The 115,343-nt window shown below is 61.5% G+C and carries 101 protein-coding genes, 1 tRNA gene and 2 pseudogenes (1 of these 104 running past the window's edge); 50 read left to right on the top strand and 54 right to left on the bottom strand.

The window, feature by feature from the left end; all coding sequences use genetic code 11:
• Positions 1-71: 71 nt before the first annotated feature.
• The 6 genes from AC1RJY_RS18170 to AC1RJY_RS18195 form a co-directional block, all read right to left on the bottom strand.
• A complete protein-coding gene (locus tag AC1RJY_RS18170; RefSeq protein ID WP_091328547.1) occupies positions 72-1,202 on the bottom strand; it encodes an ABC transporter ATP-binding protein in 1,131 nt (376 codons plus the stop codon).
• The gene (locus AC1RJY_RS18175) at positions 1,195-2,967 is read right to left on the bottom strand and encodes an ABC transporter permease (RefSeq protein WP_498602911.1); all 1,773 of its coding nucleotides are present in this window, start codon (positions 2,965-2,967) and stop codon (positions 1,195-1,197) included. Before AC1RJY_RS18175 ends, AC1RJY_RS18170 begins: the two co-directional genes overlap by 8 nt.
• A gap of 30 nt (positions 2,968-2,997) precedes the next feature.
• Positions 2,998-4,176 carry an ABC transporter substrate-binding protein gene (locus AC1RJY_RS18180; protein WP_498602912.1) on the bottom strand — a complete coding sequence of 393 codons (1,179 nt, stop codon included), beginning with the start codon at positions 4,174-4,176 and terminating at the stop codon, positions 2,998-3,000.
• A 292-nt stretch (positions 4,177-4,468) separates the two neighbouring features.
• Positions 4,469-5,251: a FadR/GntR family transcriptional regulator gene (locus AC1RJY_RS18185; RefSeq protein WP_498602913.1), complete on the bottom strand. Its 783-nt coding sequence runs from the start codon at positions 5,249-5,251 to the stop codon at positions 4,469-4,471.
• Positions 5,241-5,717, bottom strand: coding sequence for a ribonuclease E activity regulator RraA (gene rraA / locus AC1RJY_RS18190; RefSeq protein ID WP_062065620.1), 477 nt, complete (start codon positions 5,715-5,717; stop codon positions 5,241-5,243). Before rraA ends, AC1RJY_RS18185 begins: the two co-directional genes overlap by 11 nt.
• A gap of 80 nt (positions 5,718-5,797) precedes the next feature.
• Entirely contained in the window at positions 5,798-6,250 is a 453-nt protein-coding gene (locus AC1RJY_RS18195) for an Lrp/AsnC family transcriptional regulator (protein WP_498602914.1), read from the bottom strand.
• A 125-nt stretch (positions 6,251-6,375) separates the two neighbouring features.
• Between AC1RJY_RS18195 and AC1RJY_RS18200 the strand changes: the two genes are divergently transcribed.
• From AC1RJY_RS18200 to AC1RJY_RS18240, 9 genes and pseudogenes are all read left to right on the top strand, one after another.
• Positions 6,376-6,999: a LysE family translocator gene (locus tag AC1RJY_RS18200; RefSeq protein ID WP_498602915.1), complete on the top strand. Its 624-nt coding sequence runs from the start codon at positions 6,376-6,378 to the stop codon at positions 6,997-6,999.
• Positions 7,000-7,047: 48 nt separating this feature from the next.
• A complete protein-coding gene (locus AC1RJY_RS18205; protein WP_498602916.1) occupies positions 7,048-7,755 on the top strand; it encodes an RraA family protein in 708 nt (235 codons plus the stop codon).
• Positions 7,756-8,298: 543 nt separating this feature from the next.
• The gene (locus tag AC1RJY_RS18210) at positions 8,299-9,831 is read left to right on the top strand and encodes an SLC13 family permease (RefSeq protein WP_498602917.1); all 1,533 of its coding nucleotides are present in this window, start codon (positions 8,299-8,301) and stop codon (positions 9,829-9,831) included.
• Between the two features lie 363 nt (positions 9,832-10,194).
• On the top strand, positions 10,195-10,320 hold the full coding sequence (locus AC1RJY_RS18215; protein ID WP_498602918.1) for a hypothetical protein: 126 nt from the start codon (positions 10,195-10,197) through the stop codon (positions 10,318-10,320).
• Between the two features lie 434 nt (positions 10,321-10,754).
• A complete protein-coding gene (locus AC1RJY_RS18220; RefSeq protein WP_498602919.1) occupies positions 10,755-11,678 on the top strand; it encodes a LysR family transcriptional regulator in 924 nt (307 codons plus the stop codon).
• A gap of 126 nt (positions 11,679-11,804) precedes the next feature.
• On the top strand, positions 11,805-12,902 hold the full coding sequence (locus AC1RJY_RS18225; RefSeq protein WP_498602920.1) for a tartrate dehydrogenase: 1,098 nt from the start codon (positions 11,805-11,807) through the stop codon (positions 12,900-12,902).
• Positions 12,903-12,958: 56 nt separating this feature from the next.
• On the top strand, positions 12,959-14,527 hold the full coding sequence (gene dctA / locus AC1RJY_RS18230) for a C4-dicarboxylate transporter DctA (RefSeq protein ID WP_498602921.1): 1,569 nt from the start codon (positions 12,959-12,961) through the stop codon (positions 14,525-14,527).
• 1 nt (position 14,528) lies between these two features.
• On the top strand, positions 14,529-15,731 hold the full coding sequence (locus AC1RJY_RS18235; protein WP_498602922.1) for a glycerate kinase: 1,203 nt from the start codon (positions 14,529-14,531) through the stop codon (positions 15,729-15,731).
• A 246-nt stretch (positions 15,732-15,977) separates the two neighbouring features.
• Positions 15,978-16,097 (top strand): annotated as a pseudogene (locus AC1RJY_RS18240) (FCD domain-containing protein); the annotation flags it as partial.
• A gap of 34 nt (positions 16,098-16,131) precedes the next feature.
• Here AC1RJY_RS18240 and AC1RJY_RS18245 read toward each other — a convergent pair.
• The 9 genes from AC1RJY_RS18245 to AC1RJY_RS18285 form a co-directional block, all read right to left on the bottom strand.
• A complete protein-coding gene (locus tag AC1RJY_RS18245; RefSeq protein ID WP_498602923.1) occupies positions 16,132-16,347 on the bottom strand; it encodes a hypothetical protein in 216 nt (71 codons plus the stop codon).
• On the bottom strand, positions 16,344-17,918 hold the full coding sequence (locus tag AC1RJY_RS18250) for an amino acid permease (RefSeq protein ID WP_498602924.1): 1,575 nt from the start codon (positions 17,916-17,918) through the stop codon (positions 16,344-16,346). Before AC1RJY_RS18250 ends, AC1RJY_RS18245 begins: the two co-directional genes overlap by 4 nt.
• Before the next feature lie 83 nt (positions 17,919-18,001).
• Positions 18,002-18,265: a hypothetical protein gene (locus tag AC1RJY_RS18255; RefSeq protein ID WP_400400100.1), complete on the bottom strand. Its 264-nt coding sequence runs from the start codon at positions 18,263-18,265 to the stop codon at positions 18,002-18,004.
• The gene (locus tag AC1RJY_RS18260; protein WP_498602925.1) at positions 18,262-19,092 is read right to left on the bottom strand and encodes an alpha/beta fold hydrolase; all 831 of its coding nucleotides are present in this window, start codon (positions 19,090-19,092) and stop codon (positions 18,262-18,264) included. The genes AC1RJY_RS18255 and AC1RJY_RS18260 overlap by 4 nt, the downstream gene beginning before the upstream one ends.
• Before the next feature lie 15 nt (positions 19,093-19,107).
• Positions 19,108-19,413, bottom strand: a complete 306-nt coding sequence (locus AC1RJY_RS18265; RefSeq protein WP_498602926.1) for a DNA-directed RNA polymerase subunit alpha C-terminal domain-containing protein — start codon at positions 19,411-19,413, stop codon at positions 19,108-19,110.
• Positions 19,410-20,567 carry a pyridoxal phosphate-dependent aminotransferase gene (locus AC1RJY_RS18270; RefSeq protein WP_498602927.1) on the bottom strand — a complete coding sequence of 386 codons (1,158 nt, stop codon included), beginning with the start codon at positions 20,565-20,567 and terminating at the stop codon, positions 19,410-19,412. Before AC1RJY_RS18270 ends, AC1RJY_RS18265 begins: the two co-directional genes overlap by 4 nt.
• Positions 20,568-20,579: 12 nt before the next feature.
• Positions 20,580-21,170: an RraA family protein gene (locus tag AC1RJY_RS18275; RefSeq protein WP_498602928.1), complete on the bottom strand. Its 591-nt coding sequence runs from the start codon at positions 21,168-21,170 to the stop codon at positions 20,580-20,582.
• Positions 21,167-21,832: an RraA family protein gene (locus AC1RJY_RS18280; RefSeq protein WP_498602929.1), complete on the bottom strand. Its 666-nt coding sequence runs from the start codon at positions 21,830-21,832 to the stop codon at positions 21,167-21,169. Before AC1RJY_RS18280 ends, AC1RJY_RS18275 begins: the two co-directional genes overlap by 4 nt.
• Entirely contained in the window at positions 21,832-22,497 is a 666-nt protein-coding gene (locus AC1RJY_RS18285; protein WP_498602930.1) for an RraA family protein, read from the bottom strand. Before AC1RJY_RS18285 ends, AC1RJY_RS18280 begins: the two co-directional genes overlap by 1 nt.
• Positions 22,498-22,571: 74 nt before the next feature.
• Here AC1RJY_RS18285 and AC1RJY_RS18290 point away from each other — a divergent pair, with 74 nt between their 5' ends.
• Complete coding sequence (locus tag AC1RJY_RS18290; protein ID WP_498602931.1) at positions 22,572-23,465, top strand: LysR substrate-binding domain-containing protein; 894 nt, start codon at positions 22,572-22,574, stop codon at positions 23,463-23,465.
• 69 nt (positions 23,466-23,534) lie between these two features.
• On the opposite strand, the gene AC1RJY_RS18295 is transcribed toward AC1RJY_RS18290, so the two are convergent.
• Together AC1RJY_RS18295 and AC1RJY_RS18300 are read right to left on the bottom strand one after the other, a co-directional pair.
• Positions 23,535-23,696, bottom strand: a complete 162-nt coding sequence (locus AC1RJY_RS18295) for an SOS response-associated peptidase family protein (RefSeq protein WP_498602932.1) — start codon at positions 23,694-23,696, stop codon at positions 23,535-23,537.
• A gap of 37 nt (positions 23,697-23,733) precedes the next feature.
• On the bottom strand, positions 23,734-24,633 hold the full coding sequence (locus AC1RJY_RS18300; RefSeq protein WP_498602933.1) for a helix-turn-helix transcriptional regulator: 900 nt from the start codon (positions 24,631-24,633) through the stop codon (positions 23,734-23,736).
• A 127-nt stretch (positions 24,634-24,760) separates the two neighbouring features.
• Here AC1RJY_RS18300 and AC1RJY_RS18305 point away from each other — a divergent pair, with 127 nt between their 5' ends.
• From AC1RJY_RS18305 to AC1RJY_RS18325, 5 genes are all read left to right on the top strand, one after another.
• Complete coding sequence (locus AC1RJY_RS18305; protein ID WP_498602934.1) at positions 24,761-26,134, top strand: MFS transporter; 1,374 nt, start codon at positions 24,761-24,763, stop codon at positions 26,132-26,134.
• Positions 26,131-26,541 carry a (R)-mandelonitrile lyase gene (locus AC1RJY_RS18310; protein WP_498602935.1) on the top strand — a complete coding sequence of 137 codons (411 nt, stop codon included), beginning with the start codon at positions 26,131-26,133 and terminating at the stop codon, positions 26,539-26,541. The genes AC1RJY_RS18305 and AC1RJY_RS18310 overlap by 4 nt, the downstream gene beginning before the upstream one ends.
• A gap of 26 nt (positions 26,542-26,567) precedes the next feature.
• The gene (locus tag AC1RJY_RS18315) at positions 26,568-27,425 is read left to right on the top strand and encodes an aldo/keto reductase (protein WP_498602936.1); all 858 of its coding nucleotides are present in this window, start codon (positions 26,568-26,570) and stop codon (positions 27,423-27,425) included.
• A 94-nt stretch (positions 27,426-27,519) separates the two neighbouring features.
• A complete protein-coding gene (locus tag AC1RJY_RS18320; RefSeq protein WP_498602937.1) occupies positions 27,520-28,224 on the top strand; it encodes a flavodoxin in 705 nt (234 codons plus the stop codon).
• Between the two features lie 45 nt (positions 28,225-28,269).
• Entirely contained in the window at positions 28,270-28,590 is a 321-nt protein-coding gene (locus AC1RJY_RS18325) for a carboxymuconolactone decarboxylase family protein (RefSeq protein ID WP_498602938.1), read from the top strand.
• Between the two features lie 264 nt (positions 28,591-28,854).
• Here the strand turns inward: AC1RJY_RS18325 and AC1RJY_RS18330 are convergent, their stop codons facing one another.
• The 3 genes from AC1RJY_RS18330 to AC1RJY_RS18340 form a co-directional block, all read right to left on the bottom strand.
• The gene (locus AC1RJY_RS18330; protein WP_498602939.1) at positions 28,855-29,598 is read right to left on the bottom strand and encodes a GAF domain-containing protein; all 744 of its coding nucleotides are present in this window, start codon (positions 29,596-29,598) and stop codon (positions 28,855-28,857) included.
• 1,293 nt (positions 29,599-30,891) lie between these two features.
• Positions 30,892-31,260, bottom strand: coding sequence for a type II toxin-antitoxin system death-on-curing family toxin (locus AC1RJY_RS18335; protein ID WP_498602940.1), 369 nt, complete (start codon positions 31,258-31,260; stop codon positions 30,892-30,894).
• Positions 31,257-31,463: a ribbon-helix-helix protein, CopG family gene (locus AC1RJY_RS18340; protein ID WP_498602941.1), complete on the bottom strand. Its 207-nt coding sequence runs from the start codon at positions 31,461-31,463 to the stop codon at positions 31,257-31,259. Before AC1RJY_RS18340 ends, AC1RJY_RS18335 begins: the two co-directional genes overlap by 4 nt.
• Positions 31,464-31,912: 449 nt before the next feature.
• On the opposite strand from AC1RJY_RS18340, the gene AC1RJY_RS18345 reads away from it, so the two are divergent.
• The 4 genes from AC1RJY_RS18345 to AC1RJY_RS18360 all read left to right on the top strand — a co-directional run bounded on the left by AC1RJY_RS18345 (position 31,913) and on the right by AC1RJY_RS18360 (position 37,649).
• Complete coding sequence (locus tag AC1RJY_RS18345; protein WP_498602942.1) at positions 31,913-32,944, top strand: DUF4192 domain-containing protein; 1,032 nt, start codon at positions 31,913-31,915, stop codon at positions 32,942-32,944.
• 359 nt (positions 32,945-33,303) lie between these two features.
• Complete coding sequence (locus tag AC1RJY_RS18350; RefSeq protein ID WP_498602943.1) at positions 33,304-34,629, top strand: MFS transporter; 1,326 nt, start codon at positions 33,304-33,306, stop codon at positions 34,627-34,629.
• A 411-nt stretch (positions 34,630-35,040) separates the two neighbouring features.
• Positions 35,041-36,207 (top strand): DUF3500 domain-containing protein, encoded by a 1,167-nt coding sequence (locus tag AC1RJY_RS18355; protein ID WP_498602944.1) that lies wholly within the window; start codon positions 35,041-35,043, stop codon positions 36,205-36,207.
• Positions 36,207-37,649 (top strand): HupE/UreJ family protein, encoded by a 1,443-nt coding sequence (locus tag AC1RJY_RS18360; protein ID WP_498602945.1) that lies wholly within the window; start codon positions 36,207-36,209, stop codon positions 37,647-37,649. Before AC1RJY_RS18355 ends, AC1RJY_RS18360 begins: the two co-directional genes overlap by 1 nt.
• A gap of 241 nt (positions 37,650-37,890) precedes the next feature.
• Here AC1RJY_RS18360 and AC1RJY_RS18365 read toward each other — a convergent pair whose 3' ends face one another.
• From AC1RJY_RS18365 to AC1RJY_RS18400, 8 genes are all read right to left on the bottom strand, one after another.
• Complete coding sequence (locus AC1RJY_RS18365; RefSeq protein ID WP_498603018.1) at positions 37,891-38,898, bottom strand: tannase/feruloyl esterase family alpha/beta hydrolase; 1,008 nt, start codon at positions 38,896-38,898, stop codon at positions 37,891-37,893.
• Positions 38,841-39,683 carry a tannase/feruloyl esterase family alpha/beta hydrolase gene (locus tag AC1RJY_RS18370; protein WP_498602946.1) on the bottom strand — a complete coding sequence of 281 codons (843 nt, stop codon included), beginning with the start codon at positions 39,681-39,683 and terminating at the stop codon, positions 38,841-38,843. The genes AC1RJY_RS18365 and AC1RJY_RS18370 overlap by 58 nt, the downstream gene beginning before the upstream one ends.
• Positions 39,684-39,815: 132 nt before the next feature.
• Positions 39,816-41,132 carry an MFS transporter gene (locus AC1RJY_RS18375; protein ID WP_498602947.1) on the bottom strand — a complete coding sequence of 439 codons (1,317 nt, stop codon included), beginning with the start codon at positions 41,130-41,132 and terminating at the stop codon, positions 39,816-39,818.
• Positions 41,133-41,356: 224 nt separating this feature from the next.
• Positions 41,357-42,016, bottom strand: a complete 660-nt coding sequence (locus AC1RJY_RS18380) for a GntR family transcriptional regulator (RefSeq protein WP_498602948.1) — start codon at positions 42,014-42,016, stop codon at positions 41,357-41,359.
• A gap of 113 nt (positions 42,017-42,129) precedes the next feature.
• Positions 42,130-42,939 carry an ABC transporter ATP-binding protein gene (locus AC1RJY_RS18385; protein ID WP_498603019.1) on the bottom strand — a complete coding sequence of 270 codons (810 nt, stop codon included), beginning with the start codon at positions 42,937-42,939 and terminating at the stop codon, positions 42,130-42,132.
• A gap of 64 nt (positions 42,940-43,003) precedes the next feature.
• Positions 43,004-43,777, bottom strand: a complete 774-nt coding sequence (locus tag AC1RJY_RS18390) for an ABC transporter permease (RefSeq protein ID WP_498602949.1) — start codon at positions 43,775-43,777, stop codon at positions 43,004-43,006.
• Complete coding sequence (locus AC1RJY_RS18395; protein WP_498602950.1) at positions 43,774-44,634, bottom strand: ABC transporter permease; 861 nt, start codon at positions 44,632-44,634, stop codon at positions 43,774-43,776. The genes AC1RJY_RS18390 and AC1RJY_RS18395 overlap by 4 nt, the downstream gene beginning before the upstream one ends.
• Positions 44,635-44,645: 11 nt before the next feature.
• Complete coding sequence (locus AC1RJY_RS18400) at positions 44,646-45,614, bottom strand: ABC transporter substrate-binding protein (RefSeq protein WP_498602951.1); 969 nt, start codon at positions 45,612-45,614, stop codon at positions 44,646-44,648.
• A gap of 249 nt (positions 45,615-45,863) precedes the next feature.
• Between AC1RJY_RS18400 and AC1RJY_RS18405 the strand changes: the two genes are divergently transcribed.
• From AC1RJY_RS18405 to ligK, 4 genes are read left to right on the top strand one after another with little or no spacing between them, the layout of a single operon-like run.
• Positions 45,864-46,826 carry a catechol 2,3-dioxygenase gene (locus AC1RJY_RS18405; protein ID WP_498602952.1) on the top strand — a complete coding sequence of 321 codons (963 nt, stop codon included), beginning with the start codon at positions 45,864-45,866 and terminating at the stop codon, positions 46,824-46,826.
• 39 nt (positions 46,827-46,865) lie between these two features.
• Entirely contained in the window at positions 46,866-48,059 is a 1,194-nt protein-coding gene (locus AC1RJY_RS18410; RefSeq protein WP_498602953.1) for a 4-oxalomesaconate tautomerase, read from the top strand.
• On the top strand, positions 48,056-49,081 hold the full coding sequence (locus AC1RJY_RS18415) for an amidohydrolase family protein (protein ID WP_498602954.1): 1,026 nt from the start codon (positions 48,056-48,058) through the stop codon (positions 49,079-49,081). The genes AC1RJY_RS18410 and AC1RJY_RS18415 overlap by 4 nt, the downstream gene beginning before the upstream one ends.
• Positions 49,082-49,116: 35 nt before the next feature.
• Positions 49,117-49,800, top strand: a complete 684-nt coding sequence (gene ligK / locus AC1RJY_RS18420; protein ID WP_498602955.1) for a 4-carboxy-4-hydroxy-2-oxoadipate aldolase/oxaloacetate decarboxylase — start codon at positions 49,117-49,119, stop codon at positions 49,798-49,800.
• Positions 49,801-49,990: 190 nt separating this feature from the next.
• Here ligK and AC1RJY_RS18425 read toward each other — a convergent pair whose 3' ends face one another.
• A complete protein-coding gene (locus AC1RJY_RS18425; RefSeq protein ID WP_498602956.1) occupies positions 49,991-51,193 on the bottom strand; it encodes an ROK family transcriptional regulator in 1,203 nt (400 codons plus the stop codon).
• A gap of 196 nt (positions 51,194-51,389) precedes the next feature.
• On the opposite strand from AC1RJY_RS18425, the gene AC1RJY_RS18430 reads away from it, so the two are divergent.
• On the top strand, positions 51,390-52,616 hold the full coding sequence (locus tag AC1RJY_RS18430) for an MFS transporter (RefSeq protein WP_498602957.1): 1,227 nt from the start codon (positions 51,390-51,392) through the stop codon (positions 52,614-52,616).
• Complete coding sequence (locus AC1RJY_RS18435) at positions 52,613-53,554, top strand: alpha/beta hydrolase fold domain-containing protein (protein ID WP_498602958.1); 942 nt, start codon at positions 52,613-52,615, stop codon at positions 53,552-53,554. The genes AC1RJY_RS18430 and AC1RJY_RS18435 overlap by 4 nt, the downstream gene beginning before the upstream one ends.
• A 391-nt stretch (positions 53,555-53,945) precedes the next feature.
• Here AC1RJY_RS18435 and AC1RJY_RS18440 read toward each other — a convergent pair whose 3' ends face one another.
• The 6 genes from AC1RJY_RS18440 to AC1RJY_RS18465 form a co-directional block, all read right to left on the bottom strand.
• Positions 53,946-55,394, bottom strand: a complete 1,449-nt coding sequence (locus tag AC1RJY_RS18440; RefSeq protein ID WP_498602959.1) for a sugar porter family MFS transporter — start codon at positions 55,392-55,394, stop codon at positions 53,946-53,948.
• Positions 55,387-56,046, bottom strand: coding sequence for a bifunctional 4-hydroxy-2-oxoglutarate aldolase/2-dehydro-3-deoxy-phosphogluconate aldolase (locus AC1RJY_RS18445; RefSeq protein WP_404594514.1), 660 nt, complete (start codon positions 56,044-56,046; stop codon positions 55,387-55,389). The genes AC1RJY_RS18440 and AC1RJY_RS18445 overlap by 8 nt, the downstream gene beginning before the upstream one ends.
• Before the next feature lie 56 nt (positions 56,047-56,102).
• Positions 56,103-57,062: a sugar kinase gene (locus AC1RJY_RS18450; RefSeq protein ID WP_498602960.1), complete on the bottom strand. Its 960-nt coding sequence runs from the start codon at positions 57,060-57,062 to the stop codon at positions 56,103-56,105.
• Positions 57,059-57,967 (bottom strand): carbohydrate ABC transporter permease, encoded by a 909-nt coding sequence (locus AC1RJY_RS18455; protein ID WP_404594516.1) that lies wholly within the window; start codon positions 57,965-57,967, stop codon positions 57,059-57,061. Before AC1RJY_RS18455 ends, AC1RJY_RS18450 begins: the two co-directional genes overlap by 4 nt.
• Positions 57,968-57,969: 2 nt before the next feature.
• The gene (locus tag AC1RJY_RS18460) at positions 57,970-58,986 is read right to left on the bottom strand and encodes a carbohydrate ABC transporter permease (RefSeq protein ID WP_498602961.1); all 1,017 of its coding nucleotides are present in this window, start codon (positions 58,984-58,986) and stop codon (positions 57,970-57,972) included.
• 78 nt (positions 58,987-59,064) lie between these two features.
• The gene (locus tag AC1RJY_RS18465; protein WP_498602962.1) at positions 59,065-60,354 is read right to left on the bottom strand and encodes an ABC transporter substrate-binding protein; all 1,290 of its coding nucleotides are present in this window, start codon (positions 60,352-60,354) and stop codon (positions 59,065-59,067) included.
• 271 nt (positions 60,355-60,625) lie between these two features.
• Here AC1RJY_RS18465 and AC1RJY_RS18470 point away from each other — a divergent pair, with 271 nt between their 5' ends.
• The 10 genes from AC1RJY_RS18470 to AC1RJY_RS18515 all read left to right on the top strand — a co-directional run bounded on the left by AC1RJY_RS18470 (position 60,626) and on the right by AC1RJY_RS18515 (position 73,544).
• Complete coding sequence (locus AC1RJY_RS18470; protein WP_498602963.1) at positions 60,626-61,645, top strand: LacI family DNA-binding transcriptional regulator; 1,020 nt, start codon at positions 60,626-60,628, stop codon at positions 61,643-61,645.
• 10 nt (positions 61,646-61,655) lie between these two features.
• Positions 61,656-62,666, top strand: a complete 1,011-nt coding sequence (locus AC1RJY_RS18475; protein ID WP_498602964.1) for a Gfo/Idh/MocA family protein — start codon at positions 61,656-61,658, stop codon at positions 62,664-62,666.
• A gap of 18 nt (positions 62,667-62,684) precedes the next feature.
• On the top strand, positions 62,685-64,319 hold the full coding sequence (locus tag AC1RJY_RS18480; RefSeq protein WP_498602965.1) for an acyl CoA:acetate/3-ketoacid CoA transferase: 1,635 nt from the start codon (positions 62,685-62,687) through the stop codon (positions 64,317-64,319).
• Positions 64,320-64,352: 33 nt separating this feature from the next.
• Complete coding sequence (locus AC1RJY_RS18485; RefSeq protein WP_498602966.1) at positions 64,353-66,620, top strand: gluconate 2-dehydrogenase subunit 3 family protein; 2,268 nt, start codon at positions 64,353-64,355, stop codon at positions 66,618-66,620.
• Positions 66,617-67,429, top strand: a complete 813-nt coding sequence (locus AC1RJY_RS18490; protein WP_404594522.1) for an enoyl-CoA hydratase/isomerase family protein — start codon at positions 66,617-66,619, stop codon at positions 67,427-67,429. The genes AC1RJY_RS18485 and AC1RJY_RS18490 overlap by 4 nt, the downstream gene beginning before the upstream one ends.
• 29 nt (positions 67,430-67,458) lie before the next feature.
• Positions 67,459-68,979: an aldehyde dehydrogenase family protein gene (locus AC1RJY_RS18495; protein WP_498602967.1), complete on the top strand. Its 1,521-nt coding sequence runs from the start codon at positions 67,459-67,461 to the stop codon at positions 68,977-68,979.
• Positions 68,980-69,014: 35 nt separating this feature from the next.
• On the top strand, positions 69,015-70,229 hold the full coding sequence (locus AC1RJY_RS18500; protein ID WP_498602968.1) for a glycoside hydrolase family 88 protein: 1,215 nt from the start codon (positions 69,015-69,017) through the stop codon (positions 70,227-70,229).
• Entirely contained in the window at positions 70,226-71,851 is a 1,626-nt protein-coding gene (locus AC1RJY_RS18505; protein ID WP_498602969.1) for a GMC oxidoreductase, read from the top strand. The genes AC1RJY_RS18500 and AC1RJY_RS18505 overlap by 4 nt, the downstream gene beginning before the upstream one ends.
• A gap of 73 nt (positions 71,852-71,924) precedes the next feature.
• Entirely contained in the window at positions 71,925-72,947 is a 1,023-nt protein-coding gene (locus AC1RJY_RS18510; RefSeq protein WP_498602970.1) for a LacI family DNA-binding transcriptional regulator, read from the top strand.
• Between the two features lie 36 nt (positions 72,948-72,983).
• Entirely contained in the window at positions 72,984-73,544 is a 561-nt protein-coding gene (locus AC1RJY_RS18515; protein ID WP_498602971.1) for a heme-degrading domain-containing protein, read from the top strand.
• 68 nt (positions 73,545-73,612) lie between these two features.
• Here the strand turns inward: AC1RJY_RS18515 and AC1RJY_RS18520 are convergent, their stop codons facing one another.
• The 4 genes from AC1RJY_RS18520 to AC1RJY_RS18535 form a co-directional block, all read right to left on the bottom strand.
• Entirely contained in the window at positions 73,613-74,437 is an 825-nt protein-coding gene (locus tag AC1RJY_RS18520; RefSeq protein ID WP_404594529.1) for an aldo/keto reductase, read from the bottom strand.
• Complete coding sequence (locus AC1RJY_RS18525; RefSeq protein WP_498602972.1) at positions 74,437-75,588, bottom strand: glycerate kinase; 1,152 nt, start codon at positions 75,586-75,588, stop codon at positions 74,437-74,439. The genes AC1RJY_RS18520 and AC1RJY_RS18525 overlap by 1 nt, the downstream gene beginning before the upstream one ends.
• A gap of 81 nt (positions 75,589-75,669) precedes the next feature.
• Positions 75,670-76,827: a dihydrodipicolinate synthase family protein gene (locus tag AC1RJY_RS18530; RefSeq protein WP_498602973.1), complete on the bottom strand. Its 1,158-nt coding sequence runs from the start codon at positions 76,825-76,827 to the stop codon at positions 75,670-75,672.
• Positions 76,828-77,003: 176 nt separating this feature from the next.
• Positions 77,004-77,747 carry an SDR family NAD(P)-dependent oxidoreductase gene (locus tag AC1RJY_RS18535; protein ID WP_498602974.1) on the bottom strand — a complete coding sequence of 248 codons (744 nt, stop codon included), beginning with the start codon at positions 77,745-77,747 and terminating at the stop codon, positions 77,004-77,006.
• Positions 77,748-78,038: 291 nt separating this feature from the next.
• Here AC1RJY_RS18535 and AC1RJY_RS18540 point away from each other — a divergent pair, with 291 nt between their 5' ends.
• The 7 genes from AC1RJY_RS18540 to AC1RJY_RS18570 all read left to right on the top strand — a co-directional run bounded on the left by AC1RJY_RS18540 (position 78,039) and on the right by AC1RJY_RS18570 (position 86,431).
• Complete coding sequence (locus tag AC1RJY_RS18540; protein WP_498602975.1) at positions 78,039-78,845, top strand: sugar phosphate isomerase/epimerase family protein; 807 nt, start codon at positions 78,039-78,041, stop codon at positions 78,843-78,845.
• Between the two features lie 34 nt (positions 78,846-78,879).
• Positions 78,880-79,923, top strand: coding sequence for a LacI family DNA-binding transcriptional regulator (locus tag AC1RJY_RS18545; protein ID WP_498602976.1), 1,044 nt, complete (start codon positions 78,880-78,882; stop codon positions 79,921-79,923).
• 135 nt (positions 79,924-80,058) lie between these two features.
• Complete coding sequence (locus tag AC1RJY_RS18550) at positions 80,059-81,105, top strand: LacI family DNA-binding transcriptional regulator (protein ID WP_404594535.1); 1,047 nt, start codon at positions 80,059-80,061, stop codon at positions 81,103-81,105.
• Positions 81,106-81,229: 124 nt separating this feature from the next.
• Entirely contained in the window at positions 81,230-82,858 is a 1,629-nt protein-coding gene (locus tag AC1RJY_RS18555; RefSeq protein ID WP_498602977.1) for an acyl CoA:acetate/3-ketoacid CoA transferase, read from the top strand.
• 29 nt (positions 82,859-82,887) lie between these two features.
• Positions 82,888-83,685: an enoyl-CoA hydratase/isomerase family protein gene (locus AC1RJY_RS18560; protein ID WP_498602978.1), complete on the top strand. Its 798-nt coding sequence runs from the start codon at positions 82,888-82,890 to the stop codon at positions 83,683-83,685.
• Between the two features lie 60 nt (positions 83,686-83,745).
• Entirely contained in the window at positions 83,746-85,221 is a 1,476-nt protein-coding gene (locus AC1RJY_RS18565) for an MFS transporter (RefSeq protein WP_498602979.1), read from the top strand.
• A gap of 169 nt (positions 85,222-85,390) precedes the next feature.
• The gene (locus AC1RJY_RS18570) at positions 85,391-86,431 is read left to right on the top strand and encodes a LacI family DNA-binding transcriptional regulator (protein ID WP_498602980.1); all 1,041 of its coding nucleotides are present in this window, start codon (positions 85,391-85,393) and stop codon (positions 86,429-86,431) included.
• Positions 86,432-86,534: 103 nt separating this feature from the next.
• Here the strand turns inward: AC1RJY_RS18570 and AC1RJY_RS18575 are convergent, their stop codons facing one another.
• Together AC1RJY_RS18575 and AC1RJY_RS18580 are read right to left on the bottom strand one after the other, a co-directional pair.
• Complete coding sequence (locus AC1RJY_RS18575) at positions 86,535-88,415, bottom strand: AAA family ATPase (RefSeq protein ID WP_498602981.1); 1,881 nt, start codon at positions 88,413-88,415, stop codon at positions 86,535-86,537.
• A gap of 10 nt (positions 88,416-88,425) precedes the next feature.
• Positions 88,426-89,523: an ROK family protein gene (locus tag AC1RJY_RS18580; protein WP_498602982.1), complete on the bottom strand. Its 1,098-nt coding sequence runs from the start codon at positions 89,521-89,523 to the stop codon at positions 88,426-88,428.
• A 105-nt stretch (positions 89,524-89,628) separates the two neighbouring features.
• On the opposite strand from AC1RJY_RS18580, the gene AC1RJY_RS18585 reads away from it, so the two are divergent.
• Together AC1RJY_RS18585 and AC1RJY_RS18590 are read left to right on the top strand one after the other, a co-directional pair.
• Positions 89,629-90,933: a DUF1479 domain-containing protein gene (locus AC1RJY_RS18585; RefSeq protein ID WP_498602983.1), complete on the top strand. Its 1,305-nt coding sequence runs from the start codon at positions 89,629-89,631 to the stop codon at positions 90,931-90,933.
• A 108-nt stretch (positions 90,934-91,041) separates the two neighbouring features.
• Positions 91,042-91,377 carry a hypothetical protein gene (locus tag AC1RJY_RS18590; RefSeq protein WP_498602984.1) on the top strand — a complete coding sequence of 112 codons (336 nt, stop codon included), beginning with the start codon at positions 91,042-91,044 and terminating at the stop codon, positions 91,375-91,377.
• Between the two features lie 276 nt (positions 91,378-91,653).
• Here AC1RJY_RS18590 and AC1RJY_RS18595 read toward each other — a convergent pair whose 3' ends face one another.
• The 3 genes from AC1RJY_RS18595 to AC1RJY_RS18605 form a co-directional block, all read right to left on the bottom strand.
• Positions 91,654-91,902 carry a hypothetical protein gene (locus tag AC1RJY_RS18595; RefSeq protein WP_498602985.1) on the bottom strand — a complete coding sequence of 83 codons (249 nt, stop codon included), beginning with the start codon at positions 91,900-91,902 and terminating at the stop codon, positions 91,654-91,656.
• 55 nt (positions 91,903-91,957) lie between these two features.
• Positions 91,958-94,000 (bottom strand): beta-galactosidase, encoded by a 2,043-nt coding sequence (locus tag AC1RJY_RS18600; protein ID WP_498602986.1) that lies wholly within the window; start codon positions 93,998-94,000, stop codon positions 91,958-91,960.
• Between the two features lie 98 nt (positions 94,001-94,098).
• Positions 94,099-95,406 (bottom strand): ABC transporter substrate-binding protein, encoded by a 1,308-nt coding sequence (locus tag AC1RJY_RS18605; protein WP_498602987.1) that lies wholly within the window; start codon positions 95,404-95,406, stop codon positions 94,099-94,101.
• A 353-nt stretch (positions 95,407-95,759) separates the two neighbouring features.
• Here AC1RJY_RS18605 and AC1RJY_RS18610 point away from each other — a divergent pair, with 353 nt between their 5' ends.
• The 5 genes and pseudogenes from AC1RJY_RS18610 (at position 95,760) to AC1RJY_RS18630 (ending at position 102,107) form a co-directional block, all read left to right on the top strand.
• On the top strand, positions 95,760-96,641 hold the full coding sequence (locus AC1RJY_RS18610) for a carbohydrate ABC transporter permease (RefSeq protein ID WP_498602988.1): 882 nt from the start codon (positions 95,760-95,762) through the stop codon (positions 96,639-96,641).
• Positions 96,628-97,530, top strand: coding sequence for a carbohydrate ABC transporter permease (locus AC1RJY_RS18615; protein ID WP_498602989.1), 903 nt, complete (start codon positions 96,628-96,630; stop codon positions 97,528-97,530). Before AC1RJY_RS18610 ends, AC1RJY_RS18615 begins: the two co-directional genes overlap by 14 nt.
• Positions 97,531-97,551: 21 nt before the next feature.
• Positions 97,552-98,574 carry a LacI family DNA-binding transcriptional regulator gene (locus AC1RJY_RS18620; RefSeq protein WP_498602990.1) on the top strand — a complete coding sequence of 341 codons (1,023 nt, stop codon included), beginning with the start codon at positions 97,552-97,554 and terminating at the stop codon, positions 98,572-98,574.
• Positions 98,575-99,411: 837 nt separating this feature from the next.
• Positions 99,412-101,537, top strand: a pseudogene (mobF, locus tag AC1RJY_RS18625) (MobF family relaxase); the annotation flags it as partial.
• 162 nt (positions 101,538-101,699) lie between these two features.
• Positions 101,700-102,107 carry a hypothetical protein gene (locus tag AC1RJY_RS18630; protein ID WP_498603020.1) on the top strand — a complete coding sequence of 136 codons (408 nt, stop codon included), beginning with the start codon at positions 101,700-101,702 and terminating at the stop codon, positions 102,105-102,107.
• A gap of 241 nt (positions 102,108-102,348) precedes the next feature.
• Here the strand turns inward: AC1RJY_RS18630 and AC1RJY_RS18635 are convergent, their stop codons facing one another.
• The 7 genes from AC1RJY_RS18635 to AC1RJY_RS18665 all read right to left on the bottom strand — a co-directional run bounded on the left by AC1RJY_RS18635 (position 102,349) and on the right by AC1RJY_RS18665 (position 107,969).
• Positions 102,349-102,498 carry a hypothetical protein gene (locus tag AC1RJY_RS18635; RefSeq protein ID WP_498602991.1) on the bottom strand — a complete coding sequence of 50 codons (150 nt, stop codon included), beginning with the start codon at positions 102,496-102,498 and terminating at the stop codon, positions 102,349-102,351.
• Positions 102,499-102,945: 447 nt separating this feature from the next.
• A complete protein-coding gene (locus AC1RJY_RS18640) occupies positions 102,946-103,227 on the bottom strand; it encodes a hypothetical protein (protein ID WP_014921518.1) in 282 nt (93 codons plus the stop codon).
• Positions 103,228-103,763: 536 nt separating this feature from the next.
• Complete coding sequence (locus AC1RJY_RS18645; RefSeq protein WP_498602992.1) at positions 103,764-104,723, bottom strand: sporulation-delaying protein SdpB family protein; 960 nt, start codon at positions 104,721-104,723, stop codon at positions 103,764-103,766.
• A gap of 152 nt (positions 104,724-104,875) precedes the next feature.
• Positions 104,876-105,292, bottom strand: coding sequence for an SdpA family antimicrobial peptide system protein (locus AC1RJY_RS18650; RefSeq protein ID WP_498602993.1), 417 nt, complete (start codon positions 105,290-105,292; stop codon positions 104,876-104,878).
• Between the two features lie 45 nt (positions 105,293-105,337).
• Positions 105,338-105,928 (bottom strand): sporulation delaying protein family toxin, encoded by a 591-nt coding sequence (locus AC1RJY_RS18655; RefSeq protein WP_498602994.1) that lies wholly within the window; start codon positions 105,926-105,928, stop codon positions 105,338-105,340.
• Positions 105,929-106,084: 156 nt separating this feature from the next.
• Positions 106,085-106,603 carry an SdpI family protein gene (locus AC1RJY_RS18660; protein WP_498602995.1) on the bottom strand — a complete coding sequence of 173 codons (519 nt, stop codon included), beginning with the start codon at positions 106,601-106,603 and terminating at the stop codon, positions 106,085-106,087.
• A 1,284-nt stretch (positions 106,604-107,887) separates the two neighbouring features.
• Positions 107,888-107,969, bottom strand: a tRNA-Leu gene (locus AC1RJY_RS18665).
• Positions 107,970-108,159: 190 nt separating this feature from the next.
• On the opposite strand from AC1RJY_RS18665, the gene AC1RJY_RS18670 reads away from it, so the two are divergent.
• Complete coding sequence (locus AC1RJY_RS18670) at positions 108,160-108,765, top strand: ANTAR domain-containing response regulator (RefSeq protein ID WP_011774540.1); 606 nt, start codon at positions 108,160-108,162, stop codon at positions 108,763-108,765.
• Between the two features lie 149 nt (positions 108,766-108,914).
• Here AC1RJY_RS18670 and pyk read toward each other — a convergent pair whose 3' ends face one another.
• The 3 genes in view from pyk to gltB are tightly spaced (at most 54 nt apart) and all read right to left on the bottom strand, a layout consistent with a single transcriptional unit that may run on beyond the window.
• Positions 108,915-110,408 carry a pyruvate kinase gene (gene pyk / locus AC1RJY_RS18675; RefSeq protein WP_011774539.1) on the bottom strand — a complete coding sequence of 498 codons (1,494 nt, stop codon included), beginning with the start codon at positions 110,406-110,408 and terminating at the stop codon, positions 108,915-108,917.
• 54 nt (positions 110,409-110,462) lie between these two features.
• Positions 110,463-111,920 carry a glutamate synthase subunit beta gene (locus tag AC1RJY_RS18680; RefSeq protein WP_498602996.1) on the bottom strand — a complete coding sequence of 486 codons (1,458 nt, stop codon included), beginning with the start codon at positions 111,918-111,920 and terminating at the stop codon, positions 110,463-110,465.
• Positions 111,913-115,343, bottom strand: partial view of a glutamate synthase large subunit gene (gltB, locus tag AC1RJY_RS18685; RefSeq protein WP_014921439.1) — the 3' portion only. It continues 1,183 nt past the right edge of the window; the window shows 3,431 of its 4,614 coding nt (coding positions 1,184-4,614); its start codon lies beyond the right edge, outside the window; it ends in the stop codon at positions 111,913-111,915. Before gltB ends, AC1RJY_RS18680 begins: the two co-directional genes overlap by 8 nt.

A 115,343-nucleotide genomic window follows, 5' to 3' on the forward strand; every position in this document is an offset into this window, starting at 1 on the left:
ATCGGTACTGCTTGGATGTAGTCACGGTATTTCCTTTTCTTTATAACCAGGTCTCGTTGACGGACCAGGAACTAGTGAATGACTGCCATGAGTTCGGCGGCGTCGGCTGAGACCACATTGGCGCGGGGGTAGAGACGCAAGGCCTCAATGGGAACGATCAGCATCAAGTCGCCCCGATAAGTGTTGCTCTTGCTGTCTACGGCCAAGGTGCGTGCACCGTAGCGAAGCTCGTACTCATAGCGGGAACCGACGTACGACGTCGTGAGGATTTCTACGGGAAGCCCCACATGACCGGACGGTACGGATTCTTCCACCGGTGCGAGGGAGGCCTTCTCCGGGCGGAACGCCACGGTGACCGAGTCGCCGTCGTGCATTTCGCCGGTCAGGACGGCGGTGACCGTTTCGCCGGTGTCTTCAAGCCGGACCACTGCCCGGTCCCCGATGGTTGAGGTAATGGTGCCGTCGAGGAAGTTGGAGCGGCCGATGAAGGCGGCGACCTCGGCGGTGGCGGGACGTTCGTAGATTTCCTCGGGCGGGGCGACCTGAAGCATGTTGCCATTGGACATGACCGCGATGCGGTCACTCATGGCCAGGGCCTCTTCCTGGTCATGGGTGACGTAAACGGTGGTAATGCCGAGCTCTGACTGGAGGCGTTTGAGCCAGACCCGGGCTTGCTCGCGCAGCTTGGCGTCGAGGTTTGACAAGGGTTCGTCCAGGAGCAGGACCTTGGGTGAGTAGACAAGAGCCCGGGCCAGGGCCACGCGTTGCTGCTGGCCACCGGAAAGCTGGTGAGGGTACCTCTGCGCCAGATGCGCCAAGCCCACTTTGTCCAACGCGTCGTGGATCAGGGTCTTCTGCTCAGCCTTGGGGACCTTGCGGATGTTCAGCGGCATCGCCAGGTTCTCAGCCAGCGTCATGTGCGGCCAGAGCGCGTAGGACTGGAACACCATGCCCAGGTTGCGCTCTTCCGGTGGAACGAACTTGTTGGAGGAATCGTCCACCAGGACGGTGGTACCAACGGCGATGGATCCCGACGTGGGTTGTTCCAAGCCTGCCAGGCAAGACAAAGTAGTGGACTTGCCACAGCCTGAGGGGCCAAGGAGGGTGAAGAACTCCCCGTCCTTGATGGTGAAGCTCACTTCGTGGAGGACAGTGATGCCTCCGAAGTCTTTGCGGAGATTCTTGACTACGACGTCAGGCATCTTTCTTACCTTTCATGAGCAGGCCGGCGATGCCGACGAAGGCTGCAGTGATAGCGATTTGAATGGTGGCCAGGGCGGCCACTGATCCGGTGTTGCCCTGGACCCAGAGCTCGAGCATCGTGGTACCAATGATGTTCGTGTCGGCAGATCCAAGGAAGATCGCCGGGGAGTATTCCTTCATCATGACCACGAAGGTCAGCACCATGGCGGCGACGAAGGCGGGGGTGAGGAGCTTGGCCAGGACGCGGATGAACATGCGCATCCAGTCCGCTCCATTGACGCGGGCTGCGTTGTCCAGTTCTTCACCGATTTGCATGACGGCCGGGGAGATGGAACCGAAGGCACTGGGTAGGGCGCGGAGGCCGAAGCCGATGATGATCGCCCAGATGGTGCCTTGGACGAAGGACCCCATGTTGAACGGCAGGAACGAGAACGCCCAGAAGAGGCCAATACCGATGATCAGGCCGGGCATGGCTTGCGGGGCCAGGGCCAGATACTCGATGACCTTGCGGTACCGGAACGTGGACCGCTTGGCGACCACCACCGCCACTACGGCCAGGACGCTGACCAGAACGGCCCCGACGCCGGCGACGATCAGGCTGTTGCGGATGGAGGCCAGGTAAACGGGGAACTCGAAGATGCGCTGGTAGTTTCCCATGGTGAGGGACTGCAAGGGGTTCTGCAGGGGCGTGAAGACCTTGGTGAAGGAGCGCATCACCAAACCCAGGATCGGAACCAGGGCGCCGACGACGACGTAGACGGAGATGAAGGCGACCGAGAGCCACTTGATCCAGCCCAGGTCCAGCAGACGCGGCCGGGTTGCCTTGCCGCGCACGGAGACGAACCGCTTGGCGTCCTTGAGGAGCTTGGCCTGCACTGCGACAAGGAGGATGGTCACGAGCAGGATGATGACCGACGCGGCGCCCAGGATGCCGTAGTCCGGGTCGATGGACTGGAGCCCGTTCTTGTAGAGGAACGTCGCGAAGACGGTGATGCCGACCGGCTGTCCGTAAAGCAACGGGATGGACAGGGTTTCGATGGACATGCTGAACACCAGGACCGAGCTGTAGACCATGGGCGGGCGAAGCATCGGAATGATGACTGACCAGAGGATCCTGAAGGGTCCGGCGCCTACGGTTTGTGCCGCTCCTTCGAGCGAAGCGTCGGAGTTACGCAGGGCATTGGCGCAGAAAACGTAGGCTATTGGAGCCAAGGCCACCGCTTCAGTGATCGCCATTCCCGGGATCGTGTAGAGATCCCATGGGAGGAAACCCAGGACGCGCTTGACCTGGACACTGGCGAAGCCGGCCGGGCCGTACATAGTGATCCAGCCGAACCCGAGGATCAAGGATGAGATGAAGAACGGCCACTGCATCGCGGTTCCGAAGAATTTTCGGCCGGGGATATTGGTTCGAACGACGACGATGGCCATCGGCACTGCGATCAGCAGTGTCATAACGGTTGTCAGGACTGCGAACATCAGTGTGTTCAGTGCAACCTGGCCGAAGCCGCCTTCAGTGAAGAGTCTGGTGAAGTTCTCTGTGGTGAACAGACCGCCCTCCTCGTACAGAGGACGGTCCATCACCGACTGGTACAGCGTGGGGACCACAGGTGCAAGGACAAGGAGCGCGAGAATGACAATCGTCGCCCAGTAGAGCAACTGGCTGCGGTCCGCACCGAGAATCCTGCGATACTTCGGTGCCGGGAATTCAGTTCGCGCCGGCGTCTGCGTCGGCACCTCGGCGACTTCGGGGAGTGTTTTCATGGTCTTGGTTCCAGATCCTTGCACAGCGGGTTACTTGAGGAGGCTCTGCCAGCGGTCGGTGAATGCCTCCACCTTGTCCGCGGGGACCGACTCGTACGGGGCCATGATCACGTTCTCTTCGCCGACCTTGGACACGACGTCCTGGTAGGTGAGGGCGAACTGGACCGACTTCACGCCATCGCGGTAGGAGGACAAACCGCCTTCAAGAACAGCCTGCTGTCCTTCCTGGGAGATGACGAAGTCCTGGAAGAGCTTGGCGGTTGCCGGGTGGGGCGCGTCAGCGGAAATGCCAAGCCCACGAGGGATAACCACCGTGCCGTCCTTCGGAAGGGCGATGTCGAACAAGCCGTTGCTGTTCTTCACCACCGGGAACGCCGGAGCTGCGGTGACCAGAACCCCGGCCTTGTACTCGCCTGCGAGGACCTTTTCAGACAAGGTACCCGAGGACGTTTCCGGTCGGGAGGCAGAAAGGATGGTCTCGATGGACTCCCATGACTTCGGCTTGGCCTCGGTCAGGTTGTAAAACATGGTGAACCCGAAGGCGCCGGTAGTATCCCGGACGCCAATCATGTTCGTGAAGTCCGCAGGCTTTGCCTTGATCTGTGTGGCCAGGCCCTCCAGGCTCTCGGGCTTCTCAGTAAGGAGCGAGGTGTTGAAGGCGATGGTCTGCGGGTCCGCGGACATCGCCACCACCCCCGGAAGGAGGGAAGCAAATTCGGGGACTTTGGCCAGCTCAGGCGAGGTGTACTTGGCCAACATGCCGTCACGTGCGGCGAAGTCTGCCCAGGCGCCGGCGGCGTTGGAGACGAAGATATCGGCGCTGGAGGCGTTGGTAGCCTTCTCGCTCAGTGCTTTCTGGAAGACTTCGTCGCTGTCCAGGTTGTTCGCCGCGATCTTGGTGACGAAGGGGTACTTCTTCTTGAAGTCCCGCAGAATCGGATCCCAGTTCTCCTGGTCCGTGTTGGAGTAAATGGTCAGCTCGCCGCCCTCTTTCTCGGCTGCTGCCACCAGGTCCTTGTAATCGGCCGGGTAGTAATCCGGGTACTGGCCTACGGCGATGGAGTTCTCCGGGGCCGGCGTCTGTGCCGTTTCGGACCCTCCACCGCAGGCGGTCAGGCCCATCACGGCGGCGATCGCTGCTGTTGCGCCGACGGTCATGACCGTACGGCGACGGGGCCCGGTAGGCAGGGCCTTCTTGAATTCAGTCATTGCTTCTCTCCCTTGAGGCTGCACGGCTGGTAGTGATTGGTTCCCCGTGACTGGTGATGCTCAGCCAGTGAGGCTGCTCACATAATCATGAGGCTAAGTGGTCGGCCAGTCAACCACTTTGTTGCGGGAAGTTCTGATTGAATTTGCCTCGCACACCAAGCATGCGGCAAAAGTGGTCGGCCAGTCAACCACTTTGCTTGATTCGTCGGCTGTAATGCCGAAACGTGGGTTTGGGCACAAAAAAGCGGGGAAGCATATGTGCTTCCCCGCTCGGTCGGTGTCGCTGTGTCGGCTACTCAGCAGACTTCAGAGTGGCCATGAGGCGGCCGCTGGCGGCATCCATGTGCTCGGCCATCGAGCCCGAAGCCCCCTCGGCGTCTCCAGCAAGGATCGCCTCGTACACGGGCGTGTGCTCCGCGTGCGAACCGTCGAAAGACGTTTCAGCATCCATCACGCGATGGATCCACACACGCAAAAGCGCTGCAATATTCTTGAGCATGTTCGCCAGGACCGTGTTACCCGAGGCGTCGGCGACGGCGAGGTGGAAGTCTACGTCAGCGGAGACGAAGTCCTCAGTCGTGCTGGCAACCCCCATGGCGTCAAGCGCCTTCTTGATGCGCTTGAGGTCCGCATCCGTCCTTCGAGTCGCTGCCAGACCCGCAGTAACGCGCTCAATGTGCTGGCGGGCCTCCACGAGGTCCGACGTTCGTCGCTCGCCGAGCATCAGCCCCCACTCGATTACCCTGGGGAGGAGCTCCGAATTGGCGTTCCGAAGGAATGTTCCCCCACCATGCCGGAATTCCACCAGCCCCAGAAGGCCCAGTGACTTGATCCCTTCGCGGACAACGGAACGCCCCACACCAAAGGACTCGCTGAGTTGACGCTCCGACGGCAACTTTTCCCCAGGCGCCACTTGCCCCGAAAAGATGTAATCCAGTAGAGCCTTGGCCACTTCGGACGAAGCCGGCTCGGCATGCACCACACTGACGGGCTTTAGCCCGGTAACTGAGGGCGCCGCCCGCTTACGGCGGGTGGCGCGAGGTGTCGGCTCGGCAACGGCTGGGTCAGCGCTCAACGAGAACTCCATCTGGATCGCAGTACACCATGGCGCCCGGCTTGATGATGACGCCAGCAAGCGTCAGCTCGACGTCAGTTTCACCTGCACCGGTTTTGGTACTTTTTCTTGGGTTGCTGCCTAATGCTTTCACACCGAGAGGAAGGCTGGAAATCGCTTCACGATCGCGGATTGCTCCATTGATGATCACTCCGGACCAGCCATTCGAAACGGCGATCTCGGCGATCATATCGCCCATGAGCGCCCGAGAGAGCGAGCCGCCCCCGTCGACCACCAAGACGGCGCCTTCGCCGGGTCCTGATACGACAGATTTGAGCAGCGCATTGTCTTCGAAACAACGGACCGTTCGGGCCGGTCCGCTGAAGTGGGTTCTGGCGCCCAGCGATTGGAACTGAATGGCGACGGACTGAATGTCCTCACCAAGCTCATCGTAAAGGTCGGCTGTGTTGACGGATGGTGCAGTCATGGATAATCCCTTCAAGTCTTACGGCCATGGTACTCCGCGATCACTAACTGGTCGACCACATAAAGACGAAAACTTAGGAGTCACAGTGGTAGCGGCTGGTTCTCCACGACGTTCTTCATGACCAGAGTGGAGCTGAGCCGCTGCACTCCCGGCAGGGCCGAGAGTTGCTCGTCGTAGAGCCCCTGGAATTCCCGTACGTCCTTTGCGACGACTTGTAGCAAATAGTCAGGGTCCCCGAAGAGACGTTGCGCCCTCAGTACGTGACGGATCTCGGCGACAGCTTCTTCGAAGGCCGCCACCGTAGCTCGATCCCCGTCTCGCATGGTCACGAACACGAGTGCTTCAAACGTCAGGCCAAGGGCCCCTGCATCCAACTGCGCACGGTATCCGCTAATGGCTTGCGACTCCTCCAAAGCACGCAACCTTCGGTGGCACGGGGAAAGGCTCAAACCCACGCGCTCAGCCAAATCCGTCAGGGACAGCCGACCATCCAACTGCAGCTCAGCAAGAATCTTCCTATCAACCTTGTCCATAAAGAAAATTATCGCTGTTTTGGTCTTTCAAGCCAAAGAACTTAGAAGCACATTCCAGTCTTACTTCCGTAAACTTCTTTGTGACGTCCCGGACACACGGGATTCTTTGCACCAAAGGAGTACGGATGCCGTTTGGGACCATGGCCGCGTTTTGGGCGGTCTCTTTCCTGTTCGTGGTGACACCCGGAGCAGACTGGGCCTACGCGATCTCAGCAGGCCTCCGTCACCGGACCGTCATTCCCGCTGTTGCGGGACTGCTGACCGGGCACCTCGCCGCCACCCTCATTGTGGCAGCGGGGGTCGGGGCGCTGCTTGCAGGATCTCCCTTGGTATTGAGCGCTCTCACTGTTGCCGGGTCCGCTTACCTGGTGTGGCTCGGACTGGGAATGCTCAGGAACCCATCCGTCCCGCAAGCCGGCGAAAGCATCGATGGCAGCTGGGCCCGCCAGGCCATCAAGGGCGCCGGGATCAGCGGCCTGAACCCCAAAGTCTTCCTCCTGTTCCTGGCACTCCTCCCCCAGTTCACCAGCCCCAGCAACGCCTGGCCGATGTGGGCCCAAATCATTGTCCTTGGACTGATCCACGTAGCAAGCTGCGCGGTCATCTACATCTGCGTGGGAACCGGAGCACGCGCCGTGCTGAGGACCCGACCCAGCGCAGCCCGTTGGGTCACCCGCATATCGGGGGCCGCGATGATCCTGATCGGAATGTTCCTGCTCATCGAACAAGTCCTGCACTGGAGCCCCTAAACCCTTCCGGCAACCACCCACCAATACGAGAAAACGGAGACCATAGCCTTGGAATCGGAACAGCTTCACCGCACCTATCTGGACCTCACCACCCCGCACGTGGCCGATGCCTGCATGCGCCTCGGGATCGACGTCCGCTGTGCACCAACCGGCACCACCCCGCTCTGGACCGGAACCCACCTTGTAGGCCGCGTCACACCCGCCCGCCACACCGGCAGCGTTGACGTCTTCCTGGAGGCCATCGATCGAGCTTCCGCAGGCGATGTCCTGGTAGTGGACAACGAAGGCAGGCAGGATGAGGCGTGTGTCGGCGACCTTGTCACCCTCGAAGCAAGCCGCGCCGGTATGGCCGGCATCGTCATCTGGGGATTGCACCGCGACACCTCCGAACTCAGGACCATCCGGCTCCCCGTCTTCAGCCAAGGGGCCCTCCCCGTCGGGCCTCAACGCCTTGACCCCCGTGATCCCGCGGCCCTCCGCACGGCAAGAAGCGGTCCGTACACCGTCTCCCCTGATGACTTCGTACTCGGAGACGACGACGGCGTCCTCTTCATCCCCCTCAACCGCGCCCAAGAGATCGCCGACACAGCCACAACCATCCGCGACACGGAACGAACTCAAGCGGCCCGCATGCTCATGGGCACACCCTTCAGGAACCAAGCCCGGCTCACCGAATACCAGGCCGCCCGGAACAACGACCCCAGCATGACATTCCGGCAACACCTCCGTACCTTCGGCGGCGAGATCGAGGAGTAAGCTGCCTAGGCCGTCGGCGCAGCCTTAGTCCGGCAGGAAAGTTGCGTGTGAATCACGCAGGTGCGCGATACATCTGAGCCGCAGTCTTGGCCCAAACGAACCTACAAGATTGACATATGGTTCGGTATCGGCCTTCCCAAACATGCGAGGGTGCCTGCCAAAAGGGTTGCTTCCTACCATGAACTCGTGGCGTTTTCTCCCCAGAACCAGGAGGACGAGTCATCCGCCGGACTCGCAGTCCGAAACTCGTGCGATCTTCTTCGTCGATCGGGCATTTGGCAGTGGAGTGGTGCAGCACCCAGGCTTGGCCGCAGTGAGGCGACGCTGTCGAAGGATCACAGTGGGGCTGAGATTGGTTTTTCCTATCAGTTCAGTAGGGAATTAGTCTTGGACGTGATTCGGGTCACGGATGCACAGTGGGTTGAGCCCCACGACGAAAGGACGACGATGTCCAGCAAGCTAACGGCATCCTCCGAAGCCGGGCCGTCACCTCTACGGACTGATGTTCGAGCAGCTTTACTGGGCGGTAAGACGTTCCGGAGCTTGAGTGAACAGAAGCTGACTCCGAGGGAAGAAAAGTTCGAGAAAGTCCGACAAACACTCGGATTCTTTCTGGCACCGGCAGTATCCATTATCTTCGCGCTCCTCCCCACAGGGATGGATCACACCCAGCAACTGCTTGCCGCTGTCTTGCTCGGCGTCATTATCCTGTGGATCTGCGAACCGGTACCCATCCCGGTGGGCGGGCTCATCGGTGTAGCTGCCGTCGTCCTGCTCGGTGTGGCACCTGCAAATGAGGTGCTGCGACCCTTTGGCTCGACAACCATTTTTACCTTCATCGGCGCCTTCATACTCGCTGCAGCCATGCTCAAACACGGCATAGCCCAACGCCTGGCCTTCGCCGTTTTGGCCATTCCCGGTGTCGCCAAATCCACCTACCGTGTCATCATCGCTTTCGGCGCAATCACCTGCGTCCTGTCCGCGTTCGTCTCAAACACAGCCACCGTTGCCATGTTGATGCCCACCGCTCTGGGCATCCTGGCCGTCATCGCGAAATTGATGCAGGACCGCGGAGTCGTCAAGGCAGACTTCGACCCGCTGCGCCTCCGCGTGGGAGCAGCCCTGATGCTGATGCTCGCCTACGGCGCCAGCGTAGGGGGTCTCCTGACACCAGTCGGAGCACCCCCGAATCTCATCGGCCGCGGACTTATCGAGGAAGCAACCGGTACCAAAATCTCCTTCGTCCAATGGACAGCCACAGTGGCCCCAGTCTGCGCAGCAATGTTCGTCGTGCTGGCGCTCATTATGTTCCTTTTGAACAAACCGGAAATCCGCCGCATTGAAGGCGTGGACAAATTCATCCGGGAGCAGAAGGCCGAGCAGGGAAAGATGTCCCGGGCCGAAATCAACACGCTCCTCGCCTTCGGCCTGACCGTCACGCTGTGGCTCCTCCCGGCGATCGCAAGCCTCATCACCGGTCCGGACTCCGATCTCTATGCGTTCCTTGACGATCGGCTGGACGAAGGCATCGTTGCCGTGATCGGCGCATCCCTGCTCTTTATCCTTCCGACCAACTGGAAAGAACGCCGCGCAACCATGAATTGGTCCGACGCCGCCAAGATCGACTGGGGAACAATCATCCTTTTCGGTACGGGCATCATCTTCGGCGCCCTCCTTTCGGCCACCGGCCTCGCCCAAACGATCGGGAACGCTGCCGCGGCTAACCTCGGCGTCACCAACATCGTAGCGATCACCGCATTCGCGGCAATCCTGGCAATCCTCATTTCGGAAACCACCAGCAACACCGCATCTGCGGCCGTCGTTGTTCCCATCGTCATCCCGTTGTGCGTTGCCATGGGAGTAGACCCCCTGGTCCCCGCCCTGGCGGCCACGTTCGCAGCATCCTTCGGGTTCATGCTGCCGGTCTCAACACCGCAGAACGCCATCGTCTACGGATCCGGCGCCGTTCCTATCACCCGCATGGTCCGCACCGGTTTCACCTTCGATATTCTCGGCGCAATCCTCATCATCAGCATCGTCCCGATCATGGTCGGTATCACGGGCATCGGCAGATAAGCCAGAACTTAACGGGCCAGATCCGCAGCCACCTCACGGGGCAGGCTGTGGATCTGGCCGGTTCTCCCGCAAGTTGTCCCATAAATCATGAGCGCTTACCGTCACCCGCCCGCCTCGGCCGATAGACGGGGATGCGACGGAAGGGGCAGGAACCCGCAATGAGCTTCAGCCTGCTCCAAGGAGAGGACCCTCCAGTAGGCACCCTTGAAACAATAGTTTTCCCGGCGCGGGCAGCGGAACCGCAACACGCATCCGAAAGTCGGAGCCCGCGCCGGGCGTTTCCTTTCTTTCCCGCAAGGGAAACGGCACATCGGACACTCTTGCCGGTCACTTGAGCATTGACCTTGATAAAAACGAAGGATCATGGGACAGGTAGACGACATCTCAGACGACGGGCGGTACTTGTGGCTGTTGCAGGACAGCGGCGCAGGGCGTCGACTGTTGGACCGGGTCGAGGGATACACCACATTCCTGGACACAGACCATTAGAGGCAACTCTGCCGCCGTTAGCTCATGCCGGGCAGCCCCACGCTGGTCAAGGCTGATCCCCTTACCGCCCATGCCCCTCCGTGCGGACGTCCGGGCGGCCCCGGACCACTTGGCATCGCCCTCGTTGTCACAGCAGACGCAGAGCACCGGGTCCTTCTTGCTTCAGGTTTTGGCGCGGCCGTACGCGTACAGTTCTCTTACGTGGATCCCTACCCATGATGCCCAGCGGGTGGGCCGACTCAGCCTTCGGGCCACTGGCGGCTCCTTGAATTGGCTACCATATCGTTCCATCAGCCACTGCTTGGGAGAGCGTCCAAACCCTAGAAGCCACCCGGCTGATAGGCGTAGGCTATTTACGCTCGCCTGTCGTCCCGGAGTGGGCTCCAAGGCGTTGCTGTGCAACACCAAAGGTAGAAAACGCGCTAAGGAGCTGCATGGATACGCGAAAGCTGAAGTACTTTTTGGCAGTGGTGGATCACGAAGGCTTTAATCGCGCTGCCGAGCATTTGCTGATCGCCCAACCCTCGCTCTCGCAAACGATTGCGAGTCTGGAGAAGGACCTGGGCGTCCCTCTGTTCCACCGTATCGGCCGCCGCGCCGTCCTCAGCGAAGCGGGCAAGGAACTCGTGGGGCCAGCCAGACTGGTCATGCGTGATCTTGATGCGGCGGCCTCGGCAGTCCAGGCACTTCGTGGGATCCGAAGTGGGCGGCTGGACATCATTTCGATGCCCTCCCCCGGCATTGAGCCTCTGACGTCCATGATCGCCGGCTTCACCCGGCTGCACCCTTCGGTCCGGCTCAATGTCAGTGCCGCCTTCACCCCGGAAGAAGTCATTAACTCCGTCCGTTCAGGCAGCACGGAGATCGGCTTAGCCGGCTCCCCAACACCAATCCGGGTGCCCGGCGTCCAGGTCCTTGAACTGGAACGCCAGCCCTTGATTCTCATCGTCAACCCTCAGGCCGACACCTTCCACCCCGGAACGTCCATCCAACGGGAAGACTTGGGCGGCCACCGGCTGATCGCGAGCCAACGAGGATCCCTGATGCGCTGGCTCGTTGACGACGCGCTGGCCCACGGCGTCGACACCGAGATTGTTGCTGAAGTCGCTCACCGGACCTCCATCCTGCCGCTCGTTCTCGCGGGCGTAGGCCACGCCGTAATGCCTTCATCGTGGGCACCGCTGGCCGAAAAATCAGGACTCAGAACTCTGCTCATCGAACCCGTCTCCCACCTGGATGTTGCGGTCCTCAGCCGGAAAGAAGACCTCACGCCCGCTGCCTCGGCCTTCCTGGCAGTGGCAAAACTTCACGCCTCTACGGCCCCGGAAAGCGCCGAGCAAGCCACAACGATAGGCTAAGCCTATTTGCCGTATCGAATCTTAGTCTTGGACGCCGCAAAGGAGCAGGCCGTCTACTTGAAGAGGAAGAACAGTGTGACCCCGCTAACAGGCTCACTGCTAAATACTCAACGAGGAGGGACGCACATGAGCGCCACCCAAAAATTCAGCATCGCAGCCATCCCCGCAGACGGTGTGGGCAAGGAAGTTGTATCCGCAGGCCGCCGCGTCCTGGACGCCCTGGCAGCGAACTCCAACGGCAAGTTCGCCTTCGACTGGACCGAATTCCCCTGGGGCTGCGGTTACTACGCAGAAACCGGCAAAATGATGGCCGACGATGGCCTGGAGACCCTGAAGAACTTCGATGCCATCTACTTCGGCGCCGTCGGCTGGGAGAACGTCCCTGACCACATCAGCCTCTGGGGCCTGCGTCTGAAAATCACCCAGAACTTCGACCAGTGGGCCAACATCCGTCCCGTGAAGTTCCTCCCCGGCGTCCAGTCCCCGCTGCGCAAGGCAGATGACACTGAGCTCGACTGGGTCGTTGTCCGCGAAAACAGCGAAGGCGAGTACGCGGGCCTCGGTGGCCGGAACCTGAGCGGCCGCGGCCCCGGCAACGAGGTGGCACTGCAGACTGCGCTGTTTACCGAGAAGGGCTGTGAGCGCATCATGCGCTTCGCCTTCGACCTGGCCCGGACCCGCACCGTGAAAAAGGTTTCCTCCGTCACCAAGTCCAACGCCCAGCAGTACGGCATGGTCCTGTGGGACGAAGTGTTCAACCGCGTGGCCCTGGACTACCCGGACGTGCAGACCGAAAGCGTCCTCGTGGACGCGATGAGCGCCAAGTTCATCCTCAAGCCCGAGGACCTGTCGGTCGTCGTTGCCTCCAACCTGAACGCCGACATCCTCTCGGATCTGGGCTCGGCCCTTGCCGGCAGCCTCGGCCTGGCAGCCAGCGCCAACCTGAACCCGGAGCGCCGCTTCCCCTCCATGTTTGAACCGGTCCACGGTTCCGCTCCGGACATCGCCGGGCAGGGCATCAGCAACCCGATCGGCGCCATCGCCTCCGCCGCACTGATGCTGGACCACTTCGGCCTGCACGAAGAAGCACGCAAGGTTGAAGCAGCCATCGAAGCTGCCACCGGTTCCGGTCACCTCACCCGCGACGTCGGCGGGAACGCCATCACCGACGACGTCACCGAAGCGATCATCAAGGCACTGACCAGCACCCTGGCTACCGTCTAACCCAGAAAACCTGCCGGGACAATCCCGGTAGCAGCAACTGCCAGGAGTGGGCGGCGGTGCAGCAATTTCCCGCCGCCGACTCCGTCATGCCCACCTTCATCATGAACTTTCCAGCTACATTCCACAACGAGGTAGGAATCATGGATCACAGCACCACCGCCGGCAGCGCGGCTACAACACATAAAGCGGCCCGCAAGACACCTTTGTACCGCCAACTGTATTTCTGGGTACTGACCGCCATCGTCGTCGGCATTCTCGTCGGCTGGCTCGCTCCAGGTGTCGGCATCGCCATGGAACCCATCGGAACCACCTTCGTGGACGCGATGAAGATGCTCATCGGCCCCATCGTTTTCCTGACCATCGTGGGTGGCATCGCCAGCGTCGCGGACCTCAAGAAAGTCGGCATGACGGGCCTGAAAGCCCTGACCTACTTCCAGGTCGGCACCATCCTGGCCATGGTCTTTGGCCTGGTGGCCATCAACATCTTCCGGCTGGGCGACGGCGTCAACGCCGATGCGGGCAGCATCGAGACCTCCGAGTCGGCTGCGAAGCTGATCGACGCCGGGGCGAACCACGAATGGTGGCAGTTCCTCACTCACATCATCCCGGAAAGCATGGTCTCCCCCTTCGTTGAGGGCAACATCCTGCAGATCATCTTCATCGCCGTCATCTTCGGGATCGCCCTGAACGCCATGGGCAAGGTCGGCGCCCCCGTCCTGGACGGTGTGCAGCGCCTCACCGGGGTCATGTTCAAAATCCTGAGCTTCATCATGAAGGCCGCCCCCATCGGAGCCTTCGGTGCCATGGCATATGCGGTCGGCAAGTTCGGCGTCTCGTCACTGACCAGCATGGGCGGGCTCATCGCCCTGTTCTACATCACCTCCATCCTCTTCGTGGTGATCGTGCTCGGCTCCATCATGCTCTTCTTGAAGCTGAACATCTTCACGATGATCCGCCACCTCAAAGAGGAGTACATGCTCATCCTGGGCACCTCCACCGCCGAACCCGCCCTCCCGGGCCTGATGCGCAAGCTCGAGCACGCCGGCGTCAAGAAGGAAACCGTGGGCCTTGTCGTCCCCACCGGCTACAGCTTCAACCTCGACGGCGCAGCGATCTACCTCTCCCTGGCTGCCCTCTACATCGCCCAGGCCACCAACACCGACCTGACCATCGGCGAGCAGCTGGGCCTCCTCGCCGTCATGCTCCTGACCTCCAAGGGAGCAGCCGGCGTTGCCGGCGGCGGCTTCATCGCCCTCACCGCCACCCTCACCACCCTCGGCACCATCCCCGCCGCCGGCATCATGCTCATCTTCGGCATTGACAAGTTCATGTCCGAATGCCGAGCCCTGGTGAACTTCACCGGCAACGCTGTGGCCACTCTCTTCATCGCTTGGTGGGACCGCACCCTGGACGCAGACCGCGCCCGCCGCGTCTTCGCCGGCGAAACCGTGGAGCCCATGCCCTCCGAGGACCCCATCCACCTGGACGAAGTCACCGATATCGATGACGACTTAACCGAGTACGGACACCATGGACCTAAGGAAGCCACTGCCAAGCACGCAGAACCGGCCCCGGATCTCGTATCGACAACTGACCGACGCCCCACCTATTCGGAAACCGTCTGACATGAGCACAACTACCGCCCCCACAACCGTGCGGACCCTGATCGCCCCCGATAAGTTCAAAGGCAGCCTCACAGCCAGCGAAGTAGCGCAGGCCCTGGCAACAGGGCTTCGCTCCGCCGCCGACGCCCCAGGCACGGTCGGAGCGGTTCAGTGCGAACTGCTTCCCTTGGCGGACGGAGGTGACGGCAGCGTCGACGCCGCCGTCACCTCCGGCTTCACCCGCCACAGCTACAACGTTGCCGGACCCACCGGCCAACCCGTACAGGCCAGCATCGCGTTCGACGGCACCACAGCCGTCGTCGAGGTGGCCAACACCTGCGGACTCGGACTGCTGCCCGAAGGCAAACTGGAGGCTCTGAACTCCTCCAGCCGCGGATTCGGTGAAGCGGTCCTGTTCGCGCTTAGCCTCAGCCCTGCACGGATCGTGCTGGCACTGGGCGGCAGTGCCAGCACCGACGGCGGCATGGGAATGCTCACCGCCCTGGGCTACAGCTTCCACGATTCCGAAGGGCGCCCACTCTACGGCAGAGGAGCAGCGTTGGGACAGGTCCATTCCGTTCACCGCACAGCGCTCCAGAAACTGCAAGAGACCGAACTTGTCGTCGCGAGCGACGTCCACAACCCTCTCCGCGGCCCCAACGGCGCACCGGCGGTCTTCGCCCCACAAAAGGGGGCCACAGCCGAGGACGTCGCATTCCTCGATGACAATTTGGGCAACTTCGTGAACCAAATGGCAGCATCCGGATTCGCCGACGCGAAGTCCTTAGCAGCACACGAAGGCGCCGGAAGCGCCGGCGGCATCGGCTACGCATGCCTGCTGCTCGGCGCCAAACAAGTATCCGGAGCCGACTACTTCCTGGACCTGCTGGACTTCAACACCCGCAAAGACAGCTGCGATGTGGTGATCACTGGCGAAGGCAGCATCGACGAGCAGACACTGGCCGGGAAACTGCCCGCCGCCGTTGCACGACGCTCGGGCGCCCGTCCCGTCATCGCTGTCGCCGGCCGCTCACTGCTTCCCAAGGAGCGATGGTCCGAAATGGCCCTGTCCAAGGTTTATACCTTGACCGAATACACCGACCAGGACTCCTCCAAAGACCCCCACCTCTCCGCCACGTTGCTCCGACAGATCGGCAGAGACATAGGAACAAGCCTCCTGCAACTGACTTCACATACTGCCGGCGCAGTACCCGCCCGGGGATAAGGAGAGCGGGCGTTTCTGTACCCGGAATCCACGCAAAAATAACACAAGGCAGGCCCATGAGAAGGCCGAAAATTGTGGCCACTTTCGGCCCGGCCATCTCCAGCTTCGAATACACCCTCGCGGTGGTGGAGGCCGGCTTGGATGCTGCTGGGTCGTTGACGCTCGCGGGCACTTCGATCAGGCCACCCTGGATGTCTCCAAGGCCTCATCGACCAGCAGTGACCGCCTGCCTTCGATCCAGGGAGGTTCATTGAGCTGGATACGGAGTTTCACAACACGATCGTCAGCTCAGCGGGCAACCCGGCACTCTCGGATTTCTACGCTTTCTTGCGGCAGCGCCAGCTAAGAATCGGGATCCTGGCCTGAGCAGAGGCGGCGGCAATAGAACCACCCCAGAACACTAGCCAAGGGGATGCTGTGAGGAAGCCTCACTGGTCTGCAACTCCAGTTTCCAGCAGACGCTGCTCCCCCGAACCCCCGGCATGAGGTCACCCTTCTGTACGTAGCGGAACGGGACTGTTTCGCCGTCGGGCCGCCACCACCCGCTGACAGGAGCGTGATGGCCCGTCAGAACGAGGGAGGGAAGGGCGGCGGCTCCTGGATAGCGCGGTGTCATGACGTACTGTTTCCCGCTGGTGCCCGGCCCTGATCAATCGCTGGACGGTTAGCCAGCACGGGAAGGTTCCCGGTGTAGCCTTCGCGTTCCTTGGCCGCGGCAGCTATTCCCTCACGAGCAGCAAACCACCCACCGATCAACAGCGGAATCAGCACCAGCAACGAGGCCAGAACCCAGCGGCCAGTGTCGGAAAAGCCCATGGAGACGAGCACAAACACCAGGAACACCAAAGTCAGGTAAGAGGTATACGGTGCGCCGAACAAACGGAAGGCTGGGCGCGTAATCAGGCCGGACCGCGAGAGCCTGTGCAGTTTCATCTGGCACAGGATGATGGTGCCCCAGCAGCCGATGATTCCGAGCGCTGAGATCTCCAGGACGATCTCGAAGGCTTGTGATGGTACGAGGGCGTTGAGTCCGATGCCAAGCAGGGCCACCACCGTGGTGAACAGGATGCCGCCGTACGGAACACCTTTGCTGTTCATCCGGCCCGAGAATCGTGGCGCGGATCCATTGACGGCCATGGATCGCAGGATTCGGCCGGTGGAGTAGAGGCCTGCGTTCAAGCTGGACAGGGCCGAGGTCAGCACCACGAAGTTCATGATGGATGCGGCCGTTGCACCCGCTTGCGGGTCGCCGAGGTGCGAGAAGAACGTGACAAACGGTGACTCACCGCCCTTGTAAGCAGTGAACGGCAAAAGCAGGGAAAGCAGCAGGATGGACCCGACGTAGAACACGGCGATCCGGAAGACGACACTGTTGATCGCCCTGGGCATGACTTTGGCTGGTTCCTTGGTTTCACCGGCGGCCGTGCCGATCAGCTCGATGCCGGCGTAGGCGAAGATGACCCCGCTGGCGGCCAGGAGCGGCGCGATGCCGCCGTTCGGGAAGAACCCGCCGTTGTCTGCGAACAGGACCAAACCTGTAGGGCCGACATCGGTGGCGGCACCGCTGAGGAGGAAGACGACGCCGACGACGAGGAAGGTGACCAAGGCAATGACCTTGACCAGTGCGAACCAGAACTCCATCTCACCGAAAAGCTTCACCGAAACCAGGTTCAGGGACAGCACTACCACCAGGGCGATCAGGGCCAATAGCCACTGGGGCGCTTCCTGCAACGGCGGCCAATAGGGTGCCCAGAATTTCAGGTACAGGGCCGCCGCGGTGACATCGACGATGGAGGTCATGGCCCAGTTCAGGAAGTAGAGCCAACCGGCCGCGTAGGCCATCTTTTCACCGTAGAACTCCCGGGCGTAGGAAACGAACGAGCCGGACGATGGCCGGTGCAGGACCAGCTCTCCCAAAGCCCGGAGGATCAGGAAGCCGAAGAATCCGCAGACGGCATATACCAGTACCAGTGCCGGCCCGCTTCCGTTGAGGCGGGCGCCGGCTCCCATAAACAGACCGGTACCAATGGCTCCGCCGATGGCAATCATTTGGATCTGTCGCGGCTTCAGTGACTTGTGATAGCCGTGTTCTTCACTGGCGAAGTCCCGGACGGCTGAGGCAACATCGCCGGTCCGCTCGCGTTCGTTTTCCAGTTCATCCGCGGGGTCGTGTGCGGGTGTATGCATATTTTTCTCCATGGGAACGAACCGCACGTCGTCGTGCGGCTGACAATAGACTGCCCGGAGCCCCGGGCTGGTGGCCCCAAGGGCTAGATGCTGGCGTTGGCCACGGGGTTCGGGCGGAACTGCAGGTCGCGGGGACTGATCCAGACCTCGTAGCCTTCCTTGCGAACGAAGGCCCGACGGGGCTGGACCCCGTTGCTTCTTAGCCAGAGCGTGGATGAATCGGCCATGGCGTGGTCCACGATCCCGGAGTGAACGGGTTCCCCGGGCTTGCGGATTTGTACGTGTCCGCCGATCAGGGCCGTCCAATCGTCGTACCGGATGAATTGGGGCGTGTCCCGTCGTTTCATGCCTGCTCGCTGCTGAGGAAGAACGCTGTGAGGCGGTCCCACATTTCGGTGGCGTTCGAGTACATGGGAAAGTGTCCGCTGCGCAGGATTTCGGCCAGTTCGATGCCCTTTTCGGCCAGCAGTGGCAGATAGCTCAGGGTGTTGTTCTGAACGCCGTACATGTACATGCGGGGAAACGGCAGGGCCAGGAAGCGATCCATGAGGTTGCCATGGTCGGACAGTTCCACCATGGATTCGAAGATTGGCCGGACGGCGCCTGGCCTGACCTTGTGGGGAAGGCTCGCGGCGTAGAGGCTGCTGGAGTAGAACCGGGACTTCCACACACGGTCTTGGAAATCCTTGAAGAATCCCTCCGGGTCGGGATAAGAGTGGCTGACGATTTGCCGGCTCAGGAAGCAGTCCTCCGGGGCCACATTTCCCTCAATGTCCGCGAAGCTGACAACGCGGGCTGGCTCTTGGTCTGCAAGCAGCAGGGCCGTCAAACCGCCCATGGAGTGACCTACCAGATGGAAGCGCTCGATGCCTTGGGAGGCTAGGACTTCTTTCGCGACGGTGACAAGAAAGTGCACGGAGATGGCGTTCAGGTCCGAGCAGGAGGTTGCGCCGCACCCGGGGGCGTCGTAGGCCAGGATCGGGCGGTCGGCTAGCTCTGCCTGCTGGATCACGTCGGCATAGTCCTCTTTAGTGGAGCCGAAGCCATGGAGGAAGACGACAGGGATGCCGGTACCGGCGCGGTACATGCCGGCAACTTCGACCCGGACGCCGTCGAGGTCGAGCGGAAGGGTGAAAGGCTCAAGCTTGGTCAGGCCAGGCAAGGAATTCTCCATTCAGGATGGTGGGGCTCAAAGGGCAGGGACAGCCCAGGCGTGGTGGTTCTTGATGTGTCGTTGGTTGGTGCCCACCTGCGACCGGTGGTACCGGCGACCGGCGTCATCGGCGGCCAAGCGGCGGCCCATGTGCGCGAGGACGGCTTCGATGAGATCCAAGGATCCGTCGCCAAGACCGACCACTTGGGTCAACAGCTCGTTGCGGGACCAGGTGGTCAGCACTTCGACGGTCCGTATCCCGTGGCGGACCAGGGCGTTTTCGGCCCGTGACGGCAACCCGAGGCCTGATACGAGGGTGGTCAGCCCGGTGTTGCCTGTCATGGGAAGTCCCGGACAGCTGCAGCGAAGCGGCGAAGACCTTCATCCAGGCTCGCCGCGTCTGTGGCAAAGGAGAGCCTCACATGTCCTTCTCCGGAGGGCCCGAATTCGCTTCCCGAACGCACCAGGACACCGGCTTCGGCAAACCGGGCCACCATTTCGTCCGACCCCAACGTCGTCGTGATGCGGGGAAACGCGTAGAAGGCACCTTGGGGCGAGAGGATTTCGACGCCGGGAATTCCGTTCAGAGCCTTGAACACCATGTCGCGTCGCTCCTGGTAGGAGGCCGTCAGGGTCTGGAGGTCCTCGTCCGGTGTTTCCAAGGCTGTCAGGGCAGCATCTTGAACGAAGGTGTTCAACGGTCCGTTGATGGTGCGGTGGATCAGGTTGATTTTGTTGGCCAGGGAAACAGGAGCCACAACAAAACCGAGCCGCCACCCGGTCATGGCATAAGTCTTGGACAGGGTGCTGCAGTAGACCACCTGGGCGGAAACCTCCGCCAAGTCCAAGGCTGAAACAAACGGAAGCTCGTCGAAGACAATGCTGCCGTACGCTTCGTCGGAGAGCAGTAGCAGGTCCGGGTGATCTGCCAGGATCTCTCCGACCCCGACCAGATCAGCGGCCGGGTAGACACGCCCGGTGGGGTTGCCTGGGTTGCACAGGATGATCATTCGGGCCGTCGCGGCTTCTTGGCGGAGGGTCTCTAGGTCAAGGGAACCGTCCGGGAGGGCTGGAATCCAGACCACTTCCGCTCCGACCATGGCGGCGTGGTCGGCGTAGAGGGAGTAGGTCGGTTCCGGGATCAGCACACGTTCCCCTGGCTGGACCAGGGCCAGCATGGCCGCGGCAAGCCCCGCACTGCCACCATGCGTGAGTACCACCTCGCCGGCTGTGGTGGGGCGGGGGTGCCCGGCAGAGATCTTCCGCGCGAGCACCTCCCGCAGTTCCGGTGCTCCGGTCATGGGCGAGTACCGGGTCCGTCCCCTAACGAGGGAACGGACGGCACTGTCGACAATCGCGGTGGGGGTGCCGGCGTCGGGCTCCCCCATGGCGAGTGAGATGGTGCCCGGTGCTGCCGCGCCGAGGGTAGCGGGGCGGCGGCTTGAGGCGGCGATCCGTTCGGGAGCGCCCAACTGTGGAGGGGACGTGACTGTCATGTGTTCTTCCGTCTAGAGGGAGTAGATCTCGAGGGTGGTTTTGCCTTCGCGGATTTCGCCGAGGAAGCGCTGCTCGTCTGCGACGCGCTGGTCGGCCTTGTCCAGGACTGCGTCGACGGCATCCCGGGGCAGGACGACAACTCCGTCGGAGTCCCCGACCACGAGGTCACCGGCGCGGACGGTCAGGCCGCCCACGCGGACAGGGGAGGAGAAGTCCCCTGCGTAGTCCTTTGCGGTTCCCACCACGGCGACGCTGCGGGAGAAGACCGGGAAGTCCATCTCCGCCATTTCGTCGACGTCGCGGACGCCGCCGTCGATGACCAGTCCGGCGATGCCGCGATGCTGGGCTGCGGCGGCGAGGATTTCGCCCCAGTGGCCGTGTTCGGCGCCCTGCATGTCGACAACGAGGACGCTGCCGGCCGGTGCGTTCAGGACTGCGTGGTGCAGGGCGAGGTTGTCGCCGCCGACGCCTCGGACGGTGAACGCCGGTCCGGTGACCTTGGCTCCGGGCCAGGCCGGTTTGAGGCCGGGATCGCAGGCACAGGGCAGTTTGGAGGCTTCATAAAGGGTGGCGGAGGAGTGTCCGCGGGCTGCATTGGTCATTTTTTACCCCACTGGAGGTCGTGGTAGCCGAGGTCTTTGCGGGCCTGGACCAGGGAGGCACCGGCCTTGACTGAGGCGACAATCCGGGTTTCGGTTTCTTCAATCTTTTCGGCCAGGTCGGCGACCTCTTCAGCGCGGGCGCTGGGAACAGAGAGCGCCCCGTCCGCGTCGGCGCAGATGATGTCCGCAGGTGAGATGGTGACATCGTTGATGGTCACCTCGGTCTGTACGGCGACGAGCTGGACACGGTCCTTGCCGGTGCGCATGAACTTACCGCGGCTGAACAGCGGGTAGTTCTGCTGCAGCGACGTGGAGATGTCCCGGCAGACGCCATTGATGACGGTTCCGGCGATGCCGCGTTCGGCGGCGACCTCGGTCATGATGCCGCCCCAGACGGTGACATCGGTGCGTCCTTCATTGTCGATGACAATGACTGATCCGGCTGGTACGTCGTCCAGGAAGTCTCCGACGCTTCCGCGGGTTTCGCCTGCCGGTGCGTACTGGACAGTGAAAGCCGGACCAGTGGCGCGGAAGTCATAGGTCAGCGGAGACAATCCGTGCAGGGTCCCGTGCAGGCCGAGGGCGTCCATGGCATCGGAGATGGAGGCTGTGGGCAGCGCTGCCAGGCGCTCGATGACGGACGTTTCTGTGGTGGTGTTCATCAGTGTTCCTCTGTGGTTCCTGCCAGGCGCGCGTCGCGCATGGCTTCGTGAAGTGCGACGCCGGCCCTGAGGTCGGCGGCGATTGCTTGCTCGCGTGCGGCCACGCCTTGGGCGCGTTCGAGCACCTCGTTTATGTGGGTGGCGGGGACAACTACGACGCCGGTTTCATCGGCGAGAACAAGGTCGCCGGGGGTGACGGTCACCTCGCCCAGTTGGACGGGTTCGCCGGTGGAGCGTTGCTGGAGCCGGCCGCGGGCGGTGGCCGGGATGCGGCCTTTGGCGAAGACGGGGAAGCCCATCTCCCTGGCCTCGTGAACGTCGCGTGATGCGCCGTCGGCGACGACGCCGCGGACTCCGTTCAGGGCTGCGCCGAGGCTGAGGAGCCCTCCCCAGCAGGAGACGTCGGTGCGACCGTCATTGGCGACGACGATGACGTTGGTGTCATTGGCTGCCGAGACTGCCGTTGCGCCGATGTGCGCACCGGAAGGGCCCGGAACGTAAGGCTCCAGCTGAACGGTGACAGCGAATCCGACGATCTTCGGGTTTCCCCAGACGGGCAGGAAACCAGCCTGTCCTGGCGGCAGGCCCAGGGCGTCGAGGGCATCGGAGACAGCAGCTGAATCCAGCGCTGAGTAGTGCTCCAAGAGAGTTGTTTGGGAAGTCATGCTTCCAGTAGAACGTCTCAGATAGATATAGTGAAGGTCTGGTTAGCTATAGGTGGAAGAGGTTTTGCGACTCAATGATTGAAGTACGTCAAGCCCGGTACTTTGTTGCCGTAGCGGAGGAGCTGCATTTCGGTCGGGCTGCCGAGCGGCTCACCATGTCGCAGCCACCCCTCAGCCAGGCCATATTGCAGCTGGAGCGGCAACTGGGCACCAGCCTGCTGACCCGGTCCAGCAGGTCCGTGTTGCTCACCGACGCCGGAATGCTGTTTCTCGAAGAATGCCGGCTGCTGGTGCAGGCCTCCCAACGGGCGCAGGATGTCGCCGCCAGGGCAATATCGGGCATGGCCGGTACCTTGAGGATTGGGGCAGTGACCTCGGCTTTTAACAGTTTGCTGCCGGCGGTGCTGAACCGTTTCACCAGTGACTGGCCCGACGTGGAACTGGAGGTATCGGAGATCGACACCCATCACGGCCCTGACAGGTTGCTTCGCCGCGAGCTCGATGTAGCCATCATCCGCCAAGCCGGCGCGAACAAAGGCCTCACGTCGGTTCCGCTGCGCCGGGACCGATTCGTCGTCGCTCTGCCCGAAACGCATGCTGCTGCCGCATCAGAGACTCCGGTAGATCTCGCTGAGCTCCGGGATGACGCTTGGGTTTGGCTGCCGCGTGCCATCTCCCCCGACTATCATGACGAAATGGTCGCTGCCTGCCGGAAGGCTGGGTTCAGCCCCCAGGCGAAGCACTTCGCCAACTCGATCCATTCCCAGCTCGCCATGGTCGGTTGCGGGCTGGGAGTCACCCTGGCACCGAATTCATCCATTGGCCCGGCAGGACAAGGTTTCGTTGTCCGCGATCTCGCCGCGCGGGTCGATCTGGTGGAACTGTCCTTGGTCATCCGCAACGGGGCCTCTGAGGCCATCACCCGGCATTTCATCCAGTGCGCCCGGGACATTGCACAGGGCAGCTAAAGAGCTGAAGCAACGGCGCAGTGACAGGCTCCCCTGCAGCCGCGCCGTTGCCTCCAGGTTGTAGGTACGCTACCCGCCCAGGACCCTGCCCAAGCGTTCGGCCACGATCGGCACGTTCTGGGTCGGGGCCACGTTCCAGCTCGGCCCCGGCGGGCTGCCTTCCACTTCCTTGGCCTCGAAGTGGCTCAGAAGATCGCTCGTTGCTTTGGACATCACGTATCTACCGCACATGAGCCCATTCTGCCCACAAAACCGGGCGGTTCCGTAGTTATTCCTGCAGGTCCACCGCAGACGACGATGTTGACGGGAGTGGCTTGCTTGTCGTTGTTTCCGCGGCGTTCCAGCTGGCCAGGAAGGCTAGTTGCTCTTCTGCGTGACTGCCGAGTTCGGCGGTGTAGGCGATCAGAGTCAGGCCTTCACCGGGGATCTCCAGTGCGTCTCCTGTCAGTTCGATATCTCCGACGAGCGGGTTTTTCATGGTCTTGCGGGCTGAGCGGTGGAAGCGCACGTTATGGCGCGCCCATCTGGCGGAAAATTCGGTGCTTCCGGCGGCGAGGTCCCCGATCAGGGCATTCAAGGCGCGGTCCTGGGGGCGGCGGCCGGAATCAACGCGGAGTGCCGCGGCGAAATCATCTGCGATGGTTTCCCATTCGACGAAGAAGTCCTTTGAGCGGGGATCGAGGAACATGAACCGGGCAAGATTCAGGGGCAGGGCCTCGGGGCTGAGAATGCCCGTGTAAAGGGCAAAACAAAGGTCGTTGGCGGCCACGATATCCATCTTGGCGTTTCGGACATACGCGGGTGTGCCGGTCATTCCAGCGAGGATCCGTTCGAGGCTGGGACGGACCACGGACCGTGGTGTTCGCTGGCCGGAAGGTTTGCTTGGGGTGGCGGCTTCGGCCAGATCCAGCAGGTGGGAACGTTCGGCTTCGTCCAGCTGCAGGGCACGGGCCAGGGCGTCCAGGACCGAATCCGAAACGCCGCGCAGGTTTCCGCGTTCCAGACGGGCGTAGTACTCAGTGCTGACGCCGGTCAGCATCGCTACTTCCTCCCGTTTGAGCCCGGTTACCCGGCGTGTGCCGCTGAAAATGGTGAGGCCGGCTTGGGCTGGTGTGATGCGGGCCCGCCGCGTCATGAGGAACTCGCGGACGTCTTTGTTGTTGTCCATGGCTCAAGGCTACGTGCGGAGGAATCCGGCTAACAGGAACTGGCAGTACACCGTACAGCAGACACTCCCGCGCACATGAAGGGACTGGTTTGCTGGAAGAAATTCCCTCCGAATCTGAAAGGATCCCATGTCACTGCCGGCTCCGCCCGCCGTCACATCAGAGGCCAAGCCCAAGGCGTCCCTGACGGTTGCCATGCTCGGATTTTTCGTCGTGGCCTTGGACGCCCAAATCGTGAATGTGGCCCTTCCAGCGGTCCGGGACGACCTCGGCGGAGGCCTCTCGGGCCTGCAGTGGATCGTCACCGGCTACACGCTCATGTTTTCCGCGCTGCAACTGTTCGCCGGCACGTTCTCCGACCGGGTAGGGGCCCGCCGCGCCTACGGGATGGGAATGATCCTGTTCACGGTCGCGTCGGCCGCGTGCGCTTTCAGTCCCACCCTCACCGCTCTGATCATCAGCCGTATCCTGCAAGGCATAGGAGCGGCAATGATCACCCCGTCCTCTCTGGCACTGATCCGGGAGGCCTATCAGGACGCTGCTCAACGCGGCCGCGCCATCGTGTACTGGGGCCTCGGCGGGTCCGTTGCTGCCGCGGCAGGACCCGTCCTCGGAGGGCTGCTCACCCAGATCGACTGGCGGATGATCTTCTTTGTCAACCTTCCTGTCGGCGCTGTAGCCCTCCTGGTGCTCTCCCGCGTTGCCGCCTCGCCCCGCCGTCCGTCTCCATTTGATTGGGCCGGGCAGGTCACCGCGGTCGTGGCCCTGGCCAGCCTCACTTACGGGATTATCGAGGGCGCCTCTGCCGGATACGGAAACCCGGTAATACTCACCGTGTTCGCAGTTTTTGCCGTCTCGCTGACGCTGTTCCTGATCGTCCAGGCCAAGGGCCGGACACCGATGATCCCCCTGGACTTGTTCAGCTCCCGCGCTGTCTCCACGACCTTGGTGATCGCGCTGGTCACCATGGCAGCGTTCTACGGTGTCGTGTTTCTGCAAAGCCTCTACTTCCAACAACAGCGCGGAGCTTCTGCGCTGGAAACCGGCCTGCTGTTCCTGCCGATGACCGCCCTTGTCGCACTGCTCAACCCTCTGGTGGCCCGGCTGATGGTCCGCTACGGCCACGTCGCCATGATCGCTGCCGGGCAGATCATCATGGCGATCGGACTCACCGGGCTGTGTGTGCTCCCCTCAGACTCACCGGCACTGATCGTCGCCCTGGCCATGGTGCCCGTCGGGGTCGGAGGTTCCTTCACCGTTCCACCGATCATCGCGATCGTGATGGACAACGTGCCCGCCGAACGCGGCGGTACAGCCAGCGGCGTCGTCAACACCGCCCGGCAAGTCGGCGGCTCACTGGGCGTCGCCGTCTTTGGCGCCGTGCTTGCCACCGGAGATTTTATGAGCGGGCTGCGGAGCAGCCTCGGCTGGACCGCAGTCGTCCTCGTCATTCTCGTCGCAGCGTCCCTGACACTGCACCAAAGGCAAAGGAGAACAGCATGAAACTAATCAACCCAGCACCGACTGTCACAGCTCCGCAGGAGAGATTCACCGGGGACGTCTACCTCAGCCCGCTTTACTCCGGGGAGTCACCTTCACAACTGACTGCAGCAGTGGTCCACTTCACCCCCGGTGCCCGCACGAACTGGCATTCCCATCCCCTTGGACAAACCCTGCACTGCACGCAAGGGACCGGCTTGGTGGGAACCAGGGACGGATCCGTGATCATCATGCGTCCCGGAGATACCGTCCACACCCCACCCGGTGAAGAACACTGGCATGGAGCGACCCAGGACAGCATGATGTGCCACCTCGCCTTGGTTGAAAGCCTCAACGGCGAAAGCGCTACCTGGCTTGAACCCGTCCAGGCCGACGAGTACCAGACCGCCACCAACTCCCAGAACCGCTAGCGACAAACACGACAAAGGAGAACATCATGCACAACGTGACCTTGAACAACGGCGTGGAAATGCCCATCCTGGGCTTCGGCGTCTTCCAGATCCCGGACGAGGAGACCCAGGCGGCCGTCGAAGCCGCGATCGCCGCGGGCTACCGCCACTTGGACACGGCCGCCTCCTACGGCAACGAAGAAGCCGTCGGGGCCGCGATCAAAGCCAGTGGTGTGGCCCGCGAAGAGCTCTTCGTCACCACCAAGCTCTGGATCCAGCACGCCCCCACCGGCAACGTGCAGGACGACAGCAAGCGCGCATTCGAGAACTCCCTCAACCGCCTCGGCCTGGACTACGTGGACCTTTACCTGATCCATCAGCCCCTCGGTGACTACTACAGCGAGTGGCGGGCCATGCAGGAGATCAACAAAGAAGGCCGCGCCCGGGCAATCGGCGTCTCCAACTTCCACCCTGACCGTCTCGTGGACCTCATCGACCACAACGAGATCGTCCCCGCGGTCAACCAGATCGAAACTCACCCCTTCCACCAAAGGGCAGAGGACCAGGCCCTCATGATCGAACGCGGGGTGCAGATCGAATCCTGGGGCCCGTTCGCCGAAGGCAAGAACGGCATCTTCACCCACGACACCCTGACCGCGATCGGCAACGCCCACGGCAAGTCAGTGGCCCAGGTCGTGCTCCGCTGGCTCATCCAGCGCAACGTCGTCGTGATCCCCAAATCCGTACGCCCCGAACGCATGGCCCAGAACCTCGACGTCTTCGACTTCACCCTGACCGAAGAGCAAATGACCGCCATCGCTGGCCTGGACACCGGCGACAGCCAGTTCTTCGACCACCGCGACCCGGCCATGGTCGGGTGGCTCGGCGGCCGCCGCTACAACTAGACCCAAGCCGCGAGGCGCCGTCTCAGAGCAGGCAACCACGGTCAAGAACGCACCCATAAAGCCACCGCCCACTCCTGACCAACTGGAAAGATCCATGGAAACCACCACCGAAGGAACCATAGGCCGGCGTTCGGTTCTGCGCTCTGCGACGGCGCTGGGCGCAGCGGTGGCGACCGCCGCAATCACCGCCTGCACCCCGAACGGAAGATCAACCCCCGTGCCCCCGCAAAACCAAACTGCATCCCGCGCCGATCCAGGCACCACAGGTGCCGGCAACCGGATCCTGCTGGCGTACTTCTCAAGGGCAGGGGAAAACTACTACTACGGCGGCCGCACAGATCTGGACATCGGCAACACCGAGGTCCTGGCCGGCATGATCAGCGAGCTCATTCCCTGCGATGTCCACCGCATCGAAGCCGCCGACCCCTACCCCGAAAGCTACGACGCCACCGTCGCCCGCAACGTCCGCGAACAAAACGCCGACGCCCGCCCTGCCATCGCCAACCCATTACCGGCCATCGACCAATACGACGCCATCCTGCTCGCCAGCGGTATCTGGAACGTCCGGGCACCCATGATCATGGCCACCTTCGCCGAAAGCTACGACTTCACCGGCAAAACGATCTATCCCATCACAACCCACGCCATGAGCGGGATGGGCAACACCATGCGGGACTACACCACGTCGTGCCCCGGCGCGGTGATCCGACAAGGACTGGCGGTCAAAGGAGAAGAAGTCCAAGAAGCCGGACCGAACCTACATTCATGGCTCCAAAGCTCCGGACTCCTCGGAAACTAGCACTGGCGCGCCCGCCAACCCGACCCCACCCAGGAGACTAAACACATGAACGAACCAACCCAGACCCGCGCGCAACAACTCATCGGCGACTTCGCCCCTAAAATGGTCGAGCTGACCGACGACGTACTTTTCGGAGACGTATGGGCCCGACCGGAACTTTCTCCCCGGGACCGCAGCCTGGTCACGGTCGCCAGTCTGGTCACCAGCGGCAGCACCGAACAGCTCCGCGGGCATCTGAGCCGGGCCAAAGACAACGGCCTCACCGAAACAGAACTCAAGGAAATCATTATCCACCTGGCCTTCTACGCCGGGTGGCCGAAAGCCATATCAGCCATCACCGTTGCAAAGGACGTTTTCGCTTCCTGAACGGATGGTCCTCGCACTAAGGCGACCAAAGGCCCAAGTGTCCCGGGGAAACCACGCACCCTGCAGGACAGGGTGAAGGCGTTGTCACCCCGATGGCAAAGTCACCACCACCCCTGTATTGCTACACACTTAGGTGTCCCACTTCCTTGACTTCGGGACTACGGCTGATGAGCTAGCGGTCCACCAGTCATCAACCGGCCATCCGGCAGTGCTTAGGAATCCACCCTGTTCTGAGTCTTGGAAGCTGGCCGCGGTAGCCGTGGGCTAGGCATCGAAGTGTGTCCGCACTCGAGGGTCGTGTGAAAGTGAAGCGACCACTGACGCCGCGATGTCACGGAGTTTGACGTTGCGGGTGCTGGAGGCGATCTTCAGGATTGTCATGGCCGATTCCTGGTTGCACCGGTTTTGCGCCATGATGGCACCGGCCGCCAGATCGACGATCGTGCGCGATTCCAGGGCAGCGACGAGATTGGTTTTCGCGTCAGCCAGTTGGCTGATCTTCACGGCGAGACGGAGTGCTTTCGATGCGTGATAAGCGTAAGCCTCCACAGTGTCGATGTCCTCACGGCTAAAGCCCTCGATACGGGTGGAGTACAGGTTAAGGCTCGCTTCGGCCTCCCCTGCCAGGGCCAGAGGCACTGAAAGACTGGACCCCACGCCGGCCTCCAGCGCGGCCTCCGTGTAGGAAGGCCAACGGTGTTCTTCGGTCAGGTCCGGGATATGTACGACGGCTTGGGTGCGGATCGCTGACAAGCACGGACCGTCCCCGGCACGGTACTGGATTTCATCGAGCCGGACAGCTCCTTCTTCGCTGCTGGCCACCGTTACCGGCTTCTTTCGCTGGATCAGCGTGATGCTGCAGAAGGCAATGGCAGGGTCGGTCAGAGTAAGCGAGGTGAACTCGGCGAGTTCGTCCAGCATTTCCCTCACGTCCTCGGTCTTCAGGACGAGGTCCTGCATTCGGTCGACAACAAGATCGGAGGGCATTAAGCGTGATTCGAGGGCCATGACGGCCTCATTCCTCATTGGGCCCTGACAACAACCCTTGACGGGGGACACCGGAGGACGGAAAGCAGCCTAAAGCGGCTGTCCCCTTGAGTATGCTCCGCTAGCTCACCAATAGCCACAGCGCCGTCGACACCGCCCCTGCCACAAGTAGCCACCACCCACCCCAGCCACGGTCACTCACCCCTGCTGGTGTACCACTTCCTTAGAACCGGGACGCTCCCTCATCGATGGTCGCAGTCCGGCGGGGATTTGCTGCGCCACCAGCAGCCGGCCTTCGCCTAACATTTCAGTCCCAGATGTTGTCCCAAATCGTCTGCTGTTTGACCGCAGTCACAATGACAACTTCCGGCACAGTTATCTCTGTGGCTCAGGAGTCCATGGCCAGGAGACGTTAGAGGTAGCGCGACTGGTTCCGAGGATCTTTCCGATGTCTGCCGGCTTGAGCCCGTGAGCCTTCAGCTCACGCGCCCGCTTGACCTTTTCATGGTCGGTAGTTTCCTCCGGCGTCCCGCTCTCCGTCTGCTGGCAGCTGCAGCCGCCATGCCGGCCTTGGTGCGTATGGAAAGTTGGTCGCCTTCAAGCTGGGCGAACGCGGAATGATGGTGACCATCGCCGTGGCCATCGCTCCCCCAACGGTTCCTATCAAAGGATTTTTTGATGATGCCCATGGCAAAAGCTTTCACCGTGCTTGACCCGTCAGGGGTCATAAAGCCCCCAGACTGACCGCAATGAAGGTTCGTGCGCAAAACCAAGCACAGTCCGCCAGAAGCACCACAGTATCCAGGAAATGGACTCATCGCTGCGCAGCCATTCCAGGGTCCCTTGCCGCGCATCGTACAGAACTTTCTGGAAACGCTCCACGCCTCAGGCGCGGACATCATGTTGTGAGCGTGGCCCGGAAGCATGAATAGGTGTTGGCCACCCACGACCAACCTGACAGCATCAGGAACGAGGACCACAAACCCCTATCGCACAGCCAGCGGAGCGTCCGTCAGCCAGGACACTGACCCGGTAACCACACACCCGAACAGGCCCTCGCGGCGGCCAGGCCGCAGCCGCGAACCAGAGTCAGAGGGACTGACCACCAAATCTGTCACCACGTTAACAGCAAAAACCCCTCTGACGAGGGGGTATGCCGTGCCCGAGGTGGGACTCGAACGGGATTCCAAGCCTTGCGAACACTAAGAAGTGGCGGAAACATGCGGAATCCCGGCCAGTCCGGCGGCGGAACGAAGCAGTCCGAGGTGGAAAGTGTGGACATTGTCCACACCCCCTTTCGGGGGCGGTGGAGGACTACCGGGGCACCAGATGCCTGGAAATCTCGGCGGCAGCGCGCGGCAGGTCGAGAGTACCCGCAGCGACTCCGACGACGAGGTCGAAGCCTTCATCCGTCGTGAAGTCATGCCGGTAACCGTTGATCCACAGCAGCAGCACCATGAGCGTCCACGCCGTCCGCTTGTTGCCATCAATGAGTGGATGAAACCTGGCGACCGACTCCAACAAGGCTGCAGCCTTCACCGCGAGATGCGGATAGGCCTCCGCGCCCATGACAGTCGTAGCCGGCCTGGCCAATGCCGAAGCCAACAGCCCGACATCACGGATATGAAAGCCGTACCGATCAACTACCTGAAGGGCATCCTCAATGTCCAGGTACGCTGTCACGCGTCTTCAAGGCGCTTCAGCAGATCAGCGTCATGACTCATAACAAAATCAAGGCCCCCGCTAATGTCACGCCGGCGCGCGTGGCGCTGCAGAACCAATTCGGCCCCCTGCAATAGGAGTGCGGACTTGGACGTGTGTTCCTCGGCAGCCAACTTCTCCAGCCGTCGATCAAGGTCCTCAGGGACACGGAGATTCATAGCCATGAGACCCATGGTACCAAACCGGTACCCTTACGGGCCGGAATGAAGACATTCTCCACCGAGGGAAGTAAAACCGATAACGGCGCGTATGTCAGAACCAGAAGCAGTTCCCTGACTGGTTCCGGCACAGCGATTCCGCCAATCGATGCCACATGCCGAAGACTAGGGCGGCACGCGTCATGACGCCCCACCTCAGCATGCCCATGAATAGCCAGAAGCAACAACGCTGTTTGCCATCCTGATGTCCCGATCATCGCTGGATGGGGCCTCCGCGCCACCAGGGGCTGACATTCGAGCGCCGATCTGGAAACTTAGTTCGGCGCTTTTACGTCGCTTGGCCCCTTCCGAACTCTCCGGGGCTGCCCGCGTCCCCGGAGTTGCACTCTAGCCACTTACCAGCCCACAGGTCCCCTATCTCAACGGCCACAACACACGCACAAAGGAAAAGGACAATGAATGCGCTCACCATCAAAGACCCAGCAGACCTGCTCAGCTTCATCGGGCACACCCTAGGGTTTTGGCCCCAAGAGAGCCTGGTCTGCATCACTCTGGACAAAGGCAAGGTCGGCGCCACCCTGCGCATCGACCTCCCCCGATACCCCGGAACTGAACTCCCCTACGCCCGAACCGTCAGCAGCTACCTCACCAGTGACACCAGCGCGAGCAGCATCGTGTTCGCCCTCTACACCTCACAGCGCTGCCAACCAGGCCAACCCAAGCCCCACGCGGCCACTATCGCAGCGCTCACGTGGGTCCTCGCCGAAAACGGCATCACCATCCGCGACGGAATCTTCGTCAGCGACGACGCCTACTCCCCCTACGACACTGAACCCGGCCAAGACATCTGCATGCCCATAAGCACCACCGAATACAGCCGCGTCAACGCCGAATTCATCTACCGCGGCAGCACCATTGAACCCACCAACCAAGTAGTCCTCCCAGCATCGACCCACAAAGCAGACCACGCCACCACCGTCGAAAACCGCCTGAATACGATCCGCACCCAGGCCCCTCAAGAAGCCGCGCTTCAAGCCAGCCGACTCTGGACAGCCATGCTGGACTCAAACGACTTCCCCTCCAATGACGATTGCGCCACCCTCATCGCCTACTTCCAGTTTCCGCACATCCGGGACCGGCTCATGGCCGACATCCCCGGCATCAACGAACCACCCCAACACATCCTCTTCGCCCAAACCCAGACAGCACCCAAATGGTCACGTATCGAGTGGGCCCAACAACTCCTCCTCCACGCTTACACCAGAACCAGCCCACAACACGCGGCACCCATCCTCACCACCATCGGCTACATCAACTGGTGGGAAGGCCGGGGATCCAAAGCGCACCAATTTATGCAACTCGCCCTCGACACCGACCCGGGCTACCGCTTCGCCAGGCTCACCGACCAAATGCTCGGAGCCGGCATCATCGCCGGCTGGAACACCAACAAAAACACCGCCTACAAAACCAGACTCGACATGCCGTAAGCCACTTTTGACCCACCCCGAACAGGTTTACCGACACTCCGTTATCGGTGTTAAAAGCACGGAGCAGAAGTTGCTGCGAGAACTCCCGTCCCATGGCTGACTCCGCGTTTACTCAGATCAGCATCGCAGGTATCGGGCACGCATGATCGGGCCCTAGCTACCTGAAAACACGCGGCAGAGCGAGGAAACTCCAAATCATTTTGTTAACACTTTTGTTGCGAATCGGATCGTGACCTGCTTCACTAAGGGAGTTCATTCCCCGAAGACGCTGGAGGTCCCCTTTGGATACGACATCCCCTGTAGCAAAAAGCCCAGACCGAGATCCCGCAGAAGCAGTCGCTGATGGCCGTCAGGTTTCGTTGTCAACCGTAGAGATGCGCCGCATCCTTGCTTCGAGTTTCATTGGCTCAGCCATTGAGTTCTACGATTTCCTGCTCTATGCGACGGCCTCGTCGGTGGTTTTTGCGTCCCTGTTCTTCGCCGATTTCGGGGAAGGGCTTGCCTTGGTCGCATCGTTCGCGACGCTGGCCGCCGGCTACTTGGCCCGCCCACTCGGGGGCGTCATCTTCGGCCACTTCGGCGACCGACTCGGCCGAAAGACTGCTTTGGTCGTGTCCATGGTGATGATGGGAGCGGTGACCGTCATTGTGGGGCTGATGCCGCCCGCCGCGCAGATCGGCATCATTGCCCCCATCTCCTTACTGGTCCTGCGTGTGATTCAAGGCATCGCCGTCGGGGGTGAGTGGGGAGGCGCGGCGCTGATGGCGCTGGAACACGCACCCAAGGGGAAGCGGGGATTCGCCGCGTCCTTTGCCAATGCCGGCGGACCAGCGGGAGCGGTGCTGGCTACCTTGGTGATGTCCCTCATGACCATCCTCACTGGTGATCAATTCATCGTATGGGGATGGCGCATTCCCTTTGTCCTCTCGGCTGTACTCATCGTTGTGGGGCTCGTCATCCGCCTTAAGGTTTCTGAGTCGCCCGTATTTCAAGCTCTCGAGCAGGAAAGCACGAAGCGACGCCTTCCGATTGCCGAAGTGCTGCGGCACCACCTCAAACCTGTCCTGATTGGTCTCTTGGTGGCCGTCAGCGTCTATACGACTCAGTCCCTGGTGACGGTGTGGGGCGTTTCGGTCGCTATCGAAGCCGGTGAAGACAAGACCTGGGTGCTGAACTGGAAGGCGGCCGGTTCCCTTGTCATGATCATCGCGTGCTTCGTCTCAGCCCGGATCAGCGATCGAGTGGGCCGCACGCGGGCAATCTTTGCGGCCTGCCTGCTGACGGCGATCGCCGCTGTACCAATCACCTTCTTGCTCGGATCCGGTCAACTGGCTCTCTTCGCTGTGGCCATTGTGTTCGGCCAGGGCATCGTTCAGGGGGCAATTTACGGTCCCATCTCCGCCTACATCGCCGAACTCTTCCCGGCGGAAGTACGTTACACCGGCGCTTCTTTGGCATACCAAGGTGCCGCTGCTTTGGGAGCCGGCCTAATGCCTTTGACTGCCTCGGCCCTGATGCTGCTCCCCTCAGGCGGACTGTGGTGGATCGGAGCCCTCTGGGGTGGGATTGCCGTTGTCAGTGCCGTTGTAGTCGCGGCGAACGCCCGCCGCAGCGGCAACTCGTCCGCCCAGGAAAAAGCGTCAACGATGGCGCCCCCGGCATTGTCGGCAGCTCGGGCAAAATAAAACAACCGCGAGACCGCGACACCCTGTGATTCCGGTGGGAATCTGCCGGGATCACAGGGCGTCATCCCTCAGCTCAGAGACGCGGACGGGAAACCCGTCGGGCCATTGTTTGAAGGAGCGCTTCGGACGCTGAACGCAGTCGGACACCGCGGGGGCTACCTCTGCCTGGACTGTCGGCAATCGCAACTTTGCTCATGCTGTCGCGGAGGAACATCCGTACCAGCCCACCCGCGGCGCGGAAAGTTTCCAACGGGGCCCTGGCACTCCCCCTTCACGCTGGTCAGTCACCGGGTGGAATTAGGCATTCGCTACTTGTGAGGCTCAAGGAATTCCAGTCACACATACAGCTCCACAGTCCCGTCACAGCTTCACTAAAGGGCTGGGACAGGCCGGGGCCGTAGTTTCGATGGTATGAACAAGCCCACTTCTTCCGCACCCTCACTCTCCCGCCGGACGCTCCTCGGCAGTATGCCTGTCGCCGCACTGTTCGCCCTATCAGCATGCTCGTCAAACTCGTCCACAAACACTTCAACCGCAGCCCCCACGGCAACTGCCGCCACCGGAACAACGGCCGACACCGCAACAGCAACCTCAACGGGTAGTGTCACTTCACTCGCGCAGGCGTTCCAGGCGACCCTGGGCGCCGATCTTCAGACCCAGCTGCTCCAGGAGTACAGCCTGGCCAACGCCAAGCTCTGGTCGAACCTGCCGCAGGCCTTGTTGGCAGGTGGCATGGGCGGCGGACCCGGCGGCGGGGGCGGCACCGGGCCACGAGTCGGCCTGTCCCTCGCGGACCTCAACGAAACCCAGCTCACCGCGTTCAACGCTTTACTCGCAGCAGCAACCGGCACCACCAAAGGCCTGGGCTACGACGAAATCCAGCAACACCTCAACGCCGATGACTACCTCGCGGCCAACGGAGGCGGTGACGACTACGGCCGCTCCGGCTACTACGTCGCGTTCCTGGGCACACCTTCTGATACCGGTACATGGGAGTTTCAGTTCGGCGGCCACCACCTCTCGGTGGCCAACACGTACACCAATGGCTGGCTGGCCGGGGCAACGCCGTCCTTCCGTGGGATCGAACCCAACGGAACGTTCGACCTGAACGGGACCAGCAACCAGCCCATGGCCGCCAAGGAAGCTGCATTCGCGGCCCTCCTCGCCGGACTGACAACGGACCAGCTCGCGACGGCAAAACTCAGCAAGACCTACAGCGACCTTGTCCTTGGACCCGGACAGGACTGGGCCTTCCCAACCGCGCACGAAGGCGTCCAGATCTCCACCCTCACTTCAGACCAGAAGAAGCTCGCACTTGCCGCCATTGCGGGCTACGTGAACGACATCGCGGACAGTGACGCAGCATCAATCCTCAAACGCTACGAAGCCGAACTCGACGACACCTACATCGCCTACTCCGGCAGCGTAGCGCTCACGGAGCAAAACGACTACATCCGCATCGATGGACCCTCGGTCTGGATCGAGTTCTCCATGCAGCGCGGCATCGTCCTGCCCGGCAACCACCCACACTCACTCTGGCGCGACCGCACCAGCGACTACGGCGGAACCAAGGCCTGATGCAGCTCACGTCCACCCACCCGGCGGCACCCGGGCCGCGTCCGGCCCTCGTGCGTTCCCTGATTGCCGCGCTGCTCATCCTGCTCGGGACGTTCACTTTCGGTGTAGCGCCTGCATCGGCGCACGTCCTGCCAAGTTCAACCGTGCAGCTGGACGTGCGGGAGGACGTGATCGATGCGACCACGAAGATCCCGCTCGATGACCTGGAAGCAGCAAGCGGGATCGATCTGGGCGATGAGTCCGCCGAAACCGTGGCCGTGCACTCGACAGAGATTTCTGCCTACTTGCTGGCACACTTTAGCCCCACCAGCGATTCGGGGGAGAAATGGACGCTGGCCCTCGGAGACCTTAACGTCGCCCAAGCTGGTGACACCGCTACCACCGGGCTATATCAGGAACTCGAGGCGACATTCACGCTCACGCCGCCCGCGGGGAGCGATGCCCGTTCCTTCAACCTCGGCTACGACATCGTGGTGGATCAAGTGGTCACCCACGTCGTCCTGGTGAGCGTGGCCTCGGACTGGGCAGTCGGCGTCGTGGACTGTGCCTATGAAGTCGGCGCCATCCGCTTGGACACAGCCTCCGGTGACGTACCGTCGCTGCATATCGACCTTGGTGCGGGGAACAACGCCAGCGGGTTCATGAGCATGGTGGTACTGGGTATCCAGCACATCGAGGAAGGAACCGATCACCAATTGTTCCTGCTCACGCTCTTAGTGCCTGCTCCCCTCCTGTCGTTCGGTCGGCACTGGGGAGGCCCCGCCCCGGTGAAGAAGGCCGTCCGTCGCATCGCCGGGATCACCCTGGCGTTCACCGTGGGGCATTCGATGACACTGGCCCTGGGCGCCCTCAGCGTTCCCGTACCGTCGGCGCCGATCGAAGCACTCATTGCCGTGAGCATACTCATCGCAGCTGTCCATGCGATCAAACCACTTTTTGCCGGACGGGAAGTTTTGGTGGCCGGGTTCTTCGGGCTCATCCACGGGCTTGCCTTCTCAGAGACACTCCGCGAACTGGACCTCACCGGCACCCGCCTGGGCCTGTCCCTGCTCGGCTTCAACCTGGGAATCGAACTGATGCAGCTGGCGGTTGTGGCCTTGGTTCTGCCACCGCTCATCCTGCTTTCGAAGGCAAGTGTCTACAATCGGCTGCGCCTTGGTTCAGCGGCCCTAGCTGGGGTGGCTTCGCTGGGATGGCTTGCTGCAAGGCTAGGGGTCCCTAACGTGGTCGCCGACGTCGCGGACAGCATCGGAGTACTGTCTGTGCCGCTGGTCGCAGTGCTGTGGGCTGCCGCTCTGGTCACGGCCGCGCGACAAAGAAGCCGAGCATCGACCCCAGAGACAGCCGCGGACAGTGGTTCGAATGGGATTACCGGTTATCGGCCGCCAGCCCGAATCGGCTCCGTCTCGGTCCACCAGTCACCCGGAGGCACCTCAGGCTGAGAGCCCAAGAAAGCACATCGCGGCAATGGATTGTCGGACACGGAGCTTGGGAAGCGGATCATCCATCTGAACCGGCTCATCGGGGTGTCGGATGTGAAGGGGACCTGGCTGGTTCTGGATGGCGCCGCGGATTGTGCCCGTGGCTTGACCGTACCTGTGGGCCTCTGTATGGAGGACTAAACAGAATGTCCTGCCCCTGCATTGTGCGCAGAGGCAGGACATTCTGCTTGGTGGCGGAGTTTCAGGTCGCTCGGTTTTCGAGCCAGCTAGGGCCACCGTTTTCTCGGGAACAAGAAAGTTCCGTTCCTTGGGCTGTGCACCAGCTCTGGTAGTTGGATGAGTACAACTTTTGTCCGAGCCATTGGTACCCGGGGCCTACCTCCTTGGCGGGGGTGGAGGGCTGGAAATTGGCGGCATCGTTGGTGCTGCCGGAGCCGTCGTAACGGGCCACGATGGGATACGGATACACGGGCCGGGTCTTATCGGCCGAGCTCGCGGTGATAACTGATGGGGTTTTGCCGCTTTCAACCCACGCCATCACGGGGGTCAGGACGTCGAAGGCGTTGGGACCGGCCCCGCCGCTGCAGTGCTCGACACCCGGGAACATGAACAGCGTGGTAAAGAAATCGGCCGTCTTCTTTCCCATCGTCGAGCCAATGGCGTCGTAGTAGGCCAGTGTTGATTGAGGTGAGATGTGCTGATCGTTCCAGCCATGCCACAGCAACAACTTGCCGCCGCTTGTGTTGAAATCGCCTAGATCCGGGTCCATGGCGGACATATAGCTGGAGGACTGCATCGTGTCCCAAAAGGATTTCATGGTGAATTCCAGATCGGAGAGTTGCAGGTTCGGCTGGGGATTGTTTGGGTCCGCCAGGTACCGGAGGTAGGACAGTGCGAACTGTTCGCTCATGACCGGTGCCGTTGGGGTTGCCGGGATGAACAGTGTCCAGGCCAGTTCGGATCCCCATTCGTGGGAAATTTCGAGTTCCAGCTTGTGGCCCTGCTCGTCCACGGCACCGTCGTGCAGGCGTTGGACTACGGATGCTTCGGCGATGCTCAGGCAGTTGGCCGGGTCTTGGCCCGCTGCACAAACCAGAGTTTTGGGGTCAAAGTTGCAGGCGCGCGGATCGTCCAGCACGCCGTCGGTGAGGCCGTCCAGGGCGTCACAGGTTTTGAGGACGGCGGTGTGGATCAGCGGCAGTTTGCCGGCGAGGAGGATGGCGTTCCCGTCCGTGCCGCGGTTTGCCAGTACGTTCCACGCGTGATGGAAGGTGTTTGGACGGCCATGTTGTTGGCCGGGGCGCCTGCCGCGATCCCGTCGAAATCGTCCGGGTAGCGTTGGGCTTCCATGAGTGCCTCCCTGCCGCCGTCGGAGCACCCGGTGAAGTAGGAGAAGGTTGCCGGCTGTCCGTAGAACTTGCTGATCAGGGCCTTGGCTGTCAGCGCGGTCAGGTGCACGCCCCGGTAGGCGAAGTCGATCTGGGCCTGCGGGTTGTCCGCTGCCCAAGACCCATCGTTCTGGCCCTGGTGTCCCATGTCCGTGGTGGCCGTGGCCAGGGTGCCGTCCTCCACGAGGGGGCAGCCTGAGGCTTGCCCCGTGTTGATGGTCGCCTTCCCGCACAGCCCTCCGCAGCCTGTCTGTACGTAGCGCTGGGTCCAGCCGTTGATGGGTAGGTGCACCACGATTGTGTTTGCCGGGGCAATGGTTCCTTGCACTTCGCAGTACGGTGCGGGGCCATCATTGGTGATCGTGACCGCCGCCGCAATTTCCACGGACTCCCCCACCGGGCCGCTTACATCGGCGCCGACCAGGTCCCCGCAGCTCATGACCGGCTTTACCGGGGGTAGGTTCTGGAGCCCGTTGGTCTGAACGTCAGGACGGGGTGATGGGGCAGCGGTCGCTCCAGTGACCGGCAGGAGCGAAGCCGCGGCCATAGCAGCGATGAACAGTCCCGCCGCGATCCTCCTTCGGTTCCTGTGACGTGCCCTTTTGTCCACGCGGTTCTTCTTCATACCGAACCAGGATGAGTTCATCGGTTCTCCCTTAGGGTGAGCGGCACGCCCTCGTGCCGCCTGGCGACGACTGCCTCTCCGAAGTTACAAATATTGTTAACGATTTGTAAAGGCTTTTCTGTACCCAAAATGTCAACGCAATAAGGAGCGGGCTTAGCTGGCGACGGGCGAGGGCTGGTGCCCGGTTTCGACGAGGGGTTCCTTGCGGCCCTTGGCGACGGCGACCGCCAGCACCAGGAGGGTCGCCGAGGCCACCACTGCGGCAAGTGCGAAGATCCCGAAGCCCCACCCTTGATTGCCGGCAGCGAACAGCTGTCCGCCCATCCAGGGGCCGAACACAGCTCCGAAGCGTCCGATACCGGTCGTCCAGCCAATAGCCGTAGCTCGGCTGGAGGTCGGATAGACGTGGGCTACGGCGGCGTAAACCATGGTTTGGGCGCTGAAGAGAAACACTCCGGCAGCAAAAACCAGCACGTAGGTGGCCGGCAGTGGAAGGTGCGCGCCCAAGGAGTAGACACTGGCTGCTGTGAAAGCAAACCAAATGGTCGCGACCCGGACCGGGCCGAAGCGGTCTGCAATCCTGCCCGCCACGAACATTCCAACGATGCCGCCGCCGTTGATGACCAGCAGGAAGGCCAATGCCGAGCCGAGGTCGTAGCCCTCGGAGCGCATCAGGGAGGGCAGCCAGGTGCTCATGCCGTAGACCAAAAGCAGGCCGGCGAAGGACGTAGCCCAGAACAGAGTCGTGATCTGCCACCGCCCACGACCGAAGAGCTGGGCGAAGGCGGCTTTTCGGTGCTCGCTGCTTCCGGCGCCGTCCGTGGCAGGGAGTTCGATGCCGTAACGCTCCGAGACCCGCTGTGCATCCTTGTAGCGGCCTTTAGTAAGGAGGAAGGCCACGGATTCGGGCATGTAGCGGGCCACGAGTGGTACTGCGATAACCAGCGGAATGACTCCAATGAGGAACACCGTGCGCCAGCCAAAATCCTCGAGCAACCAGATGCCAAGAGTTGATGCCGCTATCCCGCCGGCATGGTGGGCTGTCATAAGCACGGCGATCAGGAGGTTGCGGCGCCCTGCAGGCGCGTACTCGGCCACCAGTGCGATGGCCGTAGGCAGCAAACCGCCAAGGCCGAGACCGGCGATGAACCGGGCCGCGCCAAACGTTGTGACATCCGGTGCTATCGCACAGACGCCGGATGCTACGGAGAAGAGGACGCAACACAACAGGAGCACCTTTTTGCGCCCAATGCGGTCCGTCGCCAGACCGGAGGAGAGGGCTCCCAGAAGCATCCCAAACGTCGCCACACTGCCGACATCCCCGGCAGCCGCCGGGGACATACCCAGTGCCGGATCGGCCAGCATTCCCGGCAGAACCGCGCCATAGACAAAAAGGTCCAAACCATCGAAGAAGACCAGGAGCCAGCAGAGAGCCACAACGATGGTGACCACCCGTGTGGACGGTGGCATCGGCCGCGAAAGAAATGTAGGAAGCATCGTCGCTGCCCTTTCAGAGTAAAGAGATATGAGCCATGGGCTGCACATCACACTACACAGTGACAACAATCACGTCAATTAGATTGTTAACAATTATGGTTGCGTGGTGATGCTGAAAAGAGAAGCCGTTCCGCCCGGAACTAATTCGGGCGGAACGGCTTCGCGACCAGCGGTCGCCAGTCAGGGTTGGTGGCGGGTCAGGGGTTGGTGGCACGGATGACGTCGGCGACGCTTTCCAGATGCACCCGCATGGCTTCTGCGGCTGCGTCGGGGTCGTGGGAACATACTGCATCGATGATGGCCAAGTGTTGTGGCAGCGATACTGCTGGCCTGCCTGGCTGACGCGCCAGGCGGAACTGGAACCTCACCGCTTGACCCCTGAGGCGGTGGATCGTCGCGGCAGCAGTCTGCTGGGCGCTGATGGAGATGATGCGGGCGTGAAGCTTCTGGTTGCCTTCCGAGTATGACTCCCGGTCTCCACGTTCGACGGCGTCCCGCATGTGCTCGGCGAGCTGTTGGAGTTCGGAGATCTCCTCTTCCGTGATGCGTTCTGCAGCTTTGCGGGCGCAGAGGGCCTCCAACGCCGCGCGCACTTCGGTGATTTCGACGGCTTCGTCGACTGATACAGCACGGACTCTGGCGCCCCTGTTCTGCACACGTTCGACCAGTCCTTCGACGCCCAGTTCGGATAACGCCACCCGAATGGTTCCGCGGCTGGCACCATACTCGGCAGCCAGGTCAGCTTCGACCAAGCGCTGGTTCGGCACAAGCTCACCGCTGATGATGGCATTGCGCAGCAGATCCGCTAGTTCCGGAGCGGTCAGTGCCCGGTCAGGTGCTCGGTCCAAGGTTTCCACGCAAATGCCTCCTCGTCGGCCATAAAGCTACCGACATTGCTAACAATCTATGTGTTCAGGTTACTCCAGCATCGCTGGCCGCATCGGCAACGGCGCCGCCAAGGGGCCCGGCTTCAGCGGGCTGCAGCAGCCGGACGGTGTCCGGCTTTAGCCAGTTGGATCTGTTCATAGACGTGGTGGCGCAACTCGGTGAACCGAGGCAGGGCCCGGGTATTGAGTTGATCCCGCTCTGCCGGGAGGTCGATGATCAGGTCCTCTTGGACCACCGTGGGTGAGCTGGAGAGGATGATGACTCGCTCCCCCAGATAAACGGACTCGTCGATGTCGTGGGTGACGAAAAGGACGGTGACGCCGAGCTTCTTCCAGACGCTGCGGATGAGGTCTTCCAGGTCTGCCCTGGTTTGGGCATCGACGGCGGCAAAGGGTTCGTCCATCAGGAGCACCTCGGGCTGGTAGGCCACGGCCCGGGCTATGGCTACCCGCTGCTGCATGCCGCCGGAGAGCTGCCACGGATATGACATGGGTACGTGCGAGAGGCCCACGGCTTCCAATGCCTCATCGACCAGCCGTTCACGCTCGGCTTTAGCCCTTCCTTGGTTTTTTAGGGGAAGTTCGACGTTTTCGCGCACCCTCATCCATGGGAAGAGTGAGCGGCCGTACTCCTGGAAGACCACGGCCATCTTCTTTGGCGGTCCGGTGACTTTGGATCCGTCGAGGAGCACTTCGCCCTCGGTGGGCGCCATCAGTCCGGAGATGCATTTCAACAGGGTTGTCTTTCCTGAACCTGAGGGACCTACCAGGCAGGCCAACTCACCGGGGCGCAGGTCGAAGGTGAGGTTGCGGACGGCCTCAATGGGGCCGCCGTCGGTTTGGTAGACCTTTTTCAGATTCCGGACGGAAAGCATGGCGTGACCCTTTGCCATGACGCGGCCCCCGCCGGTTGCGCCGGCTTTCGGGGTGTCGTCGATGGCGTTTTCGTGGTTGATGTCAGGCTGCATTTTCTACCTCTCGCAGGCCGTGGTACCAGCGCAGGACTCGGCGCTCGGTGAATTGGAAGATGAAGGACAGGGCTACGCCGATCAGGCCCAGGATGACTATGCCGGACCACATTTCCGGCACGGCGAAGGATCGCTGGAACTGGACGATGGTGAAGCCGAGCCCTGAGGAGGACGCGAACATTTCGGAGATCACCATGAGAATGAGTCCGATTGACAGGCATTGGCGAATGCCGGTCATCACCTGGGGGCCAGCGGAGGGCAGGACCAGGTAGCGGATCCTAGCCCAGCCCGTGATCCCGTAGGTGTGGGCGGAGTCTGAGAGGACGCCGTCAATGGCTCTTACGCCCTCGATGGTGTTCAGCAGTACCGGCCAGATGCAGCCTGAAATGATGACGGCGACTTTCATGGAGTCCGAAATGCCCATGAGGAGCATCAGGACCGGTACCAGGACCGGTGGAGGAACCGCCCGGAAGAATTCGAGGACGGGTTCTGTCAGGGCTCGAAGCCATTTGACTGAGCCGATAAGCAGTCCGGCGGCGATCCCGAGCACGATGGCGACGACGACGCCGATGAAGAGCCGCAGGATGCTGGGCAGTACATCGGAGACTAGACGGTCGCCGAGCCATGTGTTGGCAAACGTTGAAACGAGGGTCCCCGGTGTGGGGACAAAGAAGCTTTTGGTCCCCAGGGTTGCTGCCCACCAAATAAAGACGAGGATGGCCGGGAGGCACAGGGCGTAGAAGACGCTTCTGGCCAGCTTCATGCGATGACCTCCGATCGGATTGAGGAGTGCCAGGAGAGGGTCTTGCGTTCAATGAACCTCATCAGCAGGTTGATAAGGACCCCGATCAGTCCGGTGGCCAGAATCAGCGCGTACATGCCGGAGATAGCTCCCCCCGACTGCGCCAGGGCGATTTCGCGCCCAAGGCCGGGAGATCCGATGACGAGCTCTGCGGTAATGGCCAGAATCAGCGCCACGGACGCGGCGAGACGGACGCCGGTCATGAGATACGGAAGGGCCGTGGGGAAGACCACATGCCGGACCCGGGCGGCAGTTCGCAGGCCGAAGCTGCGGGCTGTCTGCATGGCGACGTTGTCCACATCGGCCACCCCGTACAGCACTTGAATAAAGATCTGCCAGAACGAGGCGTAGATGATCAGCATCAAGGAGGACTGGATCTTCACTCCAAACAGGAGGACAGCCAAGGGGATCAGTGCCACGGAGGGGATCGGACGCAGGAACTCCACGGTGGAGTTGGTGAACCGTCGCAAGAACTGGGAGGACCCGACCACGAATCCGGCCACCAGAGCCAGGATCACCGCCGCGGCCAGGCCGATGAACCAAGCCACCAGCGTTTCACCCACAGCGGCCCAGAACGCGGTGAGCTGCAGGTAAACGACGAGATCGGCGATGACTTCAGAGGCAGGTGGCAGGAAACGGGCTTCGACGAGCCCCAACCGCGGTATTGCCTCCCAGGTGAGGAGGAATCCGAGGATTCCGGCGACGGCGAGCAATTGCTTCGCCGGCAGCTTCTTCCCGGGCCGGCGCGAACCGGCCACCCCGGGCTGGGCGGCTTTCCCGCCGCCCACCCCGGCCGATGAGCCTGGGTCGAGCTTCATGGAGCCGGAGGTCATGGGAGCAGCTCGTCCAGGTTCACGTCGGAGGTCAGCAGCCCATCGCCCTTGGACAGGGTGACGAGCGTTTCAACCCCGGAACGATTGATATCGCTTGAGAAGGCCGGAAGGGTGAGCTTCTCTGCCGTGGCAGCGTCAATCTTGGTGTACGTGGGGAGAATCTTTCGGACCGCATCAGGGTTCTCCTGAGCGTACTTCAGGGATTTCTCCATTGCAGCTGTGAACTTCTTGACCAGTTCCGGATTGCCCGACGCCGTGGCGGAGGTGGTGAAGTAGGCGCCGACCGTAAGACCCTCTGCTGTGTCGACGTAATTCGAAGCGAGCAGCTTTGCACCTGCGCCGGTTCCGGTGGCAAGGAAGGGCTCAACGACCTGGATGGCATCGACCTGGCCACGCTCCAGAGCCGCTTGCATGTCCGGGAAGGCCAACTCCACGAACTTAATGGCGGAGGGGTCTCCCCCGGCTTTACGGACGGAGGCGCGGACGGTGGTGTCGTTGATGTTGTTCAGGGTGTTGACGGCCACAGTTTTTCCCGCAAGATCTGCCGGAGAACTGATGGGGCTGTCTTTGGCGACCAGGATGCCCCCGAAATCCTTCTTGTCTTCACCGGTGGAACTTGCCCCGGAAGCGACCACCTTCACATCCAGGCCCTTGGACTTGGCCAGGAGCATGGACGAAATATTGCTGAATCCAAAGTTCATGGTTCCGCTGGTAACGGCGGGGACAATGGCAGCTCCGCCCTGCGCCGGGACAAGCTCCAGGGAGAGCCCTTCGTCTTCGAAGAAGCCCTGCTCCTTACCCAGATAGATGGGGGCTACGTCCACGATGGGAATCACGCCCACTTGGATCTTCTGGCCCTCGCCGGCTTCCGCTGAGCTTTGCCCTTGCGACAGAGGGGCTGACGAGCAACCTGCGGTGAGAAGGAGGGCAGCAGCAGCGGCCAATACGGCGGTGTACGACTTCATATCAATCCTCAAGTTAGATGTGGTGCGCGTCACTGCGACAACCCCAAACTACGATTGACTAGAAATATTGTCAACAATTTGGTACATGAAATTTCAAAACTTCTGATTGCGCTTCTGGGTCCGTTCGTCAAATGCGATTTTGTTCGCTAAATTGTTGACAATTATGTCTGTGGGCTGGTTCAGTTGTTGCGACGGCGTCGTTCGGCGGACGCCTCCGCATCGAACCTCCAACACTGCAAGGACGCCACCATGAACGACGCTTTCCACGATGTTGCACATTTAGGCCATGTCGAACTGCTGACCCCTGAGTTCGAGAAGAGCCTGTGGTTCTTCCGCGATCTCCTAGCCATGCGTGAGGTCGGTCGCGACGGCGATTCGGTCTACCTGCACTCCTGGGACGACTACGAGCACCACACCATCAAACTCACTGCGGCATCGACATCAGGTGTAGGCAAAGTGGCTCTGCGCGCTTCGAGCGAAGCCGCCCTTGAGCGTCGCGTTGCCGCCATCGAGGCAAGCGGCCACGGCATCGGCTGGCACGATGGTGAAGCCGGAATCGGCCGCACCTACGCCTTCACGGACCCGGACGGGCACCCGATGGACATCTACTACGCGTCCGAATGGCACGTGCCCACCGACGAATCACGGCCGGCCCTGAAGAACCAGGCGGACCGCTTCCCCGGCGTCGGCGTCAATGCCCGCCGCTTGGACCACGTGAATTTCCTGGCCGCTGACGTTACACTCAACGGCACCTTCACCGCCGAGGCCCTTGGCGGACGTGCGACCGAACAAATCCGCCTGAACAGCGGCAAGCTCGGCGCGCAGTGGTTCACGTTCACCAACAAGTCCTATGACCTCGTCTACAGCGAAGACTGGACAGGCAGCAACGGCCGCCTCCACCACATTGCCTTTGCCACCGACACCCGCGAAGACATTCTCAAGGCAGCAGACATCTTCCTGGAGAACGGAATCCACATCGAATCCGGGCCGCACAAGCACGCCATCCAACAGACCTTCTTCCTCTACGTCTACGAACCGGGCGGAAACCGCATCGAATTCTGCAACTCCGGTGCCCGCATGATCCTGGCACCGGACTGGAAAACGGTGGAATGGACCGAATCGGACCGGGCCAAAGGGCAGGCCTGGGGCATGAAAACCATCGAAACCTTCCACACCCACGGCACTCCCCCCGTGGCAGTCCCAGCCCACTAAGTCCCCCCTTCACACAACTGAGCAAACCAAGGAGCAGACGTGTCCCTCGATCTCAGCGCCCCAGCCCCCAGCACGGGCCCGCGCCAGCTTGGCAGCCAATTCGCCATACCGTGCTGGTTCATGCGCGGCGGCACCTCCAAGGGCCCGTTCTTCCGCGCTGACGATCTCCCGCAGGACACTACCGCCAGAGACGCCGTCCTTCTCGCAGCCATGGGTTCACCGGACCCGCGACAGATCGACGGCCTCGGCGGCGCCCACCCGTTGACCAGCAAGGCCGGCATTGTCGCAGCCAGCGACCGGCCCGGCGTTGACCTTGAGTTCCTGTTCGCCCAGCTTCAGCCGGACAAGGACACCGTGGACACCACAGCCAACTGCGGCAATATGCTGGCCGCAGTTGTCCCGTTCGCGATCGAATCGGGTCTCCTGGTCCCCCGCACGGACACGACCAGCGCGCGCGTTCTCACCTTGAACACCGGGGTCGTGGCTGAAATTTCCGTCTCGACGCCGGCGGGGCAGGCCAACAGGTACGTCGACTACGGCGGTGACGCCAGGATCGACGGTGTCCCAGGCAGCTCCGCTCCGGTCGTGATCAATTTTCTGGACACGGAAGGTTCCGTGTGCGCGTCGCTGCTCCCCACCGGCAACCTCCGTGACTCGGTAGAAATTGCCGGTTTCGGTTCCGTGGACGTCACCTGCATCGACAACGGACAGCCGCTGGTCATCATCGACGCCACCGCACTCGAGCGGACAGGCCGGGAACCCGTTCTCGACCTCAACCGCGATACCGAGCTGAAAGAGCGTCTCGAAACGCTCCGGCTCAGCTGCGGAAAACTCATGGGACTCGGTGATGTCACCGCGAAGAACTACCCGAAAATGACCTTAGTTTCCCGGCCTGTCCAGGGCGGAACGATCGGCACACGCAGCTTCATCCCCCACGTGTGCCACGAGTCAATTGGCGTGCTGGCCGCCGTCACCGTCGGCACCGCGGCCGTGCTGCCGGGCACGGTGGCTCACTCCGTAGCCTCCCTGCCTGCCGGCGGGAACCCTGCTGTGTCGGTCGAGCACCCCAGTGGCGAGTTCACGGTCCAGCTGGAAGTGGACCCCAGCGACCCCACACGCGTGACCAAGTCCGCGCTCATCCGAACATCGCGCCTCATCATGGCCGGGAACGTCATGGTCCCGGTGAACCTATGGCCCACACCCATTGAATCTTCCAAGGAGCAAGACCTGTGATCATCGACATCCACGGCCACTACACCACTGCCCCACCGGCCCTCGGCAAATGGCGCGACCGCCAGATCGCCGGCCTTGGAGATTCCTCTCTGGTGCCGCGTCCCGCGGAATTGAAGATTTCCGACGACGAGCTGCGCGAAAGCATCGAGAAAAACCAACTGCGGCTCATGGACGAGCGCGGCATTGACCTGACGGTCTTTTCGCCGAGGGCATCGTTCATGGCCCACCACGTCGGATCGTTCGAGACCTCCGCTGAGTGGGCGGCCATCTGCAACGAGCTCTGCTACCGCGTCAGCCAGCTCTACCCCGAACGCTTCGTGCCCGCAGCAATGCTGCCGCAGTCGCCCGGCGTCGATCCCGCAACTTGTATCCCGGAACTGACGCGCTGCGTTGAAGAGTACGGTGCCGTGGCACTGAACCTGAACCCGGATCCCTCCGGCGGCCATTGGAACGCCCCGCCCCTGACAGACCGCCACTGGTACCCCATCTACGAAAAGATGGTCGAATTCGACATCCCCGGCATGGTCCACGTCAGCACCAGCATCAACCCCGCGTTCCACACCACCGGAGCCCACTATCTGAACGCCGACACCACCGCCTTCATGCAGCTCATCCAAGGGGACCTGTTTGCGGACTTCCCCACCCTGAAGCTCGTCATACCTCACGGCGGCGGGGCGGTGCCCTACCACTGGGGCCGGTTCCGCGGCCTGGCGATGGCGCTGGACAAGCCGGAGCTGGAAGAGCACCTGCTGCGCAACGTCTTCTTTGACACTTGCGTCTACCACCAGCCCGGCATCGACCTTCTGCTGGACGTCATTCCCACCCGCAACATCCTGTTCGCCTCCGAAATGATCGGCGCCGTCAGGGACATCGATCCCTGCACGGGACACAACTACGATGACACCGCACGGTACATCGAGGCCGCAGGCCTCACCCAACCGGACCTCGCCGCCATCCAGGAACACAACGCCCGCACCGTCTACCCCCGCCTCAACGCCCTGCTCAAGCAGCAGGGCCGCTGACACCCCCAACCGCCGACCGTAAGGAAAACTGACCCATGCAGGAACTCGGAGTTGTCCACCGCACCATCACCCGCGCCGCAGAAGTGGACGTCAAAGCCCTCTCCGAATTCGGAGTGAGTACCATCCACGAAGCCATGGGCCGGCTCGGTCTCATGCGTCCTTACATCCGGCCTGTCTACGCCGGAGCGAAACTATGTGGCACCGCCGTCACGGTCCTGCTGCAACCCGGAGACAACTGGATGATGCACGTCGCCGCCGAGCAGATCCAACCCGGCGACGTTCTGGTGGCGGCCTGCACCACAGAAAACGAAGACGGCTTCTTCGGCGACCTCCTCGCGACATCCCTCCAAGCACGCGGTGCCGCCGGACTGGTCATCGACGGCGGATGCCGCGACGTCGCCACCCTCCAGGAAATGAACTTCCCCGTGTTCAGTCGCGCCATCAACTCCAAAGGCACTGTCAAAGCCACCCTCGGCTCAGTCAACATCCCAGTAGTATGCGCCAATGCACTGGTGAACCCTGGCGATGTCGTGATTGCCGACGTTGACGGCGTCGTCGTTGTCCCCGCCGCCCGCGCTGCCGAGGTAGCGGCCGCAGCCCGTAAACGTGAAGACAACGAAGAAGCCAAACGCCAGCGCTTCGCCGCCGGCGAGCTGGGACTAGACATCTATTCCATGCGCGGGCCCCTTGAGGCCGCAGGTCTTCGCTACCTCGACTAGAAAGGTCGCCAACGGCTCGTCTGCGTGCATGGCCTCAGCGGTCCGCAAGGCTTGCCTCGAAAGAACCTGTATTGCTTTAGGTGGTGGCTCCCCGGGGAGTGGAGGCCGGTTAGGCACGTGCCGTGAACGCCCAGCAGCCGTCTAGCGATGACAGGGATTTCTGGTGGCCGCGCCCGCACGAATCCGGTGGTCATAGCCGGGCGACGTCGGCCGGGTTGTCGAGGATCAGGTTGCGTGCCTGGAGCCATGCCCCTCGCAGGGGTCCCTCGCTGCCGTATTTGGCAAGAACAACTTCGGGGTTGAACTCCGGGACTATTTGCGCGCGGGCGCTGATGAGGTCTAGGACGTGGGGTTCGAGCCACGGGTATAACCGGGGCAGGGTTCCTCCCAGGACCACAAGATCGAGATCGGTGAAGTTGCTCATGGTCGCTATAGCTCCGGCCAACGCTGTTCCGGCATCTGTCAGCGCCGTGTGGGCACGCTCGTCGCCCGCCTCCAACTTGTCAATAAGCTCGGCGAGGGCATGCTCCTGGCCCAAGCCGGCGCCAAGCTTAATTCCAGCACCAGTCATAAGGGCGGGAAGGCGGAGGTAAAGGTCAAGGCAGCCACGCGCGCCGCACCCGCATACCGGTCCGTTCATGTTGACGGTGATGTGTCCGCATTCGCCTGCCATTCCGTGGGCTCCGCGGTACACCTCTCCGTCTACAACAATGCCGCCCGACACTCCATCCGCCTCCATGATGTATGCCATGGCGCGGGGCCGTCGATCATTGGGAGTGGCGTCATACTCGGCCAGGCTGCCCAGCCGACCGTAATTCATGAAGACAGGTGTGCAGGGGTGTTTCATGGCCTCGCTTAGCGGGCCATGCAAATCTGTTCGACTAAGGCCCAGGCCGAGCGCCGCGGCAATGGTCGAGTCTCCCGTGACGAGTGCGGGCAGGAGAATAACAGGATCGGTAATCCAGTCGTTGGGCACGGACACACCATGATCCATGGCAGCGTTGATCACCGCCGCCAGAACGCGGACAAGGTCCTGCGGTCGTCCGGGACCGATGCCGTGCTCCTCGCGGCGTTCCCACAAAACGGTACCGGCGAAGTCACGCACCTCTCCCACCACATCGTGAGACGAGAGTTGAACGGCGACAGTGCGGACGCGCTCCGGAGCCGTTTGCAGAAGCCGGCGGGGCCTGCCCCGCCCTCCCTGCGCCTGCCCGGTTTCGTGAACCAGACCTCTGGCCATGAGTTCCTCGACGACCGTCGTGACCGTCCCGCTGACAAGCTTTGTCGCGGCGCGGATCTCGCTTCTCGAACAAGGTTCAAGATCGGCAAGTGAGCGCAGCACGAGAGACATGTTGTGCCTTCGAACGTCTGCCGAGTCGGTTGGCGAAGTCATGGGCTCCATCTTGTGGCCAGCTTGCTACTCAGAGCAAACCCAATTACGTCAATGCTTGACTTAATTGTTTCATGCGACCTAGTGTTGTGCAACATATTCGCCGCCCTGTTCAGTGGCGACGGCACAACCCCTAGCGGCACTGCTGTGACGCTTGCGCGGCAGATTACTGCCCGCTGCGCTTCAATGAGGAGGCTTAATGTCCATCAACACCCATTCCAAGCGATTCAAGACGGCGCTTTTATCGGTGTCGTTGCTGCTGTCCGAGGCGGGGGCCGTTTCGGCCACCTTGCCCGAACTCGCCAAAGCGTTCCCCAGGGAAAGCCAGGCCTCCATTCAGAGCTTTATGACCATCGGCGCGGCCGCCATCATTGTCTGCACGCTCCTTGCCGGTGGACTCGCCGGAAAAATCGGCAAGCGAAGGCTTACCCTCATCGGAATAACACTCATCGCTGTCGCCGGGATGGGCCCACTCGTGTTCATCCCGATGGAAAATTTCGGTGCCCTGCTGCTCTCAAGGCTCGTCGTGGGCGCGGGCATGGGTCTGCTCCAACCGCTTAGTTCAAGTGTTATCGCCGACTTCTTCCATGGAAGGGACCGCGAGAACATGCTTGGTTGGCAGAGCTCAGCGGTAGGTGCAGGAAGTGTTGTATGGACGCTCATCGTAGGAGCGTTCATGCTCTGGGACTGGAAGGCGGCCTTCTTCGTCTACGCCTTTGGACTTGTCAGCCTGATCCTGGTCGCCCGTTACGTTCCGGAGCCCCCAAAGCACGCCCTTCCGGACGCCCCCGAAGCACCTCTGTCTAAGGCCCCGCGATGGTACCGCCTGTCAGGTGACGTTTGGATTGCCGCACTTCTCATGCTGGTCTTCAACATCGGTTTTCAGACGCTCTTCGTCGCCATGCCACTGGCCTTTGTCGCTGAGAAACACCTCATCGAGCCACCCGCAGTGTCTTTGATCATGACGTCCTTTGGGGTGGCCTCGGTTGCAGCGGGCATCGTCTTTGGGCTTAGCATGCGCCGGCTGGGCAACTGGACTGGTGCTGTGGCGGCTGCGACGGTCTCTCTTGCACTCATCGTTTGCGCGAACGCGTCCAGCGCACCGCTGGGGTATATTGCCGCGATCGTCGCCGGTCTCGGATTCGGCACCTTCATGCCCTTCTTCATTACGACGACCAACAATAGGGCGACGCCTGAAACCTCTGCCATGGCAACGGCCGTGTTGTTCACCGGAGCAGCCATAGGAACGGCGATAACGCCTTATTACTTCGAAGCGTTTGGATCGTTCATTGGCGACCGAAGCGCGACCGTTCACCTAATTGTCGGCGCTGTCACAGTCCTCGTTGTGGCTGTCCTCACCGGCATCCGGTACGGCGCAATGCGCCACACGGCTCACACTGAAAACAAGACCCTGGAGCAAGTATGATCCCTGTTTCTTCCCCTCCGATGTTTATCGAACCGCGAGACGTCGACTACGCCACTTTCCCCGCCAGCACCCTGACCAGCGGGGGCATGCGGGTCCTGAGCGCAGACCTGCAACCTGAGCACGGAACCGCCATCCTCGGAGTGGAGTACGCCCGCAAAGATGGGATTCCTCTGCATCTGCAGATCTTGCTCCCGCCAATGGACCGGGAGAGCACTGCCACCTTTCCCCTGGTCGTCTTCGTTCAGGGATCGGCTTGGTTTGAGCAGAACCTTGGACAAAGTCTGCCGCCGCTGGCGCACTTTGCCAGAAAGGGTTTTGTCGTGGCGATCGTTGAGTACCGGCCCTCCCCTGTCGCCACCTTCCCTGCCCAGATACGCGACACAGGAACGGCAATCCGATTCCTGAGACAGAACGCATCCGACTACCATGTAGACCCCACCCGCATTGTTCTCTGGGGTGACTCGTCAGGAGGCCACACGACAGTGCTGACATGCCTCACTGAGGGTGACCCATTCTTCAGCGACGAACCACTCGACCAAGGGCCACTCAACATCGGCTGCTTCATCGACTACTACGGCCCGACAGACATCTCACGCATGAATGAAGAGCCGTCCACTCAGAACCATATAGAGCCGGCCAGCCCCGAGGGCATGCTCATCGGAGGCCTCAACGTCCTGAAGCATCCGGACCTCGTCGCTCCGACAGTGGCCATGAACCACGTTTCCTCCACTCCCCGACGTCGGCCCCTTCTCATCGTTCACGGGGACAAGGACCGCCTTGTTCCTTTCGGACAGAGCGTACTCCTGCACGATGCGCTCCGGTCTGCGGGCCAGCCGGTTACTTTCTACCAGCTCAAGGGTGCTGATCACGGCGGTCCGGCGTTTTGGAAGGAAGAAATCCTCAGCCTTGTCGAGAACTTCATCCGCGTGAATATCTGAGCCTCCGGCAATTGGGACGGAGTCCTGCTCGGACAGACGAACGTTCGCTTTTGGATCGCGAGGGCTTACGGTTCCTCCGACATGCCTGGTGTTGCTTTCCAGCATCCGGAAAGCGCGATCGTTCTGGTGATCGCAGTCGGTGGGGGTACGGCCAGCCGTACCCCCACCGGCGTTGGAGTGCACGGAACAACAACTCTTTTGGAGAAGCACTTTCCCCGGTTTCCGCGACCCTAGGATCTGGCGCGTGGGTCGTACTTACCGCCAGCGTAGCTACCTCATGAGATCGGCCGACCGCATCACGGGCCATGCACAATCCGGTCCGGGCACACCCCGTGTCCCCTCCGCCTGACTGCGACGAGTGCCTGTTCAGGCGAAGGGGCATACCCCGGTCCTACGCCTGAAACGAAGAGATGGACTGTTTGGAGCGCTTGGGCACGAAAAGGGTTTCGGCCTGCTCCAACGACATTCCCCGGGTCTCGGGAACTTTGAGCTTAATAAATACATACGAAGCGGCCGCGAAGAGGGCATAGGTCGCGTACGTCATGGGCAGGGACATCTCGGCCATGATGGGGAAGAAGAGGGTGACAATGAAGTTCGCTATCCATTGTGCTGCGGCGGCAAAGCCCAGGGCCCGCGCGCGGATACGGGACGGGAAGATTTCCCCCAACAGCACCCATACAACCGGTCCCCAGGATGCGCCGAAGCTGATAACAAATATGTTGGATGCGATGAGCGCTACCGGAGCCCAGATGCCTGGCAAAGCAAGCTCGGACCCGGTTCCTGTGGCGAAGGAGAAGGCGAGGGCCATCGTCGTCAGGGAGGCGGTCATACCGATGGAGCCGGCCAGCAGGATAGGGCGGCGTCCAATCCTATCGACGAGCGCGATGGCGACTATCGTGACGAGGACGTTAACGACGGCTGTGGCAGCGGAGATCGTCAGGGAGTCCTGTTCGCGGAAGCCGACCGCTTTCCACAGGGTTGTCGAGTAGTAGAAGATGACGTTGATTCCGACGAACTGCTGTAGCACTGACAGGGCGATACCCACCCAGACGACGCCCTGGAGCCCGAAGGCCGGACCACTTAGTGATGCCGTGGCCTTGCCGGTCTTTTCGTGCTTCAGTCCATCCTGGATTTCGCGGACGTGCCGTTCGACGTCGTTTCCGACGCCGAGTCCCTGGAAGATCGTTTTCGCTTCCGCAATTTTGCCCTTCAGGACCAGGTAGCGCGGAGATTCGGGCAGGGTGTAGGCGATCCAGCCGTAGGCCAGGGCGGGGACGACTCCGGCGATGAACATCCACCGCCACGCCTCAAGGCCGATCCAGAGCGGCTGGTCCGCGCCTTGGGCGGTTCCGGCGAGCATGGCATCGGTGAGCAAGGCGGCGAAGATGCCTGTGGTGATGGCCAGTTGCTGAAGGGACGCCAACCGGCCTCGCATGTGTCGGGGCGATATTTCGGAGATATAGGCGGGGGCGATGACCGAGGCGATGCCGATCCCTAGTCCTCCGATGACCCTCCAGAAGGCCAGGTCCCACACATCGAAGGCCATGCCGGTCCCAAGGGAACTGACGATGAACAGCAGAGCCCCGAGTTTCATGGCCGGCAATCTGCCGTAACGGTCCGCGATTCGTCCCGCGGCGTAGGCGCCTCCAGCGCAGCCCAGAAGCGCGATGGCTACGATGAAGCCGGTGACGCCGCTGGTGAGCGTGAATTCGTCCTGCATGGCGTCCACTGCCCCGTTGACCACGGATGAGTCGAATCCGAACAGGAATCCGCCGACGGCGCTGGCTATGGAGAGCCAGATAACACGGGCTATAGCATTACTACCAACGTTCTCAGGCACCGGGCTGTACTCCCCCGGTTCCGCGCCCGTCCTCTTGGCGTGAAGTCAAGAGTTCCCGGACGGCGGCGGCGCCGGCATCCGAGCCGAAGTCTGAGCTGAGTCCGACCACACTTGTTCCTGCGTTGAGGTAGGTCGAGGCGGTTGCGACACGCATTCCGCCAGTCGCGATGAAGTTGACGTGCGGGAAGGGCCCCTTCATGGCTTTGATCCAGTCCGGTCCCAGCACGGAGGCTGGAAACGCCTTGACCCAACTGAGGCCAAGGGCGTGGGCACGGAGAATTTCCGAGGCGGTGGCGACACCGGGTAGGTGCGGCAGGCCGCGGTTGATGCTCTCATGAATGATTGCCTCGTCGAGGCCTGGGGAAACCGTGAAGGAGGCATTGGCCGCTGTGGCAGCTTCCAACTGTTCGATGCTGACAATAGTCCCTGCCCCGACAGCCACGCCGCGTTCGGCCGCAGCCCGGGTGACCGCTTCGAGTGTCGGGACTGCGGCCGGAGTCTCGATGGTTACCTCGACGTGCTGGACACCAGCGTCCCATGCCCTGGTGGCTGCGTTGACAGCGTCTTGGGGGGTAAGGCCCCTCAGCACGGCGATGATCGGGACGTGGAAGAAGCCGTTGTCGAACCACGACGTCGGCGATGTGTTTTGCAATGTGTTCTCTTTCGTGTGTGGTGCTGTCGGCAGCGGACTATCGTTCGCTGCTGACGTCAGCTCACTTTCGCGTGGTGCTGTTCTGTTTCGTAGGTGCGTGGTGCAGTGCCATGTCCGGGGCGGAAGTCGGCACGAGTGCCCAGGGTCCAGGCCGCGAAGGAGTGACCTAGGGCGAGCCGGTCTTTGGGCTCGTCGGCGCGCAACAGGCCGGCCAGATACCCGGCGGCAAAAGCATCTCCGGCCCCCACAGGTTCAATGACCTGTACCCGGTTTGCAGGTACCTGGACCTTGCGCTCCAGCTGATCGGGGCCTCGAAGGTATTCAACGGCTTCGGTGGAGGAGTCTTTGACGACCAGGTTCCGGGGTCCCGGCAGCAAGGCTGCTACTTCGTCGGTGGTTGCGCAGCCCCACAAAGTTTCTGCCTCATCGAGGCCCACCAGGACGACAGCGGCCTTGTTAGCCAGTTCGAGTAGGCGGGGGCCTGCTGAGTCGGTTCCCCAGAGTGCGGGCCGATAATTGACGTCGAAGGAAACCTTGTATCCGGCAGCGGGAGCCTGGGCGAGGAGGTAGTCCAGTAGGTCGGAGCAGCTTGCCGAGAGCGCCGGAGTGATTCCGCTGAGATGGACCCAGGTGGTCTGGTCCAGCGGCCAACTGGCTGCATCGTCCGGGGACATACGGGAAGCGGCCGATCCTTTCCGGTAGTAGAGCGTCTTCGCGCCGCGGCCGAGGTCCGGCTCCTTGAAATAGACCCCGGTGGGGGCGATGTCGTCGCTTATGACGGTGCTGACGTCCACGCCCCGGGCGGACAGCCCGTCGAGGATCCTACGGCCGAACGGATCCGTGCCGAGCCGGCTGGCCCACCCGATACGGTATCCGAACTCGGCCAAATGCCCGGCCACGTTGGACTCGGCTCCGCCGAACCCCAGGAGGCAGTATTCGGCTTCACTGAGCGATTCGGGCTTGTCCGGGGTGAGAACTGCCATGGTTTCACCGACGCACAGCAGGTCTAGGCTCATTTGACGGCTCCTGCTGTGAGACCGCCGACGAAGAACTTGCCCAGGACCAGGTAAAGGATCACGGTAGGCAAGGCCACGAGTACAGCGCCGGCCATCAGTTCGGAGTAGTCAACGGTGGTGGTGCCGATGAGGTTGTTCAGGGTCACGGTGGCCGGCCAGGCTGCCGGTGAGGCGAGGATGAACCCGAACAGGAAGTCGTTCCAGATGTTGGTGCATTGGAAGATGCCTGCGACGACGAAGCCGGGTGCCGACAGCGGGAGCATGACCCGGAAGTAGGTCTTCCAGATACCTGCACCGTCGATGGCAGCGGCCTCGATGATGGCGGTCGGAATGGCTTCGTAGTAGTTGCGGAAGATCAGGGTCGTGATGGGGATGCCATAGATGACGTGGACCACGATGAGCCCGACAATGGTGCCCTGCAGCTGAAGTATGTTCAGGAACTGGAACACCGGAATGATGACCGCCTGGAACGGGATGAACATGCCCACGAGAAGGACAGTGAACAACGCGTTCGATCCCCGGAAGGGGAACTTGGAAAGAACGTAACCGTTGATCGATCCCAGAAGGCAGGAGATCAACGCAGCGGGGATAGTGATTTGCAGCGAGTTGGCCAAGGAGCCGTGCAGTTTCGTCCACGCTCCCTTGAACGCATCCAGGCTGGGGGCGTCCGGGAAGGCCAGGAAGAAGTTCGGCGCTCCGGTGCTTCCGGAAAGGGCCGTCGTGATGATGACATAGACGGGAACCAGCATGCCGATCGTTGCCACGGTACATATCGCCAGGACCACCCAGCCGCCAAGCGACTTTGGCATGCTCCACGAACGGGGTTTCCGGGCCATGTTCGGGTTGCGTTTCCGGGCTTGGCGCTTGGGCTGGGCCGGCGATGCTTCGAGAGTTTCGATAGCCATTGTTATGCCTTTCGATCTTTCCGGTATCCACGGATGAGGTACGGAACGATCACCGCGAGGGTCAGCACGAGCAGGATGATGGCCATGGCTGAAGCTTTGTCGTACCGGCTGGTCAGGTAGTTGTAGATGTAGATGCCCGGGACATCGGTGACGAATCCGGGGCCAGAACCGGACATCGCGACCACGAGGTCAAAGATCTTGAGGGCTACGTGGAGCAGCAGCACGAAACAGGTGATGGTCGATGGCCACAGCTGTGGGAGCACGATGTGGCGCAGGCGCTGCCATGTGCTGGCACCGTCGACGCTTGCCGCTTCGAGGTGTTCCTCGGGGATGGAGGCCAACCCGGCGAGGTACATGGCCATGGCGAAACCGACCAGTTGCCAGGCGGCAGCGAAAATGATCGGCAGCAGCGCTACGGGGATACCGAACTGGACCTTGAGGAAGTCCGTCCCCGAAGGGTTGTTGAGTGCTCCAAGGATGGTGGTGTCGGTGGTCCAACCTGGCGGATTCTCGATGCCGATGCTGCGCAGGATCTCGTTGACGCCGGTCGATGGGGAGAAGATCCAGCGCCAAGCGACACCGGTAACGATGAACGACAATGCGTACGGCAGAAGGAAGACCGTGCGGAAGAGGCCCTTGCCGACCGATACGTGGTGGATGAAAAGGGCAGCGATGAGTCCGCCAACGATGGCCAGCACCAAGAAGATGATGGTGAAGACGATGACGTTGCGGATGTCCGCCTGGAACCGCTGTTCCTGAACGATTTCTGAGTACGTGGCCCCGAAAGGTTCACGCAGGCTCATGTTCGGGCTCGTACCGATCTTCCAGTTCGAGAGTGAGATGTAAACCGTGATGCCGATGAAGACGTAGACGAAGACGAAACTGACCAGCAGGCTGGGGGCAAAGATCCATGCTGCACGGCGTGAGGTCTTGATGTTGTGCGGTATTTGTTTCCTGGCTCGGGACCGGGGCTTGGCCTTCTGATCGGGTGCCGGCGGCAGGGCTGTTGAGGTTGTCATGGTGGGACTGTTCCTGTCCTGGGGTGTGGCTGCATTCCTGCAGCCACACCCCTTGCGACTTGGGTTTGCGGACCGCTGCTAGAGCTGGGTCTTCTGCGCCTGCGTCATGCTGGCGGTGAAGGCGTCGACGTTGCCACTGCCGTTGAAGGTTGAGACAGCGTCGGCGTAGGTCTGGGCGAATTCAGCAGTGGAGACCTGGCCGTGAGCCAAGGAGGAGACGATCTTTGCCTTGGCGAAGCTCTTGGCAGCTTCCTGCTGGTATTCGGACAGCTTGGAGATGTCCGCTGTTGTCATCGCCGGGATGGAGCCCTTCTTGGCTGCGAACTCGGTCTGGACCTTAGGGTCCATGAGGGTCTTCAGCCATGCGTTGGCGGCATCGGCGTGGGGGATGTTCTTGGCAGGGATGGAGAAGCCGTCGCCTACGTAGTCGAAGATGTCCTCGTTGCCGGGGAAGGTCACCCAGGCAAAATCAGTGCCGGGTTGCTTCTTGGCGTTGATCAGTTCACCGTATGCCCAGTCGCCCATAAGACTCACCGCGCATGTGCCGTCGGCCATCTTCTTCACGGCCTCATCCCAGGTGATGGCCGAGTGATCCTTGTTCGACAGGGAAAGAATCGTCTTGTAGTCCTCCAAGGCCTGCTTCACCTCAGGAGCGTCGAAGGAGTATTCGTTGGTGAACAGCTTCTTCCAGTTATCCGCACCCGTCCGCGACATGATGATCGACTCCAGCAACTCGGCTGACGCGAAGACATCCTTGTCGCCCAAGCACACCGGCGTCACGCCAGCTGCCTCCACCTTCTTTAATCCGGCGATCAGTTCATCCACATCGCCGGTGGCATTGATGGTTACACCAGCCTTTGAGAGGACGGCCGGATTGGTCCACAGCACGTTCCCCCTGTGAACGCCGATCGGAACGGTGTAGTACTTCCCATCTACTTGCTGAGCTTCGGCGACGTCCTTGGGAAGCTGGGATGCCCAGTTGTTCTGCGTCCAAAGTTCAGTGAGGTCTGCGACCTGACCTCCGTCGACATAACTCTTGAGCTGCCCGGCCGGGTGCAGCTGCCAGGCATCGGGAGGGCTACCTGCCTGCAGTCGTGCGGCAAGAGCCTGACGGGCGTTGGCGCCGCCACCACCGGAGACCGCCGCGTTGTCGACGGACAGGCCCGACTTCGATGCCTTTACCCCGTCGATAAGGACGTTGAGTGCTTCTGCTTCCGAGCCGGAGGTCCACCAAGATGTAATTTCCAGCTTGTCCGTGCCGCCACTGGTGGTTCCTGTCGGCTGATTGGCCGAACATCCAGTCACTGCGATGAGGCTGGCCGTAGCGGCTACAGCGAGTGAAATCGTGAGTTTGTTGGGTGCACGCATGACTACTCTCCTTTGGGTTGTCAGACACCGGATAAGCCCGGCAGAGCCTGCGTTGTGGTTCAGGTTACATAGTTAAGTAGATCGATGCAATAGATTTTTCCACAAAGTGCTCCCGTGAACTCATAGCCACCTCGAAACCTGCCGAACATCGGCCCTATTCCCAGTGATAGCAAGGAGAAGAGCGTTGTAGATTTCTTAGTAGAACGCTCTAGCAGTCACTTAGTTAACGTGGTAGAAATATTCCATCGACTCGAAAAGGAGGTGGAATGACATGAGCAAGGTCACGCTGGAGGACGTCAGCAGGGCAGCAGGAGTATCTCGATCTACCGCCTCACTGGTCCTGCGCGGAAATACCCGTATTCCCGAATCAACCGCGGACCGGGTCCGGCTGGCCATGGCCGAGCTGGGTTATGTCTACAACCGCCATGCGGCCAACATGCGCCGCCGCGAATCGATGACTCTCGGGTTGATCGTTACCGACATCCGCAACCCCTACTTCGCCGGGCTGACCATGAGCATTGAGGAAGCAGCACACCAGGCCGGTTATAACCTCTTTGTCGGCTATAGCCGGGACGACGTTGAACGTCAATATGTCCAGCTCGAAACCATGGTCCAGCAGCAAGTTGATGGAGTCTTCCTCCTGCCTGCCACGGGGTCAGAACTGAGCCCGGTGTGCGGGATAGTGGACCGTTCCGAAGTTCCCGTCCTGCAGCTTGCCCGCTACTTTTCCGATGAACTGGACTATGTCGGACCGGACAATCTTCTGGCCGGTCAGCAACTGGCGCAGCATCTGTCCTCCCTGGGTGTGGGATCCGCAGTATTGATAGGCGGGCCCGAACCTTCTTCGGCACGGGCAGAGCGCATCAAAGGTTTGGAGGCCGGATTCGCGGGCAGCGGTGTTTCTTTCGACCCGTCCGTTTCGGCGGCGACAACGAACAACGCTGCCGGCGGTTCGGAAGGCATCGCCGGGATCCTGGACCAAGGAATCTGGCCTGACTGCCTCATCGCCTACAGCGACGCCGTGGCTTTGGGTATCTACGCCGAACTTCGCAGGCGCAACCTTGAACCAGGACGGGATGTATCCGTAGCCAGCTTCGATGACATCACCATGGCCGAACTGCTGCTGCCGCCGCTTACCTCTGTCGCGACCTACCCGGAACGCATAGGTCGTGAAGCCGCCGAGCTGCTGCTGAAGCGGATCCGCGACCCTTCCATGGCGCCCCAACGCTCACATATATCCCCCGCGCTGAAAGTCCGCGCCTCTACCGCCCAATGGCGACCACGTCCCTAGGAGAAACACCATGTCAGCACTGAAATGGGGCCTTATCGGCGCCAGCGACATCGCCGCCACCCGCGTCATCGACGCGATCCGAAGCAGTGGTGGGCACGTCGAAGGGGTCGTCAGCGGTTCGGCCGGACGCGCGGACGATTTCGCAGCACAGCACGGGCTGCACTTCGCAACCACGGACCTGGACGAACTTCTCGGCTGGGACATCGATGCGGTGTACATCTCCTCCACCAACGACAAGCATTACGACCAGGCATGCAGGGCACTGCGAGCAGGGAAACACGTGTTGTGCGAAAAGCCGTTGGCCCTGGACCCCGCGGAGGCAGAAGCCATGGTCGCCCTCGCGGAGGAACTGGGTCTGGTCCTCGCCGCGAACCATCATCTTCCGGGCAGCCCGCTGCACGCCAAGGTCCGCGAGCTGGTGGCCGAAGGGGCCATCGGGGCCGTGCTCTCGGCAAAGGTCGCACACGCCGTGCTGCTCCCCCAGCGATTGCGGGGCTGGAGGCTGGGGCAGAGCACCCCTGGCAGTGGAGTCATCCTGGACATCACCTGCCACGACGCGTCCGTCCTGAATCCGCTTCTGGGAACACCGGTGGCGGTAGCGGCTGTAGCGGTCCAGCAGGCCGATTGGAACACAGGCGGTCAGGCAGACGCGGCCATGACGGTCATCCGGTACGAACAGAAGGACCGGCCTCCCGTCCTGGCCCAGACCCACGACTCCTTCACCGTCGGTTTCGCTGACACCTCATTGGAAGTCCATGGCACCGCCGGAACCATCAGGGTCATCGACGCCATGACCCAGGACACCAAAGGCCAAGTGCTGTTGACCACTGAAGCGGGCACCCGCGACATTGACGTTGACTGCACCGATGACCTGTACGTGATCGGGCTTCGGGCCTTCGCCGCGGCCACCGAAGGCACCGGCGCCCCCACGGCATCGGGCCGGGATGGGCTGATGGCACTCAAAGTCGCCATCGCTGCCCAAGAATCGGCCATGACCGGACTCACCGTCCCCATCAACTAACCCTAGAAAGACACCCCCATGCAGAAGGTACAGCTCCTTACGACCCGCGAAGCAGCGGACCTCATCAACGACGACGACGTCATCACCGTCAGTTCATCCAGCGCCTTGGGCTGCCCGGATAGTGTCCTGGCCGGCATCGGGCAGCGGTTCACGGAGACCTCACACCCGGTCAATCTCACCTCCGTCCACCCCATCGCCGCCGGGGACATGTACGGTGTGAAGGGCATCGACCATATCGCCCGTCCGGGCCTGCTGCGTAAGGTGATTGCCGGGTCCTACCCATCCGGGCCTTCTAGCGCAGAACCGCCTTTGATCTGGCAGATGATCGAACGCGAAGAAGTCGAAGCCTACAACTTCCCGTCCGGCGTCATCTACCAGATGCACCGTACCGCCGCCGCACGGCAGCCCGGCGTCTTCACTCAGGTCGGCATCGATACCTTCATCGACCCCCGCCTCCAAGGTGGACGGATGAACACCACAACACCGGCCGCCCATGTGGAAACAGCGACCGTCTCCGGCCAGGAATGGCTCTTCTTTCCCTCGGTCATCCCGAACGTCGCTATTATCCGGGCCACGACCGCGGATGAATACGGCAACCTCACTTTCGAAGACGAAGGATCGCCTTTGGGGGCACTGGATCTGGCCTACGCCGCCCACAACACCGGCGGGGTTGTCATCGCACAGGTCAAGCGTCTGGCCGAAGCCGGAAGCCTCCACCCCCAGCACGTCAAGGTTCCCGGGATCCTGGTCGACGCGGTGGTCATCGCCGAAGACCAGCTGCAAACGACCCTGACCCAAAACGATCCAGCGATCTCCGGTCAACTGCGCAAACCGTTGAGCTCGCTGCCCCACGTAGCTTTCTCTCTGGAAAAAATCACCGCACGCCGGGCCGCCCAAGAGCTCAAAGCCGGTGAAATCGTTAACCTTGGCTTCGGTGTTTCTGCTCTGGTCCCGCACATCCTGGTCGAAGAAAACCAAGGACGCGAAGTCAGCTGGGTCATTGAGCAAGGCGCCGTCGGCGGCATCCCGCTGCTGGACTTCGCCTTCGGTTGCGCGCAGAACCCTGACGCGATCATGCCCAGCATCGATCAGTTCACTTTGCTCCAAGGCGGAGGATTCAACCGGTCCCTGCTCTCCTTCCTGGAGATCGACCGCCACGGAAACGTCAACGTCCACCACCTGCCCCGGAAACGTCACGTCACCGCCGGCGTCGGAGGGTTCGCCGACATCACCTCCTCGGCCCCCGAAATCATCTTCATGGGCGCCTTCACCGCCGGTCGCCGCGACATCGACGCAGGTCCGAACGGCCTGCACATCCGGTCCGACGGCCCGTTCACGAAATTGGTCAATGACGTCTCGGCCGTCACTTTCTCCGGCCCGCGGGCCCTGGCCCGTGGACAGAAGGTCAAGTACATCACCGAACGAGCGGTACTGGAATTGACGGCACAGGGCCTTGTGGTCACCGAGATCGCCCCCGGGATCGACCTTCAAAAGGACGTTCTGGACCGCAGCGAATTCCCGCTGATCGTCGCAGATGAACTCCGCACCATGGACCTTGCCCTCTTTGGCGAGACCCCGGCCGGTATCCATCTTTCGCCGCTGCCGCTTCATGAGCGGGTTGAACAGCGCGCTTCTTCCCTAGCCGTGCGCTGACGCCGGCCCTAAACGCTGAAAGGACCTTCCGCCATGCGAAGCTTCCGCATTCTCACACCGTACGAAACCGAACTCGCCGATGCCCTGTTCGAGGCTATGTTCCCATCAGACGGCCAGAGCCCCGACGTCCGCGAAGCCGGTGTCACCGATTACCTTGACCTGACGTTGGAGGGCTACGGTCGCAAAGACCTCCCGAAATACCAGTGGCTTTTCGGCGCCCTGGACCGGTACGCCGAAAACAAGCACGGCGGGAACTTCGCCTCCCTCAGCCTGGACGAACGCACCGACATGCTGGCCCTGCTGGAACAAGGCGAACTCAGCGACCAGCTGCCCGTGCAGGAACAGCGCGATCTTTTCGGACTGGTCATCGCCCACACTCAGGAAGGTCTATTCGCCGACCCGGCCCATGGCGGCAATAAGGACGCCGTGGGATGGCAGTTCCTGCAGCACCCCGGCGTGTGGCTGGAGAACACTGCCGAGGAAAACCTCAGCACCGAACACGTCACCAAGAACGGGGTCATCAAGACCCTGGCTGATGCGATGCAGGAAATCCCCCGCGACGCCGAAGGCCACAAGCTCAAGCAGCTCGGCTACGAAAACGCGGTAAACCCGCGGATGACCGACGAAGTCGACGTGCTACTGGTCGGCGTCGGCGCCATGGGCGGGCTTAGCGCTCAGATCTTCGCCGAAGCCGGTCTCAGTGTTGTCGGCCTCGAAGCCGGGCCATTCCGGCCGCTGGACGAATTCCTTCCCGACGAACTGGAGCACGCCTACTATACCCGCGGCGGCCTGGGCCCAAAATTCCAACAGGAAACCCCGCGCTGGCGTGAAAATGCCGACCAGGAAGAGAGCCGCGAGGCCACCTTCTCCTTGGGCCGAATGGTCAACGGTGTCGGTGGATCCGCAGGTCACTACGGCTCATGGCTGCGTCGCTTCCACCCCTGGCAGTTCGCACCTAAGAGCCATTACGAGGAGCTTTACGGAGCCGGCGCCCTGCCCGAAGACTGCACCCTCGCCGACTGGCCCGTCACTTATGAGGACCTGGAACCCTTCTACACCAAGCTCGAGCACCTGATCGGCATTGCAGGGGATGAATCCAACCCCTTCGTCAAACGCAGCAAGCCGCTGCCGCTGCCCCCCACCAGGCCTTTCACTCTGGGAAACAAGTTCACCGAAGCCACCAAGGCCGCCGGGCTGCATCCCCACCCTGTCCCTGTCGGATTCACCACCGAGTCATACAACAACCGGCCCGCCACCGGCTACAGCGCATGGAACAACGGACTCGGATCGTTCCGCGGAGACCGCTGGCACCCGGGACTTGGCCCCGTACCGGCAGCGATCGGCACCGGCAACTTCGAACTGCGCACACATTCCCGTGTCACCCGCATCATCATGGACGACGCCGGCGCCGCGCGCGGAGTCGAATGGGTTGACCCGCTGGGCAGGGTCCGCCGGCAGTACGCCAAGGCCGTAATCCTCTCCGCCTACACTTACGAAAACCTGCGCCTGATGTACCTCTCCGCCGATGCCCGGCACGAGAATGGACTGGGTAACAACACCGGGCAACTTGGCCTGCACTACATGACCAAAATGTTCGGGCACGTGGACGCCATGTTCCCCGGCACCGAGTTCAACCGGCACACCGGTCCCGCAGCGCAAGGCGTGGTCCTTGACGACTTCCTGTCCCCCGACTTCCGATCCTTGGACCACGGGTTCATCGGCGGTGCCACCCTCGGTGCCGAGCAGCAGGCCCTTCCCCTGCAAATCGCCCGCGAAACCCTACCCGAGGACGTCCCCCGCTGGGGCGCTCCATACAGGGACCACCTCAGGCTGTGGTCGCAGCAGGGCGTCATCCGAATCCAGCCCGATGCCCTCCCTTACGCCTCGCACCGTCTGGAAATCGACCCACGTCACCGGGACTCCTCGGGGTTGGGCATGCCCTTGGTCCGCGTCACCTACCGCCTGCGGGAGAACGAACGCCGGCTGGCGTCCTGGATGGCAGACAAGGCTACCGGGCTGCTGAAAGACATGGGCGCCACCAAAACGTGGCAGGGACCATACTTCACCGGTGTCGGTTCCAGCCATGACCTCGGCGGGGCACGGTTCGGACACGACCCCGCAGGCACTGTGTTGGATGAACACCTGGCCGTGCACGACACCCCCAATCTGTACATGTACTCCGGTGCGGCATTCCCTTCCTGCCCCGGCATTAACCCAACCCTGACCATCTGGGCAGTCGTCATGCGCGCCGCCGAACACCTGGCCCACGAACTCGGCGGCAAGCGAAAGGACCAGTCATGACCACCGGTACAGCACCATCCACGGACCTGAACCTCGGACAGGTCACCGTCGACTACTCACCCGACGGGCACACAGCCACGATCCTGATCGACCGTGCCGCCAAACTGAATGCCCTGACACTGCAGCTGTTGGAGGACCTGGCCACGGCCGTCCGAGGGATCTCGGCCTCTACCGCCCGGGTGGTCATCGTCCGAACCGCAGGCGACAAGGTCTTCTGCGTCGGGGCCGACATCAACCACTTCGCGGATCTGTCCGCGGCCGGTATGTGGCGGGACTGGATCGCCACCGGACACCGCGCTTTCGATGAACTCGCAGGCCTGCGCCAGCCCAGCATTGCCGTTCTCGACGGTCTCGCCTTCGGCGGCGGCCTGGAACTGGCTCTCGCCTGTGACTTCCGTGTCATCGCCACTGAAGCACGGATCGCGTTGCCCGAAACCGGTCTGGGCACGGTCCCCGGCTGGGGAGGCACCGAACGCGCCACCGAACTCATTGGTCGGGCCAGGGCCAAGGAACTGGTGCTGACGCGGCGCCAGCTCAGCGGTGAGGAGGCCCTCGCCTGGGGTCTGGTAACCGCGGCTGCACCGAAAGCCGAACTCGAAGAGATCCTCGCCCGTCTGGCCGGCGAACTCCTGGCCGGGGCGCCCCTGGCCGTCCAATTGGGAAAACAGCTGATCGACGCCGCAGCCGACGGCGCCCCGTCCAGGGTCCTCGAAGCGTTGGCCGGCGGCCTCGCCGCCGCGACCGACGACCTGGCAGAGGGCGTGGCAGCCTTCCGCGACAAGCGCACCGCGCAATTCAACGACAACTAAGAATCACCACGTACTAAGGACACCAGAAAATGGAAACCAAGAACTACACCCTCTCGGACGTGGAGCTCACCTACCGCCCGATGATCATCAACGGCGAAGACGCCCCGGCCAGCAACGGGGAGACATTCACCCGTCTCAGCCCCGCCCATGAAGTCGAAGTCACCTCCTTCCCCAAGGGCACCCAGGAAGACGTCGACCGTGCCGTGGTTGCAGCCCGTCATGCCCTGGACAAGGGCTGGCGGCAGTCCACCGGGTCCCAGCGTTCCAAACTGCTCATGAAAGTTGCCGAGCTTATCCGACGGGACGCCGAAGCGCTGTCCCTCGCCGAAACCCTCGAAACCGGCAAACCCATCACCCAGTCACGCAACGAGGTCGCCGGCACCGCGGAACTCTGGGAGTACGCGGCCAGCCTTGCCCGCAACACCCAGGGTGATGCCCACAACGCCCTCGGACCGGACACGTTGGCGCTGGTCGTCCATGAACCCATCGGCGTCATCGGCATGATCACCCCGTGGAACTTCCCGCTGCTGATCATCAGCCAGAAACTGCCCTTTGCCTTGGCAGCAGGCAACACCGCCGTGATCAAGCCCAGCGAAAGCACCTCGGCGACCACCGTCATGCTGGGCCAGCTCATCCGTGAGGCCGGGTTCCCTGGAGGCGTGGTCAACATCGTGACCGGCAACCGTGTCGTCGGTGCCGCCATCGCCGAACACCCCGGGATCGACATGATCAGCTTCACCGGCTCCACCGGGGTCGGCAAAGGCATCGCCGCTGCCGCCGGACGCGACCTGAAAAAGGTTGAACTGGAACTGGGCGGAAAGAACCCACAGATCATCACGGCGAAGGCGGACTTCACAGCGGCAGTCGATGCAGGCGTTTTCGGCGGCTACTTCAATGTCGGGCAGTGCTGCAACTCCGGTAGCCGGCTGATTGTGCACCGCTCCATCGCCGATGAGTTCGCGGCTGCCGTCGTCGAACGCGCCCAGCACATGCGAGTCGGTGACCCGCTCAAGGCCGACACCTTGGTCGGTTCCCTCGTCAACGACGCACAGCTCGCCGTCGTCGAACGTTACGTCGCCGAAGGCCGCGAAGCCGGCGCCCACCTGTTGACCGGTGGTGGCCGGCTCGAAAACGGGATGGACGGCGGTCGGTTCTATCAGCCGACAGTCTTTACCGATGTGACCGCGCAGATGTCCATCGCCACCGACGAAATTTTCGGCCCGGTCCTGTCCGTCCTGCCGTACGACACCCTCGAAGAGGCCATCAGCATCGCCAACTCCACCTCCTTCGGCCTGTCCGCAGGAATCTGGAGCAACGACATCAACGAAGCCCTGACCGCCGCACGCGACTTGCGCGCCGGAACGGTCTGGGTCAACCGGTGGATGGACGGCTACCCCGAAGTTCCGTTTGGCGGCTACGGCCAAAGCGGCATCGGCCGCGAACTCGGACGCCAGGCTCTGGCCGAATTCAGCGAACTGAAAACCATCCAGCTCCAGGTAGGTCCCCGCGAAACCCGGTGGGTAGACGCCCCCGACGCAGCCCGCGCCTGAACGACCTGACCCCGGACCTTTCGAAGGAATTAACAATGACTGCCACCGCAACATCCACCCCGGCACTGGCCCCGGCCGTCCTGCCTGCCATCCTCCCGCTGACGCTGCCCGCCGGTTACGAAGTCCCCGCCGACTTCGCCGTCACGGCCGCCAAGGCCTGGAAGACCGCCTCAGCGAAACTGGGCGCCCTGACCACCAAACATCCGGACCGCTTCCCGCTGTACACCGAAGAAGGCAAGTGGGTTGTCGACGGCGAAGCATGGACGAACTGGTGTGAAGGCTTCCTCGGAGGCCAACTGTGGATGCTCTCCCGTCGTGCCGACGAAGCCGACCAGGACCGCTTCCGCAACGCCGCCGAGCACTACTCCGAACTGATCGAAGAACGCAAGAGCGACGATACCGTTCACGACCTCGGGTTCCTGTTCTGGTCCACCTACCGGCGCTGGTTCGAAGCCACCGGTGACCCCGCCAAGCGCGACGTCGTCGTCGAAGCCGGACGGACGACGGCGAGCCGCTACCGCGAAGCAGGTAAATACATGCCCAGCTTCCGGCAGCCGGACAGCCTCTTCATCGACATCATGATGAACATCCACATGGCGCTCTACGCAGCCCAGCAGACCGGCGACCAGGACATGGCCAGCAAAGCCGTGGACCACTGCCTGACTACCCGCCGTTTCCTCATGCGCGGTGACGGATCCGCCTCCCACGAGGGCATGTTCGACCTCGAAACCGGCGCCTTCCTGAAACAGACCACCCAGCAGGGATACTCCGACGACGGCTCCTGGGCACGCGGTCAGGCCTGGGCCCTTTATGGGTTCGGAACCGTGTACCGCTTCACGGGAGATCTCCGCTTCCTCGAAACCGCGGTCGCTGCCGCTGACTTCTACATCGAGAAGACCGGAGACCGTCTCGTGCCGCCCAACGACTGGGACGAACCCGCCCCCGTGCGCCCCTACGAGACCTCAGCTGCGGCCGCCGCCGCTGGCGGCATCTGGCAGCTTGCCGGTCTCATCCAGGACCGCGTGAAGGCCCGCCTCTACGCCGACTACGCCGTCAACATTCTCCGCAGGCTGACCGAGGACGAGTTCCTGGCAAGCCCTGATGAGGAATGGGAAGGCGTGCTCAAGCACGGCAGCTACCACGAAGGCAAAGACTTGGGCGTTGACGAGTCTGTTATGTGGGGCGACTACTGGTTCCTGGACACCATCGACCAGATCCAGCAGCACGCCGAGGCCCGAAGGGGTGCGTGAGTGCCGTGGCACATCCCTCCATCGACGAAACCCCCAGCCCGGAGGTCACCGATGCGACCGCGGTGCCTGATGAGATAATCCGCGCCGACATTGCCATCATCGGGTCGGGTATGGGCGGCGGCACCATGGCCTATGCCTTGAAGGATTCCGGAGCCAGGATCGTAGTCATCGAACGCGGACACCGGCTGCCCGCCGAGCCCGAAAACTCGGACCTCGATGAGGTGTACCTCAAAGGGCGCTACAAGAACGCGGATACCTGGTACAACGGCAGAACTGGGCAACCATTCAAGCCCGGCGTCTACTACTGGGTGGGCGGCAACACGAAAGTGTATGGAGCCTGCTTACCGCGTTTTAGGGCCAGCGATTTCGAAGAGACCCGGCACGCAGACGGTGTTTCGCCGGCATGGCCGTTCAGCTACGCCGATCTCGAACCTTATTACACCCGGGCAGAGGAACTGTTCAAGGTCCGCGGACAAGTCGGGGAAGACCCCACCGAACCCTTCCACTCAAAGGCCTACCCGTATCCTGCACTGGATCACGAACCGGTCATTGAGGACCTCGCCGGCGCCCTGCGCAAGCAGGGGCTGCACCCGTTCAGGATGTCCAACGGCCTGGACGCGGATACGCCGGAGAAGCGGGCCCTGTGCGCCACCAGCGACGGGGCACCCAATGAAGCCGGTTTGAAGTCCGATGCCGAAAGGATCGCCGTCGACCCAGCGTTGGACAGTGGCAACGTCACGTTGATGACGGACAGCAAAGTCACCAGGCTGATCACCGCTGATGACGGACGCACGGTAATCGCCGCGCTGGTCGAGCGGAACGACCAAGTGGTGCGCATCGAGGCGGAGAAGTTCATCCTTGCCGCCGGAGCCGTGAATTCTGCTGCCCTCTTGCTTCAGTCGGCCACTACCGAACACCCCCGGGGGCTGGCTAACTCCTCGGGACTGGTCGGGCGGAACTACATGGTCCACAACAGCACCTTCTTCATCGGGATCAACCCGTTCAAGGTCAATAGGACGATGTGGCAAAAAACACTGGGCCTCAACGACTGGTATGAATCCGGCCCCACCACCCCTTACCCGTTGGGGAATTTGCAGATGCTGGGCAAGCTGCGGGCAAGCATGCTCAAGATGGCCCGCAGTTGGGCACCGAATCCAATTCTGAAGCTGATGTCTGATCGCAGCATCGACATCTACCTCACCACGGAGGACCTTCCGCGCCGGCAAAACGGGGTCAGCGTCGTCAACGGACAGATCCACGTTTGGTGGGAGCCCAATAACCTTGAACCCCACAAGGAACTGGTTCGTCGGGTCAGCAGGGCGGTGCGGAGGGCCGGGTATCCGGTGATATTCACCGAACGGATGGGCATCGAAACCAACTCGCACCAGTGTGGAACCGCCGTGGCCGGGCAAGACCCCAAGACCAGCGTCCTAAACCCGGACTGCCGCGCCCACGACCTGGACAATCTTTGGGTCGTGGACAGCTCTTTCTTCCCGTCCTCGGCAGCGTTGAACCCTGCTCTGACCATTGCCGCCAATTCGTTGCGAGTGGCTGAGAAGATTCTGGCCAGCGGCGGTGACCCGCAATCTCTGCCCTTCGAGCGGCGGGGAGAACTTCGGTAGGCAGTTCTCATTGGTACAGTCGGTGGGCGGGTGAAGAACTGCCCGCCCACCGCTCCACGGACAGGAACACAGGATGGCTGACCGCATCACCCTCGACGACGTAAGCAAAGTCGCCGGAGTCTCCCGTTCGACCGCCTCTCTTGTCGTGCGCGGCAGCTCCCGGATCCCGGAGGCAACGGCCAGCAAAGTCCGTGATGCCATGATCCAGCTTGGCTACGTGTATAACCGGCAGGCAGCGAACCTGCGCCAGAGCCGATCCATGACCGTCGGCCTGGTTGTCACCGAAATCATCAACCCCTACTTCGCCGAACTGGCCATGGCAGTCGATGAAATCAGCCACGAGGCCGGTTACACCATCTTCATCGGCTACAGCCGGGACCGGGCCGACCGCCAGGCTGAAATTGTCGCTTCCATGATCGAACGGCAAGTTGATGGGCTCCTGTTACTCCCGGCCCCGGATACCGACCCGAAACTGCTGGCCAAACAGGTCAACGCCGCGAATGTGCCTATCGTCCTGCTCGCTCGGAAGTTCGGGGGATTCGACTACGTCGGCAGTGACAACGTTCGCGGAGCAGCCCTGCTCGGTGACCACCTGTCCGCCGTCGGCTGCCGCACCGTCGCGTTTTTGGGCGGCCGTCCCGCCCCCTCGCTCAGGGAACGCGAGGAAGGGTTGCGCTCATCCCTTGAAGCGAAAGGGCACGATTTCTGGTCCACCGATGAACTGCGAAGTGCCATCAGCCCCGAGGGTGGCGCGGCGGCCGTGGGCAGGCTTCTGGACCTGGGCCGGCTGCCGGACGCGGTGGTCGCCTACAGCGACATCATCGCCGAAGGGATATACAAGGAACTGCGCCGCCGGGGCCTCGAACCTGGCCGCGACATCGCCGTCGCTTCCTTCGACGACACGAGGATCGCTGCCAGCCAGGTCCCACCAATGACCTCTGTTGCCGGATTTCCCAGCAAGGTCGGTACGCAAGGCATTGAAATGCTGATGCGACGCTTGGCCGACGATCAAACTGACATACCCAGCCGGGCGGCTCTCATCGAACCGCAGCTAAAAATACGGTCGTCCACGGCGACGTGGCGTCCCCGGATGTAGCCCCCGGAACAGGGCCCAGGCCTAGAAAGGCACCCAATGACACTCCAGCACGCACACCCGACCCCTTCCGCAGAAGACGAGCCGGAATTCGACCCTGACCTCCCCGGACCGCAACCCCTCCAGGCACTGCAGATGCTGATCAGCCGGATCGAATCCCAGACGGTTGACCTTCAGCTCAGCAAATTCGACCGAAGCGACGCCTTGGCACTGGGACTGTTGCTCGTCGAACTGGGCACCGCCCGCAGCCTGCCCGTCGCCATCGACATACGCCGCGGAGATCACGTGCTGTTCCACAGTTCCTTGGCCGGTGCCACTGCCGACAACGGCTTCTGGATCGAACGCAAAAGCCGAACCGCGCACCGGTATGAAGCGCCGTCATTTCTCATTGGCCTCCGGGGGCGCTTGGGCGGCGGAAAGATAGAGGACAATGCGTGGTTTGACCAGAACCGGTATTCCGCACATGGCGGATCGTTCCCTCTGTGGCTGCGGGGAACGGGCCTCGTGGGAACGGTGACTGTGTCCGGGTTGCCCCAGAAAGCGGACCATGACTTGGTGGTGGAGGCTCTGACCATGTTTCAGCAGCGATCAGCTGGCTGAGCTCCGACGCCATACGCACGAGAAAGCCTGGGCACCGAGCTTAAGAACACGCAAATGGTTGGGTCATATCAATGTGCGTAGTGGTCCGGGTCTTGCCGGGCAGGTCCTCCGGTGTCCAAAGCGTTGATGGACCGGATCTCCTCGGTCGTGAGTTCGAAATCGAAAATGGCGAGGTTCTCGCGTTGCCGTTGAGGGTTCGCCGTCTTCGCCACCGTGGCAATACATTGCTGGGTGTGCCACCGCAGAACGATCTGGCTGGGAGTTTTGCCGTGTTTTACCGCAGCTGTGGTGACGACAGGGTGGTCGAGGAAGGCCCCACCCCGGCCCAACGGGCTGTACGCGCCCGTGATGATGCCGTGGGTCCGGTGCAGGGCCTGAAGTACGGGGCGCACGTGCTCCGGATCCAGCTGGATTTGGTTCACATGTGGCACCAGGCCGGATGCCAGCAGCCGCCGCACATGCGATGGCTTGAAGTTCGACGTACCGATCGAACGTATCCTGCCTTCGCGTAGCAGCTGGGCAAGGCCTGCCATAGCCTCTACATACCGGTCTTGGGCCGGGTCCGGCCAGTGGATAAGAAACAAATCTATGTAGTCCACGCCCAGGCGTTCAGCGCTGCGTTCGAACGCCCGCGAGACCCCATCCCCGGCGTGCCACTCCTTGTTGAATTTCGAGACGACGAAGACCTTATCGCGTTCGATGGCGCTGCGACGCAGCCCTTCACCGACTCCTCGCTCGTTTCCGTAACTTTCCGCCGTGTCGAACAGGCGGTAACCGTTCAGCACCGCCGTCTCGACTGCCGCAGCTGTCGTCTCATTGTCCATGGGCCACGTACCCAACCCTAGGACGGGCATCGCGACACCGTTGGCGAGCTGGAGCGTCGGGGCGAGCATCAGGCGACGTCCGATGTTGCCGGGACCGGGAGCATTTCAGCAGCGATCGTCCGGCCGATGCCTTCGAGCAGCGCCCCGGCGTTGGACATGCACCGACCCACGTCAGGCTCAATGTCGGCAAGCGCGAAGGTCCGGGCAAAGCCAGCTTCCGTGAGCGTTTGGGCCGACAAGGTGGTCCGGCCGCACACCGCAGCCACTGGAATTCCCGCAGCGGCCGCCGCCTCGCTGACACCCATCGGGGCCTTGCCCGACAGGCTCTGCTCGTCGAGGCTGCCCTCTCCGGTCAGTACCAGCGTTGCGCCGGCGATGCGCCCGGCCATCCCGGTCATCCGTCCGATCACGTCAACGCCACGCTCAATCCCGGCGTTAAGGACAGCCATGGCGGCGAACCCAATGCCACCTGCTGCTCCGGCGCCGGGCCTGACTGCAACTTCCGCGGCCCGCTCCCCCAACTGATACCCCAGGGCTTCGACGAGACGCGTCAACCCTGCTTCAAGGATCTTGATCTCATTGGCGTTGGCGCCCTTCTGGGGTGCGAAGACAGCGGCAGCGCCACGCTCGCCCAGCAGCGGGTTGTTGACGTCGCTGGCCAGCGTAAATCGCGTCTTTCCTACCCGCCAGTCAAGTTCACTGAGGTCAATGGAGCCAAGCTCGGCCAAGGCCGCACCTCCCGGCACCAACGGATAGCCCCGCCGGTTCAGCAATTTCGCTCCCAGGCCAACCAACAGTCCCGCACCACCGTCGGTGCAGGCACTGCCGCCTGCACCTACGTATACATGGGTGCAACCCAGGTTCAGGGCCTGACGGATCACCTCGCCCGTTCCCAGGCTTGTCGCGCCCAGCGGATCGGGGATGCCGCCCGGTAGACAGCCGAGCCCCGAGGCGCTGGCTACCTCCACGATTGCCTCATGACCACGCACTGCCAAGGTCGCCTCGACCGGCTGCCCCGTTGGACCCGTGACGGTTACAGGGTGGGGAGAAAAGCCAGCGTGTACGGCGGCGTTGACGGTGCCCTCGCCGCCGTCCGCAATGGGGAGGAAATCGACTTCCAGATCCGGGCGTTGACCCTGAAGTCCTTTGCGCAGGTGAAGTGCCACCTCATCCGACGCAAGGGAATGCTTGAATTTGTCCGACGCGATCACAACACGCACGCGGCGTCCTCTCTAGATGTCTCGGGAATGATTTGACGGCACCGCTAATGACTCGCCCACTGGGGCATCACCATCGAACTGTTAGCGGATACCGTTCAGAGCCAGCAGGTTGTTCCAGCGTTCCGCGGCTACGTCGGGCTGTTCCAGTGCGCCGGATGCGTCGGCGAGGCGCACCAGATCCGAGAGGTGCGGGAGGCTGCGGGCGCTGTGCAGACCGCCGATCATGCTGAAGGCTGGCTGATGACCATTGAGCCAGCTCATGAACGCCACCCCGGTTTTGTAGTGATAGGTCGGGGATTCGAAGATTTTCCGGGAGAGTTCCTCTGTCGGACCCAGGATGCGGTGATACGCGTCGCTGTCACCGGCGTCCAGGGTTTGCAGTGCGGCCGAGGCTGATGGGCCAAGGGCGGCGAAAGCGCCGAGCAGAGCATCCGAGTGACCTCGGGTGTCACCGCCAATCAGACCGACGTAATTGAAGTCATCACCGGTAAACATCGTTGCAGTTGAGGGTAGCTGTTCCCGGACATGAATTTCCTTGCGTGCATCGAGCAGGCTCATCTTGATACCGGAGACTTTGTCCTGGTTTTCGGTCATGATCTCCAAGGCGGTCGTCGACGCTGCCGTGAAGTCTATCGAACCGAAATAAGCGCCCAGCAGCGGATCAAACGCCGCACCAAGCCAGTGGAGGATGACCGGACGGGATGCCCTGGCGAGTACTTCGGAATAGACGCGGCGATAGTCAGCGGCGGTGGAGGCTGCGCGGGCAAGATGGCGGCTGGCCATCAGCACGACACCGGCTCCTTGTTCTTCAGCAAAATGCAGTTGGCTGGTGTACGCGTCAACGACGGCCTCGAGGCTGATGACCTCGTCCTCGACGTGGTCGGTATTAACCCCGACCACCAGGGAACCACCCACGCTGCGGGCTTCGGCTGCGCTGCGTCTGATCAGTTCGCGGGTAGCGACGGCGTCGAGACCCATGTTGCGCTGGGCGGTGTCCATGGCGTCGGCCACCCCAAGGCCCCATGACCACAGGTGGTGACGGTATTGGAGTGTCGTGTCCCAATCGATATCTGCCGGGGCTCCGGGGACATTGTTTCCCAACTGCTGCGGCACGACGTGGGCTGCGGCGTAGGCTGTTCGGCTGCTCAGAGGCGCCGACGGTTTGTTGTACGCCGGTGCTTCGTGCAGCGTCTGCTGGCTCGTACGGCCGTCCTCATTGATCAGAAGTACCTTGCTCACAGCGCACGTCCCAGGCAGAGCAGGTCGAAGGGCGCATCGCTGACGATGCCGAGGTCAGGAAATCTTGTCATCATTTTTCATCTCCAAAAGGGCGTTAGTGGTGCGGGAAGTTGTTCAGCTGGGGTTCGGCGTCGTGGCCGGCGCATACGCGGCCGTGACGGAGAGGGCGGCAGTGCCTAAGTGAGCGAATAACCGCCGTCGATGGGAACGATCGCCCCGGTGACATACCGTGCAGAATCGGAGGCGAGGAAACGGACGACGTCGGCGACGTCCGCCGGTGTACCCAGGCGCTGCAGGGGCAACCGCGCCATGATCGGCTCAAGAACTTCAGGCTTTGCCAGATTCTCAGCTGTCATTGGCGTCGTGATGTATCCCGGGGCGACAGCATTGACGCGCACGTTGCGGGGCCCGAGTTCAACGGCCAGGCCACGGCTCAGTTGGACCAAAGCGGCCTTGGTCGAGCCGTACGGGACAATCCGGGGAAGGACCCGCTCTGCCGCCATTGAGGCGATGTTGACCACCGAGCCCCCGCTTCGTTCCAGAGGCGCTGCTGCGGCCCGGATCAGACGGTACGCAGCTGACAGATTAATGTCCAGCAAGCGCTGCCATTCGTCCTCTTCAACATCAATGGCGTCTTTACGCAGTTGAACGCCGGCGGCGTTGATGAGCACGTCCAGTTTGCCGGACGGACCAGTGGCTGCGTCCACAATCTGCAGGGCGGCGGCGGGGTCTCGTAAATCTGCCAGTATCCACCGCGCTTCCAGTTCCTTGGCGGTCTGCTCGACTCGCGGATCGGCATCGACGAGCAATACGTCGGCACCGGCGCCACAAAAGGCTTCCGCGATGACGGACCCTATTCCTCCGGAGGCACCAGTGACTATGACGGTGCGGCCTGAGAATTCTTCTTGATGGGCACTCACGGCAAGTTCCATTTCTGTTCGGTGAGGGTTGGGCGGCTTCAGAAGGAGCATCCGCCAGTCCATAAGACCACAAAGAGTAACCGGTTACAAGAGCTCGGAACATCTGGTACTCGTTCAAGTGTTGGGTAAGTTGTGGATTTTTAGACACTGATGGACTTAACAGAGAAACCGGTTACAATTTTGCTATCGCGGACAGCGGTCACGGGGCCGGCTGTGCCGACCGCTGAGAGCGCAAGCCCGGCGTGACTGATGCCTCCCCATCCCCACTTACGGAAGTACGGTGCCACCCACATGAACTTGGATCGATGCAGCATCAATTCAATTACCCTCCGCTCGGCCGGCCTCCCGGAGCTGATCGAGACTGCACTCTCCCGAGGGGTGCCCGGACTGGCTCTCTGGCGTGACGTTTATTCCGAGTCGGGTGCTGCAGCAGCTGCCCGGGATGTCCGGGCAGCGGGCTTGAGAATCACGAGCATCTGTCGCGGGGGAATGTTTCCTGCCGCGTCCGCGTCCGAACGGTCCGTGATCGACGCCGATAACCGCCGGGCAGTCGAAGAAGCACATGAGTTCGGGGCTGAGTGCCTGGTCATGGTCTGCGGTGCCGCCACCGACAAGGACCTCAGCGGCGCACGTGAACAGATCGAAGACGGCCTGCGCGTGCTCGCACCGTACGCCGAGCAGGCCGGCGTACGCTTGGCCATCGAACCTATGCATCCGATGATGATTGCCGACAGGTCTGCCATTTCGTCCCTGACCGAAGCAAATGACGTGGTCGAACGCATCGGCGCACCGAATCTCGGGATCGCCCTGGATGCTTATCACGTATGGTGGGATGTATCCATGGCGGCGCAAATTCAGCGCGCTGGCAAGAGCTTGTTTTCGGTTCAGGTTTGCGACTGGGTCACGCCCATCAACGGCCAATTGAGCAGCCGCGGCATGCCCGGTGAAGGCGTGATCGACCTCGGGGCGTTTGTCTCCCTTGCTGACGCTGCCGGCTACGAGGGCCTGATCGAGATCGAAGTCCTCAGTGACCGTTGGTGGTCGACGCCGATTGAGCAGGCAACTGACGCCGCCCTCGATGGATTTGCACAGATTTAGTGGTACTCGCAGTGGGTGAAGGTTGAGGAGTCGGATGTCGGAGAGTGCGCGTCAACGGAAGCGCCAGACGCCTAAGTCCGGGGCAACCATCAGGATGGTAGCGAAGGAAGCCGGTGTTTCCACAGCAACCGTCTCCAGAGTGCTGACCCAGTCCGGCACCGTGAAGCCCGAGCTGGAGGAACGCGTCCGGCGTGCCATTGAAGCCCTGGGATACGAGCCCAACGCCGCGGCCCGGGGGCTTTCGAACGGCTCATTGCGCAACATCGGCATCATCATGCCGGATATGACCAATCCCTACTTCTTCCATGTGGTCGATCAGGTTACCCGCGGGGCCTCTGAAGACGGCTACCGGGTCCTCATGGCCAGCTCCTACGGAAACCCGGATCAAGAACTGGCAACGGCATTAGAGTTGCGCCCACAGGTCGACGGACTCATACTTCTGTCCTCACGCATCGGAGCGTCCGGGCTTCGGGAGCTGGCCCGGGCGAAGACACCAACGGTGTTGGTGAACCGGGTGGAGCAAGGCGTTGACCTTCCGGTCGCCGCGGTAGATCACATGGCGGCGACCATGCAACTGTGTGGCCATCTCTTCAGCCTCGGGCACCGAAAGGTTGTGTACCTTTCAGGCTCCACGTTGTCCTGGCAGGATCAAGAGCGCTGGAAAGGCATGCTGATGGCGCGGCACATGGGCCTTGAGACGGTCCGCGTCGAAAGTGAAGGCACCATCGAATCCGCTTACGAAGCCATGGATCAGGCGCTTGGATTCAAGCCGACAGCAATCGTGGCTTTCAACGACCTCGCCGCCGTCGGCGCGCTTTCGCGATTGCAGGATCTGGGCATCAGCGTCCCGGATCAGATGTCCCTCACTGGATTTGATGACATCCCCCTGTCCCGGCACATCCAACCCCATCTGACCACCGTCCACAGCCCCACCCGAGAGTTGGGCGATCTGGCATGGAACCTCATGTCCCAGAGCCTTGCCGGCGAAGCCAACCTGGAGGTCCGATACGCTCTCGCTGAGCTGATTCTGCGCGATTCAACAGGACCGGCCGCCAGGAGTGTGGTATCGATCCAGTAGGGCAACGAAGAGCAGCTCACATCCTTTGTGACAACGGATTGAAAAAATTTCTGAACTTTTACTGGATCGGTCCAGTAAAGGGGGCTACCATGAATTACAGGTAACTTGGATCACACGAGTACGAGAGGAACAGTCGTGGCACGAACAACACTCGCAGACGTCAGCCGCCACGCCGGTGTCTCCCGTTCGACGGCGTCCCTCGTCCTGAACAACAGTCCTGAGATCCCCGAGTCCACCAAGGTCCGCGTCCGCGCGTCCATGGCCGAACTGGGGTACGTCTACAACCGCCGTGCGGCCTCGTTGCGCAACCAGAAGTCCATGGCTTTAGGACTGGTTGTGACGGAGATCAGGAACCCCTACTTCGCCGAACTGGCGATGACCTTGGAGGATGTCGCCTATGCCTACGGCTACGCCCTCTTCGTCTGCTACAGCCGAGACAATGTGGATCGTCAGGAAGTCCTGATCGCCCGCCTTCTCGAAAGAGGCATTGACGGATTGGTTCTCCTGCCCGCGGCCGCTACGGCGGCGGGCAACATCGACCAGTTGCTGGAAGCCAGCCGGACCCCCCTTGTCCTGCTGGCGAGGCACTTCGGGCTCCAACACGACTACGTCGGGGCGGATAATCGGCTTGCCGGGGAGCTTCTGGGCCGGCACCTTGGCGCCATTGGCACCAAAAACGTAGCCATGATTGGCGGCCCTTCCTCCACCTCTGCCAGCCTGGAACGCTCTGAAGGGTTGGCCACAGGCCTGGCCGGAAGTGGTGTTCAATTCACTCCCCCGCTGCGGTTCTCAGGACCGACCACTGCAGCCGGCGGGGCGGCAGCAACTGCCGCACTGCTCGACCAAGGCAGCCTTCCCGACGCTATTGTGGCCTTCAGCGACGTCACCGCCGTGGGTGTCTACGCCGAACTCAGTGCCAGGGGCCTGGAACCCGGGAGGGACGTCGCAGTCGCTGGCTTCGATGACATTCCGAGCTCCGCGCACCAGGTACCACCGTTGACCACCGTCGCAACTTTCCCTGCCTCCATCGGGGAGAAATGCGCCGAACTCATTCTTGAACGCATTGCCGATGACCGGCCAGCAGGCCTTGCTGGAGGAGAAGACCTCCCGCACATCTTGATTAGGCCGGAACTACGGATCCGCGCCTCGACGGCGTCCTGGCGTCCCCGCACCACACTCTGACTGAACCCCACACTCACTTCTCAATAACTCTTCACACCGGCTGATACGTCCGGCACTTTAACCAACCCTCAGGCCACCCATTCCCGTGAGCCTTATGTTGTCGCGTCCGAAAGAAGCAAGGAACATGAACAAGAAGCCCATTCTCACAGCACGCCAGGCCGCGGACCTGATCAACGACGGTGACGTCATATCGGTCAATTCATCATCCGGACTGGGCTGTCCTGACGCCGTACTCGAAGGGATCGGGGCGCGCTTCTGCGAGACGTCAGCACCCTGCGACCTGACAACCATTCACCCGATCGCCGCAGGTGACATGTGGGGGATCAAGGGCATCGACCACGTGGCGAAGCCGGGACTTCTGCGCCGTGTCATCGCCGGTTCCCTGCCTTCGGGCCCCAGCAGCGCTGAGCCACCGCTGATTTGGCAGATGATCGACAACGACGAGGTCGAGGCCTACAACTTCCCGTCGGGCATCATCTACCAGATGCACCGCGCCGCAGCGGCAGGCCAGCCCGGCGTCACCAGCAAGGTGGGACTGGAAACCTTCGTGGACCCCCGGAACCAAGCGGGCCGCATGAACGACACCACCCCGCCTGCCATCGTGGAACTCACCGAGCGTAAGGGGGAAGAATGGCTGTTCTACGAAGCGGTGATCCCGAACGTGGCCATCATCCGCGCCACGACGGCAGACGAATACGGCAACCTGACTTTCGAAGAAGAAGCATCCATGCTGGGCGCATTGGACTTGGCCTATGCCGCCCACAACAACGGCGGAATCGTGATCGCCCAGGTCAAGCGGGTTGCCGAAGGCCGAACACTGAACCCCCACGACGTCCGCGTACCGGGCATCCTCGTCGATGCGATCGTGCACGCCCCCGAACAACTTCAAACCACCCAGACGCTCTACGACCCCGCCCTTTCAGGACAACAACGCCGGTCCCTCAAAACGTTGCCGGCGGTCCCTTTCTCTTTGGAAAAAGTGATGGCCCGCAGAGCCACGCTCGAGCTGCAGGCCGGGGAGACCGTCAACCTTGGTTTCGGCGTCGCAGCCCTCGTGCCGCACATCCTCCTTGAAGAAGACCTGCCGCAGGAAGTCAGCTGGGTCATCGAACAAGGCCCCGTGGGCGGTGTCCCGCTGCTGGACTTCGTCTTCGGAGTCTCGCAAAACCCCGACGCGATCATGCCTAGCATTGACCAGTTCACCCTGCTGCAAGGGGCCGGATTCAACCGAACATTCCTGTCCTTCCTGGAAGTCGACAAGACCGGCAACGTCAACGTCCACAGCCTCCCCAAGCGACGGCACGTGACGGCCGGCGTTGGCGGCTTCGCCGACATTACCTCTGCGGCCTCCGACATCACCTTTGTCGGGTCCTTCACCGCCGGCCGCAAAGACATCGTGGTCGAAGAGGGCCAGTTGAAGATCCGCACGGACGGCCCACACACCAAGTTCGTGAACAACGTCGACGCAATCACCTTCTCCGGGGAACGCGCAGCCCAAACCGGCCAACGAGTCAAATACGTTACCGAGCGCGCGGTCCTTGAACTCCGGCCCGAAGGCCTGACTGTCACCGAAATTGCACCCGGCGTGGATCTGGAAAAAGATGTTCTCGCCAAGGCCGAATTCCCCCTGCACGTCAGTGGCGCACTGACCACCATGAACGCCGTACTCTTCGCACCAGAGCCCATGGGACTCAAACTCCCCCACGTTGCCGCACATTCCCGGCTCGAAGCCCTGAACCTGCGCCAGCCATGACCAGCCTTGGATCAACAAAGGAGATCGACATGACCATGATCCAGGATCACACTCTCGGCACCATCCGTCTGGAGACCAGCCCATCTTCGGTGGCCACCATAACGATCGACCGCCCGCGAAAACTCAACGCGCTCAGCCTTGAACTCTTGGCAGAACTCGAAGCCTGCCTTCAGGCTGTCGAAAAATCAGACGCTCGGGTTCTCGTCCTCCGAACCGCCGGCGACCGGGCTTTCTGTGTCGGCGCCGACATCGGACAGTTTTCGGCTTTCAGCCCGATCCAGATGTGGAACTCCTGGATCAAGGAGGGCCACAAGGTGTTCCGCCAGCTCGCCGTCCTCAGGCAGCCGACCATCGCTGTCATCGACGGCGCGGCCCTGGGCGGCGGACTCGAGCTCGCCCTCGCTTGCGACTTCAGGATCGCGTCCACAACGGCAAAGCTCGGACTGCCCGAAGTCAGCATTGGGACCATCCCCGGATGGGGCGGCACTGAAAGACTGACCGCCCTTGTAGGGGAGGCCCGGGCCAAGCAGCTCATTCTGGCGGGCCGGCAGATCCGCGCTGAGACCGCGCTTCAGTGGGGACTCGTCACAGAAACGGCGGAGGCAACATCGTTGGAGGAAGCTGTGGACGACCTCGTCGCGGATATTCTCCGAGGCGCACCGGTGGCCCAACAGACTGCCAAACAGCTTGTCCGCGCCGCGGCACAGGGCGTCGACTCCGCCATCTTGGAAGCCATTGCCAGCGGATTCACGACCAACACCCGTGACTTTCATACAGGAATGAACAGCTTCCGCGACAAAACAACGCCGCTTTTCACCGGCCACTAGTAGTACAACCATCACCCGTTCGACCGGCAACCCGCTGCCACTCACGATAGGTAATAGAAAATGTCAGTTAACGACGATGTTAAGGACGCCCCGGATGGCAACACTGTCACTCGGGCCGACCTGCGCAGGGCCGCGTGGGCCAGTTCCCTCGGCAGCGCCCTGGAATATTACGATTTCGCCCTCTACAGTCTCGCTTCTGCCCTGATCTTTGGACCGTTGTTCTTCCCAGGCAGCAACCCGGCCACTGGGCTGATACTCAGCTTCGGAACCTACTTCCTTGGCTTCGCAATCCGTCCGCTCGGCGGCATCGTCTTCGGGCGGCTCGGCGACCGGCTCGGACGCAAGTTCGTTCTGCTGGCGACCATTACGCTGATGGGCGGCGCCAGTACTCTCATCGGTTTCCTTCCCACGTATAACGGCTCGGCGGGAGACTGGTACCACGGCGGCGCAGGGATCATCGCTCCGATCCTGTTGATCGCACTGCGCCTTCTTCAAGGTCTGGGCGCAGGGGCCGAGATGGCGGGCGCCTCCATCCTCATGACCGAGTACGCACCGCGTCGGGAACGGGGCTTCTATGCTTCCCTGCCGTTCATGGGTGTGCAGGTCGGGACGGTCGCTGCGGCACTGGTCTACTTCATCCTCGTCAATGCCAATCAAACGGTTAAGATCACCGAGACCTGGCTCTGGCGGGTTCCTTTCCTGGCCAGCATCATCATCCTGGTTGTGGCCATCTTCATCCGGCTCAAACTCAAAGAGTCTCCGACTTTTAAGAAGCTCGAAGCTCACGAGATGATCGTCCAGAAGCCCGTCCGTACGCTGTTCAAGACCTCCGGACGGACTCTTATCCGAGGCATCGGCCTTCGTCTGGCCGAGAACGGCTCGTCCTCCATCTACCAGGCTCTTGCCGTTGCGTACGTCACCAGCGCTGCAGTGGGCGTCACCGGCCCCATCGGTGCCCTCTCACTGGTATTCGCAGCCAGCCTCGGTTCCATCGTTGTACCGGTTGCGGGCAAACTCTCCGATAAGTTCGGCCGCGTCAAGACCTACCGCGGCTTTGCCGTCTTCCAGCTCATTGCAGCTTTTCCGATCTGGTACGTGCTCAGTTTGGGCGACACGGTCCTGACCATCGTCGTCGTCTCCCTTGGTCTCGGCATTGGCACCTGGGGAATGTTCGGCTCGCAAAGCGCTTTCATGTCTGAGCTTTTCGGTTCACGTCAGCGGTATCTCGGCGTCTCGGTTGCCCGCGAGATCTCAGCGGTCATCTCCGGCGGCGTGGCACCCCTGATTGGCGCCTGGATCATTTCTCTGGTTGTTTCTTCCGATGGCGGCGCCAGCGTTGAAGGAGCCGGACTTGGTGCTTGGGTCCCCATCGCGGCTTACCTCTCGGTCCTGACCCTGATCACCATTGTGGCGACCTTCTTCACGCCAGAGACCATAGGCCGTGACCTGGACAGCGTAAAGGATGCCATCGACGAGCCGACCAGTGTCCAAGCCCACCACGCGGCCGACTATACAAAAACCACCTCTGCGCTCTAGAAGCACGCCCGGCCCGGTATAGACGCTGGTCTTCCCGGCCATGCACACAGAGGATCTCTGCAGGGCCGGCGGCGAGCGTTCCTTGAACGTACGTCGCCGGCTTTTGTTCACAAGACGCCCAACTCAGATCGTGCCGTGCCCGATCATCGATTCGGAGAGGAGGTACCACATGACAATCAGCACGCTGGCCGAGGTGGCGCACATCGCCGGGGTTTCCTCCGCGACAGCATCGCGGGTTCTCAATGGATCCTCCCGCACACCCGGGGAAGACATTTCAGCGCGGGTACGACGTGCAGCAGAATCCATCGGCTATGTCCCAAACGCACAGGCGCAGGCTCTGGCAACTTCCACATCTGGGCTGGTGGGGCTCATCGTCCACGACATCGCCGACCCCTACTTTTCCACCATTGCCTGCGGAGTCCAGGCCGCGGCCAGGGATGAGGGCAAGATGGTCCTGCTGGCGACCACGGACGGGACGCCCGACAGCGAAAGGGAAGCCGTGGCCGCCTTCGTGGGCCGTAGGGCGGACGCCATCGTGGTCGCAGGATCACGGACCATAGGCGTCAAAGCCGTACACGCCAACGCCGAACTCGCCGAAGACTTGGACCGATACTGCAACAACGGTGGGCGCGTGGGCGTTATCGGTCACCCGATCATCGGAGCCACGGCTGCCTCTGGATACCACCACGTTGAGGTTCCCAACGAAACGCTCGCTACGGAACTGGTACAGGAGCTTGCCCTCGAAGGGCCTCGAAACTTCGTCATCATGGCCGGACCCGATGGCCTGCTCACCTCCGATGACCGCGTCCGCGGCTTTCAACGCGGTCTGGCGTCCGCGGGGTTGCCACGCGCGGATGTGGTGCGGGCAAGTTTTAACCGTGCCGGTGGCTACAGTATCGGACTCCGGCTTGCCTCGGGCCTGCGTCCGGATACGGCCCGGCGCGGTGGGGCGCCGCTGACCGTATTGGCAGCAAACGACATGATGGCCATCGGGGCGGTCGCCGCTCTCCGTTCCGCAGGGCCCCTGATTCCGCAGCCAAGAGTAGCCGGTTTCGACGACATCGAGCTTCTGCGGGACTTTCCACCGGGGCTGTCCACTGTTCGCCTGCCACTGGCGGAGATCGGGCGGCTGGCCATTGCGGAAGCCTTGGCCGGAAACCCATCACCTGTGGCCGTAGCCGGTAAGATCATCCTCCGACGTTCTCCCTAGCTGTGAGCAGACCCAACCCGGGTGAATCTGCACGGAGCATCGTTCGGCCCGATCCGCTCCCCGGCCTCCTACGGGACCACAGCTCGTCGGAGACGCCTGCGCGTTACCCCTCTGCAGTAACGGTGAGCTCCCACCCGCTGTCGGTGGACCTGAGATCGGTCACGGTGGCGTGCGCTGACCGGTCCGGAATGCGAAACAAGGCGCGGGCCAGCGGATTCACAAAGGCACTTTCCACAGCCGAACTGACACCTCGGCCGCCGAAATCGAGGTTCCTCAAGGCAGCCTGGGTGACGGCATCTGCCACAGCCGGGGCAATGTCCAGCGTCAGATTGAAGCGGGCCTTCACCGTGGCAGTGGCGGTATTGAGGTAGTTCTTGACCAGTTCCCGGGCTATGGTCTCGGAAATGTAGTCGAAGACGATGATGTTGTCTCCGATGCGGTTGAGGATTTCCGGCCGCTGAAGCTCTTCTGTGAAGTGTCGGGTGATTGCTGTGTGGACCCTCGCCCGGGTAACTTCGTAGGGGTCACTGCGGTGGGTTACGGGGGGTTCCTGGTCGGTTTCCCCACTCGTCGGCGACGGCGAGGCGCCCAGGTTCGAGGTGAAGATGATGACGGTCTCACTGAAATAGACAGTGTCGCCGGCCCCGTCTGTCAGCCGCCCGTCTTCGAGGATCTGCAGGAACTTGTCCAGAATCCTCGGATGGGCTTTTTCGATCTCGTCAAAGAGCAGGATCGAGAAGGGTTTCTGCCGGACCGCGTTCGTCAGCTCACCGCCGGCGCCGAATCCAACGTAGCCCGGAGGCGCGCCGATCAGCCGCGCCTCTGAGTGCTCGGCCGAAAATTCGCTCATGTCGAAGCGCGTATAGGCGTCCTCCACACCGAAAAGGAGTTCAGCCAAGGACTTGGCCAGTTCCGTCTTACCGACTCCCGTGGGTCCTGCGAAGAACAGGATCCCTTGCGGCCTGTTGACCGTTGCGCCTCCTATGTGAGCCCCCGTGAGTCCAGTCGCTGCACGAAGCAACACATCCAGGGAACGCGCTACGGCCACCGGCTGTCCCAGCACCCTGGCGCTGACTTTAGCTTCACCATCGGCTACTCGGCGCAGCAGGTCCGGGTCGGCCCAGGGGCTTTCCGACACACCGAATCGAAGGCTTCGGATGGCAGTTTCCACCGCAGCCGGCGGCACATCGGCATCGACTGCGAGGGTGACAATGTGGCTGAGGTCCCGCAGCATCATGCCGTCGGAGAGCCGGGCAAAGGAGGTAATGGCTGAGGCGGCCTGCTCGGCGGGCAGTTCCGTGAAGCCCGGCAAGTGGGCCATCAGTGAAGACGCCGCGGCACGTCTGATGCCCAGTTCCGGTGTGGCGACGCTGATGCTGCTGACCTGGTCGCCATCGGCGAGCCATCGCGGCGGCTCTCCATGATGGCCCCCAATCCAGAAGACCACTCCACCAATGCTGTCCGGGCGGCGTTGCGGAAGCTCGAGGTCAGGTTCGGCGTGGGCGAGTTTTTCCGCCAAAGTGAACAAGGAGCGAAGGTCCGTACCGGCGTTCTGTTCATCCCTCCAGAGCCGGCCGGCAAAACGGATCAAAATGCCGACGCGCTGCTCACCGTCCGACATGGCCTTGCGGATCAGATCCGATAATTTCCCCAACGTCGCGGACGTGGACCGGTTCAGGTGCGATGAGCTGAAGAACGTTTCCGCTGTTCCAGCTGCCCGTTCGTACTCCATGGAGATTCCCTCTACCGGGTCGTAGGCGTAAACGAGATCAAATGCGTTGACCCTGAGCCGGTCGATTATGAGGTCATTGGCGGCACGCAGTTCCACGCCTTTGTCCGAACTGACCAGATGGAAGTCCTCGATGTTACCGTCCAGCAGGAATTGCCGGGTAATGGGAAGAAGGACGTCAATTTCCCGAACCCACGTGGGTAGGATCTTCCCGCGTGGCGATTCTGTCGACGTCCGGGCTGCATGATCTACCATGTGTCGCTCCTCAGAACCCGAACGACCGGCGGGCCAGCCGCTGGGCTTCGAAGTTGGCACCATCAAGGGGCGCGAAGTTCCCGGCGACCACGTCAACGGGAGTGACCACGAGCTGGGAGACGTTTGCCGTGATGATGTCTACGACGCGCTCATCATGCGTCAAGGGGCCACCAAGGACGATGGCTCGCGGATTCACCAGCGTCACGATATTGGCAATGTGGTGGGACACCCGTTTCATGGCCTCTTCCAGGTTGGCTGCGGGCCGGGTCGCTGAGGCGCTAACCGCTCGCGAGTCCAGTCCGTAGGCAGAATCACGTCCGAACCCGTGAGCGGAGAGCCGCTCCGTCAGGTCCATGCCGTCCAAATCACGCAAGTAGCCTATCTCTCCGGCCAATCCTCTATAGCCCCGTTGCAGGGATCCCCCCAGGAAGAGCCCGGCCCCAAGGCCGTCGCCCAGGTAGATGTAGACGAAATCGTCAACTCCCGCCATAGCGCCAAGGTGCCGCTCCGCCAGGGTCGCCCAGTTGACGTCATTGTCCACAACGACGTGGGGTGCACTGATGCCCAGTTCATGGACGATGTTGAACCGTCCCGCCGCGAACGCCGAATTTTCAAGAGCGACGGTTTCGCCCGTCCTTGGGTCGATTGGATTCGCCACCGAGACACAGATCGATTCCAGCGGCGACCCGGACGCCTGTGACGCTTCCTCCAACAGTCGTCGGGCCGTCTCAATGACGACAGCCGGCGAGCTGTCCAACTCCACGTCCCGCTCAGCCTCGAAAGCGGTGGTCCCGTCCAGGGCCACGGCATGTGCCGAGATCTTCCGGGGGGCCAGGCCCAACGCCAGGGAGTGCGCGCGCTTGCCGTTTACTTCGAACAGGGTGGCAACACCCCCGCGGCCGCCACGCCGGGTGCCGGTCGAGAGGATGATGCCATGCTCGGTGAGCCGTTTGGCGGCCTCAGAGATAGCCGGTTTGGAGATACCCGTCTGTTGGGAGATCTCTGCACGTGATAGTGGTCCTTCCGATAAGAACAGGGCTTCAAGAAAACGAGCTTCAGTGATGGAGGCCAGCATTTCGTGTCGCGGTAATTCCTGTACGGTAGCCATTCAAAAATCCTCAGTTAGGAGCCTTTACTGAATCATAGCGCGTGGGGTACAGTTGAGCCATACCATCCAGTAAGCAATCATTACTGATAGATACTGAGGAGAAAAATGACCGAGACGGAGCAGACAAGCTGGGAGAATCCACCGGCGGATTACCCCGCGGCCATCAAGGCAGTCAAGAAGATGCTTCGCGCCCAGATCGGTGACGTGGAAGGCCTCTTCGCCAAGATCGAAACCTTTGTCCGCGCCGAAGTCGAGGACATCGTGCAAACGAAGGCGCGGGGCGAAAGCGTCTGGCCGATCGTCCAGTACTCCGACATCGAGAACGGAACAGTTCCACAGGAGACACTGGACCTCATCCACCGGCGCGGTTGTGCCGTCATCCGCGGCCAGGTGTCCGAAGACACGGCCACGGGCTGGGACCAGTCACTGGTCGACTACGTTGACAGCAACGACTTCGACAAGAAGTACCGAGGACCCGCTGACAACTTCTTCGGCAATCTGAAGGCTTCAAAGCCAGAAATTTACCCCATCTACTGGTCCCCCGCCCAGATGGAAGCCCGACAGCACGAGCACACTGCCAAGGTGCAGAGCTTCATGAACGCCCAGTGGAAGAGCGAATCGAAAGGTGTCACTTGGTTCGATCCGGATCAGGACGCAATGTACCCGGACAGGATCCGTCGCCGCCCACCGGGAGCGAACTCGAACGGTCTCGGTGCCCACACGGACTCCGGCTCGGTGGAGCGATGGCTGACCCCCGCCTACCAGCAGGTGTTCTCCAGCCTCTTCCACGGCGATTTCGAGTCTTTCGATCCGTGGGATGCCGCCTACCGCACTGAAGTCGACGAATACCCGTCATCCACAATGTGCAGCGTCTTCCGCAGTTTCCAGGGCTGGCTGGCCATGTCGGAAATGCAACATGATCAGGGCGTACTGCACGTAGTACCGATTCCTGCCGCCATGGCCTACATGCTCATCCGCCCCCTACTGAACGATGTCCCGGAGGACTCGCTCTGCGGAGCCGAGCAAGGTATGGCACTCGGCGTTGACGAGAAGTGGCATCCCCTGCTGCTGGACGCTGTCTCGGGCATTCCGGATGTAAAACCTGGCGACTCCGTCTGGTGGCATTCCGACGTCATTCACAGCGTCGAGCCGGTCACCGATCAAAAGGGATGGGGAAATGTCATTTACATCCCGGCCGCGCCCATGTGCGAAAAGAACGCGAAGTACGCAGCCAACGTCGCCGAGCGTTTCCGCCTCGGTGAAAGCCCGACAGACTTCCCCAAGGAAGACTACGAAACCGATTGGGCAAACCGTTTCAAGGAAGAAGACCTGAACGAAATCGGTGCCCGCGGCCTGGGGATCACCCGTAGCGCACGCCAAGCCAACCAGGCAGCAGCAGCCCAGCCATAAGCTGCACTTCTGACAGCGTTACCCGGGGGACGTCCAACCAGCATTCATTGGGGTTGGGCGTCCCTCTTTCATATCCACAACAGAAGCACTGAACCACGAAAGACAGTCATGACCATCGTTCAAAATGCGCCGCATACCCGTATCAACCGACGCGGTGACGACGGACGCCCGAACCGCCGTCAGGGCAACCACGTTCGCCCAACAAGCGACGGCGCTCCGACGACAACACCTGAAATGCTTATCGCCGACTTCGTTGTGGGCTCCGCCCAGGAACGCGACTTTGAACTCGACAGGGCTCTGGGGACTGCACGGTTCAAGGCCGCGATGGAGGGTAAACAGGGCATCCTGGTCACCCGGCACGACTTCTGCCGGTTCTCTGTCCGGCTCACCTCCACCGTTCCCTTCGGAGCCATCCACGAAAAGGACAACGCGGAGCGGAACTAATACCTCCACCGCCACGATCCTGGCCGCTCAATGATCCGCCCGGACCCACCGGAACGCGTACACCGGCGATGCTACGGCCCCGGCGAACCACGCCGGCCTAACCCGCAGTCCCACACCCACCCGTTAGAGAATGAGCCGTGCCTGCGACCGAAACATAAGCGCATCGGGAGCACGAGGGATGTCGAGACGGCACGCGAATGGACAATCGTGTACCTGTTGCGCGTAAGGACTGCATTGAAGAGTCCGCTGGCAACGAACCGGCGTCGAGACATGGCCTTATTCCTTATCTTCCGTCATTTCTTGGACTGCCCCTTGTGGGGCGAAAGCCTGCTCCAGCGCCGTTGCCCGGAGCGGGTTGTGCAGGTGGGACGGGGGCAGCGTTGTCAGACCCAGCAGTTGTGCTTGGGCGTAGTTGCTGGATGTGTCGACGGCCGCGAAAGGTCCAGTGAGCATTTCCCGGGCGAGGCACAGAACCTCCGGAGCCGGACTTCCATCTGCTTGGGAGACGTGAAACCCGCCCCCCACGGACAGAGGTCCTCAAGCTTGGCCACCGCCCGATGAAGGGAACCAGTCACTGGGTTCAGCGCTCCACCTGAATCACTGCTACACCGTCGCGTTCGAGGATGAGCTCATCGCCCTTCGCCACCCGACGGTTTCCGAGGAGTTCGTGCCCCGTGACTTCCAGATCCAGGATTTTCGCCTCTTCGGAGTAGTTCAGGAAGAAGAGGTAGCTATGTTCATCGGTGCGTCGTTCGGTAACTTCAACTTCGTTGGGTGCCCCATGCGGAGCCTCCACTGCTGCGCGGGAGATGAGGGCAGCAACGATTTCGTCCAATGACTCCTGCGGTAGCTGCGTTCCGAGATACACCACGGTGCCTTCACCGAGCTGGTGGTCAAGGATTGCGGGTTTCCCGTCCAAGTGGCCTCCACTGTAGACGGCAACAACGCCGGCTGTTTCAGGGGCAATGTCGTCCTGCCAGCGGTTCGCTGTCACTGTGAAGCCACTCTCAACAAGCTCCTGCCGGACAGCAGCCCGGACCGTCACGGTGTCAGCAGGCGGCAGGGGTGCGAAGTCCAGGACGTGTGCGCCGATGACATCCCTGAGCCCGCCAGGGTACCCGTTCGCGATGACTTGGTCGTCTTCGTTCACAATGCCGGAGAAGTAGGACACGAGAACGTGTCCCCCGGCCTGCACGAAGTCACGAACGGCCGCATGCTGCTCTTCGGTGATGAGGTACTGGTTCGGGATCACCAGCAGCCTGTACGGTGACAAATCCGAGGACAGCGTGACGGCATCCACGGTGACGTTGGTCTTCCAGAGGGCACTGTAATGGCTGATGACCGCTTCCTTGTAGCTGAAATCGTTCACCGGATGCGCGGCGCCTTCCACAGCCCAGAAGTTGTCCCATTCCCAGACAATGGCCACTTTCGCGTCACTGCGGGCCCCGGCAACGCCGTCCAGCTGGGCCAGCTCGTTGCCGAGCTCCTTGACTTCCTGCCAGCCGCGGGTTGCCTCGCCGCCGTGCGGGAGCATGGCCGAGTGGAATTTTTCCTGGCCGAACCGTGATGCACGCCATTGGAAGAACATGACAGCGTCGGCTCCATGGGCCACCGCCTGATAAGACCCCAGCCGCATCATGCCCGGCTTCTTGGGGACGTTGACCCTCCACTGGCTGACGGCACCGGCGGCTTGTTCCATCATCATCCACGGGTCACCTCCGCCGAGGTGGCGCATCAGGTCGTACTGCATGGCGGCCTCGACCAAGGACGCCGGTTTACCCGGGTCAGGGTAAATGTCCAGCGCCACGACGTCCAGCTCGGCTGCCCATCGCCGGTAGTCCTGGACCGGGAAGAACTGGACAAAGTTGGTCGTCGACGGAATGTTGGGGGTGACGGACTTCAGGATGTCCCGTTCCTGCTGATAGAGGTCGAGTTGTATGTCGCTGTTGAAGCGGGCGTAGTCCAGGTCCCGGGCGGGATTGACCCAACCTCGCACCGGTTTGGGCACGTGGACCTGGCCCCAGTCGCTGTAGATTTGGCCCCAGAAGCTGGTGCCCCAGCGGCTGTTGAGCTCCTCTAGGAACCCGTACTTGTCCTTCAACCAGCCGCGGAAGCTCTCATCGCACAGGTCACAGAAACAGTACTGGTGGTATTCGTTCCCAATGTGCCACATGGCCAGGGCGGGGTGGTCCCTGTAGCGCTCGGCCAGAAGGCGTGCAATGCGCTGGCTCCGATCCCTGTACACCGGCGACGAGGGACAGAAGTGTCCTCGGCTGCCGATCGCTATACGCGTGCCGGAGCGCTCAACCATGAGGGTTTCCGGGAAGGACGTCGCAAGCCATGGTGGAGGGGTCGCGTTCGGGGTGGCCAGGTTCACGGATATGCCGTTGGTGGCCAGGAGGTCCATGATTTCGTCCAACCAGCCGAAGGTGAACTCACCGTCGGCTGGTTCGATGGCTGACCACGAGAACACTCCCAGGCTGACGAGCCTGACGTTGGATTCGCGCATGAGCCGGACGTCTTCGTGCCACGTCTCACGGGGCCATTGTTCGGGGTTGTAATCGCCACCGTAGATGATGCCGGGAAGGCGTTGGCGGAAGGATTCAAGAGGTGCGGGGTTCATGGAAGAAGGAGCTCTCGTGTGGGAAATGGGGTGGGTGCGCTTGAGGATAGTGGGGGCTGCGGCGCCCCCAGGGAGAGCCTGGGGGCGCCGCAGCTCCTTTACATGGCGGCTTTGACTTCGCTGATGAGTTGGTCAGCGGCTTGCTGCGGGGTCAGACGGTCGAAGACGACTTCCTGAGATAGTCGCTTGACGGTCTCGAGGAGGACGCCGCCTGCCTTCGCGTTGGGGATGGCGTACGCAGGGGTGTCCAGTTCGTTGACCCGGATGACGTATTCGGCCACGCGCTTTTCTACCGGGGTGAGTTCCGGGGTGATCGCATCCAGGACCTTGGAGTTGGAGGGTACGCCGCGGTCAAACTTAAGGACCTTGCCTGCTTCGGGCGAGTTGGTCAGGAAGTCGATGAGCATTGCTGCTTCTTTGGGGTGTTCACTGTTGGCCGAGAGGGAGTAATAGATGCCGGGTTTAGTCCAGCCACCCTTGGCTTCGAACTGCTTTTCGCCGGGCAGGCGCATGAGTTTGAATTCCTGGTTGGCGGCTTTCTCGAGGCTGCCCAGTTGGTTGACCGAGATCAGCGTCATGGCCTTTTTTCCCAAGGCCAGTTGTCCTTGCTCCAGGGCGACACTTGCGGACTCCAGTTCGGCTTCGACGGAGTCGGTTCCTCCGCTGTCGCGAAGCTTCTTCACAAATTCCCACCAACTGGCGGCGGTTTCGGCTTTGAAGCCGATCTCTTTGCCGTTGTCCTTCCAGTAGTCCTCCCCGTGCTGGCGGATCCACATGTTCATGGTTTGTTCGTCCATGGTGATGGAGGCACCAGCCGTTCCCGGGAGCGCTTTGGAGATGGCAACGGACTTTTCAATGAAGTCGTCCCAGCTCCAAGACTCATCGTCGGGCAGCGGAACCCCAGCCCTTTCGAATATTGCGGGATTGACGGCTATGCCGAAGCCGGATTCGCCGGTAGGGATGCCGTACAGGCCGTCATCGATTTTGGTACCGGCCAACGAGGAGCCGGTGAAATCGGCGGTGGGCAGGACATCGGAGTACTTGTTCAGGTCCACAAGTTGACCGTTGTCGATGTATGAGTACATGTACGGGTCGGTCATCTGCATCACGTCGGGAAGGTCACGGGAGGCTGCACCGGTGGAGAGCTTGTTGAAATAGTCGGCGAAGTTGGAGAACTCCGGCTGGACCTTGATATTGGGATGGGCTTCTTCGAAAAGGTCGATGACCTTCTGTGTCTGGGTGTGGCGGGCATCAGAACCCCACCAGTTGAACCTCAGTGTCACGTCCCCGCCGGATGCCTGATCGCCGCCGGCGCTGCAGCCGGACATCATTGCAATACATGCCAGGGCTGAAACGACGCCGGCAATCACCCCGGTGTGCCGAGGGCGTGTTCGTTTGGTTCGCACTGTAGAGCTCCTTTGCTTCACGAAGAGAGATTGGCGGACACTCCGTTGATGTCCGCGGATTGCGGCAACCGACCGACCAGCTCCTGCGACTGCGGATACGGTGGCCCGCATTATGAGTGACCGGTAACGTCCATAGAATTGCCTTTTTTAATGGCTTCTGGTGGGTTAATCAAAAACAATAGTTACCGGTCACGTACCCGTCAAGTCCTTGACGAAACCGTTTTCTCGGTGCATGCTCGAAACCAGCCTCAACCCAAACCTCACCAATTTTCGGAGTACCCATGTCAACGCTGACACCCTCAAAGAGGAGCAAGGCAGCCCATCCAAAGGCGCCGCCCAGGGGCCGCACACTCATGAAACGGCTCGAAGAGCGTGCTGCCTGGTCGTTCCTTCTACCGTGGTTCGTGGGGATGCTCGTCATCACCGTCGGCCCCATGGTTGCGTCACTGTATTTCTCGTTCACCGACTACAACCTGCTCCGCGCCCCGGAATGGATCGGCCTGGAGAACTACGAACAAATGTTCAACGACCAGCGGCTTCACAAGTCCTTGGGCGTCACATTCATCTACGTCCTGATCGGTGTACCCGCGCTCTTGGCCGTCGCACTGTCACTGGCGATGCTGCTAAACAAGGGCATCCGGGGTCTTCCGTTCTACCGTTCCGTCTTCTATCTGCCCTCCCTCCTGGGCGGTTCTGTCGCCGTCGGCGTTTTGTGGAGGCAGGTATTCGGCAGTGATGGGCTTGTGAATCAGTTCCTGGCAGTTTTCGGCATTGATGGGCCCGGCTGGATCTCCAATCCAAACACGGCGCTCAGCTCGCTCATTATGCTCCACGTGTGGAGCTTCGGTTCGTCGATGGTGATCTTCCTCGCCGGCCTACGGCAAATCCCCGAGGACCTCTACGAGGCCGCTTCCCTGGACGGCGCCGGCAAGTGGAAGAAGTTCACAAACGTCACAGTGCCATTGCTGACACCGATTCTGTTCTTCAACCTCATCCTCCAAATCATCAATGCATTCCAGACCTTCACACAGGCCTTCGTGGTCAGCGGTGGAACAGGCGGACCCGCAGACTCGACTCTGTTCTATTCCCTGTATCTCTACGAGCAAGGATTCGGTCGTCTCAACATGGGCTACGCATCTGCCATGGCATGGCTTTTGGTCTTGATCATCGGCATCTTTACGGCAGTTAACTTTTACTTCAGCAAGCGATGGGTGTTCTACAATGACCGCGATTGATACCAAACCAGTAAAGAGCCAGCCCGGCACCGGGCAGGCGTCTCCGGCTCGTGGCCAACACAAGGGCCGCATCAAGGGAATCCTGAAGCACGTCGCCCTCATCCTGACCGCAGGTCTCATGCTGTATCCGCTGCTGTGGATGATCGCCAGTTCATTCAGGCCGGAGGCGTTGATCTTCAAGGACCCAACCCTCATCCCTACAGAGGTCGATACCGGGCACTACGCTGATGGCTGGAATGCCCTCGCGCATCCCTTCCACGTCTTCCTGATCAACTCGGCCATCATCGTCGCGGGGTCACTGCTCGGCAACCTCCTGACGTGTTCGATGGCCGCCTACGCCTTCGCGAAACTCGAGTTCCGCGGCCGGGGCCTGTTTTTCGGCGCGATGCTGCTCACGCTGATGCTCCCCATGCACGTGGTGCTCATTCCTCAGTACGTACTGTTCTCCAACATGGGCTGGGTCAACAGTTTCCTGCCGCTGATCGTCCCGAAGTTCCTGGCCACAGATGCATTCTTCATCTTCCTGATGGTGCAGTTCTTCCGCAGCCTGCCGAAGGAACTGGACGAAGCAGCCCGTCTGGATGGTGCAGGGTACTGGCGCACCTACTTTCAGGTCATTCTGCCGCTTTCCGTCCCGGCGCTGGCTACCACTGCGATCTTCACGTTCATTTGGACATGGAATGACTTCTTCGGCCAGTTGATCTATCTGACAAAGCCAGCCCTCCACACCGCTCCGGTGGCGTTGCGGAACTTTGTGGACGCCACCAGCGGAGCCTCATGGGGCTCACTGTTCGCCATGTCGATCGTCACCCTGATCCCGGTGTTCGTTGTCTTCCTCATTGGGCAGAAATACCTGGTCAAAGGCATCGCCACAACCGGCATCAAGTAGACCCCGCTCTAAAATAAGACAATGAAAACACATAACGCCTCGTCATCGGCAGCCAGCTCACTGGGTCGGCGTGCCACGATCGTCGACGTGGCGACGGCAGCCGGTGTTTCCAAGATGACTGTTACTCGCGCGATGAATGACATGCCCGGCATCAAGCCTGAAACCCGTGAGCGGATCCGCAAACTCGCCCAGGAGCTCGACTATGTTCCGAGCCGGTTCGCCAAGGGTCTGACCCAAGGAGCTCAAGTCTCTCTGGGTCTGGCCGTCCCCGGGCTCGCCAACCCCTACTTTCCTACCTTTGTCTCCAGTGTCGTTGAACAGGCAACCAAGCGTGGTTGGCAGGTGGTCATCAGTGACTACGGCGACGGTTCCGTCAGCCCGGTGTCCGCCATCCAACAGATCGCACCTCAGGTCGACGCTGTCATCGGATGGCTAGGCAACGAGACCGGAGCCTCCCAGAAAGTTCTGGGCAGACGCCCTCTCGTGCTCTTGGACCTGGCCAATGCCGGGGCAGCAGGCGAACTGACCTTCGATTACAGCCACGCCGCCCACTTGGCCTTGGACCACCTGCTGGGGCGCGGTTGCAGGAACATCACCTACCTCGACTACGTACGGGACGAAGGCCTCTCCGTTCGCGCCCAGGCTTTCGCGCGCCGCGCCGGAGAGCTGGGCATCCCGGTGACATTCATTAACTCGGCCGATTCTGCAGAAGGCGCCAGAAGAGTCATAGCCTCACTGGTGGAACGGGGCGGATTACCCGAAGCGCTGATTACCTTCAACGATGTCATGGCCATCGGGGCCATGAAGGCACTGGCAGCAGCCGGCAAGTCCGTGCCCGAGGACTGCGCAGTTATCGGCATGGATGGCATAGCCCTGGGTGAGCTTTTGACACCGGAACTTTCGACGCTATCCATTGACTTCAAGGAAATGGGAAACGTCGCCGTCCAACTGGCCGAAAAACTGCTTAACGGCAAAGTCGCACCCGGCGGTCCTGAATCCAAGCTAGTCCTAAAGCACCGACTTTGCCTCCGCGAATCCGCCTGACGAGAGGGCCTCTACCGCAACTTGGCCCCAGCAGCCTCGTTGAGGCGGCCCGCAGGGGTCTGGGCAAACCACCCAATGTCCGCAGTGACCGCGCCGATGGGCAAAAAGCCAGGCCGGTTCGGTAAACCAGTCGTGCTTGGAGTCGGTGCGGACTGCGCCCGCTTGGGCTCTTGTCGGCAATTGGCCGACCGCATATATCCGCCTGCCAATCTTGAGTGCGGCGATGCCAGTCGGCCTCCAGAGGGAGGATTCAACTCAGCCGGACAGACTCGACTGCGCATTCCATGACAGTTAGTACAGGCGTCCGTGCCTTCGACGAGACTATCCAAACGAGCCTGCAACACTGTCCGGACCTTAATCGTGCTTATCACGTAGACGAGAATGTTCAAGTTCTCCAGACGCCGCCACACTTTCACACCTTCACACCTCTGGCATCCAGGGCCAGCGGGCCGGAAAATCATGCGGAGTGTGCGCGCAGCCCACATGAACTGGTGTGAACAAGCAGTGCCCCGGAAGCCAAACAATCAGCGAGCAATCCGACAGCGGCCAAACCTTAGACCGGCTCCTAACCGAGCTACGATCGCAGTCCTCCGAACTAGAACGCTTGCATTCCATCTACGACGAACTGGAAACCAGAAACGGCCTCCTGCACAACGAAGTCCTCCGCCTAAAGCGTGCCCAACGAACTAATGTTCAAGACCTCGCCCGGTTGGCGGCCGTCTTGCTTCAAGTTTCAAGAGCAAAAGGCGTGGCTCTCGACGCCGCCACGCTCGACATCCTCCGACGGCGAGGCTGGCTGCCCACCAGGAACCGAACCGGAGCAGCACGGCCATGACTATGTCCATCGCCAGACTCTCCGTACGATCAGGCCTCAAGTATTTGTTCAAGTCAACGATGTTGGACGACGCCTCCCCTACTCCTGCAGACACCATCAGTTATTACGTGCAAACCGGAACACCTCAGGGTCGTTGGCTGGGCAGCGGACTCCCAGACATTGGCCGCACACTGGGGGACAAAGTCACAGAATCTGACGCACGTTCCATCTTCCAGGACGCAGCCCATCCCGACAGCAAGAATTTGCTAGGGAGGACGCACGGGCAACCGCCGATCAGCCAAGAGGCCAACATTCAAAGGGCGACAAAGCACGCTGTCGCCGGCTTCGACCTCACGTTCAGCGTCCCGAAATCCGTCTCCACGCTGTGGGCACTAAGCCCCCGCCTTCTGCAAGAACAAGTCCTGCGGACCCATCACCACGCCGTCGAAGCAACGCTTGCCTGGATGGAAGAGCAGGTCATCAACACCAGATCCGGGCGGAACGGCGTTGCTCACGTCGGCACCCGAGGCGTCATCGCCGCAGCATTCGACCATTGGGAATCACGCGCCGGCGACCCTCAGCTCCACACCCACCTAGTCATCGCAAACCGAGTCCAGCGCGTCACGGATGGTGCATGGGCCACCTTGGACTCCCGCTCCCTATACAAAGCAGTTGTCGCCGCCAGCGAACATTACAACGGACTCCTCTTTGATGCCTTGCACTCGAGCTTGGGCACAGACACCGACATCCGAACCCCAGCGCAAAACACACACAATCCAAGCCAGCAACTCACTGGCATCGCCGAAGGTCTCGTCGGCGAATTCTCCAACCGTTCAAGGCTCATCGACATCGAGACCGATCGCCTGGTCAATCAGTGGATTACTGAACACGGAGCTCGCCCGACCGCGACAACCATCGTTAGGTTGCGCCAGCAAGCCACGCTCTCGACTCGAACTCCAAAGAACGTTGAGCCGTCACCATTGCGAACGCTGTCCGCGCAGTGGCGCGCCAGAGCCATGGCCCAGGGCTTCGACCCGGAATCCGTCGTAGCCTCCACTATTCGGCGCTCCCGCTCACGTCCGTTCCGCGCTGGCGACTTCGCACCCGACTGGATTGACGCCGTCGGTCTCGTCACCCGACAGCGTGTGGCGGCCAAACGCTCAACCTGGAATCGCTGGAACCTGATCGCCGAGGGTGAGCGCGTGTGCGCTGAGATCCGTTGCGCCTCCCCCGCCGACCGCAACGCGCTGATCGGTGCCGTGGCCACCGGGGCAGAGCGTCAATCCGTGCCGCTCAACCAGTATCGGTACGGCGTCCCCGCGGATGCGGCTGATGATCTGCGGTTCGCCGGGAGCAGCGTCTTCGATTTCCACGGGTCGCGTCTCTACACGGATGCGTTGACGATCGCCTTTGAGGACGAAGTCATGGCGGCGAAGAACGACGACGGCGGCCCGGCCGCGCCTGTCGGCCTCGCCTTCCAGACGCTCACCTCTTACAGAAACGGCGAAGGGTCACCCCTGCACGATGACCAACTGACGGCAGCGTCGGATGTCCTGCTGAGTTGCAGCAGGCTCGACGCCATCGTTGGACCGGCCGGGACCGGAAAGACGACGACCCTTGGCGCCGTGAAGGCTGCGTGGGAGGTGGCGTACGGGGTGGGCAGCGTTGTTGGTCTGGCGCCGGCTGCTGCGAGCGCCGAGGTTCTCGGTTCGGAGCTGCGGATGGTTACTGAGAACGTCGCTAAGTGGCTGCATGAATCCGTTGGGTCTGGTGCCGCCGAACGGGCAGGGCGGTTCTTCCAGGCGGACAATCGACTGCGTAGAGCATCAGTTCCCCTCGGCCCATTTGTTAGTCGGCTTCAACAAGAGGTCGCTCGGCTGGCTACCGACCAGCCCCAATGGCTGTTCCGGCCCAACCAGCTCGTGATTGTCGATGAAGCTTCGATGGTCTCAACTCTTCAGCTCGCAGCGCTGGTCCGCGGGTCAAGGAAGCGGGAGCCAAGATCCTCTTAGTTGGGGATCCGGCGCAGCTCGATTCGATCGATGCTGGCGGTGTGCTTGGTTGGCTTGATCGGCAGGGAAAGGCAGCCCGGTTGAGCACGATTTGGCGTTTCAAGGATCCGTGGGAACGGTCAGCCTCCCTCGGGCTGCGTGAGGGACGTCCGTCTGTGCTCGCAGAGTATGAGGATCACGGTCGCATCAGACATGGCCACTACTCGGACATGGTCGACCGTGCATACTCTGCGTGGCACTCGGAAATTCTGGCTGGCCGCGTCTCGGTCTTGATAGCTCCTGATAACGAGACCGTCCAAATGCTTAATGAACGGGCCCAAGCTGACCGGGTAAGTCTGGGCGCCGTGGACGCGGAACTCACCGCGGTCCTTCGGGACGGCCTACGAGCCGGTCGTGGCGACATCGTTATTGCCCGCCGGAATGACCGTTCCATTCACGACGGTCGAGGTGAGTTCCTTCGCAATGGGACGCTCCTCGAAGTCACGGGAGTCGATAGAAGCCACGGCGCTATTAACGCGACACGCGTAGACACCGGAGCTTCCATACTCTTGCCGAGCAGATATGTGGAGGTGTCGATGGAGCTGGGCTACGCCACCACAGCCCATCGCAGTCAGGGCATCACTGTAGACACCGGCCACACAGTCGTGACTCCCGGCCGCCTCACGCGCGAGCTGCTGTATGTCAGCATGACCCGGGGGGCACGCTAACACGGCCTATGTCAGCGAGAACGACCCGGACGAGGAAGAGCTCTTGGATCCGAGGGCGCGTTCGAGGTGGCGGGTAATCCTGGGCGAAGCCCTTGCTGCTGAAGATGCGGAGCGAACGGCGCATGAGGTACGGGACTTCGAACGGCAGCAGCACGCCGACAGCTTGGAGCGGCTAAGCCGCGAGTACGATTACCTGGCTCAAATCGCTGCGGGCTGGATCTCGCAAAGGCTATCGATGGTCTTATGCCCGGCCGCTCTGAGGAGATGCGCGAATCTCCAGCTTGAGGCGTGCTCTTATCGTTGCGAGCGCAGTGACGCTGGTGCTTGCCGTGATCCTGACGGTTCCCAGCTTCACGGTTTCCGGCACGGCCTGGTTGCTGGTCGCTCTCACGACTCCCTGTGTAGTAGTCCTGCTTTTCTGGGCCCAACGACTCTAAAGCCAGAGGCAGTGGCAGACCGAACCAGCAGCTCAATGGAAACGCTTCGAAGGCCTAAAGAAGGCTAGCGGGACTACAGCGAGGTCATTCATTGTGCTTTGCTTTGACTCCGTGCAGCCAACGGGATCGTGGATCACCATCAGGTGGAATCCTTTCGACTGCAACCAGCCGGCGTGGATCGAAGCACTTCCCGAGCCCATCTGGCCGGGATCTTTTCTGCTGATTCGGGCAGATCCAGCGCAGGTGCAACCGGGAGCTCTTTGGCCCTCGACCCACCGCATCAGCGGCGACCAAGTTTTGGCGTGGGCACCACTCGTCTAGCCGTCGCGTCCACCAACCCCCGCCGCGGTTCAATCACTTCGTATAACCGCCCATGCCCATATGAAGCCGATACCAAGAACCTACAGCGGCCGCCCCCTCCACGATTCAGCGTCCACGCGCCTCACCTGCGCAGCCGGGAACCACTCAACGTGATACGCGCGTCTGTCATCCACCCACTCGACCATGCCAAAGCTCCTCGTGTATTTGATCGCCCGACCGTAGATCTCCCCCACCCGAACCAGCGGCTGGCTGCCCGGCTCCAGCTCGATGATCTTGCCGTCATCAGGTCTCGGGTGGCTGTTGTCGGCATCTATCTGTGCCATCATCCGGGCGAAAGCGATGGAGTCTTGCTTCGGTCTCATAACAACAAGACTAGAACATATGTTCGAATGAAGATCCCTCTCCCACGAAAGAGCCACGCCGCACTGCGGGGAGACGTGGACCTGAACGGCAAAGACTTATCCGACCGTCATCTCATTTCGCCCCCCCATGCCGGCGGTAAGGCAACTCAGTACGACAAACGGCACCACACAGGTCCAAATTGATACACACGTTAAAGCAAAAACCCCCTCCGTAGAGGGGGTCTTCCTGTGCCCGAGGTGGGACTCGAACGGGATTCCAAGCCTTGGAAGACGCTGGGAAATGGCGGAAACATGCGCAGTACGGGCCAGTTCGATGGGTGTAGGTGGTAGTCCGAGGCGGAGGGTGTGGACATTGTCCACACCCGGGTTCGGGTCGCAGTCAGTGCGGGGAGCGTCAAAGCAGGCTTCACCTTGAACAGCGGATGATAGACGCCCGACGAATCGTCCAGCTGGGGCCCAATGACGGGCCGGGCACAGACAGCGGTCCGGTCTCGAATCGCCGCGCTGGCTTCTGCACCCTCCGGACGGCTCACTGCTCAAGCGATGGGCGCCGGATTGCCGCGCGGACTCGCTTTGAAGGGCAACTCCGACAAGAGCTTGTTCATGACAGGACCCAGCCCCCGCGACGCTGCAATCATGACGGAAAGAATCATGGCCAGTGCGAAGGACCAGATCCCAATGAACATGATGATGCCGACATGCAACACAACGCAGGCGACGAATCCTGCGGTCTGCACTATGGGTCGCCTGCTAAGAAGGGTTCCTGCAATGACGCCTTCCATAATCATCGTTCCCCAACTAAGTATTAGAGCAACGATAGGAACGGATGTAAGAAAGAAAACGAAGCTTTGAAGAAAGTTCGCAGTTCCGAAGAACTCACTGCGAACGATGTAGTACAGGGCACTTCCCTCGCTCCAATTCTCAACACTCAGTTTTGCCAACGCACTGTGCAGATAGATATACGCAACCTGGATCCTAAGAGCCCAATGTGCGGCCCACGAAATTCCTTGCAAGGCACCAAACCTGGTAGTGGATCGTGAGTGGCCTTGCGGCCAGTGCCAAAGCCGGTTATCTGGTAGAGAGACAAACACGAGGAAAAAAGTAGTGAAAACCAATACCGTGTCGCCACCGTCAGGTAGGGCAACTGTATTGGCAAATGAGTAGGAAAGCCAAAGGTGGAGAAACGACGTAAATCGAGGAAGAAACCCGGAAGTCACAACGATTAGACCAACAATCATCAAGACTTGCACAACTTCATCCGAGAGCTCGCTCGCAACGCAGAATAACGATACGTTCTCCAGTGCACGGGTGCACTGTCCGGTTGGGGGCTGTCCCAGAATCGGAACCGAGTAGAGGTAGGGTGCTGGTGTCAGTAGGAGTGTCAGTACCTGGGAGAGCGCCAGACCGCTCCTAGCGACAGCAATGATTCGGGATTGTGGATTGAATGACCAGATGTCATTTTTCAGACTGGATATTATTCTCATCGCACCTTGCATCTCGAATCCACAACCGCACCTTTAACTTCAAACCGGGCTTCTGATTCAAATTTCCGGTAAGCCCATGGGACTGCTTTGGTCTGAAAAATTACTATCCGGCCTCAAACGGAAGCAACCGGTGAGTCATTGTCGACGATCTGGGTTTCCAGGGATCACACCCTCTCGAGGCATTCCTGTCGACCGCCGTCGGGGCTGCAATCGGCCCATTCCTTTATGGTGTTACCAATCACGCCCAGCTCCGGCCCCTGAGACCTTTGTTTACGACTTAGTCCGAAGTAGTTTTCGGGCCGGGTTTGTGGAGTCTGCATCAACGACTCTACGGACCCGTCATCTCGGAGCTGATAGACGGCGAATTCCGGATCATTGGGCGGCTTGGTGAAGAATGCCCATGCTTGGGGCGCAACTGACACCAATGTGCGGCGAAGGGGCTCCCCCTCCTTCACGGCTAACACATTGCTGGGCATGGCGTAGAAGATCGTAAGCGCGAAGAAGGCGCCAAACAGTGCTAGAGAAATTACTCCCGCAAGCACCGCCGTTCTTGATCTCTGTGACGGGTCATGCAGGGTCATGGCAAGTCTGGGCAGGTAGCCAGTTCAGGGATAGCAAGGACGAGTTCATCGCAGCGCTCGTGTGAGCTCTGCAATCGCGGTGTCCCGCCCGATCCCTTCCACACCTGCCGTTGTCATGTAGTCCTTGTTTGCCAAATAGCCGGGAACTACTAGCAAAACCAAAACTGCGCCACCGGCGACGACTACGAAGGTCGCAACCGCTACGTTGGCATACAAGGCGCCGTTTGCCACTACGAAGGCAGCCACCGCTGCACATGTCCATGTCACGCCGCACCCATAGGGCGTAACTTGCTGCGCATCCTGAGGATCGGTTATCGCCTTGCGGTAGGCCAGGTAGTCATAGAACTTTTCCGTGAAAGTGGCCAGGCCAGCCTCGACCGAGCGGGGCTTTCCGGAGCGGAGCTTTGGCAGTACTTCGGAACTAAACCCAGGGTAATAGGCAAGGAAGTCCTGAACGATCGGGGCAACCTCGGCAAGAGTTGGGACCGGACGATCTGCGGCAAAACCCAGCAGGCTAAGCAATCGTGGGTTACTTTCGGCCAATGGTCCGATACCAGCTAGGAGAAGCCGGAGCGCATCTTCGGCGCTGTAGTTTCCTCGGAAATCTGTTTTCTTCGTTGAAACAGTGGTAGCCACAGATGCTTGAGCGGACGAGATACCAACCGGGCCGAGCAGAAGAGATAGCAACATAGCCACGCTGATGCGAAAAGATCGACTAGATGAACTATAAAACACAATATTGCCCAATATTAATGAAAACAAATTTAGTTGTAGACTGATTACCGCTTTGTATTATTCATCGCCCTCAGTAATACGTCGAGCCAGCGAATCAGCTTTGTAGTACATGTGCATGAGCAGGGCCACCATGATGGCCGTGAACCCCATACCCGAGAAGAAGATCCACGGAACACTTGAATCATCCTTGGGTAGTACTGCAAATATGACCCACAGTGTCGCCACAAAGCCGATGAGCATCACCGGAATAGCTTTCAGTGCACCTAGCGCTGAAATGTGTGCAGCGTTCCATGCACGCTCAGACGACAGAGTAGCCTTCGAGCGGATGCCAAACGTATAGTTAGGCTTCGAATCGCCAGACTTAACCTGCGATGCCAGCATTTGAAGTAGGACTGCTACAACCAAGAACGCAATCGTGAACATTGTCGTGCTGAAAACCGCCCCCAAAAGGATCCTTTCACTGTTACGCACTCGGATAACCGAGGAAACTCCAGATTGAAATGCCACGCTAACATCGGCCGTAGCCCGTCGCAAATCACAGCCGCTGATTTGCTTTGGCTCCATCACTACCCGCATTCAGTCAGTAGTTATCACACGCGAAATAGGGAGAAGACTCGTCGGCGGAGCTGCATTCGTCTTGCAGGGATCGGAATGGACCCACCCTGGAGATGGCCGCAAGCTCCGCCGACAAAACCGCCGTCTATGCCGTGGTCACTGAAACTGCGGCCGAGTACTAACTCGCTCGCGGCTGGCTCACTCCCAACCAGAGTCTTCACCTCAGGCAAGGTGGCGGGCCGGCGGCTACCTGCTTGAACTATGGAGACTGCGTCGGCGCCTTGTTCTCAGGTGGGTACCGGCGCACACCCAACAGCACGATGACCGCGGCGACAAGCCACGAAAATAATCCAGCGCCGCTCAGCAGTACGATCCTGCTGCCGAGCTGGTCCGCGAGCACACCAGCCAACAACGGGCCCAGAACGATACCCACGCCGCGGAACGCTTACATCCGGGCGATGGCAGTCATGGGCCCCCAGCCTGGCTTCTGGACCTTGAGCACAAGTAACCTCAGCGCTGGACCATCGATCACAGACACACAGGGGCCACCCCAAGCAGCACCAACAGCCCGGTGACGTTGGACGTGAAGGCAATGGCAATGGCAATGCCGATGCAACCGCGCAGGGTCAAAGTGGTTGCCAGGATTTTGTGGTCTCGACGCGGTCAAGCCACGGGCGACAAACGGCCCCAAACGACACCTGGCAAGAGGCTAAGCACAACAGCAGAGCCACAGTCCACGTTGACGCCCCGGCCGCCTGGAAGGCCAGCACCAAAGCCACCGTCGTCATGGAGGCGCCCGACTGGACAGGCCCCGGCTAAATGCCAGGAGGTTCAACTTCGCACCGCAACCGGTCCGGGATTTCGGGACTGCCGCTCAATCTCAACTCTTTCAATGGGTGACCACTGAGCCGGCCTCTACTGTGCCCAAACGAACGAATACGGCTTGAACACAGCCGACAGCCGCAGTCGGTTCACCGCCATGACCTTGAACAAGGCGCCCACCCAGGAGCGAGGCCATGGCTGGTGTCCTTGACGTAGGTTCTCGAAGTCATGTTGTGCTCCGTCCCCCTGTCCATGAAGACGCGTAGGCCAACCACGACCTACCGGACGAACCAAGAGAGGACCGCATAACCCCAGTTGAGACCACGCGGAGGGCCGCCAGCCACGACCCTGAACCCGCTCCCCCACAACTGCACAGGCGACCCGCGGCGCCAGGCACACCCCGCGGCCAGAGTCAGAGGGACCTGACCACCCAGAATGTACACACATTAAAGCAAAAACCCCCTCTGACGAGGGGGTATGCTGTGCCCGAGGTGGGACTCGAACCCACACACCTTTCGATACTGCATTTTGAGTGCAGCGCGTCTGCCAATTCCGCCACTCGGGCGCGGATATGCCGGGGAAGTCAGCTGCTCTCATCTCTGTGAGCAACGCGATCCTTTCCCAGCACGCGAAATTACTATACATGCAGATAGGCTGATTCAAAGAACCGGGCACGCTGATGCAACAAAAACCTGCCATCAAAGAGTCCACACTAAGATGGATATGAACCCGCCGAACCTTTTCAAGGAGATCCCGTGACCGAACAGACGGAGTCCACGTCCACAGCCCAGCCGGCCCGACGCGTTGTCGTAGCCGAGGATGAGACCCTCATCCGCCTGGACATTATCGAGATTTTGAAGGGCGAAGGGTACGACGTCGTCGGCGAGGCAGACAATGGCGAGAAGGCTGTGCAGCTGGCCGAGGAGCTCAAGCCGGACCTTGTCCTCATGGACGTGAAGATGCCCGTCATGGACGGCATCTCGGCGGCTGAGAAGATCGTCAAGGCCCGCATTGCACCTGTGGTCTTGCTGACCGCTTTCAGCCAGAAGGAGTTGGTGGAGCGCGCACGCGATGCCGGCGCGATGGCTTACGTCGTCAAGCCGTTCTCCCCCGCGGACCTCATCCCGGCTATCGAGATCGCTCTTTCCCGCCATGAGGAGATCAAGGCCCTCGAGAACGAGGTTTCGGACCTCCAAGAGCAGTTCGCCACGCGCAAGCTTGTAGAGCGCGCCAAGAGCCTCCTGACCACCAAGATGGGCCTGACGGAGCCGGAAGCTTTCCGCTGGATCCAGAAGACCTCCATGGACCGTCGCCTCAGCATGCGTGAGGTTGCCGAGACCATCATCAACCAGGTCAACTAAGCAAAAGCAACGCACGACGGCGGCCGCTCACCTCACGCGAGGTGGGCGGCCGCCGTCGTACTCGCCGAGAAGTCGTCCTCGCCGAAAATCAGAACGAAAAATGCGGGCCCCACCAAAAGGCGGGGCCCGCATTCAAGAAAGCGAAGAACTTAGCTCTTGGCCTTGGACTTCTTTTCCGGCCAAGGGCCAACGGGTTCCTTGCGTGAACCGTCGTCGGTCTTGGAGGTGTCGGCGAGGTCGCCTACCTTGTGGACCTTCAGGGAGTTCGTTGAACCGGCCTGTCCGGGAGGGGAACCGGCAGCGATGACAACCAGGTCGCCTTCGTCCACGAGATCCATTTCCAGAAGGCTCTTGTCCACCTGTGCGGTCATCTCGTCGGTGTGGCCCACGGAGGGAACCAGAACCGGCTGGATGCCCCAGGTGAGGGCGAGCTGGTTCCAGACGTGCTCCACCGGGGTGAAGGCGAAGACCGGCTTGACCGGGCGAAGGCGCGAGAGGCGACGTGCGGAGTCACCGGACTGGGTGAAAGTACAGATGTACTTGGCATCCAGCTGGTCGGCGATCTCGACGGCGGCGCGGGTGATGGCGCCACCGCGGGTCTTGGGCTTGGTGCCCAGCGGGGGGACGCGCTCTAGGCCGTGGACTTCGGTGGACTCGATGATCCGGGCCATGACCTTAACGGTCTCGATGGGGTACTGGCCAACGGAGGTTTCACCGGACAGCATGACTGCGTCGGCGCCGTCGAGAACCGCGTTGGCGCAGTCGGAAGCCTCGGCGCGCGTCGGACGCGGGTTGTCGATCATGGATTCCAGGACCTGGGTTGCCACGATGACAGGCTTGGCCCAGCGGCGTGCCAGTTCAATGGCGCGCTTCTGGACGATCGGCACCTCTTCGAGCGGCAGTTCCACGCCGAGGTCGCCACGGGCAACCATGATGGCGTCGAAGGCGTCGATGATTTCGTGGAGCTGTTCCACTGCCTGCGGCTTTTCGATCTTGGCGATCACCGGTACGCGGCGGCCTTCTTCGTCCATGATTTCGTGGACGCGCTTGATGTCTGAGGCGTCGCGCACGAACGAGAGGGCGATGAGGTCAGCGCCGCGCTTGAGGGCCCAACGGAGGTCGTCCTCGTCCTTTTCGCTCAGGGCGGGGACGTTGACGGCAACACCGGGCAGGTTGATGCCCTTGTTGTTGGAGACCTTGCCGCCAACCGTCACGGTGGCAACAACTTTGACGTCGTCAACTTCGATGGCACGCAGTGCCACCTTGCCGTCGTCGATGAGCAGGGCGTCGCCCACGTTGACGTCTTCAGTGAGGCTCTTGAGCGTGGTGGAGCAGATGTCCTTGGTACCGGGGACGTCTTCGGTGGTGATGGTGAACGTATCGCCCACGGCCAACTCGTGAGGGCCGTCAACAAAGCGGCCCAGACGGATCTTGGGTCCTTGGAGGTCGGCCATGATGGCCACGGGCTTACCGAGCTGGGCCGCAGCCTTGCGGACGTTTTCGTAGGTGGTGTCATGCACGGAGTAGTCGCCGTGGCTCATGTTCATGCGAGCAACGTCGACGCCGGCCTCCAGCACCGCGAGGGTGTTCTCGAAGCTGGAGATAGCCGGGCCGAAAGTTGCCACAATTTTCGCGCGTCTCATATACCTACCCTAAGTAGTCATGCTGATTGAGTAAAAGAAGTGTTCCTGCCGGCGCTATAAGACCGCTATCGCCCGGTCGGTGGGGGCGACCGGTGCCGGGAGAATGGTGCTTCCCATCAGGAACCTGTCCACTGCGGCCGCGCACGCACGGCCTTCCGCAATGGCCCACACAATCAGTGACTGGCCACGTCCGGCATCACCGGCAACGAACACGCCCTCGGTGTTCGTCATGTAGTAGCCGTCGCGGGCAACGTTGCCCCGACCGTCGAATTCGGCACTGACCTGCTCCGTGATACCTGCCGGCTCAGCACCGGTAAAGCCCAGGCTCAAGAACACAAGGTCAGCTGGAATGATTCGTTCTGTACCGGCCTTGGGCAGGCGTTTGCCGTCCACAAACTCGGTTTCAGCAACTTTGACGCCGGTGAGTTTGCCGTTTTCTCCAACGAACTCAACGGTGGATGCAAGGTAGGTACGCTCGCCGCCTTCTTCGTGGGCGCTGGCGACCTCGAACAGGGTGGGGAACGTCGGCCACGGCTGGTGGGTGGCACGTTCGGCGGGCGGCTGCTTGCCGATCGCGAGCGTGGTCACCGAGGCGGCCTGGTGGCGGTGGGCGGTGCCGATGCAGTCAGCACCGGTATCGCCACCACCAAGGATGACAACATGCTTGCCGCGCGCATCAATGTGGTTCTCAGGGTTCTCCCCTGCCACCTTGCGGTTGGACGGGACAAGGTAATCCATGGCGAAGTGCACACCGTCGAGGTCACGGCCAGGGATCGGCAGGTCGCGCGGGACGGTGGCGCCGGTAGCGACTACAACGGCGTCGTAACGGCGTCGCAGTTGCTCCCAGGTCACGTCCGTACCAACGGCAACGCCGGTACGGAAGCGAGTGCCTTCGGCCTTCATCTGCTCCAGGCGACGGTCAACCTGTTCCTTCTCCATCTTGAAGTCGGGGATGCCGTAGCGGAGCAGGCCGCCGATCTTGTCGTCGCGCTCGTACACTGCAACAGTGTGGCCCACTCGGGTCAACTGCTGTGCCACAGCCAGGCCTGCGGGACCGGAACCAACCACAGCCACCGTCTTGCCGGTGAGGCGTGTGGGCGGAAGGGGCTGAACCCAGTCGTTGTCGAAGGCTTGGTCGATGATCGAGACCTCAACCTGCTTGATGGTCACGGCAGGCTCGTTGATACCCAGCACGCAGGAAGCTTCACAGGGTGCAGGGCACAGCCGGCCCGTGAACTCCGGGAAGTTGTTCGTAGCGTGAAGACGCTCAATCGCTTCTTCACCCTTATCCCGCCAAACGAGGTCGTTCCACTCAGGAATGAGGTTGCCCAGCGGGCAGCCCTGGTGGCAGAACGGCACACCGCAGTCCATGCAGCGTCCCGCCTGGCTCTTCAGGACGCCCTTTTCCTGGGCTTCGTAAACCTCTTTCCAGTCCATGATGCGGACGGGAACGGGACGGCGTGGCTGCGTCTCGCGCTGCCGGACTTTCAAAAATCCGCGTGGATCAGCCACCGGTTACCTCCAGGATTCGTGACCATACTTCTTCGCCATCGGGGTCAAGGCCCTCTTCGATGGCGTCGAGACGGGTTTGCAGGACTGCGGCGTAGTCGCGCGGCAGCACTTTGGTGATGCGGGCGGCGGTGTCGTCGAAGTTTTCGAGCAGACGGCCGGCCAAAACGGATTCGGTTTCCTCAACGTGCTTGGTCAGCAGGCCGTGGACGATGTCGCGGTCCTCGGCGTCCAGCTCCAGGAGCTGGAGTTCACCGGTATCGAGGGCCAACTTGTTGACGCGCTCAGGCTGCAAGTCCAGCACATAGGCCGTACCGCCGGACATGCCGGCACCGAAGTTGCGGCCCGTGCGGCCGATGATCAGCGTCTGGCCACCGGTCATGTACTCGCAACCGTGATCGCCAATACCTTCGACGACGGCGGTGGCACCGGAGTTGCGGACGAGGAAACGTTCGCCAACCTGGCCACGCAGGAACATTTCACCGCTGGTGGCGCCATAGCCGATGACGTTACCGGCGATGACGTTTTGCTCCGCTTGGAACACGTTGGTGCGGTCCGGACGAACGATGATGCGTCCACCGGAGAGGCCCTTGCCCACGTAGTCGTTGGAGTCGCCGAACATGCGCAGCGTGATGCCGGCCGGCAGGAAAGCGCCGAGGGACTGGCCCGCGGTACCGTTCAGCGTCACATCGATCGTGTCGGTTGCCAGCACATCGGTGCTGAACGTCTTGGTCACCACGTGGCCGAGCATCGTACCCACGGACCGGTCCGTGTTGATGACGTCCAGAGTGATCTTGACGGGCATGCGGTCGCTGAGTGCTTCCTGTGCCATGGTGATCAGTCGCTGATCGAAGTGCTTGTCCAGCTCGTGGTTCTGGGCGGTCATGTTGCGCAGCGGCACGTCGTCGTCGAACTCCAGCCCGTGCAGGATGGGGTCGAGGTCCAGCCCTTCGGCCTTCCAGTGGTTGATCGCTTCGCGGGTGTCCAGGACTTCGGCGTGGCCGATTGCCTCTTCCAAGCTGCGGAAACCGAGCTCGGCCAGGATTTCGCGGACTTCTTCTGCGAGGAACTCAAAGAAGTTGACCACGAATTCGGGCTTGCCGTTGAACCGGGAGCGCAGCTCAGGGTTCTGCGTGGCAACACCAACCGGGCAGGTGTCCAGGTGGCAGACGCGCATCATGATGCAGCCGGAAACCACCAGCGGAGCGGTGGCAAAACCGTATTCCTCGCCACCGAGCAGCGCAGCAATGACAACGTCGCGGCCGGTCTTGAGCTGGCCGTCAACCTGAACCACCACACGGTCACGCAGACCGTTGAGCATGAGGGTCTGCTGGGTCTCGGCGAGGCCGAGTTCCCACGGCACGCCCGCGTGCTTGAGCGAGTTCAGCGGCGAGGCGCCGGTACCGCCGTCGTGACCTGAAACAAGCACGACGTCGGCCTTCGCCTTGGTGACGCCGGACGCCACCGTGCCTATCCCGACTTCCGACACCAGCTTCACGTGGACCCGGGCCGAAGGGTTGGCGCGCTTGGCATCGTAAATGAGCTGCGCGAGGTCTTCGATCGAGTAAATGTCGTGGTGCGGGGGCGGCGAAATGAGTCCGACACCTGGGGTTGAGTGACGCGTCCGGGCTACCCAGGGGTAGACCTTCTGGGCCATCAACTGGCCACCCTCGCCAGGCTTGGCGCCCTGGGCCATCTTGATCTGGATGTCGTCGGCGTTGGTCAGGTACAAGCTGGTGACACCGAAGCGGCCCGAAGCGATCTGCTTGATGGCAGAACGGCGCTCTGGATCCAGCAAGCGGTCAACGTCCTCGCCACCTTCACCGGTGTTGGACTTGGCGCCCAAACGGTTCATGGCAATTGCCAGGGTCTCGTGGGCTTCCTTGGAGATGGAACCGTAGCTCATGGCACCCGTGGAGAAACGCTTCACGATGCTGGAGACGGGCTCCACTTCCTCGAGCGGAACGGCCGGACGCACGCCATCCTTGAACTTGAGGAGCCCGCGGAGGGTCATCAGGTTCTCGGACTGATCGTCAATACCCTTGGTGTAGGACTTGAAGATGTCGTAACGGCGTTCGCGGGTGGCGTGCTGAAGACGGAACACCGTCTCCGGGTTGAAGAGGTGCGGTTCGCCGTCGCGGCGCCACTGGTACTCGCCGCCGCCCAGCAGCGGCTGGTGCGGGTGCTCAATGCCACCTTCGGGGTACGCCATCTGGTGGCGGGCCGAAACTTCAGCTGCGATGACGTCCAGTCCGACGCCACCCAACTGGGAGTGCGTGCCGGAGAAGAATTCGTCCACGAGCTCCTGGGACAAGCCCAAGGCCTCGAACGTCTGGGCGCCCGTGTAAGAAGCCACAGTGGAGATGCCCATCTTGGACATGATCTTCAGGACACCCTTGCCGAGGCCCTTGATCAGGTTGTAAACGCCGTCTTCCGGAGTTACGCCCACAACGTCGCCGTTGGAGATCAGCTGTTCCACCGATTCCATGGCCAGGTACGGGTTGACGGCAGATGCGCCGTAACCGATGAGTACAGCCACGTGGTGCGTCTCGCGGACGTCGCCGGCCTCGACCACGAGCGCGGTCTTGGTGCGGTTGGCGCTGCGGAGCAGGTGGTGGTGGACTGCACTGACCAGCAGGAGCGACGGAATCGGAGCCCACTGCGCATTCGAGTCACGATCGGACAGCACAACGTACTGCACGCCACGGTTGATCGCACCGGAAACCTGCTCACAGATCTCGGTCAAGCGCGCACGGAGTGCTGCTTCTCCGCCCTCTGGGCGGTAAAGGCCGCGGACCTTCATGGCGATGCGGTCGCCGTCGGGGCTTTCGATGTTCGCGATCTTGGCGAGTTGATCGTTGTTGATCACGGGGAACGGCAGCGAGATCTGCGGCTGGCGGACCTGCTTGCCGTCCAACAGGTTGCCGTTGGGGCCGATGGCGCACTTCAGCGAAGTGACGAGTTCTTCGCGGATGGCGTCCAGCGGCGGGTTGGTGACCTGCGCGAAGGACTGCACGAAGTAGTCGAACAGCAGACGCGGCCGCTTGGAAAGCACGGCTACGGGAGTGTCCGAACCCATGGCACCCAAGGGCTCGGCGCCGGTGCGGGACATCGGTCCGAGCAGGATCTTCAGCTCTTCGGTGGTGTAACCGAAGGTCCGCTGACGGATGTTCACGGACGCAGCCGTGTGAACCACGTGCTCGCGCTCGGGGAGTTCATTGATGTCGATCAGGTTGTCCTTGAGCCACTCGGCCCATGGATTGGCTGCAGCGACCTCGGCCTTGACCTCGGCGTCGTCAATGATGCGGCCGGCCTCGGTGTCAACCAGGAACATCTTGCCCGGGGCAACGCGGCCCTTCTTGACCACGTTGGAAGGCTCAACCTCGATCACGCCAACTTCGGAGGCGAAGATGATGAGGCCGTCTT

Source organism: Arthrobacter sp. GW822-FHT05G07 (assembly GCF_058799755.1).

Coding starts and splice junctions, on each gene's coding strand:
- AC1RJY_RS18615 (WP_498602989.1), top strand. CDS start 96,628: ATGACCGCGATTGATACCAAACCAGTAAAGAGCCAGCCCGGCACCGGG.
- AC1RJY_RS18275 (WP_498602928.1), bottom strand. CDS start 21,170: ATGACCAATGCAGCCCGCGGACACTCCTCCGCCACCCTTTATGAAGCC.
- AC1RJY_RS18650 (WP_498602993.1), bottom strand. CDS start 105,292: ATGACCCTGCATGACCCGTCACAGAGATCAAGAACGGCGGTGCTTGCG.
- AC1RJY_RS18545 (WP_498602976.1), top strand. CDS start 78,880: ATGTCGGAGAGTGCGCGTCAACGGAAGCGCCAGACGCCTAAGTCCGGG.
- AC1RJY_RS18340 (WP_498602941.1), bottom strand. CDS start 31,463: ATGGCTATGAATCTCCGTGTCCCTGAGGACCTTGATCGACGGCTGGAG.
- AC1RJY_RS18310 (WP_498602935.1), top strand. CDS start 26,131: ATGAAACTAATCAACCCAGCACCGACTGTCACAGCTCCGCAGGAGAGA.
- AC1RJY_RS18660 (WP_498602995.1), bottom strand. CDS start 106,603: ATGCGGGTAGTGATGGAGCCAAAGCAAATCAGCGGCTGTGATTTGCGA.
- AC1RJY_RS18430 (WP_498602957.1), top strand. CDS start 51,390: ATGTCCATCAACACCCATTCCAAGCGATTCAAGACGGCGCTTTTATCG.
- AC1RJY_RS18385 (WP_498603019.1), bottom strand. CDS start 42,939: ATGGCAAAGGGTCACGCCATGCTTTCCGTCCGGAATCTGAAAAAGGTC.
- AC1RJY_RS18630 (WP_498603020.1), top strand. CDS start 101,700: ATGCTTAATGAACGGGCCCAAGCTGACCGGGTAAGTCTGGGCGCCGTG.
- pyk (WP_011774539.1), bottom strand. CDS start 110,408: ATGAGACGCGCGAAAATTGTGGCAACTTTCGGCCCGGCTATCTCCAGC.
- AC1RJY_RS18285 (WP_498602930.1), bottom strand. CDS start 22,497: ATGACTTCCCAAACAACTCTCTTGGAGCACTACTCAGCGCTGGATTCA.
- AC1RJY_RS18585 (WP_498602983.1), top strand. CDS start 89,629: ATGACCGAGACGGAGCAGACAAGCTGGGAGAATCCACCGGCGGATTAC.
- AC1RJY_RS18300 (WP_498602933.1), bottom strand. CDS start 24,633: ATGGACAACAACAAAGACGTCCGCGAGTTCCTCATGACGCGGCGGGCC.
- AC1RJY_RS18645 (WP_498602992.1), bottom strand. CDS start 104,723: ATGCAAGGTGCGATGAGAATAATATCCAGTCTGAAAAATGACATCTGG.
- AC1RJY_RS18460 (WP_498602961.1), bottom strand. CDS start 58,986: ATGACAACCTCAACAGCCCTGCCGCCGGCACCCGATCAGAAGGCCAAG.
- AC1RJY_RS18265 (WP_498602926.1), bottom strand. CDS start 19,413: ATGACAGGCAACACCGGGCTGACCACCCTCGTATCAGGCCTCGGGTTG.
- AC1RJY_RS18510 (WP_498602970.1), top strand. CDS start 71,925: ATGGCTGACCGCATCACCCTCGACGACGTAAGCAAAGTCGCCGGAGTC.
- AC1RJY_RS18435 (WP_498602958.1), top strand. CDS start 52,613: ATGATCCCTGTTTCTTCCCCTCCGATGTTTATCGAACCGCGAGACGTC.
- AC1RJY_RS18515 (WP_498602971.1), top strand. CDS start 72,984: ATGACACTCCAGCACGCACACCCGACCCCTTCCGCAGAAGACGAGCCG.
- AC1RJY_RS18590 (WP_498602984.1), top strand. CDS start 91,042: ATGACCATCGTTCAAAATGCGCCGCATACCCGTATCAACCGACGCGGT.
- AC1RJY_RS18560 (WP_498602978.1), top strand. CDS start 82,888: ATGACCATGATCCAGGATCACACTCTCGGCACCATCCGTCTGGAGACC.
- AC1RJY_RS18575 (WP_498602981.1), bottom strand. CDS start 88,415: ATGGTAGATCATGCAGCCCGGACGTCGACAGAATCGCCACGCGGGAAG.
- AC1RJY_RS18500 (WP_498602968.1), top strand. CDS start 69,015: ATGACTGCCACCGCAACATCCACCCCGGCACTGGCCCCGGCCGTCCTG.
- AC1RJY_RS18480 (WP_498602965.1), top strand. CDS start 62,685: ATGCAGAAGGTACAGCTCCTTACGACCCGCGAAGCAGCGGACCTCATC.
- ligK (WP_498602955.1), top strand. CDS start 49,117: ATGCAGGAACTCGGAGTTGTCCACCGCACCATCACCCGCGCCGCAGAA.
- AC1RJY_RS18455 (WP_404594516.1), bottom strand. CDS start 57,967: ATGGCTATCGAAACTCTCGAAGCATCGCCGGCCCAGCCCAAGCGCCAA.
- AC1RJY_RS18325 (WP_498602938.1), top strand. CDS start 28,270: ATGAACGAACCAACCCAGACCCGCGCGCAACAACTCATCGGCGACTTC.
- AC1RJY_RS18450 (WP_498602960.1), bottom strand. CDS start 57,062: ATGAGCCTAGACCTGCTGTGCGTCGGTGAAACCATGGCAGTTCTCACC.
- rraA (WP_062065620.1), bottom strand. CDS start 5,717: ATGACTGCACCATCCGTCAACACAGCCGACCTTTACGATGAGCTTGGT.
- AC1RJY_RS18235 (WP_498602922.1), top strand. CDS start 14,529: ATGAGCACAACTACCGCCCCCACAACCGTGCGGACCCTGATCGCCCCC.
- AC1RJY_RS18485 (WP_498602966.1), top strand. CDS start 64,353: ATGCGAAGCTTCCGCATTCTCACACCGTACGAAACCGAACTCGCCGAT.
- AC1RJY_RS18620 (WP_498602990.1), top strand. CDS start 97,552: ATGAAAACACATAACGCCTCGTCATCGGCAGCCAGCTCACTGGGTCGG.
- AC1RJY_RS18610 (WP_498602988.1), top strand. CDS start 95,760: ATGAAACGGCTCGAAGAGCGTGCTGCCTGGTCGTTCCTTCTACCGTGG.
- AC1RJY_RS18390 (WP_498602949.1), bottom strand. CDS start 43,777: ATGAAGCTGGCCAGAAGCGTCTTCTACGCCCTGTGCCTCCCGGCCATC.
- AC1RJY_RS18580 (WP_498602982.1), bottom strand. CDS start 89,523: ATGGCTACCGTACAGGAATTACCGCGACACGAAATGCTGGCCTCCATC.
- AC1RJY_RS18305 (WP_498602934.1), top strand. CDS start 24,761: ATGTCACTGCCGGCTCCGCCCGCCGTCACATCAGAGGCCAAGCCCAAG.
- AC1RJY_RS18215 (WP_498602918.1), top strand. CDS start 10,195: ATGGGACAGGTAGACGACATCTCAGACGACGGGCGGTACTTGTGGCTG.
- AC1RJY_RS18345 (WP_498602942.1), top strand. CDS start 31,913: ATGAATGCGCTCACCATCAAAGACCCAGCAGACCTGCTCAGCTTCATC.
- AC1RJY_RS18200 (WP_498602915.1), top strand. CDS start 6,376: ATGCCGTTTGGGACCATGGCCGCGTTTTGGGCGGTCTCTTTCCTGTTC.
- AC1RJY_RS18175 (WP_498602911.1), bottom strand. CDS start 2,967: ATGAAAACACTCCCCGAAGTCGCCGAGGTGCCGACGCAGACGCCGGCG.
- AC1RJY_RS18360 (WP_498602945.1), top strand. CDS start 36,207: ATGCAGCTCACGTCCACCCACCCGGCGGCACCCGGGCCGCGTCCGGCC.
- AC1RJY_RS18405 (WP_498602952.1), top strand. CDS start 45,864: ATGAACGACGCTTTCCACGATGTTGCACATTTAGGCCATGTCGAACTG.
- AC1RJY_RS18475 (WP_498602964.1), top strand. CDS start 61,656: ATGTCAGCACTGAAATGGGGCCTTATCGGCGCCAGCGACATCGCCGCC.
- AC1RJY_RS18490 (WP_404594522.1), top strand. CDS start 66,617: ATGACCACCGGTACAGCACCATCCACGGACCTGAACCTCGGACAGGTC.
- AC1RJY_RS18250 (WP_498602924.1), bottom strand. CDS start 17,918: ATGCATACACCCGCACACGACCCCGCGGATGAACTGGAAAACGAACGC.
- AC1RJY_RS18375 (WP_498602947.1), bottom strand. CDS start 41,132: ATGCCACCGTCCACACGGGTGGTCACCATCGTTGTGGCTCTCTGCTGG.
- AC1RJY_RS18495 (WP_498602967.1), top strand. CDS start 67,459: ATGGAAACCAAGAACTACACCCTCTCGGACGTGGAGCTCACCTACCGC.
- AC1RJY_RS18295 (WP_498602932.1), bottom strand. CDS start 23,696: ATGTGCGGTAGATACGTGATGTCCAAAGCAACGAGCGATCTTCTGAGC.
- AC1RJY_RS18220 (WP_498602919.1), top strand. CDS start 10,755: ATGGATACGCGAAAGCTGAAGTACTTTTTGGCAGTGGTGGATCACGAA.
- AC1RJY_RS18520 (WP_404594529.1), bottom strand. CDS start 74,437: ATGCTCGCCCCGACGCTCCAGCTCGCCAACGGTGTCGCGATGCCCGTC.
- AC1RJY_RS18245 (WP_498602923.1), bottom strand. CDS start 16,347: ATGACACCGCGCTATCCAGGAGCCGCCGCCCTTCCCTCCCTCGTTCTG.
- AC1RJY_RS18555 (WP_498602977.1), top strand. CDS start 81,230: ATGAACAAGAAGCCCATTCTCACAGCACGCCAGGCCGCGGACCTGATC.
- AC1RJY_RS18180 (WP_498602912.1), bottom strand. CDS start 4,176: ATGACTGAATTCAAGAAGGCCCTGCCTACCGGGCCCCGTCGCCGTACG.
- AC1RJY_RS18470 (WP_498602963.1), top strand. CDS start 60,626: ATGAGCAAGGTCACGCTGGAGGACGTCAGCAGGGCAGCAGGAGTATCT.
- AC1RJY_RS18270 (WP_498602927.1), bottom strand. CDS start 20,567: ATGACAGTCACGTCCCCTCCACAGTTGGGCGCTCCCGAACGGATCGCC.
- AC1RJY_RS18570 (WP_498602980.1), top strand. CDS start 85,391: ATGACAATCAGCACGCTGGCCGAGGTGGCGCACATCGCCGGGGTTTCC.
- AC1RJY_RS18600 (WP_498602986.1), bottom strand. CDS start 94,000: ATGAACCCCGCACCTCTTGAATCCTTCCGCCAACGCCTTCCCGGCATC.
- AC1RJY_RS18290 (WP_498602931.1), top strand. CDS start 22,572: ATGATTGAAGTACGTCAAGCCCGGTACTTTGTTGCCGTAGCGGAGGAG.
- AC1RJY_RS18565 (WP_498602979.1), top strand. CDS start 83,746: ATGTCAGTTAACGACGATGTTAAGGACGCCCCGGATGGCAACACTGTC.
- AC1RJY_RS18400 (WP_498602951.1), bottom strand. CDS start 45,614: ATGAAGTCGTACACCGCCGTATTGGCCGCTGCTGCTGCCCTCCTTCTC.
- AC1RJY_RS18255 (WP_400400100.1), bottom strand. CDS start 18,265: ATGAAACGACGGGACACGCCCCAATTCATCCGGTACGACGATTGGACG.
- AC1RJY_RS18170 (WP_091328547.1), bottom strand. CDS start 1,202: ATGCCTGACGTCGTAGTCAAGAATCTCCGCAAAGACTTCGGAGGCATC.
- AC1RJY_RS18260 (WP_498602925.1), bottom strand. CDS start 19,092: ATGGAGAATTCCTTGCCTGGCCTGACCAAGCTTGAGCCTTTCACCCTT.
- AC1RJY_RS18280 (WP_498602929.1), bottom strand. CDS start 21,832: ATGAACACCACCACAGAAACGTCCGTCATCGAGCGCCTGGCAGCGCTG.
- AC1RJY_RS18225 (WP_498602920.1), top strand. CDS start 11,805: ATGAGCGCCACCCAAAAATTCAGCATCGCAGCCATCCCCGCAGACGGT.
- AC1RJY_RS18540 (WP_498602975.1), top strand. CDS start 78,039: ATGAACTTGGATCGATGCAGCATCAATTCAATTACCCTCCGCTCGGCC.
- AC1RJY_RS18320 (WP_498602937.1), top strand. CDS start 27,520: ATGGAAACCACCACCGAAGGAACCATAGGCCGGCGTTCGGTTCTGCGC.
- AC1RJY_RS18425 (WP_498602956.1), bottom strand. CDS start 51,193: ATGACTTCGCCAACCGACTCGGCAGACGTTCGAAGGCACAACATGTCT.
- AC1RJY_RS18370 (WP_498602946.1), bottom strand. CDS start 39,683: ATGAACTCATCCTGGTTCGGTATGAAGAAGAACCGCGTGGACAAAAGG.
- AC1RJY_RS18330 (WP_498602939.1), bottom strand. CDS start 29,598: ATGGCCCTCGAATCACGCTTAATGCCCTCCGATCTTGTTGTCGACCGA.
- AC1RJY_RS18395 (WP_498602950.1), bottom strand. CDS start 44,634: ATGAAGCTCGACCCAGGCTCATCGGCCGGGGTGGGCGGCGGGAAAGCC.
- AC1RJY_RS18315 (WP_498602936.1), top strand. CDS start 26,568: ATGCACAACGTGACCTTGAACAACGGCGTGGAAATGCCCATCCTGGGC.
- AC1RJY_RS18465 (WP_498602962.1), bottom strand. CDS start 60,354: ATGCGTGCACCCAACAAACTCACGATTTCACTCGCTGTAGCCGCTACG.
- AC1RJY_RS18195 (WP_498602914.1), bottom strand. CDS start 6,250: ATGGACAAGGTTGATAGGAAGATTCTTGCTGAGCTGCAGTTGGATGGT.
- AC1RJY_RS18640 (WP_014921518.1), bottom strand. CDS start 103,227: ATGAGACCGAAGCAAGACTCCATCGCTTTCGCCCGGATGATGGCACAG.
- AC1RJY_RS18355 (WP_498602944.1), top strand. CDS start 35,041: ATGAACAAGCCCACTTCTTCCGCACCCTCACTCTCCCGCCGGACGCTC.